Origin of the sequence: Pandoraea pneumonica (genome assembly GCF_049918595.1) — a bacterium.
GTDB lineage: Bacteria > Pseudomonadota > Gammaproteobacteria > Burkholderiales > Burkholderiaceae > Pandoraea > Pandoraea pneumonica_A.
Genome location: NZ_JBNCRZ010000005.1, coordinates 113,478 through 228,820, shown reverse-complemented (window position 1 = coordinate 228,820; position 115,343 = coordinate 113,478). Strand labels below are relative to the sequence as shown.

At 62.4% G+C, this 115,343-nt stretch carries 102 protein-coding genes and 4 tRNA genes (1 of these 106 only partly in view); 57 read left to right on the top strand and 49 right to left on the bottom strand.

What is annotated here, in order from left to right; genetic code table 11:
• Positions 1-47: 47 nt before the first annotated feature.
• Together ACPWR9_RS21145 and ACPWR9_RS21140 are read right to left on the bottom strand one after the other, a co-directional pair.
• Entirely contained in the window at positions 48-632 is a 585-nt protein-coding gene (locus ACPWR9_RS21145; RefSeq protein WP_426300309.1) for a TetR/AcrR family transcriptional regulator, read from the bottom strand.
• Positions 633-770: 138 nt separating this feature from the next.
• Positions 771-2,948 carry a TonB-dependent siderophore receptor gene (locus ACPWR9_RS21140; protein ID WP_426300307.1) on the bottom strand — a complete coding sequence of 726 codons (2,178 nt, stop codon included), beginning with the start codon at positions 2,946-2,948 and terminating at the stop codon, positions 771-773.
• A gap of 318 nt (positions 2,949-3,266) precedes the next feature.
• Here ACPWR9_RS21140 and ACPWR9_RS21135 point away from each other — a divergent pair, with 318 nt between their 5' ends.
• Both ACPWR9_RS21135 and ACPWR9_RS21130 read left to right on the top strand, forming a co-directional pair.
• Positions 3,267-3,755: an Lrp/AsnC family transcriptional regulator gene (locus tag ACPWR9_RS21135; protein WP_426300305.1), complete on the top strand. Its 489-nt coding sequence runs from the start codon at positions 3,267-3,269 to the stop codon at positions 3,753-3,755.
• Positions 3,748-4,755 carry a DMT family transporter gene (locus ACPWR9_RS21130; protein WP_426300303.1) on the top strand — a complete coding sequence of 336 codons (1,008 nt, stop codon included), beginning with the start codon at positions 3,748-3,750 and terminating at the stop codon, positions 4,753-4,755. The genes ACPWR9_RS21135 and ACPWR9_RS21130 overlap by 8 nt, the downstream gene beginning before the upstream one ends.
• Positions 4,756-4,758: 3 nt before the next feature.
• Here ACPWR9_RS21130 and ACPWR9_RS21125 read toward each other — a convergent pair whose 3' ends face one another.
• Positions 4,759-5,517 carry an SDR family NAD(P)-dependent oxidoreductase gene (locus ACPWR9_RS21125; protein WP_426300301.1) on the bottom strand — a complete coding sequence of 253 codons (759 nt, stop codon included), beginning with the start codon at positions 5,515-5,517 and terminating at the stop codon, positions 4,759-4,761.
• A gap of 170 nt (positions 5,518-5,687) precedes the next feature.
• On the opposite strand from ACPWR9_RS21125, the gene ACPWR9_RS21120 reads away from it, so the two are divergent.
• Entirely contained in the window at positions 5,688-6,602 is a 915-nt protein-coding gene (locus tag ACPWR9_RS21120; protein ID WP_426300299.1) for a LysR family transcriptional regulator, read from the top strand.
• 18 nt (positions 6,603-6,620) lie between these two features.
• On the opposite strand, the gene ACPWR9_RS21115 is transcribed toward ACPWR9_RS21120, so the two are convergent.
• Complete coding sequence (locus tag ACPWR9_RS21115) at positions 6,621-7,271, bottom strand: TetR/AcrR family transcriptional regulator (RefSeq protein ID WP_426300297.1); 651 nt, start codon at positions 7,269-7,271, stop codon at positions 6,621-6,623.
• A 142-nt stretch (positions 7,272-7,413) separates the two neighbouring features.
• On the opposite strand from ACPWR9_RS21115, the gene ACPWR9_RS21110 reads away from it, so the two are divergent.
• From ACPWR9_RS21110 to ACPWR9_RS21095, 4 genes are all read left to right on the top strand, one after another.
• On the top strand, positions 7,414-7,836 hold the full coding sequence (locus ACPWR9_RS21110; RefSeq protein WP_426300295.1) for a YybH family protein: 423 nt from the start codon (positions 7,414-7,416) through the stop codon (positions 7,834-7,836).
• Positions 7,837-7,936: 100 nt separating this feature from the next.
• Positions 7,937-8,365 (top strand): VOC family protein, encoded by a 429-nt coding sequence (locus tag ACPWR9_RS21105; protein WP_426300293.1) that lies wholly within the window; start codon positions 7,937-7,939, stop codon positions 8,363-8,365.
• 141 nt (positions 8,366-8,506) lie between these two features.
• Positions 8,507-9,436, top strand: a complete 930-nt coding sequence (locus tag ACPWR9_RS21100; RefSeq protein WP_426300291.1) for an ABC transporter ATP-binding protein — start codon at positions 8,507-8,509, stop codon at positions 9,434-9,436.
• Between the two features lie 8 nt (positions 9,437-9,444).
• Positions 9,445-10,206, top strand: coding sequence for an ABC transporter permease (locus ACPWR9_RS21095; RefSeq protein WP_150681553.1), 762 nt, complete (start codon positions 9,445-9,447; stop codon positions 10,204-10,206).
• A 15-nt stretch (positions 10,207-10,221) separates the two neighbouring features.
• Here the strand turns inward: ACPWR9_RS21095 and ACPWR9_RS21090 are convergent, their stop codons facing one another.
• Positions 10,222-10,836, bottom strand: coding sequence for a glutathione S-transferase family protein (locus tag ACPWR9_RS21090; RefSeq protein ID WP_426300289.1), 615 nt, complete (start codon positions 10,834-10,836; stop codon positions 10,222-10,224).
• A 130-nt stretch (positions 10,837-10,966) separates the two neighbouring features.
• Between ACPWR9_RS21090 and ACPWR9_RS21085 the strand changes: the two genes are divergently transcribed.
• Positions 10,967-11,656, top strand: coding sequence for a type 1 glutamine amidotransferase domain-containing protein (locus tag ACPWR9_RS21085; protein ID WP_426300287.1), 690 nt, complete (start codon positions 10,967-10,969; stop codon positions 11,654-11,656).
• Entirely contained in the window at positions 11,653-12,234 is a 582-nt protein-coding gene (locus ACPWR9_RS21080; protein WP_426300285.1) for a GNAT family N-acetyltransferase, read from the top strand. The genes ACPWR9_RS21085 and ACPWR9_RS21080 overlap by 4 nt, the downstream gene beginning before the upstream one ends.
• 7 nt (positions 12,235-12,241) lie before the next feature.
• Here ACPWR9_RS21080 and ACPWR9_RS21075 read toward each other — a convergent pair whose 3' ends face one another.
• Complete coding sequence (locus ACPWR9_RS21075) at positions 12,242-12,763, bottom strand: DUF1993 domain-containing protein (RefSeq protein WP_426300283.1); 522 nt, start codon at positions 12,761-12,763, stop codon at positions 12,242-12,244.
• Positions 12,764-12,992: 229 nt separating this feature from the next.
• Here ACPWR9_RS21075 and ACPWR9_RS21070 point away from each other — a divergent pair, with 229 nt between their 5' ends.
• Together ACPWR9_RS21070 and ACPWR9_RS21065 are read left to right on the top strand one after the other, a co-directional pair.
• On the top strand, positions 12,993-13,718 hold the full coding sequence (locus ACPWR9_RS21070) for a hypothetical protein (RefSeq protein ID WP_426300281.1): 726 nt from the start codon (positions 12,993-12,995) through the stop codon (positions 13,716-13,718).
• An 18-nt stretch (positions 13,719-13,736) separates the two neighbouring features.
• Positions 13,737-14,471 (top strand): hypothetical protein, encoded by a 735-nt coding sequence (locus ACPWR9_RS21065; protein WP_426300279.1) that lies wholly within the window; start codon positions 13,737-13,739, stop codon positions 14,469-14,471.
• A 46-nt stretch (positions 14,472-14,517) separates the two neighbouring features.
• On the opposite strand, the gene ACPWR9_RS21060 is transcribed toward ACPWR9_RS21065, so the two are convergent.
• Complete coding sequence (locus ACPWR9_RS21060; protein WP_426300277.1) at positions 14,518-15,075, bottom strand: nitrogen fixation protein NifQ; 558 nt, start codon at positions 15,073-15,075, stop codon at positions 14,518-14,520.
• Between the two features lie 23 nt (positions 15,076-15,098).
• A complete protein-coding gene (locus ACPWR9_RS21055) occupies positions 15,099-15,524 on the bottom strand; it encodes a TOBE domain-containing protein (protein ID WP_426300275.1) in 426 nt (141 codons plus the stop codon).
• A gap of 191 nt (positions 15,525-15,715) precedes the next feature.
• Here ACPWR9_RS21055 and ACPWR9_RS21050 point away from each other — a divergent pair, with 191 nt between their 5' ends.
• The 4 genes from ACPWR9_RS21050 to ACPWR9_RS21035 all read left to right on the top strand — a co-directional run bounded on the left by ACPWR9_RS21050 (position 15,716) and on the right by ACPWR9_RS21035 (position 18,581).
• Entirely contained in the window at positions 15,716-16,450 is a 735-nt protein-coding gene (locus ACPWR9_RS21050) for a YoaK family protein (RefSeq protein ID WP_426300273.1), read from the top strand.
• 102 nt (positions 16,451-16,552) lie between these two features.
• Positions 16,553-17,314, top strand: coding sequence for a 3-oxoacyl-ACP reductase (locus ACPWR9_RS21045; RefSeq protein WP_426300271.1), 762 nt, complete (start codon positions 16,553-16,555; stop codon positions 17,312-17,314).
• 167 nt (positions 17,315-17,481) lie between these two features.
• Positions 17,482-18,021 (top strand): hypothetical protein, encoded by a 540-nt coding sequence (locus ACPWR9_RS21040; protein WP_426300269.1) that lies wholly within the window; start codon positions 17,482-17,484, stop codon positions 18,019-18,021.
• A 197-nt stretch (positions 18,022-18,218) separates the two neighbouring features.
• Positions 18,219-18,581, top strand: coding sequence for a hypothetical protein (locus tag ACPWR9_RS21035; RefSeq protein ID WP_426300267.1), 363 nt, complete (start codon positions 18,219-18,221; stop codon positions 18,579-18,581).
• On the opposite strand, the gene ACPWR9_RS21030 is transcribed toward ACPWR9_RS21035, so the two are convergent.
• Positions 18,509-19,444, bottom strand: a complete 936-nt coding sequence (locus tag ACPWR9_RS21030; RefSeq protein WP_426300646.1) for an ATP-binding protein — start codon at positions 19,442-19,444, stop codon at positions 18,509-18,511. The two genes, ACPWR9_RS21035 and ACPWR9_RS21030, sit on opposite strands and share 73 nt — an antisense overlap.
• 110 nt (positions 19,445-19,554) lie before the next feature.
• Positions 19,555-20,478, bottom strand: coding sequence for a DMT family transporter (locus tag ACPWR9_RS21025; protein WP_426300265.1), 924 nt, complete (start codon positions 20,476-20,478; stop codon positions 19,555-19,557).
• 167 nt (positions 20,479-20,645) lie between these two features.
• Here ACPWR9_RS21025 and ACPWR9_RS21020 point away from each other — a divergent pair, with 167 nt between their 5' ends.
• Positions 20,646-21,368, top strand: a complete 723-nt coding sequence (locus ACPWR9_RS21020) for an AraC family transcriptional regulator (RefSeq protein ID WP_426300644.1) — start codon at positions 20,646-20,648, stop codon at positions 21,366-21,368.
• Between the two features lie 17 nt (positions 21,369-21,385).
• Positions 21,386-21,682: a YciI-like protein gene (locus ACPWR9_RS21015; RefSeq protein WP_426300263.1), complete on the top strand. Its 297-nt coding sequence runs from the start codon at positions 21,386-21,388 to the stop codon at positions 21,680-21,682.
• A gap of 193 nt (positions 21,683-21,875) precedes the next feature.
• Here ACPWR9_RS21015 and ACPWR9_RS21010 read toward each other — a convergent pair.
• From ACPWR9_RS21010 to ACPWR9_RS20985, 6 genes are all read right to left on the bottom strand, one after another.
• Positions 21,876-21,951: transfer RNA gene (locus tag ACPWR9_RS21010), tRNA-Glu, on the bottom strand.
• A gap of 17 nt (positions 21,952-21,968) precedes the next feature.
• A tRNA-Ala gene (locus tag ACPWR9_RS21005) sits at positions 21,969-22,044 on the bottom strand.
• 104 nt (positions 22,045-22,148) lie between these two features.
• On the bottom strand, positions 22,149-23,330 hold the full coding sequence (locus tag ACPWR9_RS21000) for a DSD1 family PLP-dependent enzyme (protein WP_426300261.1): 1,182 nt from the start codon (positions 23,328-23,330) through the stop codon (positions 22,149-22,151).
• Positions 23,331-23,359: 29 nt separating this feature from the next.
• On the bottom strand, positions 23,360-26,425 hold the full coding sequence (locus ACPWR9_RS20995; protein ID WP_426300259.1) for an FAD-binding and (Fe-S)-binding domain-containing protein: 3,066 nt from the start codon (positions 26,423-26,425) through the stop codon (positions 23,360-23,362).
• Positions 26,426-26,521: 96 nt separating this feature from the next.
• A complete protein-coding gene (locus ACPWR9_RS20990) occupies positions 26,522-27,799 on the bottom strand; it encodes an MFS transporter (protein ID WP_150681570.1) in 1,278 nt (425 codons plus the stop codon).
• A 168-nt stretch (positions 27,800-27,967) separates the two neighbouring features.
• Positions 27,968-29,188, bottom strand: coding sequence for a pyridoxal-phosphate-dependent aminotransferase family protein (locus ACPWR9_RS20985; protein WP_426300257.1), 1,221 nt, complete (start codon positions 29,186-29,188; stop codon positions 27,968-27,970).
• Between the two features lie 162 nt (positions 29,189-29,350).
• On the opposite strand from ACPWR9_RS20985, the gene ACPWR9_RS20980 reads away from it, so the two are divergent.
• Both ACPWR9_RS20980 and ACPWR9_RS20975 read left to right on the top strand, forming a co-directional pair.
• A complete protein-coding gene (locus tag ACPWR9_RS20980) occupies positions 29,351-30,067 on the top strand; it encodes a GntR family transcriptional regulator (RefSeq protein ID WP_426300255.1) in 717 nt (238 codons plus the stop codon).
• A gap of 102 nt (positions 30,068-30,169) precedes the next feature.
• On the top strand, positions 30,170-30,841 hold the full coding sequence (locus tag ACPWR9_RS20975; RefSeq protein ID WP_426300253.1) for a hypothetical protein: 672 nt from the start codon (positions 30,170-30,172) through the stop codon (positions 30,839-30,841).
• Positions 30,842-30,974: 133 nt separating this feature from the next.
• Here ACPWR9_RS20975 and ACPWR9_RS20970 read toward each other — a convergent pair whose 3' ends face one another.
• Positions 30,975-31,613 (bottom strand): flavodoxin family protein, encoded by a 639-nt coding sequence (locus ACPWR9_RS20970; protein WP_426300251.1) that lies wholly within the window; start codon positions 31,611-31,613, stop codon positions 30,975-30,977.
• Positions 31,614-31,936: 323 nt separating this feature from the next.
• Positions 31,937-32,776, bottom strand: a complete 840-nt coding sequence (locus ACPWR9_RS20965; RefSeq protein ID WP_426300249.1) for an IclR family transcriptional regulator — start codon at positions 32,774-32,776, stop codon at positions 31,937-31,939.
• A gap of 219 nt (positions 32,777-32,995) precedes the next feature.
• On the opposite strand from ACPWR9_RS20965, the gene ACPWR9_RS20960 reads away from it, so the two are divergent.
• From ACPWR9_RS20960 to ACPWR9_RS20915, 10 genes are all read left to right on the top strand, one after another.
• Positions 32,996-34,444 (top strand): NAD-dependent succinate-semialdehyde dehydrogenase, encoded by a 1,449-nt coding sequence (locus tag ACPWR9_RS20960; protein ID WP_150681576.1) that lies wholly within the window; start codon positions 32,996-32,998, stop codon positions 34,442-34,444.
• 101 nt (positions 34,445-34,545) lie between these two features.
• The gene (locus ACPWR9_RS20955) at positions 34,546-35,847 is read left to right on the top strand and encodes an ABC transporter substrate-binding protein (protein WP_426300247.1); all 1,302 of its coding nucleotides are present in this window, start codon (positions 34,546-34,548) and stop codon (positions 35,845-35,847) included.
• Between the two features lie 111 nt (positions 35,848-35,958).
• A complete protein-coding gene (locus tag ACPWR9_RS20950) occupies positions 35,959-36,855 on the top strand; it encodes a branched-chain amino acid ABC transporter permease (protein ID WP_426300245.1) in 897 nt (298 codons plus the stop codon).
• Positions 36,852-37,865 (top strand): branched-chain amino acid ABC transporter permease, encoded by a 1,014-nt coding sequence (locus tag ACPWR9_RS20945; protein ID WP_426300243.1) that lies wholly within the window; start codon positions 36,852-36,854, stop codon positions 37,863-37,865. Before ACPWR9_RS20950 ends, ACPWR9_RS20945 begins: the two co-directional genes overlap by 4 nt.
• Positions 37,866-37,876: 11 nt before the next feature.
• Entirely contained in the window at positions 37,877-38,659 is a 783-nt protein-coding gene (locus ACPWR9_RS20940; protein ID WP_426300241.1) for an ABC transporter ATP-binding protein, read from the top strand.
• Complete coding sequence (locus ACPWR9_RS20935; RefSeq protein WP_150681580.1) at positions 38,652-39,296, top strand: ABC transporter ATP-binding protein; 645 nt, start codon at positions 38,652-38,654, stop codon at positions 39,294-39,296. The genes ACPWR9_RS20940 and ACPWR9_RS20935 overlap by 8 nt, the downstream gene beginning before the upstream one ends.
• Before the next feature lie 58 nt (positions 39,297-39,354).
• The gene (locus ACPWR9_RS20930; RefSeq protein ID WP_426300642.1) at positions 39,355-40,515 is read left to right on the top strand and encodes an iron-containing alcohol dehydrogenase; all 1,161 of its coding nucleotides are present in this window, start codon (positions 39,355-39,357) and stop codon (positions 40,513-40,515) included.
• Positions 40,516-40,658: 143 nt separating this feature from the next.
• Positions 40,659-41,054, top strand: coding sequence for a DUF1801 domain-containing protein (locus tag ACPWR9_RS20925; RefSeq protein WP_426300239.1), 396 nt, complete (start codon positions 40,659-40,661; stop codon positions 41,052-41,054).
• Positions 41,055-41,065: 11 nt separating this feature from the next.
• Positions 41,066-41,464 (top strand): DUF4180 domain-containing protein, encoded by a 399-nt coding sequence (locus tag ACPWR9_RS20920; RefSeq protein ID WP_426300237.1) that lies wholly within the window; start codon positions 41,066-41,068, stop codon positions 41,462-41,464.
• Between the two features lie 618 nt (positions 41,465-42,082).
• A complete protein-coding gene (locus ACPWR9_RS20915; protein ID WP_426300235.1) occupies positions 42,083-42,796 on the top strand; it encodes an autoinducer binding domain-containing protein in 714 nt (237 codons plus the stop codon).
• Between the two features lie 45 nt (positions 42,797-42,841).
• Here the strand turns inward: ACPWR9_RS20915 and ACPWR9_RS20910 are convergent, their stop codons facing one another.
• From ACPWR9_RS20910 to ACPWR9_RS20885, 6 genes are all read right to left on the bottom strand, one after another.
• Positions 42,842-43,519 carry an acyl-homoserine-lactone synthase gene (locus ACPWR9_RS20910; RefSeq protein WP_426300233.1) on the bottom strand — a complete coding sequence of 226 codons (678 nt, stop codon included), beginning with the start codon at positions 43,517-43,519 and terminating at the stop codon, positions 42,842-42,844.
• A 225-nt stretch (positions 43,520-43,744) separates the two neighbouring features.
• Positions 43,745-45,172: a hypothetical protein gene (locus tag ACPWR9_RS20905; RefSeq protein WP_426300231.1), complete on the bottom strand. Its 1,428-nt coding sequence runs from the start codon at positions 45,170-45,172 to the stop codon at positions 43,745-43,747.
• An 80-nt stretch (positions 45,173-45,252) separates the two neighbouring features.
• The gene (locus ACPWR9_RS20900) at positions 45,253-46,389 is read right to left on the bottom strand and encodes a hypothetical protein (protein WP_426300229.1); all 1,137 of its coding nucleotides are present in this window, start codon (positions 46,387-46,389) and stop codon (positions 45,253-45,255) included.
• Positions 46,390-46,442: 53 nt separating this feature from the next.
• Positions 46,443-47,921 (bottom strand): hypothetical protein, encoded by a 1,479-nt coding sequence (locus tag ACPWR9_RS20895; protein WP_426300227.1) that lies wholly within the window; start codon positions 47,919-47,921, stop codon positions 46,443-46,445.
• 30 nt (positions 47,922-47,951) lie between these two features.
• Complete coding sequence (locus ACPWR9_RS20890; RefSeq protein ID WP_426300225.1) at positions 47,952-49,568, bottom strand: Ig-like domain-containing protein; 1,617 nt, start codon at positions 49,566-49,568, stop codon at positions 47,952-47,954.
• A gap of 43 nt (positions 49,569-49,611) precedes the next feature.
• Entirely contained in the window at positions 49,612-53,679 is a 4,068-nt protein-coding gene (locus ACPWR9_RS20885) for a hypothetical protein (RefSeq protein WP_426300223.1), read from the bottom strand.
• Between the two features lie 308 nt (positions 53,680-53,987).
• On the opposite strand from ACPWR9_RS20885, the gene ACPWR9_RS20880 reads away from it, so the two are divergent.
• The 3 genes from ACPWR9_RS20880 to ACPWR9_RS20870 all read left to right on the top strand — a co-directional run bounded on the left by ACPWR9_RS20880 (position 53,988) and on the right by ACPWR9_RS20870 (position 58,059).
• The gene (locus tag ACPWR9_RS20880; RefSeq protein WP_426335148.1) at positions 53,988-56,315 is read left to right on the top strand and encodes a hypothetical protein; all 2,328 of its coding nucleotides are present in this window, start codon (positions 53,988-53,990) and stop codon (positions 56,313-56,315) included.
• 260 nt (positions 56,316-56,575) lie between these two features.
• Positions 56,576-57,532: a winged helix-turn-helix domain-containing protein gene (locus ACPWR9_RS20875; RefSeq protein ID WP_426300219.1), complete on the top strand. Its 957-nt coding sequence runs from the start codon at positions 56,576-56,578 to the stop codon at positions 57,530-57,532.
• The gene (locus ACPWR9_RS20870) at positions 57,529-58,059 is read left to right on the top strand and encodes a hypothetical protein (protein WP_426300217.1); all 531 of its coding nucleotides are present in this window, start codon (positions 57,529-57,531) and stop codon (positions 58,057-58,059) included. Before ACPWR9_RS20875 ends, ACPWR9_RS20870 begins: the two co-directional genes overlap by 4 nt.
• A gap of 110 nt (positions 58,060-58,169) precedes the next feature.
• On the opposite strand, the gene ACPWR9_RS20865 is transcribed toward ACPWR9_RS20870, so the two are convergent.
• The 6 genes from ACPWR9_RS20865 to ACPWR9_RS20840 form a co-directional block, all read right to left on the bottom strand.
• On the bottom strand, positions 58,170-60,521 hold the full coding sequence (locus tag ACPWR9_RS20865) for an autotransporter outer membrane beta-barrel domain-containing protein (RefSeq protein WP_426300215.1): 2,352 nt from the start codon (positions 60,519-60,521) through the stop codon (positions 58,170-58,172).
• A 197-nt stretch (positions 60,522-60,718) separates the two neighbouring features.
• Entirely contained in the window at positions 60,719-63,025 is a 2,307-nt protein-coding gene (locus ACPWR9_RS20860; protein ID WP_426300213.1) for an autotransporter outer membrane beta-barrel domain-containing protein, read from the bottom strand.
• A gap of 180 nt (positions 63,026-63,205) precedes the next feature.
• Entirely contained in the window at positions 63,206-64,336 is a 1,131-nt protein-coding gene (locus tag ACPWR9_RS20855; RefSeq protein ID WP_426300211.1) for a glycosyltransferase family 9 protein, read from the bottom strand.
• Between the two features lie 104 nt (positions 64,337-64,440).
• Entirely contained in the window at positions 64,441-66,021 is a 1,581-nt protein-coding gene (locus ACPWR9_RS20850) for a rhodanese-related sulfurtransferase (RefSeq protein ID WP_426300640.1), read from the bottom strand.
• Between the two features lie 210 nt (positions 66,022-66,231).
• Positions 66,232-66,894 carry a cysteine dioxygenase gene (locus tag ACPWR9_RS20845; RefSeq protein ID WP_426331121.1) on the bottom strand — a complete coding sequence of 221 codons (663 nt, stop codon included), beginning with the start codon at positions 66,892-66,894 and terminating at the stop codon, positions 66,232-66,234.
• Positions 66,891-68,216, bottom strand: a complete 1,326-nt coding sequence (locus tag ACPWR9_RS20840) for an acyl-CoA dehydrogenase family protein (RefSeq protein WP_426300209.1) — start codon at positions 68,214-68,216, stop codon at positions 66,891-66,893. Before ACPWR9_RS20840 ends, ACPWR9_RS20845 begins: the two co-directional genes overlap by 4 nt.
• Before the next feature lie 189 nt (positions 68,217-68,405).
• Between ACPWR9_RS20840 and ACPWR9_RS20835 the strand changes: the two genes are divergently transcribed.
• The 10 genes from ACPWR9_RS20835 to ACPWR9_RS20790 all read left to right on the top strand — a co-directional run bounded on the left by ACPWR9_RS20835 (position 68,406) and on the right by ACPWR9_RS20790 (position 78,530).
• Positions 68,406-69,503, top strand: coding sequence for an LLM class flavin-dependent oxidoreductase (locus tag ACPWR9_RS20835; protein ID WP_426300207.1), 1,098 nt, complete (start codon positions 68,406-68,408; stop codon positions 69,501-69,503).
• A 29-nt stretch (positions 69,504-69,532) separates the two neighbouring features.
• Positions 69,533-70,423 (top strand): class II aldolase/adducin family protein, encoded by an 891-nt coding sequence (locus ACPWR9_RS20830; RefSeq protein WP_426300205.1) that lies wholly within the window; start codon positions 69,533-69,535, stop codon positions 70,421-70,423.
• Positions 70,424-70,508: 85 nt separating this feature from the next.
• The gene (locus tag ACPWR9_RS20825; RefSeq protein ID WP_426300203.1) at positions 70,509-71,552 is read left to right on the top strand and encodes an ABC transporter substrate-binding protein; all 1,044 of its coding nucleotides are present in this window, start codon (positions 70,509-70,511) and stop codon (positions 71,550-71,552) included.
• Between the two features lie 6 nt (positions 71,553-71,558).
• On the top strand, positions 71,559-72,701 hold the full coding sequence (locus tag ACPWR9_RS20820; protein ID WP_426300201.1) for an ABC transporter permease: 1,143 nt from the start codon (positions 71,559-71,561) through the stop codon (positions 72,699-72,701).
• Entirely contained in the window at positions 72,695-73,543 is an 849-nt protein-coding gene (locus ACPWR9_RS20815) for an ABC transporter ATP-binding protein (RefSeq protein WP_426300199.1), read from the top strand. Before ACPWR9_RS20820 ends, ACPWR9_RS20815 begins: the two co-directional genes overlap by 7 nt.
• 33 nt (positions 73,544-73,576) lie before the next feature.
• A complete protein-coding gene (locus ACPWR9_RS20810) occupies positions 73,577-74,878 on the top strand; it encodes a c-type cytochrome (protein WP_426300197.1) in 1,302 nt (433 codons plus the stop codon).
• A 59-nt stretch (positions 74,879-74,937) separates the two neighbouring features.
• Positions 74,938-75,906, top strand: coding sequence for an ABC transporter substrate-binding protein (locus ACPWR9_RS20805; RefSeq protein ID WP_426300195.1), 969 nt, complete (start codon positions 74,938-74,940; stop codon positions 75,904-75,906).
• Between the two features lie 82 nt (positions 75,907-75,988).
• On the top strand, positions 75,989-77,524 hold the full coding sequence (locus tag ACPWR9_RS20800) for an MFS transporter (RefSeq protein ID WP_426300193.1): 1,536 nt from the start codon (positions 75,989-75,991) through the stop codon (positions 77,522-77,524).
• Between the two features lie 78 nt (positions 77,525-77,602).
• On the top strand, positions 77,603-78,235 hold the full coding sequence (locus tag ACPWR9_RS20795; protein WP_426300191.1) for a LysE family translocator: 633 nt from the start codon (positions 77,603-77,605) through the stop codon (positions 78,233-78,235).
• Between the two features lie 61 nt (positions 78,236-78,296).
• Entirely contained in the window at positions 78,297-78,530 is a 234-nt protein-coding gene (locus tag ACPWR9_RS20790) for a DUF3820 family protein (RefSeq protein WP_150681604.1), read from the top strand.
• Here ACPWR9_RS20790 and ACPWR9_RS20785 read toward each other — a convergent pair.
• The 3 genes from ACPWR9_RS20785 to ACPWR9_RS20775 form a co-directional block, all read right to left on the bottom strand.
• The gene (locus tag ACPWR9_RS20785; RefSeq protein WP_426300189.1) at positions 78,510-80,027 is read right to left on the bottom strand and encodes an amidase; all 1,518 of its coding nucleotides are present in this window, start codon (positions 80,025-80,027) and stop codon (positions 78,510-78,512) included. The two genes, ACPWR9_RS20790 and ACPWR9_RS20785, sit on opposite strands and share 21 nt — an antisense overlap.
• Positions 80,028-80,157: 130 nt before the next feature.
• Positions 80,158-80,967, bottom strand: coding sequence for a substrate-binding domain-containing protein (locus ACPWR9_RS20780; protein WP_426300187.1), 810 nt, complete (start codon positions 80,965-80,967; stop codon positions 80,158-80,160).
• A gap of 15 nt (positions 80,968-80,982) precedes the next feature.
• Positions 80,983-82,305, bottom strand: a complete 1,323-nt coding sequence (locus ACPWR9_RS20775; protein ID WP_426300185.1) for an MFS transporter — start codon at positions 82,303-82,305, stop codon at positions 80,983-80,985.
• A gap of 333 nt (positions 82,306-82,638) precedes the next feature.
• Between ACPWR9_RS20775 and ACPWR9_RS20770 the strand changes: the two genes are divergently transcribed.
• On the top strand, positions 82,639-83,562 hold the full coding sequence (locus ACPWR9_RS20770; protein WP_426300183.1) for a LysR family transcriptional regulator: 924 nt from the start codon (positions 82,639-82,641) through the stop codon (positions 83,560-83,562).
• A gap of 134 nt (positions 83,563-83,696) precedes the next feature.
• A complete protein-coding gene (locus tag ACPWR9_RS20765) occupies positions 83,697-84,131 on the top strand; it encodes a hypothetical protein (RefSeq protein ID WP_426300181.1) in 435 nt (144 codons plus the stop codon).
• A 492-nt stretch (positions 84,132-84,623) separates the two neighbouring features.
• Here ACPWR9_RS20765 and ACPWR9_RS20760 read toward each other — a convergent pair whose 3' ends face one another.
• The 3 genes from ACPWR9_RS20760 to ACPWR9_RS20750 all read right to left on the bottom strand — a co-directional run bounded on the left by ACPWR9_RS20760 (position 84,624) and on the right by ACPWR9_RS20750 (position 86,709).
• Complete coding sequence (locus tag ACPWR9_RS20760) at positions 84,624-85,811, bottom strand: alpha-hydroxy acid oxidase (RefSeq protein WP_426300179.1); 1,188 nt, start codon at positions 85,809-85,811, stop codon at positions 84,624-84,626.
• Positions 85,812-85,995: 184 nt separating this feature from the next.
• The gene (locus tag ACPWR9_RS20755) at positions 85,996-86,469 is read right to left on the bottom strand and encodes an Lrp/AsnC family transcriptional regulator (RefSeq protein ID WP_150681610.1); all 474 of its coding nucleotides are present in this window, start codon (positions 86,467-86,469) and stop codon (positions 85,996-85,998) included.
• Between the two features lie 12 nt (positions 86,470-86,481).
• Positions 86,482-86,709, bottom strand: a complete 228-nt coding sequence (locus ACPWR9_RS20750; protein WP_426300177.1) for a hypothetical protein — start codon at positions 86,707-86,709, stop codon at positions 86,482-86,484.
• Between the two features lie 73 nt (positions 86,710-86,782).
• On the opposite strand from ACPWR9_RS20750, the gene ACPWR9_RS20745 reads away from it, so the two are divergent.
• Both ACPWR9_RS20745 and ACPWR9_RS20740 read left to right on the top strand, forming a co-directional pair.
• Positions 86,783-87,871, top strand: coding sequence for a porin (locus ACPWR9_RS20745; RefSeq protein ID WP_426300175.1), 1,089 nt, complete (start codon positions 86,783-86,785; stop codon positions 87,869-87,871).
• 209 nt (positions 87,872-88,080) lie between these two features.
• The gene (locus tag ACPWR9_RS20740; RefSeq protein ID WP_426300173.1) at positions 88,081-89,529 is read left to right on the top strand and encodes an amino acid permease; all 1,449 of its coding nucleotides are present in this window, start codon (positions 88,081-88,083) and stop codon (positions 89,527-89,529) included.
• A gap of 93 nt (positions 89,530-89,622) precedes the next feature.
• Here ACPWR9_RS20740 and ACPWR9_RS20735 read toward each other — a convergent pair whose 3' ends face one another.
• Complete coding sequence (locus ACPWR9_RS20735; RefSeq protein WP_426300171.1) at positions 89,623-90,378, bottom strand: CerR family C-terminal domain-containing protein; 756 nt, start codon at positions 90,376-90,378, stop codon at positions 89,623-89,625.
• A gap of 104 nt (positions 90,379-90,482) precedes the next feature.
• Here ACPWR9_RS20735 and ACPWR9_RS20730 point away from each other — a divergent pair, with 104 nt between their 5' ends.
• From ACPWR9_RS20730 to ACPWR9_RS20715, 4 genes are all read left to right on the top strand, one after another.
• Positions 90,483-91,835: an HlyD family secretion protein gene (locus ACPWR9_RS20730; protein ID WP_426300169.1), complete on the top strand. Its 1,353-nt coding sequence runs from the start codon at positions 90,483-90,485 to the stop codon at positions 91,833-91,835.
• The gene (locus ACPWR9_RS20725; protein ID WP_426300167.1) at positions 91,792-93,414 is read left to right on the top strand and encodes an MDR family MFS transporter; all 1,623 of its coding nucleotides are present in this window, start codon (positions 91,792-91,794) and stop codon (positions 93,412-93,414) included. The genes ACPWR9_RS20730 and ACPWR9_RS20725 overlap by 44 nt, the downstream gene beginning before the upstream one ends.
• Positions 93,415-93,416: 2 nt before the next feature.
• Positions 93,417-94,865, top strand: coding sequence for an efflux transporter outer membrane subunit (locus tag ACPWR9_RS20720; RefSeq protein WP_426300165.1), 1,449 nt, complete (start codon positions 93,417-93,419; stop codon positions 94,863-94,865).
• A 137-nt stretch (positions 94,866-95,002) separates the two neighbouring features.
• A complete protein-coding gene (locus tag ACPWR9_RS20715; RefSeq protein ID WP_426300163.1) occupies positions 95,003-96,100 on the top strand; it encodes a type IV toxin-antitoxin system AbiEi family antitoxin in 1,098 nt (365 codons plus the stop codon).
• Positions 96,101-96,474: 374 nt separating this feature from the next.
• Here ACPWR9_RS20715 and ACPWR9_RS20710 read toward each other — a convergent pair.
• Positions 96,475-96,551: transfer RNA gene (locus ACPWR9_RS20710), tRNA-Arg, on the bottom strand.
• A 121-nt stretch (positions 96,552-96,672) separates the two neighbouring features.
• A tRNA-Arg gene (locus tag ACPWR9_RS20705) sits at positions 96,673-96,749 on the bottom strand.
• Positions 96,750-97,167: 418 nt separating this feature from the next.
• Here ACPWR9_RS20705 and ACPWR9_RS20700 point away from each other — a divergent pair.
• Complete coding sequence (locus tag ACPWR9_RS20700; RefSeq protein WP_426300161.1) at positions 97,168-98,820, top strand: AMP-binding protein; 1,653 nt, start codon at positions 97,168-97,170, stop codon at positions 98,818-98,820.
• A 205-nt stretch (positions 98,821-99,025) separates the two neighbouring features.
• Here the strand turns inward: ACPWR9_RS20700 and tcdA are convergent, their stop codons facing one another.
• Positions 99,026-99,883: a tRNA cyclic N6-threonylcarbamoyladenosine(37) synthase TcdA gene (tcdA, locus tag ACPWR9_RS20695; protein WP_426300636.1), complete on the bottom strand. Its 858-nt coding sequence runs from the start codon at positions 99,881-99,883 to the stop codon at positions 99,026-99,028.
• Positions 99,884-99,902: 19 nt separating this feature from the next.
• Between tcdA and ACPWR9_RS20690 the strand changes: the two genes are divergently transcribed.
• The 4 genes from ACPWR9_RS20690 to ACPWR9_RS20675 all read left to right on the top strand — a co-directional run bounded on the left by ACPWR9_RS20690 (position 99,903) and on the right by ACPWR9_RS20675 (position 105,455).
• Positions 99,903-101,969, top strand: a complete 2,067-nt coding sequence (locus ACPWR9_RS20690) for an AsmA family protein (RefSeq protein WP_426335149.1) — start codon at positions 99,903-99,905, stop codon at positions 101,967-101,969.
• A 264-nt stretch (positions 101,970-102,233) separates the two neighbouring features.
• On the top strand, positions 102,234-102,881 hold the full coding sequence (gene pdxH, locus ACPWR9_RS20685; protein ID WP_426300157.1) for a pyridoxamine 5'-phosphate oxidase: 648 nt from the start codon (positions 102,234-102,236) through the stop codon (positions 102,879-102,881).
• Positions 102,882-102,995: 114 nt separating this feature from the next.
• Positions 102,996-104,213 carry a class I SAM-dependent methyltransferase gene (locus ACPWR9_RS20680; RefSeq protein ID WP_426300155.1) on the top strand — a complete coding sequence of 406 codons (1,218 nt, stop codon included), beginning with the start codon at positions 102,996-102,998 and terminating at the stop codon, positions 104,211-104,213.
• 57 nt (positions 104,214-104,270) lie between these two features.
• A complete protein-coding gene (locus ACPWR9_RS20675; RefSeq protein ID WP_426300153.1) occupies positions 104,271-105,455 on the top strand; it encodes a DUF72 domain-containing protein in 1,185 nt (394 codons plus the stop codon).
• A 65-nt stretch (positions 105,456-105,520) separates the two neighbouring features.
• Here the strand turns inward: ACPWR9_RS20675 and fabV are convergent, their stop codons facing one another.
• Both fabV and ACPWR9_RS20665 read right to left on the bottom strand, forming a co-directional pair.
• Complete coding sequence (gene fabV, locus ACPWR9_RS20670; protein ID WP_426300151.1) at positions 105,521-106,714, bottom strand: enoyl-ACP reductase FabV; 1,194 nt, start codon at positions 106,712-106,714, stop codon at positions 105,521-105,523.
• Positions 106,715-106,902: 188 nt separating this feature from the next.
• On the bottom strand, positions 106,903-108,441 hold the full coding sequence (locus ACPWR9_RS20665) for an MFS transporter (protein WP_426300634.1): 1,539 nt from the start codon (positions 108,439-108,441) through the stop codon (positions 106,903-106,905).
• A 391-nt stretch (positions 108,442-108,832) separates the two neighbouring features.
• On the opposite strand from ACPWR9_RS20665, the gene ACPWR9_RS20660 reads away from it, so the two are divergent.
• Both ACPWR9_RS20660 and ACPWR9_RS20655 read left to right on the top strand, forming a co-directional pair.
• On the top strand, positions 108,833-109,201 hold the full coding sequence (locus tag ACPWR9_RS20660) for a hypothetical protein (RefSeq protein ID WP_426300149.1): 369 nt from the start codon (positions 108,833-108,835) through the stop codon (positions 109,199-109,201).
• A gap of 59 nt (positions 109,202-109,260) precedes the next feature.
• Complete coding sequence (locus tag ACPWR9_RS20655) at positions 109,261-110,100, top strand: hypothetical protein (RefSeq protein ID WP_426300147.1); 840 nt, start codon at positions 109,261-109,263, stop codon at positions 110,098-110,100.
• A gap of 78 nt (positions 110,101-110,178) precedes the next feature.
• Here the strand turns inward: ACPWR9_RS20655 and msrA are convergent, their stop codons facing one another.
• The 7 genes from msrA to ACPWR9_RS20620 all read right to left on the bottom strand — a co-directional run.
• The gene (gene msrA, locus ACPWR9_RS20650) at positions 110,179-110,748 is read right to left on the bottom strand and encodes a peptide-methionine (S)-S-oxide reductase MsrA (protein ID WP_426300145.1); all 570 of its coding nucleotides are present in this window, start codon (positions 110,746-110,748) and stop codon (positions 110,179-110,181) included.
• Positions 110,749-110,932: 184 nt separating this feature from the next.
• Positions 110,933-111,880, bottom strand: a complete 948-nt coding sequence (gene hutG / locus ACPWR9_RS20645) for a formimidoylglutamase (protein WP_426300143.1) — start codon at positions 111,878-111,880, stop codon at positions 110,933-110,935.
• Between the two features lie 19 nt (positions 111,881-111,899).
• Entirely contained in the window at positions 111,900-112,676 is a 777-nt protein-coding gene (locus ACPWR9_RS20640) for an amino acid ABC transporter ATP-binding protein (protein WP_426300141.1), read from the bottom strand.
• The gene (locus tag ACPWR9_RS20635; protein WP_150681626.1) at positions 112,673-113,341 is read right to left on the bottom strand and encodes an amino acid ABC transporter permease; all 669 of its coding nucleotides are present in this window, start codon (positions 113,339-113,341) and stop codon (positions 112,673-112,675) included. Before ACPWR9_RS20635 ends, ACPWR9_RS20640 begins: the two co-directional genes overlap by 4 nt.
• Positions 113,342-113,477: 136 nt before the next feature.
• A complete protein-coding gene (locus tag ACPWR9_RS20630; RefSeq protein WP_058377681.1) occupies positions 113,478-114,215 on the bottom strand; it encodes a transporter substrate-binding domain-containing protein in 738 nt (245 codons plus the stop codon).
• Positions 114,216-114,252: 37 nt separating this feature from the next.
• Positions 114,253-114,999 carry an IclR family transcriptional regulator gene (locus ACPWR9_RS20625; RefSeq protein WP_150681627.1) on the bottom strand — a complete coding sequence of 249 codons (747 nt, stop codon included), beginning with the start codon at positions 114,997-114,999 and terminating at the stop codon, positions 114,253-114,255.
• Between the two features lie 244 nt (positions 115,000-115,243).
• Positions 115,244-115,343 carry the end of a class I adenylate-forming enzyme family protein gene (locus ACPWR9_RS20620; protein WP_426300139.1) on the bottom strand. It continues 1,451 nt past the right edge of the window, so the window shows 100 of its 1,551 coding nt (coding positions 1,452-1,551); its start codon lies beyond the right edge, outside the window — the gene reads right to left on this strand; the stop codon is at positions 115,244-115,246.

Here is a 115,343-nt window from a genome sequence, read left to right as displayed (position 1 = left end):
GGGAGTCTCGCTCCCGCATCCCTTCATCCTGCTGTCGGCGTGCCGACTCAAGCCATTGCGCACACTGACGTCACGACATCCCCAAGCCGCGACGGCGACCGGAACAACCGCGACGCCATCACACTGCCCTGAAACCCTGCAAACAGCGCTCGGGCAGCCGCTTCCGGCGTGGACGTGAGCTTCAACGAACCGTCCGTCACGCCCTCGGCCAGCACACGTGCCAGCCACGCCTCGTGAAATGCGAAGAACTTCTGCACCGCTTCACGTACGTGTTCGGGCAACGTTTCGATATCCGCCGCGAGCATCCCGCACAGGCAAATTCGATGGCCATCCGCCGCGATCAATCCAAACGCATCGGCGTATTGCCGCAGCTTCTGCGCGGCCGGTAGCGTCTCGTCAATGCCCGCCAGACCTTCGCTAATCGCCGCGTCGTAAGCCTTCACTGCTTCAAGGACCAAGTCTTCTTTGGCCGGGAAGTAGTAGTGAATGCTCGACGTCTTCACCCCAACTCGCTCCGACAGATCCCGGTAGCTAAAGCCGTTGTAGCCTCGCGTCATCAGGAACGTCTGCGCTTGTTCCAGCAGTTGGTCCCGGACGCTTGGGGTGTTGGGCGATGTCGTTGTGCGATTCATGGAACGGAGTTTATCTACTGATAGATAGATAAGCAAGGTGTTTTTCGTGCGACGGCGATTGATTCTTTTTATCGGGGAGATAGATGAACACGGGCGGCCCCCGATCCGATCGAAGCGCCGCCCACAGGATCACACCAATCAGAAGTCGATCTTGGCGTTCAGGCTGACCATGCGCGGGTCGGCCGGTTTGATGTAGTTGTCGTACTGGTACTCCCAGTATTTGCGGTTGGTCAGGTTGCTCACCGCGGCGCGCAGCGTCACGTCCTTACCCGCGACACGCGTGCGATACGTCGCGCCGACGTTGATCAGCGTATAGCCCGACACCGTGAGCGAGTTCGCCGGGTTCAGTACCGTGCGGCCGTTGTAGCGGATATCGCCGCCAACCGACAGACCCGGCACATACGGAATCTTGTAGTCGACATTGCCCGAAAGCACGAAGCGCGGCGCACCGCCCACGCGGTTGCCGTCGAAGCCGTTCGTGCGCGAGTACCAGCTATCGAGCGCCATGGCGCTGGCCCCCAGCGTCCACTGCGTGCCCAGCTTGACCGAGCCCGCCATCTCAATGCCCTGATAGATCGACTGCCCATCCGAGACACGCACGTTGCTGCTGTCCGTGTACACCGCGCCGCGCTCGATGCGGAACAGCGCCGCCGTCGCGCTCCAGTTCGATTGCTCCGTCTTCACGCCCACTTCGTACTGACGGCTCTTCACCGGGTTGAGCACGGCACCCGCGTTGGCGTACTGCACCGCGACGACCTCACCCGCTTCCAGCGCTTCGACATAGCTCGCGTAGGCCGTCGTGTTCGGCGTGAGCTTGTACATCACGGCGATGGTCGGCGTGACGACGCCGTTCTTCGAATACGTCGACACGCCCTGCGCGTTCGTCTGGTTGTAGTTCGTGAAGCGAATGCCCGCGAGCACCGACCAGCGATCGGTGAGTTTCACCGTATCGGAGGCGAACGCCGAGCGCTGCTCGATAGCGCTGGAGCGTTGCGCCTGAAGCGGCGTGCCGTTGCCGTAGTACTGATACGACGTGCCCTGATACAGGTTGCCCAAATACGTCGGGCTATAGACGTACGCATAGTCGTTCGTCTGATATTGCGAGGCGATGCCGAACGTCAGTTGATGCGCGAACGGCCCCGTTTGCAGCTTGCCTTCGGCCGTGATCTGCCACGCACGGAACATGTTGGTCTCGGCACCCAGATCGTTCTGGCCGCTGAAGTCGCCTGCGCCGTTGAGCAGATACAACGTCGCTTCATTCCGGTCGCGCGTCGATTTGTTGAACGCGTAGTTCGCCGACACCTTCCAGTCCGGATTGATCTGATATTGCAGCCCTGTCGTATAGAACTGCGTAATCGTGTTCAGGTGTGTCGCCTGGGTTTGCAGATTCGCGGTCGACGCATTGATCGGTCCCGGCAGTTGATTGCCCGTGAAGCTATACGTCGAGAGCGACGGCTGCGTGCCCGTGGCGCGGCGGTCTTGATACATCGCACCAAAATTCCACGTCAGGTCGCGCGTGATACGGGCATCGAGGGCGACCGACACCGTGTCGCGGTTCAGATTGCCGTCGGTATAGGTGCGGCCCTCTTCGTGCGTGTAGTTCAAGCGGGCACCGAACATGTCGTCAGGCCCTGCGCGACCGCCCAGGTCCACGTGCTCGCGCCAGATGCCTTCCGAGTGGAAGCCCACGTCGACGCTGGCGATGCGCTCGTCGGTCGGCTTCTTCGTCACGTAATTGATCACGCCGCCCGGCGCGACAAAGCCGTACATGAAGCCGGACAAGCCCTTGAGCAATTCCACGCGGTCGAACTGTTCGTACGGCATGGTCACGCCGTAGGTCATGACCGGCAGGCCGTCGAGCTTGAAGCCGTATTGCCAGTCGACCGGCATACCGCGAACGTAGACGTAGCCTGCCCACGCGTCGAACGCGTTGCTGCCGTCGGTCACCGAGGCATCGGTCGCGAACACGTCGCCGAGCTTGGCGGGCTGGCGCTGCTCGAGCTGCTCCTCGCTCACCACGGTGGTCGAGAACGGCGTATCGAGCTGGCTACGTGAGCCGAGCGCTCCATTGGATACCGATTGCTTCAGGTTCTGCGGCGTCTCGCGCAGGGCCGAGCTGGTGACCGTGGTGGCCTTGAGCGCGGCGGGGGCGGTGCCCGAGGCATCGACTGGCGCTGCCGCGGCGGCAGGCGTCTGCGCACTCGCATCGGCCGACTGGGCCATGGCGGGCGAGCTGACGGCGAACGCGAGCAACGCGGCAACGGCCAGCGGCGAACGTTTGGCGTGCCGGGCGAGCATTAGATGATCGAAAGACATGAACGAAATCCCGAGTGACGAGTGCAAAATCTTTTTGTTAATGAGAATCGTTAACGTTCTCATTCGTAGCGCGGGATGGTAGCAGACTGTCACGCATCGTCAACAAACGTTGAGCCGTGACGGAAGAAACAACACGCAAATACAACATTTCCGATCCTTACCGGGTGGGAAACGATGTTGTGCGTCAGTCCTTGGAAGATCCCCGGGCAGAGGCGCGGAAGAAGGCCATAAATGAGCTAGTATTGCGGCACTGTCGCCGACCGGGCGGCCAATTGACTGGAACGCCAGTCCTCATCCGGGACTGAAGCGCATTGTGGTATGGAACTCGACGCCATTGATTTGAAGATTCTGCGGGAGCTGCAAGCCGACGCCCGCCTCACCAACGTGGAACTCGCCTCGCGCGTGAACCTATCGCCCTCGCCTTGTCTGGCGCGCGTCAAAGCGCTCGAGACGGCGGGCTACATCCGGCAGCGCGTGACGCTGCTCGACCCCGCACGGCTCGGGTTGCACATCAACGTGTTCATTCACGTCACGCTGGAAAACCAGCATCGCGACGGCCTCGATGCCTTCGAAGCCGCCGTCACCGCACTGCCCAATGTGATGGAGTGTTATCTGATGTCGGGCGACGCCGACTATCTGCTGCGGGTGATGGTCAGCGATATGAGCGCGTACGAGACGCTGATCACCGATCAACTCTCGCGCATCCCCGGCATTCGCAATATCCGTTCGAGCTTCGCGCTCAAGCAGGTGCTGTACACGACCGCCGTGCCGGTGCCCGGGGCCGCCGATAAATCTGGCGATGCCTGAGGGCGCGCCGCACAGCACTGGCAACACCCACGACGCCGCGCCACACCACGCGGCGTCTTCCTCACTGGCGGGGCACCCCGCCGATCCCACGCCTTCCCCACAAGCCGGATTCAGTCAGCAACTCGCCTTGCATACGGCGGCGATGCTGTTTGGCGCATCGGCGTTGTTCGGCGAGCATATTGCGGCGTCGAGCACGATGATCGTGTTCGGCCGCGGATTGTTTTCGTGGCTGGCCCTAACGGTCATCGCACTGGCCGGACTCGCCGGACTGCGCAGTGCCGCACGCCTCTCGGGTGGCGCCCCGTGGCAAGGCATCGCGCCGTCGTCGGCGGTGCGTCTGCTCATCGCGGGCGTGCTGCTCGCCGTGCACTGGCTCGCGTTCTTTCTCGCCATCAAGGAAGGCGGCGTGGCCGTGGGGACGCTCGGATTCGCGTGCTTCCCCGCGTTCGTCATCCTGCTTGAATGGCCGTTGCGCCGCGAGCGTCCGTCGCTCGGTGACGCCGGTGTTATCGCGCTGGTGTGCATTGGTCTCGCGCTCGTCACACCCCAATTCGACTGGCAGGCCAATGCCACCGTCGGTCTGGCGTGGGGCGTACTTTCCGGGGCGATCTACGCCGTGATTGCGCTCTCCAATCGCGTGCTGGGTGCGCAGGCCTCGCCGTTGCAGGCCAGTTGGTGGCAATGTCTGGCCATCGTGATCGTGTTGGCACCGTTCATTGGGCGCGAAGCGCTTGCGCTGCCTGCGTCGCAATGGGGCTGGCTCGCTTGCCTCGGTGTGGTGTGCACCGCCCTCGCCTACACGCTTTTCATTCACGCGTTGCGCACGGTGAAAGCTAGTCAGGCAGCCGTCGTGATTGCGCTCGAGCCGGTCTATGCGATTGCGTTCGCTTGGGTGCTGTTCGGCACCTCGCCCACGCTCAAGATGCTCGTGGGCGGGGTGTGCATCGTCGGGGCGGTCGCGTGGTCCGGTTGGATGCGAGGACGAAGCGGCGCGCACTGACGATCAGACGAACATGCCGCCCGACGCTTCGATGCGTTGTGCATTGATCCAGCTGGTTTCGTCAGCCAGCAGCGCCGCCACCATGCCGCCGATGTCGTCGGCTTCGCCCACACGGCCCAGCGCCGTGTTCGCCGCGACCATTTGATTCACACCCGCGTTATCGCGCACCGTGCCGCCGTTGAAGTCCGTTGCGATAGCGCCCGGGGCGACCGTATTCGCCCGAATGCCGCGCGCGCCCAATTCCTTGGCGAGATAACGCGAGAACACCTCGATCCCGCCCTTCATGATCGCGTAGGCCGATGCGCCCGGCAGCGAGAAGCGGGCCAGACCGCTCGACACGTTCAGAATGCGGCCGCTGTCTGCAATCAACGGCAGCAGTGTCTGCGTCAGGAAATACGGCCCCTTCAGGTGAATGCGCACGAGGTCGTCGAACTGCGCTTCGGTCGTCTCGACAAACGGGGCGTGCAAGCCGGTGCCTGCGTTGTTGACCAGGAAGTCGAACGTGTCGCGCTTCCAGACTTCTTTGAGTACGCGCTTCACTTCAGCGGCAAACGGTGCGAATTGGGCGCTGTCAGCAACGTCCAGCGGCAAGGCCACGGCGTTCGCACCGAGTTTGCCGATCTCGGCGACCACGGCATCGGCTTCCGCCTGTTGGCTGCGATACGTGAGGATGACGTCGATACCGCGGCGTGCGGCGGCCAGCGCCGAAGCGCGGCCTAGACCGCGGCTGCCACCCGTGATGAGAACGATTTTGCGGGTCATGAGAGAGCTCCTGAAAGTGGCTTCGCATCGCACCGTGCAATGCGCTTGTTGCCGTGCCGCGATCCCAAGTGCCGCGGTATGTTCAACATCGTATTGCAACGAATTTCACCAATAAACCCGATTAATTTGATTAGACTGATCAAATTCAGATAACAATCGACTGATATCCCATGCATCAACTCGACGCCATGCGCATCTTCGTCCGGGTGACGGAGACCGGCAGCTTCACGCAAGCGGCCGACAGTCTCGGACTGCCGCGCGCGAGCGTGTCCAACGCCATCAAGCAACTGGAAACCAAGCTGGGGACACGCCTGCTGCACCGGACCACGCGGCGCGTGCAACTCACGCAGGACGGTCAGGCGTGTCTGGAGCGCTGCAAGGATTTGCTGGCCGATATGGAAGAGTGGGAGACGATGTTCGTGGCGCGCGACGAGGCGCTCACGGGACGCTTGCGAGTCGACCTGCCAGCAACGCTCGCGCGCACGGTCGTGATTCCGCAACTCCCGGCGTTTCTGGCGCAGCATCCGGCGTTACGAGTGGAAATGTCGAGCACTGACCGGCGTGTCGATCTTGTGCGCGAGGGTTTCGACTGCGTATTGCGCATCGGTACGAATGCCGACTCCACGCTGATTGCGCGGCCGCTCGGGCATCTACGTCAGGTGAATGTCGCGAGCACGGCCTATCTGAAGCGCTATGGCGTGCCGCAATCGCTCGACGATCTGCGCACGCATCAGTTGATTCACTACACGAACACACTGGGCACGCGCCCCGTCGGCTGGGAGCATTTCGATGGCGAGCGCTACGCGCAGTGGCCGATGGACGGCGTGCTCACCGTGAACAATGCCGACGCGTATCAGGCCGCTTGTCTCGCCGGACTCGGGCTGATTCAGGCCCCCGAGACCGGCGTGCGTGCGCACCTCGCAGAGGGCACGTTGCAGGAAGTGTTACCGCAATATCAGGCCGAACCGCTGGCCGTGACGCTGCTCTACGCCAATCGCCGTCACCTGCCCCGCCGTGCGCAAGCGTTCATGAATTGGCTCGCCGATTTGCTTACCCCACGGTTGACGGCACCCGACGCCTCGTAAGTCACCGGCGCATCGGCCTCAAAGCCCCTGCTCCACCATCGCCACCAGCCGAAAGCCCAGCGCATCGACTTGCGCATCGGGCAGATCGCGCAGCGGGCCATCGATCACCAGCACCGACAAGCCATGCACCGCCGCCCATGCCAGATATTCGGCACCGGGGCGCTGCGACGGCGCGATGATGCCCGCCGCCAACATGCGGTCGAGCGCCGCGCCGAGCAGTTCAAACGGGTTTAAACCGCTCTCACCGGCCTTCTCCGGGTCGGCAGCCGAGCGCACATTCTCCGAACTCGCAAACGCCGTGCGGAACAGCCCCGGATGCTGACGCGCGAAATGCAGGTATCCGATCCCCACCGCGCGCAGGCAAGCGCGGGCATACGCCGCCGCATCGGCCTGCGCGTCTCCTAACGCGGCAATCTCCCGCTCGATCGCCATCGCCAGGTCGGCCAGTGCCGCCGAGCGCACCGCATCGAGCAAATCCTGCCGGTTCGCAAAGTGCCGATACGCCGCATTGGGAACGACCCCGGCGCGGCGCGTGGCCTCACGTAGTATCACGGCGTCCGGTCCACCGTCGCGCGCCAGCGCGATCCCCGCCTCCAGCAAGGCTCGGCGCAGATCCCCGTGACGATAAGTCGTGCGCGCCGGCCCCGCTGTTGTGTCTTCTTCTGTCATTACAACTCCTTGTGGACAGTGTCCATTATGTCTGCTATTGTTTGTGTACACTGTCCACAAAGGCAAGGTGCAGTGCAAAAAATGCTGGTTTCGTCGCCGTTGCAGTCCCCCCGAAGTCACACGCTTTGCATCAGGAGGCACTATGGTTGAGACGTATCCCGCACACGGCGACGAAGCCGCCATTCGTGCGATTAACGCGACATGGCTCGATGCCGTGCGCAACAAGAAGGTTGGCACGCTGTTCACGCATTACGACCCCGAGGTCGTGCTGTTCGACGTGATGCCGCCCACCGAGCATCGTGGTATCGAGGCGTATCGCCAGTTGCTCGAGAATTGGTTCAGCCATGCGACTGGGCCGATTCATTTCGAAGTGTCGCAGTGGCAGCTCACGCTCGCCGGTGATCTGGCGTTCAGCCACAGCGTGAACACCGTGCGCAGCACCGGCTCGGATGGGCAATCGCGTGGCGCCACCGTGCGAGCGACCGTTTGCTATCGCAAGTCTCAGGGCCGCTGGCGCGTCGTGCACGAGCACGCATCGGTGCCCTTGGCGATGGCGCCGTGCTGAGTTGTCGTCAGCGTCGTCGATTCACATCGTTTGACCGTATCAACGGCTGTCGCCTGCCGGCGCCAGCTTCCCTTCCCAAAGAGAGATTGAGGAGCGTTCCATGCAAGTCCATTCCTATTTGTTTTTCGAAGGCCGTTGCGAAGAAGCGATTGAGTTTTACAAGAAGACCCTGGGCGCGAAGCCCGGCATGTTGATGCGTTATGGCGACAGCCCGGAATCGTGCCCGGAAGGCATGCTCCCGCCCGGCAGCGAGAAGAAGATCATGCACGGCGAAATGACCATCGGCGAGACGATGGTCATGATGTCCGATGGCAATGTGAGCGGTAAGACGAAGTTCGACGGCTTCTCGCTCTCGGTCGACTTCACCAAGGAAGACGATGCCAAGAAGGCCTATGACGCGCTGGCCGACGGCGGCGAGGTTGCCATGCCGTTCGGACCGACCTTCTTCGCCCATGCGTTCGGCATGGTGAAAGACCGCTTCGGCATGCACTGGATGGTGATCGTGCCGCGCGAAATGCCGAAGGCATAAGCGCGCGAAAGCACGCGCCGCGCCCCCTTCGGGCGCGGAGCCACGGGCATCGGGTTGGCGACAACGCGGTGCCCGTTTTCTTTGCTGGCGAGGGCGTTACCTCACCAACAGATTCCGCAAGCCTGTGCTATCGTCGCCGCCATGCCTCCAGTGATCTCAATCCAAAATCTGTCGAAGACGTACGCAACGGGCTTCCAGGCGCTCAAGAACATCAACCTGGATATCCATCGCGGCGAAATCTTCGCACTGCTCGGCCCGAACGGCGCCGGCAAGACAACCCTCATCAGCACCATTTGCGGCATCGTGCGGCCCACCTCGGGCACGGTCACGGTCGACGGTCACGATATCGTCACCGACTACCGTGCCGCGCGCGAAGCCATCGGTCTCGTGCCGCAGGAGCTGACCACCGATGCGTTCGAATCGGTGTGGGCCACGGTCTCTTTTTCGCGCGGCCTCTTCGGCAAGCCTGCGAACCCGGCGCACATCGAGAAGGTGCTGCGCTCGCTCTCGCTCTGGGAGAAAAAGGACAACCGGCTGATGCAGCTCTCGGGCGGCATGAAGCGGCGCGTGCTGATTGCCAAAGCGTTGTCGCACGAGCCGCGCGTGTTGTTTCTCGACGAGCCAACGGCCGGGGTCGACGTGGAACTGCGCCGCGACATGTGGCGTCTGGTGCAGTCGTTGCGCGAGACCGGCGTGACCGTGATTCTCACCACGCACTACATCGAAGAAGCCGAAGAAATGGCCGATCGCGTGGGCATCATCACCGGCGGCGAAATCACGCTGGTGCAAGAGAAGACCGAGTTGATGCGCCGCCTCGGCAGCAAGCACCTCACGCTGCAACTGGCCGAGCCGCTTGCGGCGGTGCCCGATGCGTTGGGCGGCTATGGCCTCACGCTGGGACAGGGCGGCAACGAGTTGGTGTTCTCCTACGACGCCAACATCGAGCAGAACACGATCGCCGCGTTGCTGCGCGACCTCGAGCGCGCCGGCATCGCCGTGAAGGATCTGAATACGACGCAAAGCTCGCTCGAAGACATTTTCGTCTCGCTCGTGCATAAGAAAGAAGGATGAGCCGCGCCATGAATTTCTACGCCGTGAAGGCGATTTACAACTTCGAGATGGCACGCACGCGACGCACGCTGATGCAAAGCATCATCTCGCCCGTGATTTCCACGTCGCTGTACTTCGTGGTGTTCGGCGCGGCCATCGGCTCGCGCATTCCGGAGATCGAAGGCGTGCCGTACGGCGCGTTCATCGTGCCGGGGCTCATCATGCTTTCGCTGCTCACGCAGAGCGTGTCGAACGCCTCGTTCGGGATCTACTTTCCAAGGTTCACCGGCACCATCTACGAGCTGCTCTCGGCGCCGGTGTCGTACATGGAAATTGTGGTGGCGTATGTGGGGGCTGCCGCGACCAAGTCGGTCATTCTCGGCGTGATCATGCTAGGCACCGCGGCGCTCTTCGTGCCGCTGCGTATCGAACATCCGTTCTGGATGATTCTGTTTCTCGTGCTGACGGCGGTGACCTTCAGTTTGCTGGGGTTCATCCTCGGCATCTGGGCCGACGGCTTCGAGAAACTGCAACTCGTGCCGCTGCTCATCATCACGCCGCTCACGTTCCTCGGCGGTAGTTTCTACTCGACGCACATCCTGCCGCCGTTCTGGCGCACGGTGACGCTGTTCAACCCGGTGGTGTATCTGATCAGCGGGTTCCGCTGGAGCTTCTACGGGCTGGCCGACGTCAGCATCGGCGTGAGCCTCGGCATGACGTTGCTGTTCCTCGCGGTGTTCCTCGCCGTGATCGCGTGGATGTTCAAGACGGGCTACCGTCTCAAGAATTAACGCGCCTCAGTTGTCTCAGATGGGAGGGGTCTCGCGAAACGCGGGTAAACCCTCCGCCTGCGCCGAGAACCGGGCAACTTCCGGAAACTCCGCGCTGAAATCCACTTCCGGCAACAGCAACTGGTGAAAGCGCCACGCCACGGCGATGGTCACGCCATGCTCGCCGATCGCATCCGGTGTCGCGAGCACCGGCACCTGCGCCAGTTCCACTTCCAAGCCATGAAACGCCGCACGCACCTGCGTGCGTACGCGCGCCGTCCACGGCTCGTGCCGCTTCTCCAGCGGACGCAATTCACGCTCGTACACGAGCTGCACCGACTTTTCACACGCGGCCAGCGCGAGGCCGGTTAAGCGCAGCGCACGCAGCCGCTCGGCGGGGTCGACCGGAATCAACCGCTGCTCGGCGTCGACCAGCGATTCGATGTATTGCAGAATCAGCGTCGAATCCATCAGCACCGTGCCGTCGTCGGTGATGAGCGTCGGGGCCTTCACCACCGGGTTGATCGCTGCAAACGCGTCAAAGGTGCTGAACACCGACAACGAGCGATGCTCGAACGGCAGGCCCAGCAGCTTCAAGCAAATCGCCGTGCGGCGCACGTACGGGGAATCCAGCATTCCAATCAATTGCATGTCTCGCTCCATTGGGCTTAGGTTCGGCTATCGGCCTGAATTTAACCCAAAGCTGGCAACCTGTCGCCTGCGAGTGGACGCTATGGCAGGTAAAATGATTCGCACGGCTGACTCGACAGGGAGACGTTTCATGAACATCCTGATGGTTCTGACCTCGCACGACCGCTTGGGCGACACCGGCAAGAAAACCGGTTTCTGGCTCGAAGAATTCGCCGCACCCTATTACGTGTTCATCGACGAAGGGCTTGCGGTCACGCTGGCCTCGCCGGCTGGCGGCCAACCGCCGCTCGACCCGAAGAGCGACGAACCCGACGCCCAGACCGACGCCACGCGCCGGTTCCGCGAAGACCCCGATGCGCAGAAGGCACTCGCCACTACACTGCGCTTGGCCGACGTCAAGCAAGACGACTACGACGCCGTGTTCTACCCCGGCGGCCACGGACCGTTGTGGGATCTCGCGCAAGACCCGAACTCCATCCAACTGATCGAAGCCTTCGAACGCGCAGGCAAGCCCATCGGCTTCGTGTGCCACGCGCCGGGGGTATTGCGTCAGGTGCGCGACGCCAACGGCGATCCGCTCGTGCGCGGGCGTCACGTGACCGGCTTTTCCAACGACGAAGAGGCGGCGGTCGGCCTGACCGATATCGTGCCGTTCCTCGTGGAAACGGAACTCGCCAAATTGGGCGGACTGTATGAAAAGGCCGAGAACTGGCAATCGCATGTGGTTGGCGATGGGCGCTTGGTCACCGGTCAAAACCCTGCATCTTCCGAAGAAGCGGCACGCACCGTGCTCGCCATGATGGAGCCGCGCCTGCCATGAGTCCTCCCGCCCGCCCGACGATGGCGAAAACCACGACCACCGCCGCTGCCGCAGATGTCGATGTGCGACGTCTGGTGCCCGCCGACGCGCTCGCCTTTCAGGCGCTGCGGCTGGCAGGTTTGCAAGCGCATCCGGAGGCGTTCGGTTCCAGTTATGAAGTCGAGAAAGACTGGCCCATCGAGCGGGTGCGCGAGTGGTTGGAGGTGCGCCCGGATGTCGGCGTCTTCGGGGCCTTCGATCGGAATGCGACAGGCGAGCGCCTAGTCGGTGTGCTCGGGCTTGGCCGCCAAAAGATGACCAAGTTCGCGCACGTGGGCTTTCTGTGGGGGATGTATGTGCAGGGCGACAGCGTCGGGCGCGGCATTGGCCGGGCGCTGATCGAATCGGCGGTGGCGCTGGCCCGTTCTCAACCGGGCCTGCGCCATCTCACCCTGCAAGTGAGCGCCACCAATCGACCGGCGATAGCGCTCTATCAGTCGTTCGGTTTTGTCGAAATCGGCCGTGAGCCCGATGCCATGCGCGTGGGCAACACGTATCAAGACGAGATACGCATGTACCTGCCGATTTCGACGCACTAAGCCGCGCTCAAATCTTTTCCATCTCGTACGGGCCGAGGTAATCGGTCTTGCCGACGGCCACGCCCTGCGCGCGCAGAATGTCGTGCGTCGTCGTCACGTGGAAGTAGAAATTCGGTAAGCCGAATTTCAGCAGGTAATCCACACCATCCATGGTCGTCTGATACGCCTTGAACTTCAGCGTAATCTCGCGCGACGCCGCGCCTTCGAAACGATCTTCGAGAATCCCCGCAATAAACGCCTCGGTGTTCGCGATGCGATCGCGCAGTTGATCGAACGTCGTTTCGTTATCTTCGAATTTCGGTGATTCCGCGCCGGTCAGACGGGCGACGGCGAACTTCGCCGTGTCGCTCACGCGCTGCACTTGCGCGGTGAAATCGAGCATGTCGGGCGCCAGTTTGGCCTTGAGAATCGTGTCCGGATCGAGCGCTTTTTCCTCACAGTGCGCACGGGCTTTCTTGATGTAGTCGGCCATGACGGTCAAGCCGCGTAGATAGACGGGAATGGTGGCGCGATACAGGGAAATCGACATTGCGGGGCTCCTCCGGGGATGAACGCCAGTGCAGCGTGCACGTCGCTGCACCGCGAAAACGTACATGCTATCAGCGCGCGGAAATTCTCGCCGCCGAGTCGTTCGCGCTGATCGATTTGTGAAATCGCCGCGCGCCGGACGCCCGTCACACTCGTGTCCGAATGCGGAATCGACCCACGCGCCAGCGCATCGGTGCCGGTACCGCAACCACTTCATCGAGGACTCGACCATGGCGAATATCGACACGAGCATTGCCACGTTCACCGGCAAATACGGTTCCCGCACACTGGATGCCGAGAGCGTTCAGACATGCGTCACGGCAAAAGACCACAAAGACGTCACGAGCCTTTGGGGACGCATCAAGGATTACTTCCTCGGCACGCACAAGGAGGAAGCGAAGCTCGCCCTCTGGCAGTTATCGCATGCCGCCACCTCGGTCGAGCAATTTGAAGCGTTCTGGCGCCTCAACCAGCTAGTGGAACCGGCGCACAGCGATCTGCTCACTTTGAACCTGTCCGTTAGCGAACCTGCCACGTTTCAGGTGGATGGCCACATCTTGCCGACCTTGCCCGACTGGGACCGATTCATACACTTCAGCTGGACGGAAATGGAGTTGGAAGACACGGCACGCCTGCTCGGCACACTGCGCTTTAATGGCGATAACGTTCTCACGCAGTTCCATCAATTCGGTGTGGGCGAGTTGCACGACAGAAATGCCGACACCGTGCTCCTTGCACAGACCCGGTTCCTGACGAATCAGCACGAGCTCTTCTTCGCGCTGTCATTGCTTGGACTGAGCAAAAACGACACAGACGGCGCCTTTGCCTACGATCTCAACGAGACGGTCACGCGCAGAGTCTTCGAGGCGACGGGCGATGACGATGCCGCCGCCCGTGCCGGGCGTAACGCCGAGAATCTGTCGATTCTGACAAGCAAATTGATGGGTAACGCCTGACACCGTAACGAGAACACCATGCAACCCATCTCTGCGAACGTCACACACTTTCCGGTCCCTACCGAGACGGGGCTCGACAAGCTATCCCCTAACAGTGAGCTAGCGCGCTCCCAGCTATGGGACAACATCGCGCACTCGTTTCTAGGGGACAAGAAGGAAACCGCAAAAACCGCACTGCGCGACGTGACCGACGCCGACTACGGCACGCAACAGTTCACGGCGCTGGGGCAACTTGCCGAATGTCTGGCGCCCGATTACGCGGCCGCCATACAGATGTACTGCACCGGTAATGCCGTGCCAGAGCTGCGAATCGGTGGCCACATCGTCGAGTGCCGTCACGACTGGACGATCGCAGCGCCTTCGATGCCCCGCATGAGTACCGAAGCCGCTGCGCGCCTGTTGGTCGCGATTACCTACGACGGTCTCCCGATTCTTTACGCGCCTAGCGCCGCCAATGCCTTGCTTGAGAAACCGGTGCTGCGCCATCTGTTCGACGCGATCGGCCTCGATTGGAATCGCGATATTCCGGCGTACGTCGAGCAATTGGCCACGCGCGGCGCCGTCTACAGCGAACTGCCGTCGGTGCTAGGACAGACGGCGGAGAATCTGTCGCGCTTGATGGTGTTTCACGATGCCGATGCGGCGGACGCCCCGCTGCCCGATGGCGCGCAACAATTGGCGGAATACAAACTGAACTTGAGCGCGCGTGAGTTTCGCGCGTCGCTCGAGGCCCTCTACGGGCCTGCGCGATAGTCGGCGTGTCGAGGCGTCTGTGCGGTCGGTGTCTGTGCGTTAGGCGTCAGCGCGCCCGCAAATGCGCGTAGCACTCGCCGAACGCTTCGCATCCGGGACACCCGGGTGCGGGCGCGGCAGCACGGCCGTATGCCTGCGCGCACGCTTCGGCGAGGAATCGTTTCCAGCGCAGATTCAGCGTATTTTCGGCGGCAAGGGTGGGAAAGAAATGCGTGAGCAATGCGCTCACGTCGTCACGGCCCGTCAGCCCCAAATCCCGCCACAAGTGATCGGGACGCAGACACGCGGTCGCGAGAATCGTCGCCATATCGGCGGCATCCGTAGGATGGAGAATTGGGTCGGCGCGACGGCGCAACATCTCGCGCATTTCAACCACGAACGTGGCGTGCGCGGCCCACGCAGGGGTGGGCAAATCTGCCGCAAACGCGCGCCACTCCGCCGGTACCGGCGCGAAGTGACGGCGTAGCAGCTCAGTCAACGCCGCGCCCGACAGACCGAGCCGCGCCGCCCGCTCGGGCGTCGCGTTCGGTACGAGCAACGCGGCGAAGATCGCGCCTTCAGGGCGCGCGTGCGAAGGCTGCAAAGGAATCAACGACGTCATCATCGTTGCGTCATGCGTTGCTTCGCTCAGGCAACCGCCAAAATCACGCTCGATGCCTTCACGAGTGCAGCGGCTGCGCGACCGGCTTGCAGGCCGAGGCGCTTGGCGCTTTCGTTCGTGACGATGGCCGCGATCACGGCGCCGCTATCGGCCGTGATTTCGACTTCGCTGTTCACGGCGCCCGTTTCCACACGCGAGACCTTGCCCGCGATGACGTTGCGCGTGGACACCTTGCTCGCGTCGGCGTCGACCATCACGATGACCGACGACGCCTTGATCAGCGCCACGGCTTCGCTGCCTTCCTTCAGACCGAGGTTCACGGTGCTTTCGTGGGTAATTACCGCCACGATTTCCTGACCGGCATCGGTGCGCAGCGTCACTTCGTCGTTGACGGCACCACGTTGCAATGCCACGACCTTGCCGGTGAATTGGTTACGTGCGCTGGTCTTCATCGGGAATCTCCATTCAATAGTTCGAACAATGCGCGGCCTTTCTCCCGGTCGCGCAGCGAAGTGAAGTATAGCGGGTCGACCTGACGGGGACATCCAACTTGCGGTGATATGCTTCATCAGCTTCTGCCATGCCTGCGGAAGCACCGCCCCGCCTTGCTTTGCCCCGCCACACCTTGCGAAGAGGAGCCGCCATGGGAACGCCCCGCCACATCCCCACGCCGACGCAAGCCGCGTCGTTCGCCCGCTTCTGTGTCAGTCACTTCGCCAAGCCGACCAACATCGGCATGACGCTAGCGTTCGTGGCCGGTTACATCGACGTCGTGGGTTTCATCGCGCTGTTCGGGTTGTTCACCGCGCACGTGACTGGCAACTTCGTGATGATCGGCGTGCAGCTCGTGGCGAGCACGCATGTCGGGGTGCTGGCCAAGCTGCTCGCGTTGCCGGTGTTCGTCGCGGTGGTCGCCATGGTGAAGCTGGCGGTACAGGGCTTCTCGCGCGCAGGCCGCAGGCCGCTGCGATTGCTGATGTGTGTGCAGACGCTGTTGCTGCTGGGCTTCATGATCGTGGGTCTGGTGGCGCAACCGATTCTCTCGGCGGACGCGCCGCTCGCCATCCTGTCCGGCATGTTCGGTGTGGCGGCATTGGCGATTCAGAATGCCGTGGGCCGACTAGTGCTGGCCGACCTCGCCCCCACCACGATCATGACGGGCAATACCACGCAGATCGTGATCGACATGGTGGAGCTGGCCAGCGGCAACTCGGGCGACGACAAGGCGGCGCGCACGCGTCTGAAAAAGATGATTCCGGCGTTGGCAGCGTTTGCCGTAGGCGCGGTCTTTGGAGGGTTTGCCTATCACTGGGCGGGTTTCTGGTGCGTACTGCTCCCCGTCGTCCTGCTGAGCGCATTGGCCGCGGCGAACGAGTGAAGTCATCTCGCTGACAAGGCGCCGCCTGGAACACGCGATAATGGCGGCCTGCGCGCACGATGCGCATCAGAACATCACAGGCACACGACAAGGATTATTGGAATGAAGCTGGAATCGCAGTGGGTGCTCGTCACGGGCGGCGCCCGTGGCTTGGGGGCGGCGATCACGCGCGCCGTGGCACGCGAAGGCGCGGGCGTCGTCATCAACTATCTGCGCAGCGATGTTGCCGCACGCCAGTTGGCCGAATCGATCGGACCGCGCGCCATTGCGCTGCAAGCCGACGTCACCGACGAGAAAGCCGTCGCCCGTCTCTTCGCCGAAGCCCGCGAGCGCGCCGGTGCACCGATCGTCTCTGTGGTGAACAACGCGCTGGCCGACTTCCGCTTCGATGGCGACGCTCGCCCGCAACTGGCCGACATCTCGTGGTCGCGCTTCACCCAGCAATTCGAAGGCGCGGTCAAAGGCGCGCTCAACACCATGCAGGCCGCGCTGCCGGGCATGCGCGAAGCCGGTTTCGGCCGCATCGTGAACGTCGGCACCAACCTGTTCCAGAACCCGGTGGTGCCGTATCACGATTACACGACCGCCAAAGCTGCACTGCTCTCGCTCACCCGTACGGCGGCCAACGATCTCGGCCCCGACGGCATCACCGTCAACATGGTGTCCGGCGGTTTGCTGCGCGTGACCGATGCGAGCGCCGCGACGCCCGAGGCCGTGTTCGATCTCATCGCCAGTCTCACGCCGCTGCGCCGCGTGACCACACCCGACGAGTTTGCCGACGCCGTGCTGTACTTCCTCTCACCGTGGGCACGTGCCGTGACCGGTCAGAACCTGATCGTCGACGGCGGTTTGGTGAAGGGCTGAGCGGCGACGCTCAGCGATGGCGGGACGCGCTGACGAGGGAACACGAGATGCCGAGAGAGTGCGCCGAGTTTGCCCCCGACGCCGCCCCGTTGACTACGGCTGCGTCCGCCTGAATGCGCGGACGCGGTAAAATCGCACACTTCGCCTCTGTCCAACTCCCCCCGACCGTGACCGCAACACCCACCAACACCTCTTCGACCGCCGCCGACACCCCCGCCAACGCTGACCTCATCGAACACGATGGCGTCATCCACGAGGCACGCCTGTGGTGCGACGATGGCTGGACGGCCAAAGTCATCAAGAACGAAGAGGACGACGGCTGGGCGGTGGCGATGTATAAGGACGGCGAGTCCGAACCGGCGCTCGTCGGGCCGTGGACAATGGGCCGTGACAAGAAGAATCCGAAACCTCTCGATGTGGGCGCGTTCAATACGCTGGTGAAGACGGCCGCCGAAGTGCTGCGCCGTCATGAGCAGCAGTTGCACGCGCAGTTGCACAAGCGCGTGAGCGTCGACGGCCCCGATGGCGAGATCGACGTCACGCTCGATATCGTGCCCGACGAATACGATCCGTACGCCACACTCAGCGCCATCGACCGCTTCGGCGAAACGCTCGCCTCGGTGAAAGTGCCGCCGAACTTCAAGCTCTCGCGCAACAGCGCCCAAGCGTGGGTCGCGAACGACTTCCAGCGGCCCCAACAGTCTTAAAGGGCATCCCCCAGTAAGCGCCCGCTAACTGCATCCCCCCGCTCCCCGGTACTTCGTGTACCGGGATAACGCCCCGACTGGTTAGCCCGGCGCGGGTCTCCTACGATCTGTGATGCCAACACAGGCGCTGCACCGAGCGATCGCTCACTTTGCAGCGGCCGTTCGTCACCGCGTTCGTCATCAATAACGGAGATCCCATGAAACGCTTTCACATCGCGCTTGCCGTGCGCGACCTCGACCAATCCATCGACGATTACTCGGCCCGGCTCGGGCAACCGCCCTCGGCCGTCGTGCCCGGCGCTTACGCCATGTGGCGCACCGATCTGCTCAACTTCTCGATCAATCAGTCGCCCTCGCGGGCAGGGGAGTTGCGCCATGTGGGTTTCGAAGACGATGACGCCCCCGACTACAGCAGCAGCACCGATTGCAACGGCCTGCTCTGGGAGGCGTTCTCCGCCGCCGAGCAAGACCGTCGCATAGTGAGCACTTACGGGGTGGCGGTCCGCCCTGTCGCACCTGACTCGGAGTCCGACGACGCCGCAAAGCGCCGCCCAGCATAATCACGGGCGAATTGCGCCGCGATACGCCCGGAGCGCGCGCCCCGGGTGAGCGCCCACTGCAACGCGGCTTCCCGGGCTTCGGCGATCTGATCGGCGTCGAAGCCCTGATGGCCCAGCCAGAGCGCCACGGCCGCCAGATATTCGTCCTGCGAGAAGCCGTAGAACGTCAGCCACAGACCGAAGCGCTCCGAGAGCGAAATCTTCTCTTCCACCGCATCGCCCGGGTGTAGTTCGCCGTTCGCTCCGGCATGCGTCTCGAGGTTGTCGCTGGCCGTCTCCGGCACGAGATGCCGTCGGTTCGACGTTGCATACACCAGCACGTTCGCCGCGCCGCCGGATACCGAGCCGTCGAGCGCTGTCTTCAACCCCTTGTAGCTCGACTCACCAGGCTCGAACGACAAGTCGTCGCAGAACAGCACAAAACGCTCAGGCCGCGCACGCAGCAACCCGACGATATGCGGCAAGTCGTCGAGGTCAGCCTTATCCACTTCGACGAGCCGCAGCCCTTTCGAGGCGAACTGATACAGACACGCTTTGACGAGCGACGACTTGCCCGTGCCTCGTGCGCCCGTGAGCAGCACGTTGTTTGCCGGATGGCCAGCCACGAACTGCGCCGTGTTGCGTTCGATGACTTCGCGCTGGCGCGACACGTTGCGCAAATCGTCGAACGAAATGAGCTGCGGATCGATCACCGGCACCAGCCCTGCCCCGCCTACCCCACCCTGCCCGCCGCGCGACCCTCGCCAATGAAACGCCACCGAAGCGGACCAATCGACGGCGGCTGAGTGTCCGCCTGTCAGCCACTGTTCGACCAGTGCCGTGAGGCGATCAAGACGCGCACACAACGGCGCGAGCGTGTCGATGGGAACCGAATTCGTCGAATGACCTGCATTGCCAGTTGGCGAAGCCTGCGCTGCCGACACCCGCGCTACAGGTGAGGCGTCTGCCGGTGCGTGCTGCCATGCGCTGCTTTTCATGCGGGCACCTCGTCCGAATCCGGTTCCTCGTGCGAGCCGAAGCCGGGCAACGGGCGCTTCCAGCGTTGTGCGATGGCGACACCGATCAGCGCCACGCCACCGCCCACGATATGGAACGTATGCAGTTGCTCACCGAGCAGCAGCACGGCCAGCGCCGCCGTCATCACCGGCAGCACGTTGATGAACATGCTGCAACGGTTGGGACCGAGATGGCGAATGCCTTGAATCCACAGAATCGGTAACAGAATCGACGCACCCAGCCCTGCATACAAGACGAGCGGCACGGTCGCCACGTTAAGCTGCGCTTCGCCCGCTGGCACCAGCGCCACCATCGGCATCATCGTGAACAACGCCGCCCACGCTTGTACGTACGTCGACTGTGCCGGCGGCACGGCCACATGCCAGCGACGCAGCAGCACGCTATACAACCCGTAGGATGCCGACGCAATCAGCATCAACACGTCGCCCAGATGAATACCGCCGTCGAGCAACGTGCTTGGATGCCCTCGTCCGATCAGGTACACCAGCCCCGCGAGCGACAGCAACCCACCTACGAGCATGCCGAGCGTCGGTGGTTCGCGCAGCAGGGCCACACTCCACAGCAGCGTGAGCAGTGGCGCGAGCGCCGTGACGATCGCCATATTCGTGGCCGTCGTGCTGTGCGCGGCGAGATACGACAGGCTTTGATAGAACGACATGCTCAGGAAGCCGAGGAAAGCGAGCTTCGCGAGCTGGGGGCGCACATGCGGCCAATTGCGCATGAGCGGCCGGATCACGAACGGGGTCATGACTACCAGCGCTAGCACCAGCCGGTAGAACGTGATGGCCGAGGGCGCGATGGCACTGGCAGAGAGTTTGGAGACGATAACGTTGCCGGCCCATAACAGCATGGCGCCCAACGGATACAGGATGTACCCCATGACGATTCCCGCAAGAGTGAGAAAAAGGAAGGGCTATCGTCGGCGATAACGTTTTGGGTGTCTCGCGCTAAAATGACCAAACCTATCTCGAAAAAGACATCGCCAACGTGCCGACCTCGCCAACGGATCTGGTTTCTACCGATCACTTGCGCTTCGAACGTACGCCCATGCCCATGGCGGCGATGGCGGTCGATTACGCGCACAACACCTTCATTGCGTCGCATCGGCACCGACGCGCGCAACTGCTCTACGCCATCGAAGGGGTGATGATCATCGCGGCGCCGTCGGGGCGTTGGGTCGTGCCGCCTACCCGCGGGGTGTGGCTGGCGGCCGGTCTCGAACACACCGTGCAAATGAGCGGCAACGTGAAGATGCGCACGGTGTTTGTCGAACCCGATGCCGCGAAGCTGCCCGAAGCCAGTTGCGTCGTGGAAATCTCGCCGCTCGTGCGCGAACTGATTCTGGCCGCCATCGACATTCCGCTCGACTATGCGCCCGACTCACGCGACGCGCGGCTCATGGGCTTGTTGCTCGACGAGTTGATCGCGCTGCCGGTGCTACCGCTGTACTTGCCATGGCCTCGCGATGCAAGGCTTGCGCGCGTGTGCGACCGGCTTGTGCAGACGCCGGGCGAGGCCGCCACGCTCGAAGATTGGGCGGCCGAAGTCGGCATGTCGGGCAAAACGTTTCAGCGGCGATTCGCGGCGGAAACCGGCATCACGTTCGGGCGTTGGCGTCAGCAGGCACGCTTGCTACAGGCGCTCGAAGCGCTCGCGCACGGCGAGAAGATCGTGAACGTGGCGCTCGATCATGGCTATGCTAGTCAAAGCGCCTTTGCGGCGATGTTCAAACGGCACTTCGGTGTGCCTCCCTCAGCGTTTTATCGCTGAACCACGGAGACTCCCTCATGCATTACCTGTTGATTTACGACCTCGTCGACGACTATCTCGACCGGCGTGCCGAGTTTCGCGACGCGCATCTGGCACTCGCCTGGCAAGCGGCAGACCGCGGGGATTTGGTACTCGCTGGCGCACTGGAAGACCCCACCGATACGGCAGCATTGTTGTTCGAAGGCGATAGCGCCTCGTCGGCGGAGGCGTTTGCGAACGCCGATCCGTATGTGCAGAACGGACTCGTGAAGTCGTGGCGCGTGCGGCCGTGGAAGACTGTCGTGGGGAAATTGGCGAGTACGCCGGCACGCTGAACGCGATGGGTATGTGCGGCGGCGATGACCGGCGGCCGCACAAGTTGCACCGCGCAGGATCGGCGGTAAGAAGCTGGGCGCAAAAGCTGCGCACAAAAAACAAAACGCGCTTGGCGGTGAAGCCAAGCGCGTTTGCCGACGTCCGATTATCTGTCGTGCATTCGGAACTAACCGAGTGTCACGCCGATGAATCTGGCGTCCCCTAGGGGATTCGAACCCCTGTACTCACCGTGAAAGGGTGATGTCCTAGGCCTCTAGACGAAGGGGACAAAAACAGTCATTCGGTTGGTGGAGGTAAGCGGGATCGAACCGCTGACCTCTTGCATGCCATGCAAGCGCTCTCCCAGCTGAGCTATACCCCCGTGCGGCGAAGAAGTGAGACTATAGCGCAGCTTTTTGAAGTTGTGAAGCCCCCTCTCCAAAATTTTTGGAGAATTCTCGACACTTCCTCAGGCCGCGCCTCGCCTCATTGGCTCAGCCCACGCGCCTCGATCGGCCAGAGCGCCTCGACGCGCCCATGGCGCACCGCGACGTACCGATCATACAGGTTGACGGTCGGATCGCAATGCCCCGGCACAAGCAGAATCGTCTCGCCCAGCCACGGCGCGCTGTCCTCGCCCGCCGACGCCAGATCCAGCACGCCATGTTCGTCGGACGCCGTACGGTAGTGCGGCTTGCCCGCTTGCTGCGACGACCAGAAACGCGGCAAGCCCGAATCGGTCGCCACACTCTTAAGCCCCGCATCGCACACAATCACACCCGGGCGCGCCGTACTCATCACCGTCGACGCCAGAAACAACCCATGTTTGAAGCGCCAGTCGTCACGCCATTCGAGCGAGCCGTAATGTCCATCGAGAAATACGTACGACCCCGGCTGAATCTCGGTGTACACCCCGCTCTCGATATCGAACTCCGCCGTGCCCGTGCCGCCGCCCGTCACCACCGGACAGGTGATGCCGCGCGCTTCGAGGAACCGGACGTAGGCGGCGGCTTTATCGGCTGCCTGTCGCGCCGCATCGCGCCGCTCATCCCAGTTCGCAATGTGCTGTGCACTGCCGTGATACGCCTGCAAGCCGCCGAAATGCAGCCCTTCGTAATGATCGATCGCGTCGACCAACTGCGCCACGGCATCGGTCGAATCGACACCGCAACGCCCCTGCCCCACATCGACCTCGGGCAGCACGGAGATACGCACACCGGCACGCTTGGCCGCAATCCCCAACGGCGCCACCTGGCGCACATCGTCCACGCAGACCGACAACGTCACACGTGCCGCCATCGCCACGGCCAATGCGACACGCGCCTCGCCGACGAATTCGTTACTGATGTGGATATTGCCAATCCCGGCATTGACGAACGGAATGGCCTCGGTGACTTTCTGGCAGCAAACGCCCACGGCACCCGCGGCCATCTGCGCACGCGCGATCGACGTCGACTTGTGCGCTTTGGCATGCGGTCGCACAGCGACACCGCGCGCCGCCGCGGCACTCGCCATGCGCGCGACGTTGGCATCGAAGGCATCCAAATCGAGCAGCAACGACGGCGTCGCAACCTGAGCGAGCGCATCGCCCACCTTCGCCACCGGCGGCACGGCGATACCGCCCGCCACCGGGGAAACTACAGAAGCAGCATTAACCGAATCAGGCATGAGAATCCTTTGACGGGAGCGCGCGGCAGTTACACAGATTTCGATGCGGGCAGTGCCTTCGCCAGCACACGCGCAACGTGCAGCGCCTGTGTTTGCGCACCGTCATGAATCTGATGCCGGCAACTGGTGCCGTCGGCCACGACGATGGCATTGGCGTTACGTTGCCGGACCGCTGGCAACAGAGACAATTCGGCCATCGCGCGCGAGGTGTCGTAGTGCTCGGCCTCGTAACCGAAACTGCCCGCCATGCCGCAGCATGACGACTCGATCGATGATACCTTCAGCCCCGGCAGCCAACCAAGCACTGCCGTCACCGGCGAAAACGCATCGAATGCCTTCTGATGGCAGTGCCCATGCACCAGCGCTTCACCGACACCTTCGGGCAGCGCCTGCCAGTTCACCGAAAAACGCCCGGCCTTCTGCTCACGAACCAGAAATTCCTCAAAGAGGAACGCGTTGTCCGCCACCGTACGCGCCGTATCGCCAAAGCCATAACCGAGCACTTCGTCGCGCAACGACAACAAGCACGACGGCTCCAGCCCCACAATCGGCACGCCGCGCTCGATATACGGCAGCACGGCGTCCAGCAACCGGCGTGCTTCCGCTTTCGCTTCGTCCACCAGCCCGGCGGCCAGGAAAGTTCGCCCGCAGCACAGCGGCCGCTCACCTTCGCGGCGGTTCACGTGCACCGTGTAGCCCGCGGCTTCGAGCACCTGTTTGGCGGCGAGCGCGTTCTCCGGCTCCATGTAGTTGTTGAACGTGTCGACGAAGAGCAGCACTTCGCGCCCGCCCTGCCCTGCTGTCACGCCGCCACCACGGGCGAGCGGTGTCTGCGAATCCAGAAACGATCGCTTCAACGCTGGCACAGAACGCTCGAGCGCGAGTCCCAGCCAACGCTTGGCGGCATTGCCACCCGGCAGACGCTGCGCGGCATCTAGCAGACCGCCGATGCGGCTCGCCCACGGCGCGTAGCGCGGCAAATACGCGACCATCTTGTCGCGCAGCGACACGCCATGACGTTTCGCCCGCGCATGCCGCGCTTCGATCTTGAAGCGGGCCATATCGATGCCCGTCGGGCAATCGCGCTTACAACCCTTGCACGACACGCACAGATCGAGCGCTTCCTTAACGTCGTCGCTCGCCAGTCCGTCCTCGCCAAGTTGGCCGGACACAGCAAGGCGCAACGTGTTGGCGCGTCCGCGCGTCACATGCTGTTCATCGCGTGTGACCCGATAACTCGGACACATCGTGCCCGCATCGAACTTGCGGCAATGGCCGTTGTTGTTGCACATCTCCACCGCCGACGCGAGGCCGTTCGACGCGTCGCTACCGGTACCCGGCGCGGTCTGCTCGCCCGTGAGCGCGTCGCGTTTCACGTTCCACGCGCTCCAGTCGAGCGCAGGCGTGAGCGGCTTGGCCGCATAGCCCGGTGCGAAACGGAACAACTCGCGCGAGTCCATCTTCGGCGGGCGCACCATCTTGTCGGGGTTGAAGCGGTTCTCCGGATCGAACAATTGCTTGATCTCGCCGAACGCCGCATTGATGCGCGGCCCGTACTGCCACGCCACCCATTCGCCGCGGCACAGACCGTCGCCGTGCTCACCCGAGTAAGCGCCTTTGTACTCGCGCACCAGCGCCGCCGCTTCCTCGGCGATCTCACGCATCTTGTGCGCGCCGTCGCGGCGCATGTCGAGAATCGGGCGCACATGCAGCGTACCGACGCTGGCATGCGCATACCAAGTGCCCTCGGTGTCGTGACGGTGGAACACTTCCGTCAGACGCCGCGTGTACTCCGCCAGATGTTCGAGCGGCACGGCACAGTCTTCGATGAAGGACACCGGCTTGCCGTCGCCCTTCATGCTCATCATGATGTTCAGCCCGGCCTTGCGCACTTCCCAGAGCGCCTTCTGCGGCCCGGCTTCAGGCATCTTCACAACGCTATCGGGCAAGCCGAGATCGCCCATCAGCGTGGCGAGATCATCGAGCTTCGCGCGCAACTCGGCGGCATCGTCGCCAGCAAATTCCACCAGCAAAATCGCCTGCGGATCGCCCACCAGCGCCTTCTCGATCACGGGTCGGAACGCGGCGTTATCCATCGCGAGGTCGATCATCGTGCGGTCGACCAGCTCTACCGCCACCGGCCCCAGCTTGACGATGTGCTGCGTGAGATCCATCGCCTGATAAAACGTGGGGAAGTTCACCACACCAAGCGTCTTGTGCACCGGCAGCGGCACGAGCTTGAGCGTGATCTGGCGGCTGTACGCCAGCGTGCCTTCCGAGCCGACGAGCAAGTGCGAGAGATTCGCCACGCCGTCGTCGGTGTAAGCCCGCGGGTTCAGACAATCGAACAAATCGAGGTTGTACCCCGCCACGCGACGCAGCACACGCGGCACGCGCTCGCGCAGCTCTTCCTGTTCGCGCACGGCAATTTCGCGCACGCGGTCCAAGATCGCCTTGGTGCGAGCGTCGGCCGGTGGCGTATGCAGCGAGCCGAAATGCAGTTGCGCGCCATCGGCCAGCACCGCGTCGACGCCCAACACGTTGTGCACCATGTTGCCGTACTCGATGGAGCGCGAGCCGCACGAGTTATTGCCCGTCATGCCGCCGATCGTGCATTGCGCGGCAGTCGACACATCCACGGGAAACCACAAACCGTGCGGCTTGAGCCACGCGTTCAGATGATCGAGCACGATGCCCGGTTCGACCGTCACCGTGCGCGCCTCGGCATCGAACGCGACCACACGGTTGAGCCACTTGCTGTTATCGATGACGAGCGCTTCGCCGATGGTCTGGCCGCACTGACTCGTCCCGGCACCCCGCGCGAGCACAGGCACATGCTGATCGCGGGCGATATCCAGCGCACGAATCAGGTCTTCCTGATCGCGCGGCACCACTACACCGATCGGGAAGATTTGATAGATCGACGCGTCGGTCGCATAGCGGCCACGGCTTGCGCGGTCGAACAGCACGTCGCCGCGCAGCTCGCGGCGCAGGCGATCCTGCAACGGCGTCAGGGCCACACCGCCGCGTTGCATCGGCATCAGATGCACGGGCTGAAGAACGGAGGAAGCGGAGGATTTCGATTGCGGATTCATGGCGTTGCTGGCTGTGGGCTGGCCGGTGGTGTCGCTGCTCGGGCGGGCCAATGCCCGCCCGGCAGGAAGGTGTTACCGAAATGTCTTGCGTGTGGCTTATGCCGGTTGACGCGCGTTGCTCGCGCTCTTGGCTTCACCGGCGCTCGAGAACTTGCTCTCGGGCTGCATGCGGAAGGCGAGGATCACGCCGACGCCCATCAAGATCATGCTGCCCAGGAACGGCAGTTCCCAGTTACCCGTGCGGTCGATCAAATACCCCGAGAGCACCGGCGAGATGATGGCGGCAAGCGCCGAGCCCGTGTTCATCATGCCGCTGGCCGTGCCCGAGTATTCCGGCGCGATATCCATCGGAATGGCCCACATCGGCCCGATCGTCATTTCGGCGAAGAAGAAGCCGAACGCGAGGCATGCCATCGACACATACAGATGGTGCGTGAACATCATCGGCACGAGCGAGATCAGCGTGAGCAGCATGCACACCGACACCATCCAGCTACGCGCCTTCTTGAGATTGCCCGTGCGCTCGTATAACTTGTCGGTCACGATGCCGCCGAGCGTATCGCCGATCACGCCGGCGAAGAACACGCTGGACGCGAACAGCGCCGACTTTTTCAGATCGAGGTCGTAGCTATGCAGGAAGTATTGCGGAATCCACGACAGGAACAGCCACAGCGTCCATCCGTAGCAGAAGTAGACGATCGTCACGGGTGCCATGCGCTTGAACAGCGGGCCCCAGGGCACCGAACCGCTCTTGGCTTTCAGTGCGGGCAGCACGGCGATTTCTTCGGGTGTGATACGCGGATGATCTTGCGGACGCTCCGTGAACGTGAACGCCCACAGCACCACCCACACCAGGCTCACGATGCCGCACAGATAGAACGACTCGCGCCAGCCGTGCGTGGCCATGATGAACACGACCAACGCCGGTGCCACTGCGTTACCGATACGCGAAGCGGCGTGCGTGATGCCCTGCGCGAAACCGCGCTTCTCTTTGGGAATCCAACGCGACATGGCCGATGTGGCCGCCGGGAACGTCGCCCCTTCGCCCAGACCGAGCAGCAAGCGGGCCAGCAGCAGCGTGACGAGACCACCCGCCATGCCGGTGAGAATCGTCGCCACGGCCCACAGCGCACCGCAGACGAGCAGCGTGCGTTTGGCACCGAAGCGATCGCTCACCCAGCCGCCGATGATCTGGAAGACGAGATAGGGATAGGCAAATGCGGAAAAGACCAGACCAATTTCGGTCTTGTTGAGATTGAATTCCTTGCCGAAGCCGGCAGCGGCCGTACTGACGTTGACGCGATCTAGGTAGGTGATGAAATACATGACGCATAGCATCACCAGCACGACTCTTGTCGCTCTGAAAAGCTTCATTGCATGTCTCCTGAAACAGCCCGTGAGGCGCGCCTGTTCGCAGCAGGCTACGCGTGAGGTGTTGCGGCGGCACGGGGCATTCTGCGACGCCCCGGTGCCAGCTCAATTGCAAGCAAAGCATTCACTGCCGAGGTGTGGTCGACACACCCCGTTATTTCGGCCCGACGGTTACGCAGCGACCTTGAGCGACGGCGTGCTCTTGGCTTCGGCCAGGTAGGCCATTGCCGCCACCACGCCCGAGTCGGCCAGTTTCACGCCCGAGAGTTGCAGCCCCATTTCGCAGCCGGCCAACGTGGCCATGAGCGTGAGGTCGTTGCAATCGCCGAGATGGCCGATACGGAACATCGTGCCGCGAATCTTGCCCAGCGCCTGACCGAGCGACATGTCGAAGCGTTCGTAGATACGCTTGCGTACTTCGTCGGCATCGACGCCTTGCGGCATCACCACACCGGTGAGCACCGGGCTGTAGACCGCCGGGTCCTGACACTGAATCTCGAGGCCCCAGGCGCGCACCGCACGGCGAGTCGCTTCGGCCAGACGCTGGTGACGCGCAAACACGTTATCGAGTCCTTCTTCGAGAATCATGTCGAGCGCTTCCGACAGGCCGTACAGCAAGTTCGTGTTCGGCGTGTACGGCCAGTAGCCGTTCTTGTTCGCTTCGATGATTTCCTGCCAGCCCCAGAACGCACGCGGCATCTTGGCGTGGCGGCCAGCTTCGAGCGCCTTCGGCGAGATGGCGTTGAAGCTGATCCCCGGCGGCAACATCAGGCCCTTTTGCGAGCCCGAGACGGTGACGTCGACACCCCATTCATCGTGACGGTAGTCGGCGGAAGCCAGCCCCGAGATGGTGTCGACGAGCAGCAGTGCCGGATGGCCTGCGGCGTCGATGGCGCGGCGCACGGCAGCGATATCGGAGGTCACACCGGTCGACGTTTCGTTATGCACCACACACACGGCCTTGATGCCGTGCGCGGTGTCGGCGCGCAAACGCGCTTCGATCATGTCGGCCTTGACGCCCTGACGCCAGCCGTCGGTGCCCGGCAGACCGATGAACTCCGGCTTCAGGCCGAGGTTCTCGGCCATCTTCTTCCACAGCGTGGCGAAGTGCCCCGTCTCGAACATCAGCACGTGGTCGCCCGGCGAGAGCGTGTTGGAGAGCGCGGCTTCCCATGCGCCCGTGCCCGATGCCGGGTAAATCACCACCGGCTGCTCGGTCTTGAAAATCTTCTTGATGTCGGCGAGCACCTTGCGACCGAGCGCGCCGAATTCCGGGCCGCGGTGGTCGATGGTCGGATAGCTCATGGCGCGCAGAATGCGATCGGGCACCGGGCTGGGACCGGGGATCTGGAGGAAATGGCGCCCCGAGGGGTGGAAATCGAGCTTCAACATGAACGACTCTCTCCTTTTGAATTTTGCATGCAAAATACTTTAGCAGAGCCGAAGATTCTCGCAAGGGGCGAGAAACACTTTTAATACAGGTGTTTACCCGAGCGGGACGAGACCCGGATGCAGTACGGTACAATCGCCGCCATGAAGGTTTAATGATTTTGAATGCAAAAGATGGAAGACTTGCCGACCATTGCCGGAACCGAGATCCCACGTGTGGAACGTTTGCGTTTGCACGACACCGTGGTCGACCACCTGCGCAAGCTCATCATCGAGGGCGTGCTCTCGCCGGGGGTGAAGCTCAACGAGCGAGAGCTATGCGAGACGCTTGGCATCTCACGCACACCGTTGCGCGAGGCGTTCAAGGTGCTCGCCGCCGAGGGGCTGATCGAGATCGCGCCGAATCGCGGCGCGAGCGTGGCGCGCATGACGGAAAAAGAGATCTGGGAGACGTTCGAGTTGATGAGTGCGCTCGAAGGGTTTTCTGGTGAGCTGGCCGCCGAGCGCATGACCGCCGTCGAGCTCGCAGAGATCAAGGCGCTGCATTACGCGATGCTCGCGTGCCGAGCGCAGCAGGACCTGCCCGGGTACTACGCGCGCAATCAAGAGATCCACGATCGCATCAATGAAGCGGCGCGCAACGGGGCGTTGCGCCAGACGTACATTTCGATCAATCGCCGCTTGATGGCGTTGCGCTTTCGCTCGAACTTTCGCACCGACAAGTGGGACCGGGCCATCGATGAACACGAGCAGATGATTGCGGCGCTAGAAGCGAAGGACGGCAAGCGCTTGTCGGAAATTCTGCGCAAACACTTGCTCGCCAAGCGCGATGCGGTTTTGCAGATTCATGCGGAACCGGTTGGAGACACGCGCAACGACTAAGCCCTTAGGGACGAAGTCCCAAGAACTCGGCACGCGCACATTTTGAAAGAGACGGCGGGAGGGCGAACCGCAAGATGACGGCTCACTCTACCAAGGAGCCGTATGGTCATCTCCTCCTCCGCCGTTCACAATGCGGTTCCCGCCGCGCCGTCAGGCCCCGTTTCCATTTCCGTTCCATCGGACAAGATCCATCTCGGTATCAAGGAAACGTTGCGAAGCGTTTTGGCTGACCGATACGTCATCCTGGTTGACTGTCAGTACGAGGGTGACCTACCGCCGGCCGACGTGTTGCAACGTTTGCCCCACGACTTGCGCGTTGTGATCGACCGGGCGGCCGTGGCCGACGCAAAGATACCTGCCGATACATTAGTCATCGTCCACGGCAGCGAAGCGTCTTTCGGCAGTATCCGAAGTGCCCTCGCCGGAACGGTTCGCACCACGGGTTTCGTGCAAGAGAACGGCAATCCGGCAGTGTTTGTCGATGTCGACGATGCCCGCCACCTGATCAAGCAAAACCCGCACAGCGCCGCTACGTTCGTCAATTTCGCACTACGCATTGCGAAGGAGTACGGCAAGGGAGCGGAGGTTGTGTCGTATGACGGGCCTTTCACACAATCGGCTACCGACGACGGTTATGGCGCCACCTTCCCGCTACGCGAGTGGTCCGCCCAACCGTCCATGCTCGAACGGGCGACCTCGGGCCTGCGCTCAATGGCGGATGTGTTGCGCCGATCGCTGACCCTGACGGCTAACGAACGCCGCACCGCGACGTAATTCCATCGAACTAGTTCGCATCACAAAAAAAGCGTGGGCGCCCGTCATTCGGACCCCACGCTTTTTGCTTTCTTGCTCGGCGCCAATACGCGCCCAATCCCATTGCTCCCATTGCGCCGAATCGACGCGCGCCTCACAGTCGGCGCTCGGCAGCCTCCAACGCACGGCGTGCGAGCACCGCAGGCGACTCCAGTACTTCACCTGCCAGCCGCGCGACCAGCGCCGCCACGCTGCGACCGTACTGCTTACCGGCGATGACGTCAGCCGGATCGAGCGCGTACGCGGCGCCAGCTTCAACGCCTTGACCGGTCACACTCACAAAGTCTTTGAGACGGCGGGCATGCAAGCCATCGTCGGGCGTTTCCGGGTCTTCCGGGTCGGCCCACACCATGCCGTGCTTGGCAGCGAGGGCAGCGAAATAATCGAGCGTGTTGCGCTTGTCGTCGCCCGGACGGTAGCTGAACGAAAACCCACCTGCGACCTTGTTGCGCCAGCTGCGTGCACGCCACATATCCATCGTGGCATCGGCAAAAGCTTTCAGCGGCGCGGCAACACCGCCCTGAAGGGCCGGGGCACCGAAGATGATGGCATCGGCATTGGCCAGACGGGCGAGCATCGCTTCGTCGTGCCACTGACCGTCAATGAGTTGATGCGGCTCGATACTGAGCAATTGTGCGTGTGCACCGGCGTCGTTGACGCCTTGGGCAACCGAATGGGCAATCATGGCGGTTGCGCCGCCCTGCGAGTAGTAAACGATTGCGATATTGGACATGGCGTAGTGCTTCCTAACTCAGGATGTCCGCCCCATGGCACCGCCCGGATCGCGCTTCCCTTCGCTTCCGCTGGCTGTCTGGACATCAGTCAAGGCCAGATGATGCCAGCGATAACCCTTAGGGGATAGCCCGCATTCGTGAACATGACTGTTCCGTAAACGATAACAATCGGATGGCCACGAGACGCTGTCCATCGCATTACATTGTCCTGACAGAAAAATGGCGCGAAGCTGACAGCCCTCGCGCCCTGCATTTCACGTCATTCCCCAGTCGCCAGTCAGTCATTGCCCAGCGCCAGCGGCCTTCCACGCCCTCTGCGCCGTTAGCGCCGGGCCGGTGCCCCCAGCCGGATCGACAACTGGTCGGCCAGTTCTCGCATTTGTCTGCCGATACGCTCGCCTGTGACCGCGTCGATTTCGTTGGTCAGAAAACTCACCGCCAGCCCCGCCACCGCGCGCTCGCCCGTCGCATCGAACACCGGCGCACCAAAGCAGATCATCCCTTCGCGCATTTGCCCGTTATCGATGGAGTACCCATCGCGGCGCACTTGCGCCATTTCATCGGACAACGCCGGATACGTCCCCACACTCGCCTTGGTCAGCGGCGCAGGCCACGCGCCTGCCAGCAAATCGGCGACTTCATGCGCAGGCAACGTCGAGAGCATGGCTTTGCCGGTCGCCGTGTAGGGCGCAGGCAGGCGCATGCCGATACGGAACGTCACGCCCAGCGGCCGGTTGCCGTTGTGACACGCGAGATAAATCACCTCGGCACCGTCGAGCACGGAGAGCGTGACGGTCTCCTGAGCAAAGGCACGTGAGTCCTCCCACACCGCCCGGAATTCTTCCGTGATGTTCGTCTGCGAGAGGAAGGCATTGGCCCACCCCATCACATACGAACCCATCGTCATGCCGCCGTTGGCGTGGCGTTTCACCAGCCGCAACTTGACCAGCGTGTCGCACAGCCCGTGCAGCGTGCTTTTGGGCACGCCCGTCTCACGCGCCAGATCGGCCAGCCCAACGGGCTCGGTCGACGCCGCAATCACATCGAGGATATGCACCGCACGCACCACAGCCGGGGCAGTGGTCTTGAGCGGTTCTGCCTCGGCAGTGGCGTGGGCGGCGAGAGTCGCATTAGCGGGGACGTCGAGTTTGCGCTTGGGCATGAATCGGAAATCGGCTTCGGAGAAGTGAGGGGTCAATTAGACAACGGCGCACCGGCGGCGTGCCGCCAGCATGGTACGGGGAACGCATTCTCATTCCGCCCTAGGAAAACCACCTAGTTGCACCGACACCGTTCAATACGTAGAATTTGATTCAATACATAGAATACCGTTCAATAGATGGAACGGCAAGTCGTTAGCCGAGATCACGGACCCATCAATATGCAACTCAAAGACACCACCCTTTTCAAGCAACTGGCCTGGGTCGACGGTCAGTGGATCGCCGCCGACAGCGGCAAGACCTTCGACGTGCTCGACCCCGCGACGGGTGAAGTGCTGGCGCAGGTGCCGGAACTCGGCGCGGAGGAAACCACGCGCGCCGTCATTGCCGCCGAAGCCGCCCAGAAGCCGTGGGCTGCCCGCACCGGCAAGGAGCGCGCCACGGTGCTGCGCCGCTGGTTCGACCTGATGATCGCCAACACCGACGATCTGGCCTATCTGATGACTCGCGAACAGGGCAAGCCGCTCGCAGAATCGCGCGGCGAAATCGCCTACGCGGCCAGCTTCATCGAGTGGTTTGCCGAAGAAGCCAAGCGCGTCGACGGCGATGTGCTCGCGACGCCCGCGGCCGATAAGCGCCTCGTCACGATCAAACAACCGGTCGGTGTGTGCGCCGCCATCACGCCGTGGAATTTCCCCGCCGCGATGATCACCCGCAAGGTGGCCCCTGCGTTGGCGGCTGGGTGCGCCATCGTGGTGAAGCCTTCGGAACTCACGCCGCTGTCCGCCTTTGCGCTCGCCGAGCTGGCCCATCGCGCCGGTATTCCGGCCGGTGTGTTCCAAGTGGTGACGGGCGACGCCCGTGCCGTGGGTGGCGTGCTGACGGCTCACCCGAGCGTTCGCAAGCTGTCGTTCACCGGCTCGACCGGCGTGGGCCGTCTGCTCATGGCGCAGTGCGCCCCGACGATCAAGCGTCTGTCGCTGGAACTGGGCGGCAATGCCCCGTTCATCGTGTTCGACGATGCCGATCTCGATGCTGCTGTCGAAGGTGCCATCGCGGCGAAGTATCGCAACGGCGGCCAGACGTGCGTGTGCGCCAACCGTTTCTATATTCAGGACGGCGTGTACGACGCCTTCGCCGAGAAGTTCGCCAAGCGCGTGGCCGAGATGAAGGTCGGCAACGGTCTGGAAGACGGCGTGGTCATCGGTCCGCTGATCGAAGGCAAGGCCGTCGATAAGGTCGTGACGTTGGTGGAAGACGCGAAGGCGCGCGGTGGCCGAGTGCTTGTCGGCGGCGACGCTCATGCCTTAGGCGGCACGTACTACACGCCGACGGTCATCGCCGACGCTACCTCGCAAATGCGCGTGGCCCGTGAAGAAATCTTCGGCCCGGTCGCGCCGCTGTTCCGCTTCACGCGCGACATCGACGCCGTGGCGCTCGCCAACGACACCGAATTCGGTCTGGCCGCTTACCTGTACACGCGCGACATCGCGCGCGCATGGCGCACGGCCGAGGCATTGGAATACGGCATGGTCGGCCTGAACACCGGCCTGATCTCCAACGAAGTCGCCCCGTTCGGCGGCATCAAGCAATCCGGGGTGGGCCGCGAAGGCTCGCACTACGGCATCGAGGAATACCTCGAACTGAAGTATCTGTGCCTGCAAGTGTGAAGTTCGATGGGTCTGGGCGACCAGACCCTGACGAGCGTCTCATAACGGCACAAGACCGATAACTCGACAGACAAGTCGCAACACCACCAAAGGAAACCAGTATGAAGCGCGTGATCCAGCGCGGCATGAAGCCGCTCGCCCTCGCTATTGCAGCCGGTGCCGCCATCGCCTCGGTTGCCGGTACGGCACAAGCCCAAACCCCAGCCGTGAAGCCGATCAAGATCGGCGTCGTCACTTTCATGTCGGGCGCTGCTGCCGGCCCCTTCGGCGTGCCCGCCAAGAACGCCGCCGAAGTCACCGCAGCCGAACTCAACGCTGGCAAAGTGCCTGCTCCGTACGCCACCAAGGGCTTCGGCGGCGCACCGATCGAGCTCGTCTACATCGACGAAGCCGGTAGCACCAGCAAGCAAGTGAGCGAGTACCGCAACCTGTTGAATCAGGGCGTGGACTACGTGGTCGGCTACACGTCGTCGGGCAACTGCCTGGCGATCGCCCCGGTCGCCGAAGAAATGAAGAAGGTCACGCTGTTCTTCGATTGCGGCACGCCGCGCGTGTTCGAAGACGCGAGCTTCAAGTACGTCTTCCGTCCGGTCGCCACCGCCACGATGGACAACGTGGGCGCGGCCCGCTACGTCGCCGAGCGCAAGCCCGACCTGCAAACGTACGCCGGTATCAATCAGAACTACGCATGGGGCCAGGACGCGTGGGCCGACTTCGAAGGCACGCTGAAGTCGCTCAAGCCGAACGCCAAGTCGGTGAGCTCGCAAATGCCGCAACTGGGCGCAGGCCAATACAACGCTGGCATCTCGAGCCTGCTCGCCGCGCACCCGGACGTGCTGCACTCCAGCTTCTGGGGTGGCGATCTGGAAGGTCTCGTCGTGCAGGCTGGCCCGCGCGATCTGTTCAAGAAGTCGCTCACGGTGCTGACTGCCGGTGAGACCGCCACGCACGGTAAGACCCGCCTGCCCGACGGCGTGATCATCGGCGCGCGCGGCATGTACGGCATGTTCGCACCGGACAACGCCCTGAACCGCTGGCTGCGCACGGCCTACAGCGCCAAGTTCAACGACACCCCGAGCTACCCGTCGTACAAGATGAACCAGAGCATTCTCGCGCTCAAGGCCGCTTACGAAAAAGCCCAAGCCGCGAACGGCGGCAAGCAGCCGACGCCCGAGCAAGTCATCGCGTCGTTCGAACACCTGGCCTTCGAAGCCCCGGCCGGCAAGATCGGCCTGACGCTCGGCAAGGGTCACCAAGCTGCGCAAGGCACCGCGTTCGGCATTGTGAAGAACGTGAACGGCAAGGTCACCGTGACCGACGTGAAGCAGTACTCGATCGCGGAAGTCACGCCGCCCGAAGGCGTGAAGTCGGCCGACTGGATCAAGGGCGGCCTGAAGCACTAAGCGCACCGCGCGCTTACCGCTTCAACGTAACAAAGCAAGCTTGAGTCGTACCCGCAAGGCAGGCAGCGCCCATCGTGCGCTGCCCGCTTTGCGTTCCAAGGAGAATGCGAGATGTCGCAGATCTACGCCGTCCTGGTGGACGGGGTGATGTACGCCGCGTGGCTGTTCCTGGTTGCTCTGGGACTGACCCTCGTCTACGGCGTGCTGAAAATCTTGAATATGGCGCACGGCAGCCTCTACGCGCTGGGCGCGTACGCTGGCGTGACACTGATCGGCCCGTGGGTTGCGCAAGGCGGCAACCTCTACGTGAGTTACCTGTTGCTCGTGCTGGCGGCCATGGTCGCGGGCGGCGCAATCGGCTTCATCATGGAGCGCGGCGTGCTCAAGCGCTTCTACGGGCAAGACCCCGTGGTGCTGCTGCTCGTCACCTATGCGCTCTTCCTGATCATGGAAGACGCGATCAAGCTCGTGTGGGGCGTCGACCCGTACACGGTCTCCGAGCCGTACAGCTTCCTCGGCAACTTCGAGCTGGGCGACCTCTCGTACCCGAACTACAACTTCCTGATCGTGGGCGTGGCGCTGATCGCTGGCGTCGGACTCACCGCGTTCCTGAAATTCACCCGCAGCGGCCGTTTGCTTCGCGCGGTGATTCACGACCGTGAAGTGAGTCAGGCGCTGGGCATCCGCGTGAGCCGCTACTTCGTCATCACGTTCATGGCCGGTGCCGTGCTCGCGGCCATTGGCGGCGCACTCACCGCACCGACCGTGTCCGTTGCGCCCGGCATGGGCGTCGAAATCGTGGTGCTGACCTTTGCCGTGGTGGTCATTGGCGGACTGGGTTCGCTGCCCGGTGCTGCGTTCGGCGCGTTGCTCGTCGGGCTGGTGCGCGCGAGTGCCGTGCATTACTGGCCGCAAGGCGAGTTGTTCTCGATCTACATCGTTATGGCGCTGGTGCTGGCGGTACGCCCGAAAGGCATCTTTGCTCCGCTGGAGGCTCGCAAAATATGAGTTCCGCAATTTGTTCTCACCTGCGCGCGCCCGGCACGTGGCTCGCGATCATCGGCTTCGTCGTGATCGGCGCAGCAGGTCTGGCGCTGCCGCAGTGGCAGTTTCTGGTGTCGGTCGCCTTGTCGAAGGGCATCGTAGCGCTCGGTCTTGCGCTGTTGTTGCGCACGGGTCTCGCGTCGTTCGGTCAGGCGCTGTTCTTCGCGGTTGGCGCGTATTGCGTGGGCCTCGGCATGAACTTCTACGGCCTCACGGAATTGTTCGCGTTGCTCGCGCTGTCGATGATCGTGTCGGCACTGCTCGCGTTCGTGCTCGGCTTTTTGCTCGCACGCTATCGCGACATCTTCTTCGCCATGCTTACGCTGGCGTTGTCGATGATCTGCTACGGCCTGCTGCTCAACAACGTTGAGCTTGGCGGCAGCGACGGCTTCAACGTGAATGCCCCGACGCTCGGCAGCAGCGCACAGCCGTGGCAACTCACTGGCACGAATCTGTTCGCGGTGGGCTTTATCGCCGCCATCGTGTGCGTGATGGTTGTCGCGATGTACATGCGCTCGACGCCTGGACGTCTCGGTCCGGCCATCAAGGACAACGAGATCCGCGTGGAATATCTGGGCACTTCGGCGCGCCAGAACATTCACCTGACGTACATCATCGCGGGTGCACTGGCAGGCTTGGGCGGCGCGTTGCAGGCGTTCAACATCGGCCACATCGATCCGGACATGGCGTTCTGGACGACCTCGGGCGAATTCGTCTTCATCGCGGTGCTCTCGGGCACACGCTTCGCGTTTTCGCCGTTCATCGGCGCGTTGCTGCTCGAAGTGGCGCGTGCGATGGCGTATCGCTACGCCCCGAACACGTGGCAGATCGTGATGGGCGCGATCATGCTGGCGATCATTGCGTTCCTGCCGGGCGGGCTCACGAGTCTGGGGCTGGGTCGTCGCAAAGCGGCAGCCGCACACCCGGTCACGCAAACGAAGACGACGCGCGCCGCGGGCGACGCGACGGCATGAGGGCTGGCGAGATGGCATCGAATCACATCATTGAGGCCACGGGCCTGTACAAGACCTTCGGCAGCGTGACGCCCGCCAAGGACATCACGGTCAATATCGACGCGCAAAGCGTGGTCGGGTTGATTGGTACGAACGGCGCAGGCAAGACCACGTTCGTGAACATGCTCACGGGCTACATCAAGCCGGATCGCGGCGAAATCGTGTTTCGCGGCAAGCGCATCACGGGGCTCGCGCCGCGCAAGATCACGCGCTTGGGCATTGCTCGTTCGTTCCAGATTCCGCAGCTCTTCGGCTCGCAAACCGCGCGCGAGAACATCGAGATTGCGTTGGCGATCTCGGGGCTTTCCGCCGACCTGGCGAACGAGAGTCTGGCGCGTCTGGGCGTGCTGGAATTTGCCGACATGATTTCGGGCACGTTGCCCGAGGGCGTGCGCAAGCTGCTGGATATCGCGCTCGCGATGGTCTGCAAGCCGGAAGTGTTGTTGCTCGACGAGCCGACTTCGGGCGTGGCCGCAGAAGAAAAGTTCGACGTGATGAACCGCGTGCTGGATGCGGCGCGTGTGCTTGGCATTACGGTGCTGTTCGTGGAGCACGATATGGAAATCGTGCGCCGCTACAGCGACCGTGTGCTGGCGTTCTGCGACGGCCGCATTCTCGCCGACGGCACACCCGACGTGGTGCTGGCCGACGCGCAAGTGCGCGAGTTGATCATCGGCGAAACCGTGGCGGGGGTGGCGGCAGTGCCGTCGTCCGGCAATACCGCCAACGCAGCAGGCGAGGTGACCCATGCTTGAAGTCAAGAATCTGAATGTGCGCTTCGGCGCGACGGACATTCTGCGCGGCGTGCAGTTCTCCGTGCCGAAGGGCGCCATCGTCGGGTTGATCGGTCGTAACGGCGCCGGCAAGACGACCACGCTGCGCGCGATCATGGGGCTGGTGAAACCGGCTTCGGGCACGCTCACGTTCGACAACGTGGATCTGGTGCGTGCGCCGTCGCATCAACGCACGTCGCTGGGCATTGGCTATGCGCCGGAAGACCGTCGTCTGATCCCCGACATGACGGTGGAAGAAAACCTTTGCGTGCCTGCATGGGCACTGAAGGCGAAGGACGTGCAAGCGCGTCTGGACGAGGTCTATCGCATCATTCCCGAAGCGCGCGAATGGGCGCCGCGGCGTGCCTTGCAATTGTCCGGGGGCCAGCAGAAACTGGTGGCCGTCGGCCGCGCCATGATGACGAGTTCGCGCCTGTTGATGCTCGACGAGCCGTTCGAAGGGGTGGCCCCGGCGCTCTCGAAGCGCATCGCGGAAGTGATCGGCCAGATGCGTAGCGCAGGTCTCGCCGTGATCTTGTCGGGTGCCGATTTGCAGCACGCGGGCGCGGTGTTGGACAACGTCTACCGTATCGATCGCGGGCAGATGGTCGCAGCGTAATTTTTCGCGCATGGCTTCATAGCGTGAGCCATGCGCAGTCACTAAGAGGAAAACGATGATGAATCCGTTTCGTTTCCAGACGGTCCCCACCGTTGTCGTGGAATTTGGTGCAGCCCGCCGTCTTGGCGCGCTGCTGCGTGAGCAGTTTCCTTCGGGCAAGCGTCTGTGCGTGGTCACCGACGGCTTTCTGCACAAGAGCGGTCTGCTGACGCCGGCGCTGGCCGATCTGGCGAAGCACGGCTGGCAGGTTTCGGTCATTGACGACGTGATCGCCGATCCGCCTGAGCATGTGGTGCTCGAAGCCGCGGAACGCGCGCGCGCGGGTGATGCGGAAATTGTGCTGGGTTTGGGCGGCGGTTCGTCGATGGACGTGGCGAAGCTGCTGGCCGTGCTGTTGCCGGGCACGCAGTCGCTGAAAGACATGTATGGCGTGAAGAAGGTCACTGGCTCGCGTCTGCCGTTGGTGCAGATGCCGACGACGGCCGGTACCGGTTCGGAAGTGACGGCTGTCTCGATCGTGACGACGGGCGAAACGACGAAGATGGGCGTGGTTTCGCCGCAACTTTTCGCCGATCTGGCAATTCTCGATGCGGAACTCACGCTCGGCCTGCCGCGCGCCGCGACCGCCGCTACCGGTATCGACGCGATGGTGCACGCCATCGAAGCCTATACATCGGCCCATTTGAAGAACCCTGTCTCGGACATGCTCGCAGTCAAGGCGCTCGAACTGCTCTCGCGCAACCTGCTGCCCGCTTGCAACGACGGCAACAACCGCGACGCGCGCGAAGCGATGCTCGTGGGCGCGATGTTCGCCGGTCAGTCGTTTGCCAACTCTCCGGTGGCCGCTGTGCACGCACTGGCGTACCCGATTGGCGGCATCTTCCACGTGGCGCACGGCTTGTCCAACGCGCTGGTGCTCTCGCATGTGATGCGTTTCAACGCCCCCGCCGCGAGCAAGCTTTACGCGGAACTGGCCGACGTGATCCTGCGCGATGGCGCGACCGGCAGCGATGAAGCCAAGACGGACGCGCTCATTCGCCACATCGAATCGATGATCGTCGAGACCGCCATTCCGCGCACGCTGCGCGAAGTCGGCGTGAAACAAGACGACATCGCGCGCATGGCCAGCGATGCCATGCTTCAGACTCGCCTGCTGGTAAATAACCCGCGTGAAGTCAAAGAAGCCGACGCGTTTGCGATTTATTCCGCCGCGTTCTAACGGCGACGCGCTTTAACGCTGGCGCGATAACGTTCACCTAGTCCCTGCTCCGGGAGGGACTAGGGCATCTTCTTCTCCCCTCCCCCGCCGACTTACAATCTGTACTCCCGAACGTCCGCCACGTTCACCCTACGGAGTACGCCATGCCGAAATCGCCGCAGGAACCCGCGCAGGAACCCACTCAGAACGCCTCTGAGCTCATCGACGAACGCATCGCTGAACTCGGCGACTGGCGCGGTGAAATGCTCGCGCAGCTGCGCACTATCATCACGAAAGCCAACCCCGATATCGTCGAAGAATGGAAATGGCGTGTGCCCGTCTGGTCGCTTGGCGGCATCCTCTGCACTGGCGAGTCCTATAAGCAAGCGGTCAAGCTGACCTTTGCAAAAGGCGCGTCACTGCCTGATCCGTCCGGCCTATTCAACGCGAGCCTCGACGGCAATACACGCCGTGCCATCGATTTCCGAGCGGGCGACAAAGTCGACGCCAAAGCGCTCACCGCTCTCATTCGTGCCGCCATCGCGGCCAATCAACGCTGATTTGCACGCCAATGCCTCAAGCCCGCCAAGCCCTCGATCCCCGCGACGAAATCCTCCTTATCGGCAACGATCCCCTGCTCATCTGGAACGCTCCGGCGAACGCGCTCGCCCGCGAAGCGGACGTGAACGACCTGCTGGCCGCCGCTTGGGAAAACGATGTGACGTGGGTCGCCGTGCGCACCGAGGTGCTGCACGACGACTTCTTCCGGCTCGACACCGGGCTCGCGGGCGCCATTCTGCAAAAGCTCGTGAACTATGGGGTCAGCTTGGCCGTCGTCGGCGACATCGAGCCGTGGCTGGCGCGCAGCGAGGCATTTAGCGCCTTCGTCCGGGAAGCTAACCGGGGTCGCACGACCTCATTTGTGGCCACAATCGATGCGCTCAAGCAACATTCGGCTAAAAACATATAAGCGCCTATTTAATAAGGCCACCTAAATCAACAACTAATTCAAAACTAATTTGTTTCAGAGAATCACTTATTATTTTTAATTTTATTAAATCCCCCGAAGTACGAACCAATTGTTTTACCCATCGAAAAACTTTCACTGACGTGGCTTTCGAAGCTGCTCTCCGGACTCCATAACGCATCAAATATCTCCCGCGCGCAGCCTACATCTCCGGGAAATAAGAACCATTCTCTTAATGTGTAACGGTTTAGCCACAACCTCTCGAAGTGCGAGACATTGTCTTAAGAAACGAGAAAATATCGCATTGACTCTCCGAATACCGGTTGATATTCTTCATCACATCGATGCAGAAAATTAAGCGAATCGCAGAAAAATAATTAGCGATCGAAATTTAAAAGCATCAACCGGTACGGCACACGTACCACGTTATCAACTCGATTGTCAGGGTTTGCGGGAACCCTTCAGTTACGCCCTTTTCGTTTCAAGTCCTACGTGAACGCATGCTTCAGGGTCGACGCGGCCAAGACCGCGGCGGGAGCGTGCGCGCGCGATTCAACGAGGGTACCGCGAGCCAGGCAGTCATTTGCAAGACCATGGAAGACCTCTGCCCCTGGAGTCATCATGTCTGCTTTGATGCACCTGCTCGGAACGATTCACGACGATTGCCACGACATTACCGATGCCGAAAATCTGTTTCTCCGCATCGTCAATTTTTCAAGCCGAATCGGTTTCGAATATTGCTGCTACGGTTTTCGAAGTCACCGCAGCGCCACGCAAGCCGATATCCGTGTGTTCGATACTTACCCTTCCGGGTGGATGAAACACTACGGCGAACGCGGCTTTCTCAACGTCGACCCGACGGTGCTTGTCGGCACGCATACCGACAAGCTGCTCAAATGGCGCGATCCTGAAATGCCCGAGGCAGATCAGTTCTGGCGGGAAGCTGCCGACTTCGGTCTGAATCATGGCGTTGGACGATCGAGCTGGGGGCCGCACGGTGAATTCGGTCTGCTGAGTTTCGGACGCACGTACGACGCGCTCACGCCCACGGAAGTCCATTCGCTCGACGTTGGTATGGGGGTGCTATCGAACTACACGCACGAGGCCATGAGCCGCCTGCTGCGCCCGGAACACCCCCCTTTCGATATCGAATCGCTCTCGATGCGCGAGCGCGAAGTGCTGCTCTGGACCGCGGAAGGAAAGACCGCCGACGAGATCGGCGACATCCTCGGTATCTCCACGCGCACGGTCAACTTTCACATCAGAAATTGTTTGGACAAGACCGGCTGCCGCAACAAGGTGCAGAGTGCGATCCGGCTGGTGATGTGGCGCTGATTCGCGCCCGGAAAATGTGGGGGCTGCGCCGACGATAGGCGCGGCTCACGCGAGTCCAAGCGCAGCCAGACCAGTTTCATCGATGTCGATGCGATACGCCGCGACCCAGCGGCCATCGATCTTATAGGCCACACCGAGCTTGTGTGTGGGCACACCTAAGCGTTCGAATAACCGCGCGAGGCTGACGTAAGTCACGCCGATGAGCCGACGCGCGCCCAACGCATGTGCGGTGAACATTGCAGCGCGCAACAGCTCGCGTGCGCCTTGCGCGGATTGCTGTGACGCCTTTTTCGAGCGTGGAGCGGCTGCGTCGTACGAAGCTAACGCGAAGCGCGACAGCTCCCACACGGTGGCCGGGCTTGAGTGCTCGTGTGCGCCGCGCATGGTGTCGGTGTCGTCGAACGCTTTCTTGTTGTTGATCGCAACGGCCCCCGGCAAATCGTCGACAAGATGCCGAAAGTGATCGCCAAGCAGAAAATGATGCGTCGCAGGCAGCAGGCGGGCGCAGCCGACGATCGCGTCGCCGTCGCCGCGCAAGGTCACGTAGACGGTGTCGTCGTGATCGTATTCGTCGGACTCTTCACCGTCTTTGTGTGTCGCCGACGCCAGAGACGCCGGTACGCGCCACCCCAATTTCTGGACAAAAACACGATGCCGGAAACGCGCAATTTCCGCGCGCGTCGCCGGCATCATCTGTGCACCTCTGAGGACATCGACCCGCATCGTATGTCTCCGCCGATAGGTTGTTAGGACGAGGGTATCGGCACCACTCGTCCGCGGAAACTGTCAACGTTGACAGGTCCGTCGCCCCGACTTCTCACCCGCGTGCTTTCCGGTATAGCTCAATAGTCCAAATTTCGCCAATCGTCGCCCGGCATCGACAGCCCCCCCCCCGCGCGCGTCACTGACAAATGCTCCGCTGCTGCCTACATCCGCACCTTAAGCAAGTCATTGGGGCCGCATGTCGGTCTCATCTCCCCACCAGTTCAAATCCGGACTGCGCGAGCCGGGCGGAATGAACACAGCGCCGGGCAGCATTGCACCGTCCTGATCGGCCGGGTTATAGACGAAGATCGAACCGGGCGCCGCAGAGAGCGTGACGGAGATCACCGGCATGAACCGGCCAGTGACCGCCATGTAATCCTGCTGGTTGTGCTGCGTGCCGGGCAGATTGGCGGCGCCGGAATAGAAGAACGTCTCGATGGGGAGCTGCGTGGGAATATTCTGCGGCCACGCGGCGAGGATGACCTCGTTGTGTATGCCGCCCGCGACCGTCTTACGCAGATCGATTAAGACGGAAAATTGGGCGGCGGACGGCGACAGTCCGCATCCGTTGCCGAGCGTGGGCCAACTGTTACGGTATTGCGCTGCTGTGGTGATACCTCTCGCATCGCACAAGGCGTGACTTCCCCCGGTGGAACAACTGTCTGGTCGGCTGGCCGTCCCTGCATTGATGGGAAAGCTACAGCGCCACACGACGGGGTGCTGCGTCGGCGCCGACAACTCGCGCATGATGAGGCCGACTCCGCCGGTCGTCAGCGTCATGTTCATATCGATACGCGCGAACGAGAACGAAACGCCGTTACGGCCAATGGAGTTGGTGGTCGGATTCCATGAGTGAAAATCGCCGCTGCCAGTGTTGCGAATCAAAATCCCCGAGCAGTAATACGCAGGCAAATTCCCCGGACAGTCGAGCCGCGTGTCGACATAGCGCGCTTCGAGTTGCTTCGCGACGGCATACCCCCAGTCGAGTTGATCGCGTTCGTCGAAGCCGAACGACGCCCCGCCCGGTGCGTTTAGCAACGCACGCAGAATCGGTGCCCATCTTCCCGTCGCATTGAAAAACTGCCGCTGATAGCGCAACGCTTGCGATAACTGCCCACCTCGGCTCGCGTCGTAATAAATGGCCTGCACCGCGAGTGTCCCCGGCGCGGTCTGATCCCAAAGACTCACGCCCACCGTATTAGGCGACGGACACGGGGTGCACGGCGGCAGACTGCCTTGCGCAGGCGGGCAACCGCAAGTGAGCTCATACGCCTTGCCATCGCCCACCGCCGTGGGCTTGTCAGCCAGAACGAAGCCCACCGAATCGGGCGGATTGCCTTGCGGCAAATCTTCCCGGATGTAAGTGAGCTTTGCGGCCCCCGCGGCGATTTCCTCGGGACTCAGACGCCAGAAGTTATCTCCCGCGCCATCGCTCGGCGCGGTGCGCAGCAACACGCCGGAGCATTCGTAGATGGGGCGGTCCACGAAGCATTTTGATTGCGTGTTTTGAAAGCGCTGATTGACGAGTCCCGCGATAACCGCACCGGTCAGGGCATGCGCAGGCAACGAGAGCAGGGCAAGCCACGCGGCAGCGAATCCCGCGAGCGTCACTTTGAATATGCGTCGGCAAAACATAGGTCACCTCGCAATGTCTTCGAGCACGCCAATGGCGGGCACACAACACGAGCCAATCAACGCGGCCCCGGTTGCCATTTCGTGTCTGGGGGTGGCGGCGCATCGAGTGCGCCGTTTAGCGTGAAGGATTGTTCAGTGGGGTTGTAGGTGAAGGCACGTGCGCCCGGGGTCTGCGTCAGGTCGACGTGGAGTACGGGCATGAACCGGCCGGTGGTTTGCAGATAGTCGCGTTGGACAAACTGCGCGCCACCCAAGCCATCGCCAACATAGAAAATCGCGTCAAACGGGATCTCTTCCGGCACGTTCTGCGGCCACACGCCGATGATGGCTTCGTTCCAAAAGCGGTTGCTCTCGACGATGGCGGCGCGCGTTCTAGTGGATGTATCAACCGACTGTGCGCTCGGATCAAAGCTGCAAAGGCGCCCCGAATTGAACAATGCCACCCACGCTTGCGGCGTCGTGACGCCAACCGACGCGCACGTCGGGTGCTTTGCACTCAGACACCGATCAGGGACGCCAGTACCCGCATCACGCGGATAGACGCATCGAAACGTCAACGGACGCTGCACAGGGGCAGCGAATTCGCGGACGATCATGCCAGCATCACCACGCCCTGAAATCAGGCGGGTCATGAGCATGTCGGCACGCGCATACGAAAAGGACACACCAAGGGCATCGATATTGGCGACGTCGTAATAGACTGCCTGTACTGCGAGCTTGGCCGGTGCTGCCACATCCCATGCACTCACACCCACGGCAATCGGGTCTCCAGGACATGGTGCGCAATCGGGCATACCGCCCCCTATCGGAGGACATCCGCACTTCAACTCATAAGGCTGCCCATTCCCCACCGCCGTCGGCCTATCGGCCAGCACGAACCCCACCGGATAGGGCGGGTGAACCGGAGGCAAGTCAGCCCGCGCGTAGCTGAGCCGCGCGACACCCGAGGTCACTTCGTCATTCGTCAGTTGCCAAAACGAAGTCCCGGCACTGCCTGTCGGCACAGTGCGCAACAGCAGCCCGGAACATTCGTAGACCGGCTTGTCGACAAAGCATTTCGATGGCGTGGCGCGATAGCGTTGGTTAATCAGATAGGCCACATCCGCACCGCCCAGCTTCGGTTCCGTCGCGACAATCCCGTTCGCTTGCGGGACGGGCTGTGTCGGCGAGACCTGCGCACATCCAGCGATCAACCAGATCGCACACCATAAAATTCGCACAAGGCGCACAACTGTGAGCGAGCGCATCATCGTGGCCCCGGTTGCCATTTCGTGTCAGGGGGTGGCGGCGCATCGAGTGCGCCGTTTAGCGTGAAGGATTGTTCAGTGGGGTTGTAGGTGAAAGCGCGTGCGCCGGGGGATTGGGTCAGGTCGACGTGGAGCAGCGGCATGAAGCGGCCGGTGGTTTGCAGATAGTCGCGTTGGACGAACTGCGCGCCACCCAAGCCATCGCCAACATAGAAAATCGCTTCAAACGGGATCTCTTCCGGCACATCCTGCGGCCACACGCCGATGATGGCTTCGTTCCAAAAGCGGTTGCTCTCAGGAATGTAGGCTCGCGTTTTGGTTGATACGTCGACCGATTGCGCATCCGGGGCAAAATTGCAATGGAGGCTCTGATTGAACCAGGTAATCCACCCTTGCGGTGTCGTTACGCCAAGCGACGCACAAGTTGGATTGTGTCCATTCAGGCAACGATCGGGGGTACCGGTGCCTGCGTCGCGCGGATAAATACATCGAAACGTGAGCGGACGCTGCACAGGGGCAGCGAATTCGCGAACAATCATGCCAGCATCACCACGCCCTGAAATCAGGCGGGTCATGAGCATGTCGGCCCGCGCATACGAAAAGGACACACCAAGGGCATTGATCGAAGTCTGGCTGGGATTCCACGAATGAAATTTGTCCCCCCAACCGGTGATGCGCAACACCACCCCATTGCAATAGAACGACGCACGCCCATCGGGACAGGCCACCGACGTGTCGTCATATCGCGCGGCAATATGCTGGGCAACCGCATAGCCGTCGTAAAGCTGATCCCGCTCATCGAACCCGAACGATGTCGCCTCGCCTCCGCTTAGCGCCGCCTTCAATATCGGCACCCACACGCCTGTCGCGTTGAAGTACTGCCGTTGATCGGTCAACGCCTCGATCAATTTGCCGCCATTGGCCACGTCGTAATAAACCGCCTGTACTGCAAGCTTGGCCGGTGCTGCCGCATCCCATGCACTGACACCCACGGCAATCGGGTCTCCCGGACATGGCGTGCAATCGGGCATACCGCCTCCTATCGGCGGGCATCCGCACTTCAGGTCGTATGGTTGCCCGTTACCCACGGCCGTCGGCGTATCCGCCAGCACGAACCCCACCGGATAAGGCGGATGAACCGGAGGCAAGTCAGCCCGAGCGTAGCTAAGTCGCGCGACACCCGACGTCACTTCGTCGTTCGTCAGTTGCCAAAATGAAGTCCCGACACTGCCTGTCGGCACAGTACGCAACAGTAGCCCGGAACATTCGTAAACCGGCTTGTCGACGAAGCATTTCGATGGCGTCGCGCGATAGCGCTGGTTGATCAGATAGGCCACATCTGCGCCCCCTAACTTCGGGGCTGTCGCGATAACCCCGCCAGTCTGCGCGACGGGTGGTGCTGGCGATACCAGCGCACATCCCGCAGCCAGCCACACCACGCAGCACAGCCAGACACGCCACCTCATCACGCTTCGCATGAAACGTCTCCCGCATCCGTTCACCGCGCATCACGGCGTGACGCCGATCACTTGCATGAAGTCCGCTTCATTGCGTCCCGTGGCATTGCCTTGCTCGGAGCCACCGTTCAGGTCATACGCATAGGCGGTGCCTGCGCCGATCTGCGTGCCCGTCCAGAACAGATAGCTCAGCCAGCCCATATACGCGGCTACCGGCCCATTGCCGTTGTAGTAATTGCGCCAGAACGCCTTCATCTCGTCGAGCGTCAGCAACGCCAACCCTACCGACGCACAGGCGTTCTTCGCCCCGGCAAAGTTGGCCGATGCACTCACGAAGTGCACCTCTCGAATGCCCTTGACCGTCACCGGATGACTGCGCGACTCGCCCATCGCATCGGTCGCTGTGATCGCCGCGGTGCCGTTGCCCACAGCCACGACGTGGCCCGCGTTGTCCACCACGGCCACCGCCGTATCACTCGACTGATAGGTATGCGGAACAACACCGAACTTGGCCTCACGGGTGTAGGTCGCAAACGCGGGCGCATCACTCGGCGGCTTCGGGCCGACGAGATAGCCCTTGCCGGTCGCGTCCACCGTCATCGCCGCCTCGAAGGCCTCGCCGATAAAGAGCGTGAATAACTCCGAGTTGACAGGTTGCCCGCCGCCGCGTCTGACCGAGTACGACAGAAAGGCCGATTTGTCGCGATTCTGGTCGACGTGCGCGCGCGGCACCTCGAACACATAGTCTTGTTGCGGCGTAGCACCCACCGTTACCGTTTCAATGAAGACACCCGGAGAGCCACTTGCATTGGACCACCGGAACTCAATCACATCGCCCTCGGCGATGCCCTGATACGGCTTGACGATCACTTCCACCGTCGGCCCGACAACATCCTCCGGCTGAAGCGATGTGCCGTCGGACAACGGCACCACGACCTTGGGCAAGTCGCCCACCGGTTCAAGAACGCGAAACTTGAATTCCCTCGACTCGATCAGTCCGGCCCCAGTCAACACCACCTGCGTCTTGATCGAGATCTGCCGTCCGGAAAAGCGCGACAACACAATGCGCGGAATCTTGAACTCAACGGGACGATCAATATCAATTGCGCTCGTGAGCTCCTTTGCGTCGGACCATTCGTCGTTATTGATGTTGATAAACACCACGTCGAAAAGCCCCATGCCGGCATAAGGCATCACGATTGCCTTGGCACCGTCGGCTGGCACGTCCTCCAGATTCAGCACGCCATTGACGACGCCTTCGATATCCGGTGGCTCGACCAGCCCCGGCTCGGGCGCCTGCTCCCCAACGGCGATCGTTATCGTGTCCGACGTTTCGGTCGTGCCGTCTTCGTGTTCGACGGTGTAGTGCACGTCGACGGTGTGGCCGTCATTGGGCGCAATATGCTCATCGAAGACAGACAGACGAATCACGCGCGGCAGGTTCGACGCGTTAACACTAATGCTGTCGCTCATCGAGCCTGCGTCTGTCGCGCCTTTCCAGTACATCGTGATGTAATCGCCCAATGCCTTGCCGGTGTAGACCGGTATGACGACCTTAGCCTCAAATAACTCAGGGTCGAGCGTCCCGTCCACGGCCTCTTCGACCAAGGGCGGTTCGAGCGACGCGGCGGCGTCGCGCCTGCCGCCCATGTTTTTGTCGAGATACATGTTCGTGCTCCGGTGAAGTGCGGCGATGACGATGAAGCTCACCTCATGAAATGCGCAGTTTCGGCGCCATCATGGCGCGGCCACGCACAGCGGATGTCGCCTCGTAGACCAAGTCCCGGTCGAGGGTCTCCTTCACCGAACTGCTGTTACCGCCAGCGGCAGGCACGCCCCACGTCACGGCACCGCCACCGCCGAGCACTGCGGTGAAGGACTCGGAGTTGCCGTAGATGGCGCGCACATCGACCAACTGGGCGGCAACCGACTCTGTACTCCCCCCGACAGCGTCATTACCCCATGCCACCACGGTGCCATCGGAGCACAGTGCGGCGAAGGCCCCCCACCCAACAACGTTTCTGAGCATGCGAAGCGCGACGAATGCTGCGTTGCCCTGCACATTGACGCCGTCGGTGCCCGAGCCGAAGATGTTCCCGGGGTTGATCGTGACCTGGTCTGTCGCGGATCGAACATGCAGCGGTACCCACGGCCGCGTATCTTTGAAACTCACCCCAGTCGTCCACACGAGCTCGTCGTCGTAGCGCCATTCGGCGAGCAGATCGGCGCGCGATGTGCGATGCAACGCCCGCATGTACTGCGACGTACCCGATGCTCGGTAGATCGTCCCGTTGAGCCGAGCGCCCATGACGAGCAAGTCGCCAGTGCCAAGCTCACGACGCACGTCGTAGATCTTCGCGCCAGATTCCTCCACCGGCCCGCCCGCCGCGCGTGTCACGGTGTAACTCAGCTCGATCGTGACGCCATTGTTGGCCAGGACGATGGCCTTGGGCACGGTGATCTTGACGGCACCGCCCGCTTCTCCCGGCGTCACCGTGTGCCGATATTCACCAGTGCCGTTGCCCGGCACTCCCGCCCACGTCAGCACGATGACATCGTTTTGTCTGAGAATCGCAATCGCTTCGATGGTGACCGTCGCCCCACTCGCCGGCACGTCGTCGGGATCGAGCGACGCCCCGTCGGCCTGATCGATCACAGGCAATGGCAGCGCCGACAGCTTGATCGAGAATTCCAACTTTTCGCTGGTATCGATCGTGTTACCTGCGCGCACGATCTCGTACCACACGCTCACGCCGCCATCGACACCGGCGATCACCGTGTCCAATTCGATCGTGAAAAGGATCGGATTCTGTGAAGGACCGACGATCTGCGTCTTTTGGGTGCTACCACCATCCTTCGTGCTATCCCAGTGCAGACGAATCGTGTCGCCTTGTTGCATCTGCGCCGCGCGTTCGACCACGACCTCAGCGCCCTGCGGCACATCGCGCGGGTCGAGTACACCGTCGTCTCGCACCGCGGGTACTTCAGGGGCTGGCAGATCCATCGAACCGCGCTGCACGCGTACGATGTATTCGGCGGACTCACGGATCGGGGGGGTCCCGTTATCGACCGTATAGACGAGCACGACATCCTTGCCTTCGAATGGTGTGAGGTTCACCATCGGTATCTGACGTGTGATCGGCTTGCCGACCGCGTTTAACGTCACGTCGATACGCCATTCCAACCCGCCACTGCCCGGCCCACCGCCCCACGTCATGTAGATGTGATCGCTAAGTGCCATGCCGTCGTACACCGGAATATGCGCCGTGGCCGACGCACCCAGCATCGACAAATCGAGAATGCCGTCTTCAGCTTCTTCCACGTGCGGGGCTTCGAGCAGATCCGAATCCTCGACGCCAATACGCAAGAAGAACATCTCCGACGTGAAGCGCTGCGCCCCACGCTCGACGTGGTACCAGATCGGCACCGTCTTGCCGACCCACGGCGTCACGTCCTCGGGCGCCAGCCGGAATTGATAGTCGCGCACGGTGCTCAGCGTGATGCTGTCGGTGTAGTACCCGGCGTCACCTTGGTTTCCCCAATGCAGTACAACAACGTCGTCGCGTTGCATTTCGCTATAGCTGAACACCCGTGTCGTCACACCGAAATCGATCATTTCGGGGTCGAGGTAGTCGCCTTCGGCTTCGTTGACACCGGGCGCGGGCCACTTCGCCTCGGTGCGCACCGTGAGGACGAGATTTTGCGAATCCCGTTCGGTGCCGTTCTTGTGAAGTACGTGGTAATTGACGGTCACCGTGCTGCCTAAGAACAACTGCACCTTGGCCTTCGGCACACGCAGTGTGATGTCGTCACCCACCATGTTTTGGGTGACGTCGAAGGTGTCGGAGTGTTCGCCCGCCCCCGTGCCTTGACCAAACCAAATCGTGACCGAATCGCCGTTTTCCATGCCTTCATAGGGCTTCACGCGCACGGTCGCACCCGCTGGCGGCAGCGGCTCCGGATCGAGGATGTCGCCCACGGCTTCGTCGACTTCCGGCGGCGGCAACTTGTCGAGCGGCGGCGTCTGCACACGGAACCGGTTGATGGCTGAGTCCTGCGGCGTCGTCTGTCCAGCGCGCGTCACGCGATACCACACGTCCACCGATTGCTGTGCCGCGGCGTTGGCGTTGACGACAGCGCGGGGCACCGTAAAGACATAAGGCTTGTTCAGATCGCCTGCGGCCATCGTGTCCTGATGATCGGTCGAGCCCGCTGGCGTTTGCCCTTCCCAGAAGATCTCGAGCACGTCGCCCACGCTCATCAGTTCCCACACCGGCACGGTGACGTCGACGCCTGCACTCGGATCCTCGGGCGGATTCAGTTCACCGCCCGCAACACCGTCCACGTCCGGCGCATCGAGCATCGATTCGCCGAGTACGGTCAGTGCAAGATGCTCCGACTCGCGCGTCTGGGCGTCGGGTTTCGCGGGTCTGACGATGTAGTACACGTCGACCGACCCGCCCGCCAGACCGGTGACAAACCCCGGCGGCACGAGATAGTTGAGCGCCACGCCGGGCACTGTCACCGTCTTTTCCTCGCTATGCGTCATCGGCAGGCCGCTGGCCTTTTTCCCATCCCACTGAATGGTCACCACATCGCCCGTCGACATGGTCGGCCACGGGCTGACGACGACGGTGGCGCCGTTCGGTGCGTCCTCCGGATCGAGTTCACCGTCCACGGCCTCGACGACACTCGGCGCGGGCAGCGGCACGTAGACACCGGAAAGGGTGAGCGACGTGCGCTGCGACCGTCCCACGTTTGCGCCAGTGTTGTCGCGAACGAAGTAGTACAGCGACGCGGTCCCCGGCGTCACTGCCCGGATCACGGTGTTGAACAGCTTCGAAGAAATAATCGGCGCTGGCGTGGTAATCCGTTCGTCGAACTCGCGTTTGAGCGAGTGGCCGTCGGAAGACAACCCATCGAAAACGAAGTGCAACTCGCCGCCGACAGCCATCGGCGGATCTTGAAAGCTGACGATGATGTTGGCATCGGCACCGTTTAACCCGTCGTAATCGAGATTGCCGTCCTGCGCTTCCAGCACGACGGGCCGGTCGAGGATCGCGTCGCCCGCTTCCACATGAACGAACGCTGGCAGCGAGTAGAGCGACCATTCGCTCACGATGTCGTCGATGTCGTAGGTCACCGACAACTGCTCGCTGTCGCCCGCATCGATGATGATGTCGTGCTCGATGATGATGACCACCGGCTGTCCGACCTCGTCGGCGCTCAGGGGCGCCCGGCTCACCGACAACGTCCCCCACCGGATACGCACGACATCGCCCTCGGCCATGTTGGGCCATGGCGGAATCGTGACGGGCACACCCGCCTCCGCCTCCGGCGTGCCGATAATGCCTTCCGGCACCTCGGGCGGCACCAGATTCTCATTGGTGTAGGGGGTTTCGGTGGGGTTCGGGTCGACACCGCCGGGCAGCGTGAGCTTGACGAGGATCGTCGTCGGTGTTGATTCGACATCGTCATCTGTATTGCCCGACGTGAACACATACCAGACGTCGACCGGGGCGATCTGCAACCCCGACGCATCGTAGATTTGCTGGACTGTCTTGACGCTGACGTTCATCGTCAGCGGCAGAAACAGGTCGTCGCGACCGAGCACGTGGTTGGCAACAGCGGCATCGTCCCAGTAGAGCGTAATCGAGTCGCCAACGGCCCACATCAAGTTCGGCGGGATGACGACTTTGATGAAGCCGTCGGGTTTATTCGTATCGCGAAACCCGATACCGCCGTAGGCATCCGCCGCAGGCACCGTCGGCGGATCCATGGCCAAAATCTCTTTGTACGTGGGGTCTCGGGTTACCGCCGCAAGCACGACATGGGAGCCAGAAGCGCTGCCCCCGGTGGTTAACGGTGAATTCGATTGAAGGCCAGACAGGGAGTCGTTCGGGCGCATGGTCGTCTCCGCGTGATCGAGGGGCCGGAGAGAGGGCACTCACCAATGCAAACGTGGCGCGTCCGACAGTCCGGACCTCCATCAAGCCACGCGAAACTCGTGCTCGCCAACTGTCAACGTTGACAGTTACCGAGCACAAAACTCTGGTTCCACAATGGGCACCCTGCCGCTGCGTGCGAGTGGCGGGACTGCCGCTCGCGGCAGTGTCCCGGCGCGAGACGCCGCCGCACAAGAAGCACGTTTCGAATTCTCCGACGAAGGAGCCCGCCATGAAACGCGACTCTGATGATTACGCGCTGTACCGAGTCCCCGGCAGACGCAAAATTTCGCCCACGGACGAGACATCGACCGGAAAGGCCGGTAGCACCCCCCTGGAGGCCGTGAACGACCTCGTCATTGATGCGGCGGCCCTTGCCCCCATTCCAGACGGGTTCCCGCCCGACCTCATTGTGCTGTCGTCATGGAAAGAGAACGACCTGGAATTCACGGCCGTCCTGATTCCCGACTGGTACGCCGATGACTTTGTTCATGTGATGTTCGATGGCGTTGAAGCTTTCCGGCGCCAGATCACGCAAGAGGAATACGACGACGGCGAACTGGTCATCACCATTCCTGCGCCACGCGCCGATGGTGAGCACACGATCACGTATTCGATTTCGTCCCAATACACCGACGACGTAACCGACGCATCCAACCCGCTGACCTACATCGTCGACACCAGGCCCCCGGGTACGGCGGAACTCGCGCGACTCGAACTTCCTGACGGGGTCGAAAAGGAAGGCTTGGACGACGCCAAACTGGCCGAACTCGGCGGCGTGCTGGAATGCACCATCAAAAGCTACTCAGACTACGAAGAGGGAGATGTGATCACCGTGTATGTCGTCAACGACGACACAGGGAACATCGACCAAGCGGAGGCGAGAATTCCCGTCGGCGGCAAAGATGCCCCGACGATCGTCACCTTCACACGGGAACAGCTCGTAGGGCTGGGTGCCGGCAAGCTGATCTTTACCTATGACGCCGTAGATCTGGCTGGCAATCGCTCCGGCCGCTCGACGCCCGTGGATACTGACTCCTACGTTGGCGAGGGCATCGAAGAGCTGCTCGCGCCCATCGTGCCGGCCAACACCGACAATGGGTTCATTGACGAAGCCGAAGCCCGCGCGCCGGTCGAGGTCGGCATTCCACGTCAAGACGTCATTGAAGATGGCGACGAGATCGTTGTGATTTGGGGGACACAGCGCGGCGAGCCGTACCCCGTCACCAATGCCGGCGGGACTAACGACCCCATGGAGTTCGTCCCCGTGCCGTACGCCATCGTGCAAGCGTCGGCGCCGAACGAAGGGGACAACGACGTCGACGTGAGCTACGAGGTACGCCGCGGGGGACGCGGGCGTGGCACGTCGCCGGCAACGCCGGTGAAGGTCAATCTCGATCAACCCGGCGGGATCGACCCGGAACCGGAAACCCCGGTCAATGAAGCGCTCGGCCTGCCGATCGTACGCCACGGCGAGTGGACCGAAGACGACCCCGAAAACGTCATTCCCGTCGACAACTCGCAACAAGACGCGACGTTCATTGTGCCGTGGAACATCGAACAAGGCCCCGGCGCCGGCAACCCGGCGTTTATCGTTGACGACGTGATTCGCCTGTACTACGGGGACGACGCCTTCACCGATGCAGACCCGTGGCCGCTCGCCTTCCACGAGCATGTGGTCACGGCGGCGGACGTCACCGCGGCCGAAGATCTGGAATTCGTCCTGCCTGCGGACAAGATCACGGAGCACGGCTCGGGCGAAATTCCCGTGATGTACACCGGCGCACGTCACATTCAAGACGCCAACGGGCCGCTCCCCGAAATCATCAACGTCGCCTACTCTCGCACGCAGCTCGTCACAGTGGAAAGCGCCGGGGAACTGCCCGGTGGCGGTGACCCGTTACCCTATCCGCTGTTCAAGAGAAATATCGGTTACACCAATTCGTCGCCGCCACCGCCGGACGGCAAGGGCGTCGGCTACGAGGAAGCGTTCGTGCAGCCTTACGTCAACATGGAAGCCGGCGACCTGCTCCGCATTCATGTGCGCGCCCTCTTCCTGGCAGACGGTAGCGGCGGCGCGATCAAAAAAGCGGCATTCGGCCACGACGGCGATACGCTTATCCCCGACTATCCCTATGAGAAATATGTCTCGCTCAGTGACGTCGGCAACGAAGTGCCAATTCGTTATCCGTGGGAACGCATTCAGTACCTGTTACCGGTGACGCAGGTCTATTTGTCGGTGACGGTCACGAATGCGGCGGGCAAATCGGTGACATCAGGCGAATCGGACGTAGTCGGGGACACGCGCGCCAACCCGTCTTGGCCGCCCGATCCGGATCGCCCGCCATCGGGTACACCGACTGTCGGCGGTGCAGCCGGTGCCTCAAGCACATTGCGCCCCGGCATGGTACGTGTCCCGTCCCCGTGGTCGAACGGCAAACCCAAGAAGGGGGCGAAGAAGGCACGCTAGCGCGACGCCGCTTCACCCAGTTTTTGAAGTCAGGAAGACCGCATGCGCTGTACCGCGTGTGCGGTCTTTTCGCGCGTGCCTGAACTCGGACTGGCCACTTTCAGACGCCGTTTTCGGCGTAACATAGCCGCACACGAACAACGTAGGTTGCGGTCAGGCACTGCCACACGCCCCGGCCGAGCACGTCGCATTCCTCACGATTCATTGCCATTGCAGCGCCCCTTGGCGAAGCGCCCGCCGCAGCAACCGGACCCTTTCACATGGCCAAGTACCTGATCGGCGATGCCGCCCGTTTCGACAGCGAGACCCTTACGCTCGCCGCCACACACAGCCCCGATACACCGCTCGCGCTCGGCGCGGCAGCCGCGCGCTGCCTGCTGGTGCTGCTTGAAGCCGATGGGGAAATCGTTACCAAAAAAGCATTGCTCACCGAAGCGTGGGAGCAATACGGTGCCGTCGTCTCCAGCAACAACCTCAGTCAGGCCATCGTGCAGGTCCGGCGTGCGTTGGAGCAAGCCGGTGTCGATCCGGCTGCGCTCGCCACCGTGCCTCGCATCGGCTACCGCTTGCATCAGGCGGTGAAGCTCAGCCCGTTCGTCGACGCCAATACCGCGCAAAGCGTGATTCCGGCCTCTCCGGCGGTACCGATCCCTTACTTTGGCGAGGAAATCTCCCAAATTGAGTCAATTGCGAAAGAAATTTCACCAGATACAAAAGCTGACGACACGAAGGTAGATTCACACGCCGATGCCGAACACGCCCGCACGCCGCAGGACGCCGTCGCGGGTGGCCAAGCACCACTGCCGCCACGCGCGCGATTCTCCCTCCGTCCTCGCCGGGCTGCCGCCATATGGTTGGGCGTCGCCCTGATCAGCACCTTCGCGGCGCTCGTCGTCATTCCGCCCCTGCGCGGCGATTTGCGTACCAACGCACGCGTGGCGACTTGGCAGCCGGTAGCTGGCAACGGGATGCAACGTTACTTCGTTGCGTCAGATCGTGCCGACGACGCGGCCTACATCGCCGATCGCATCGCCACGCTAAAGCGCGAGCCGCCGGCATCGGCCACCGATCTCGACGCGCGCCTCGTCTACATCAACAGCGCCGCCCACAGCGATACGTATAGCTACATTCTTTGCCGCCGCCCCATCGAGAGCGCTGTGCCCGAATGCGTCTCGTATCTCATCATCAACCAGCAACCCGAGCGCGCTGCCTCATGAAGCTTGCGATGCCACCGATTCGTCCTCGTTATCTGATCCTCGGCGTTGCGCTCGCCGCGCTCCTGCCGTGGGGTGCCGTCTGGCTGACGACAAGCCCCGAGCGAGTGGAATGGCAATGTCTGGCCGACATCGAATTCGCCACCCACTCCGGCAATCGACTGGTGCGGGCGTGGGGCCGGGCCGAAGCCGACTATCGGCCGGACGGTACTGGATTCACCCGATTCTCTGGCTTTCTGCGTGCCAGCCCCAATGCCGCCAAGGCCGACGAAGCGCCGCTAACACGCGTGCATCGCGCAATGGAGTTCGACTATCAGTCGGTGGGCAGTCTCGTGCGCGTGAACACCACGCGCACGACGCGTCTGATCAACGACGCCTCCGACGACGAGTTGGTCTATCGCTATCTGCTGCCGGGGTTCCGCCCCGGACATACCGACTACTTTCAGGCGATGCGCGCAGGCGACGGTGTAGCGGTTGCCGTCGCCGATCAGCCGCGCGTGTATTGCGCGCAGCCGCAACGCACGCCATAAAAAAACCCCGTGTGATTTTCATCACACGGGGCAAAGAGGTTGAGCCTTATCTTGACGGATTCAGCCCCTCCCCTGCTTCGTCGCGAAGTCCCTTAGGACCGTAATCAGATTTAGAACGAGTAACGCACACCCACGTTGACACCCCACGGCTTGTCGAGACGCTTGCCGATCGAGTACGACGTGTCCAGATACGCTTGCAGATTCGGTTGCATCTGCGCAGCCAGACCCAAGGCAATTTCAGCGCGCGTGCCCGACAGGTCGTTGTTGAACTCGATGTCGTTCACGCGAACCATGTTGTTCTTCACGAATTCCTGCACGACAGCGGCACGTGCGTACGGCTGGAAGTTGCCCTTCGACGTTTCGAACGTCTTACCGACCGTCACACCCAACGTGGCCTGCACCGATGCGTTGCGATCGGCTTGTGCCGTCATGCCGTTATCCAGCGTGAAGTTGGCACCGCCCGCGGTCATTGCGGCGATCTGTGCGTACGGCTCGACGAACCAGCCGTTGGTCAGCGTCATCTTGCGACCGAACTCTGCCGAAATACCGAAACCGTTGCTGTTGTAATCGCCCTTGCTACGCACACCATCGCGCATCATCACGCTCAATTCCGACATGTAGCGGTTGTACTTGAACACGGTGTCGAAGTAGTAGCCGTTGTTGCCCAGCCAGGAGGCGTACACACCTGCGGTGTAGCTGTCGATCGAGCCCGTCGAGCCGACGTCGAACTTCAGGTTATTGGCACTGGTACCGGCCATACCGCCGACGAGCCACGTGCCGTTGGCATTGCGCCCGACGATGTGATCGGCACCGGCGATCACCCCGTACTGATCTTGACGGTAACCTTGCCCAACCGACGGGCTGGCGTTGTAGCGATTGCCGAACGTGCGTGCCCACGCGCCGCCTTCTTTCGTCTCTGCCAGACGCACGTCGCCCAGACGCGTACGCAACGTCGACGCTTCGCCCATCCACACGGTCGGCAGCGCGCTGAAAATACCGACGATCGACTCGGTGCCCGACGACGGGCCTTCGCCGCGCACGAGCTTCCAGTAGGTCTTGCCGTCGATTTCTTCCTTTTCCAGCACGTAAGCGTACGCGCCCAGATCGACCTGGCCACCGACCACCGAGAACGTGGCGCTGCCGCCGTCGTCTTGCACGAGTTGCTGCGTATCCACTTTGGCTTCGGTGCCGGTGTTCTTCACGGCGAGACCGAAATTACCGGTCGAATCGCCACCCGTCAGGTGCAGACGGTCGGCTTCACCAGCATCGAGATCCGTTTGCATACGGAACGTACCTTCGCCGGAGAGCGAACCGATTTCGAGCGTGTGGTACTGGCCCTCAGCCGCCGTGCCGTGAATGTCGATGATGCCGCCCTGCATGGAGACGTTAGCCGTTTGGCTGTCTTCCACCAGACGCCACTCGCCGTCGGTTTCCAGATGAATGCGGTCGGCACCTTCGATGCGGCCGGTCACGACGGCGCGGTTCGACAGCGTGAGATCGGAATTGACGCGATCGCTAAACTTAATGTCACCTTCCAAACGGCTGTCGTCGATGGTGATATTGGCGTTGAAGGGGTGCGGGTTGCGATCATCCTCGCCGTCGGCATTGAAGCCGACTTCGATCAGCGTACCGTTACCCGCCTTGATCGTCGTACCGTTCAGGATCGCCAGCGACACGTCGAACTCGTCCTGGACGGAGCCGACTTCTCGATAAATTTTGATCGCCGCGCCGTCTTCAGATTCAAGATGCGCGCTGGACAGAATGACCTCGGAACCCGCCGACACGGGACTGCGCTCAGTAGAGATTGCCAGCGCATGGTCGGCGCCCACGAACTTCGTACCGTAGGCACGCAACGTCGAATCGACGATTTGAATCGCATAGTTCAGCCGCCCCTCGCCACGCGTGGCAATCACTTCCCCACCCGACATCTCGAGCAGGCTGTTCGCCGAGACGGACGCCGTACGCCCAACACCGTGCAGGCTGACGTTGTTGAGCACGGCAACCGACGGGTTCGCCTCAGAATCGACCAACTGGCGGCCAACCCACAACGCGGCACCGTCGGTGCTGATGACCGTCGAGTCGGTCAGCGAGAGACGTCCGCCGTCACCGGCAGTCACCAAGACGCCGTTGACGCCAGTGCCGGGCGTGGGGCCGTGGATATAGAGATTCGATGCCTCGACGCTCCCGCCCTGAACGGCACGCAGATACTGAACCGTCGTCGTTTGATCGGCGGCACCGTTGAGCCTCAACTTGCCGTCGCCGCTCACCGTAAAACCATGGCCGTCGATCTGATCGTGCCCACGTCCGCACCAGCCGGCGAGATCGACGTCGATACACGGGCGGGTGACATCGATTTCGTCCGCGCGAGCGCTATTGGGGATTGCCGAAAAGGCGAGAAGCACCGATGCCGCGAGCACGCGCATGGGCACCGGAAACCGGGGGGAAAACGAAGGAGACTTCACAGGGGGACCTCGTTGAAATAATTAACAACGAGGCGAACGGTAGGGCAGAAAATCTCACCAACCGCCAAATTTATAGCGAATTTCAGCGATATTCATTGAATTTCACCATAAATCACCCACAAACTAGCGAAATCTTAAAAATCATTGTTTGACGTCGGATTTTGATGCGGCTACAGATAACCCGTCAGACGAACCGATCAGAACGTGTAACGCAGGCCGACCTGAGCCCCCCAAGGCTGACTGATCTTATGTCCGGCGCTCGTTTCCACTTCTGCGTAAATCTGCATGTTGTGACGCAACTGCGCCGCCAACCCAGCCCCGAACTCGACACGCGTCCCGGACGTATCGTTATTGAAGCCGATACCGTTGATCATGATCTGATTGCTGGTGATGAATTCCTGAATCATCGCGAGCTTCAGATACGGTTGCAGTAATCCGCCGCCAGCCAATTCCAGCGTCTTGCCGAACGCCGCACCGATGCGCGCTTCGACCGACCCGGTGTGCGACGTTGTTGAACTCATGCCGTTATCGAGCGTGAAATTGTCACCACCGATGCGCAGCATCGACATCTGAACGTATGGCTCGACGAACCAGCGGTTGCCGAACTCCATGTGCCGGCCGAACTCGAGCGTCATACCGATGCCGTTGTTGTTGAAGCCGCCATGCGAACCGGTGCCATCGCTCATGATGACGTCGGCGTTGTTGACGAAGTGGTTGAACTTCACCAAGCCATCGAAATACCAACCGGCTTTGGTGAGCCACGTCGCGTAAAGACCCGCCGTGTAGCTGTTCACGCCGCCGGTCGAACCGTTATCGAACGTCAGCTTGCTGTGGCTCGTACCCAGCATGGCACCGACGAGCCAAGTACCGCCCCATGCCTGACCGACGACGGCATCCGCCCCGCCGATCACACCGTATTGCGTTTGACGGTAGTTCGTACCGTCACCCGGCTTCGCGTTGTATTGCTTGCCGAACGTGCGCATCCACACGCCACTATTGCTTTGATCGCCGATACGCAGTTCACCAAGACGGGAGCGAAGGATCGCGGCTTCGCCGTACCAAACTGTCGGCCCTGCGCCCGAGAGACCCAATACGGTTTTCGTGCCAGGAGATAAGTCGCCATCTCCCGGATCTCCCGGGTCGCCCGGGTTTGTCACCAGCGCCCAGTTATTGCCTTGCTGCTCCAGCGTGTAGCTGTAGACCCCTGCATCGACCTTTCCGCCCACCAGCGAGAACGCCGCCCCGCCACCGCCCGTTTGCACGACCGTCAACGGCGAAAGATCCGTTGGCTCGCCGCCTGAGTTGCGCACGTGCAACTGATAGCTGCCCGTCGCGGAGCCGGTCACGTTGAGCAAGTCACCCGTATGAGTCCCTAGGTTGGTGCTCATCAAAAACGTGCCGTTGCCGGAGAGCGTGGCAATCGTCAGCGTGCGTGTGGTCGACGTGCCCACCGCCGTGCCCGAGATGTCGATATTCCCAGCATTCATCGTCACGGTGCCGACGTTGCTATCGCCCGTGAGCAGCCACGTGGCGTTGGAGTTGACGGCCAGCGAATTGATATTGGAAAGCGCCCCTGTCAAGTTGGCATTGTTTTGCAGCGTCAGATTGACCGTGGCCGTGCCGTCACCGCTGACATTACCGACGATGTTCGAATTGTCGATGGTGGCATTGGCGGTGATGAGGCCCGTGGCTTGCAGTGCGAAGCCATTCCCGCCCGTTAGTGTCGAGCCGTTCGAGATCAGGATATTGGCGGTGTGCCCTTCGAAGGCGGGTATCGGTCTGGCCGGTTGCACAAGGATCGCCGGGCCTGTGGTGGCACTCACCGCCACGCCGTTGAGCGTGGTGGTCGACACGGTTTGGGCCGTCAGGTTCGTCGTTGTGGCGGTGATCCCCGAGAGGTTCCCGGTAATCGAACCCCCATTGGCCACTACGTTGGAATCGAAATTCACCACCCCGCCGTTGATCCCGCCAATGTTGCCAGTGCCCGCGCTCACGTTCGAATTGTTCAGCGTGAGCAAGCCGTTCGACGAGACGGAGATCCCGTATTGAAAGCCCGAAATGGTGCTGTTCGACACGGTCACTTGCGATGCAGGGAGACCACCTGTGGTCTGTCCGGTCAACTGGATACCCGGATTCGTCGCACTTGAGACCGTCGAGTTGGAGATCGTCGCGTTGGAGTTCTGCACGGAGATTGCCGTGGGCGCTGCGCCCCCGCCGGCCGCCGGTGCTGTCGAGTCGATCGTCGCGCCGTTTGTCGTCAAGTTGGACGGGGCGCCAGACGTGTTTTGTATCGAAATCCAGTTGGTCGCCGCGCCGCTATTGACCGTAAGCGAACCGCCATTGGTAACGGTCCATGTCTCGCTAGGATCGCCCGGCGCGTTGACCGTCCGGTTCACGCCGTTGACCGGTGCCGCCTGAGCAGAGACGGCAAGTGTGGCAAGCGCAAGGCCGATAGCCGAAGTCAATGCGCGCTGTCGAGGGACCGAGGAAGTTGACGTAGGCATGACGCGGGCTCCTTTTCATAAGGAACAACGGACTGCACAACGCGACAACTCTCCAACTACGGTAAACGGTGTCGCTTGCAAGCAACATAGGCCGCAGGGCGAAAACCGTCACCTGTCAACGTTGACAGGTGCGGATCGGGAGATTCCGTGCTTTAAATGAAAGGGCGTACGTCAGCAAAGTCACCGAAGCCGGGCGGGCGATGCCGCCAAGGTCGCCATAATCGTATCGGAAAGTTCGACCGGATCGACCGCGCTCACGTCGCTCTCGGTTTGCAGCGGCGTGGACTGGCAGCCCGGCGTGAGGCGCAGATAAGGCGGCTCGGCCTTCGCGAACAGCGTGACGCTCGGTGTCGGCGTCGTGTGCGCCACGTGCATCAAGCCGCCATCTGCCCCGACGAAGAGCGCTGCGTTGGCAATCACGCGTTTCGCGTCGCGCAGCGAGAGCTCGCCCACGAACGATGCCAGTTGCAGATGTGTGAATTGCGCTTGCATCAGCGCGCTCGCGGCCTCAGCGCCATTTCCCGAACCCAGCAAGACAATCCCTGCGGGCATGCCGGGCATAAAAGCCTCGTCATAAGCCGCTAGACACTCGCGCCAGTGCGCATAAGTACGGCGCGGCTCCACACCGCCCATCGCAATCGCGAGAAACGGGCGCTGCGGCAGTTGTTGCTCGATCGCGTCGGGCAGTTCGGTCTCCGCGCGCAAATAAGGTTTGGCGCGCGAAAACAGTTCGTCAGGACCGAGACCCAGCGCGAACACATCGTTGACGGCCGCCAAGCTGAATTGCGTCTGATTGCGATCCGGGCCGTGGAAGAAGCGGAACAAACACGCGAACGGCAACGCCGGGAAATGGCGTCGCTTGATGCGCAGCGTCGGGTAGTTGAATTCCTGCATCACGACGACGTCGTAATCGGCCGCGTTCACGGCGGCCGGATCGTCGTAGACATGACGGAAGATGTCGTCGCCTTCGAACACCGCTTTCAAGCTGGGCGCGATTAGCAGATCGACCGGTGCCTTGCGTTCGCGTAATAGTGCGCGACCCGAGAGGTCCATGACAGCGTCGCCGACAGACGCCTTACCACCGTAAATCCACAGCACGCGTGCGTTCTCCGGCACGTGGTGGACCTCGCGGCTCGCCTGACCGCTCAACGCGAGACGCAGGCGGCGGTGAAGATATTTCTTGGCGACGGAGACATGCGACGTGCGTTGCAGAAAGACGTCGGGTTCGTGATACACCCACGCGTACGGAATACGCGTGCTCGGCTCAGTGAGGGCACCCAGTCGGCGGGCAATGAAGCGCTGCAATGGCATGGTCGAATCGGAAAGCGAGCGAGTCGCCGCACCGGCCCACATGTACGTCTTTGGACCGGTCGGCGACCTCTAAAGAACCGGAGTATGCCACGCCTGCCGCAGCGTCAGATCACGCGAAACCCGTGCGTGCCGTCACGATGTAGTTGATCGACCAGCCCGAACTCCCAGTCGAGATACGCCTGCATGGCTTCCGCCGCATTGTCGGTGCCTTCATACGGGCGGCGATACCGGTCGTCGCGCGCACTGGCCAGACGCGTTTCGCCCTTCTCCAGCGGCAACCCCTCGTTGATCCACGCTTGCGTGCCGCCTTCGAGTACGACAATCTCGGCATCGGTGAGATGTCGCAAGTCCGCCGCGGCAAAGCGCGCGAGCAAGCTCGATCCGCACGTGAGCACATAGCTATGTGCCGGACCGACCGCGCGCAAGGCTTCAGCCAATCGCGCGCGAATGACAAACCACGCGCCCGGGATGTGCCGTTTGACGTAGTTCGCGCTCGCGGTGAAGTCGAGCACTGCAAGCTCGCCGGTTTTTGCATCGTCCAGCCAGCGCGCGAGCAGCGCAGGCGTAACGGAGGCAACGTCCGGTGCGCTCGGCGTGTGCAACGGCCAACCGCCTTGGGCACTGCGCGCGTGATCGCTATGTGGTTCCACCACGTACACCGTCCATCCCATCTGTGCCAGCCACGAGCCGGTCATGTCGGCACGCACGCCATCGTCGTCGGCCAGCACGATCCACGCGCCGCGCACGGGGGCTTGATGATCTGTCTCTTGCACCAACTGACCACCCGGCGCGCTTGCGAAATCCGGCAGATGACCGGCTGCGTATTCCTCCGGCGTGCGCACGTCGAAGCGATACACGGTACGTCCCGGGGCGTTCAGCGACGCGACCTCGTCTAGCGCAACACGTTGAACACCGGCACGGTCCGCCACCGCGCGTGCGCCTTCACGCGCGACGGCGAGCGTCGCTTCGCGCACCTGCGCCGGATGACGGCGCTGCGCGCCGCGCTCAAGCGTTTGCCCTGCCAGCGTCCAGCCGATGGTGCCGTTGCGCAACGCGGCCACCGGGTTGGGCAGCCCCGCATTCACCAGCGATTGCGTGCCGATGATGCTGCGCGTGCGTCCCGCGCAATTCACAATCACGCGCGTGGCCGGATCAGGGGCCAGTTCGCGCACGCGCAGCACGAGTTCCGCACCGGGGACGCTGGTCGAACCGGGAATGTTCATGGTCTGGTATTCGTCGAAGCGCCGGGCGTCGACCACCACGACATCGGCGTCGGCATCGAGCAGCGCCTGCACTTCCTGCGCGGAGAGCGACGGCGTATGTCGCAGCCCTTCGACCCATTCGCCAAACGACTTGCTCGGCACGTTCACGTCGCGAAACACTTCACCGCCCGCGGCAATCCAGCCATCGAGACCGCCCTCGAGCAAGCTCACGTCGCGGTAGCCCAGCTTGCGCAACACAGCGGCGGCACGCGGCGCGAGATCCACGCCGTCATGCTCGCCATAGACGACGATGCGTGTATCGCGGCGCGGAATGCGCGCCCACGCTTCGATCTCCACGCGCGAGAGCGGCAAGTTGGCGGCCCACAGCGGATGCGCCTGCGCGAACGGGTCTTCTTCGCGCACATCCAGCAGCGCGATCTCCTGTCCGGCGAGCAACGCCTCGCGAACCTCGGCAAACGTCAGTTGGGGAAATACGGAAGGCTCGGCGCCAGTTGCGGTATCGGCCGCCTGCGACGGCACGTCAGTCGAATGATCGGACACGGCAAATCCTTGAATTCGGAAAGATACGAAGTAGGAGGTGGCCTGCGCAGCCAGACGGCCATTGTGGCAGAAGCCCCGGCTGCGCGTACGCCGCACGCTGTGGTGCGCTGCGGCATGCCACGTACGGCGGCATCAGACGCGCTGTGCCGCCCTGCCCCACGGGTTCGGCAGTTGCGCGTTGGCGTAGCCCGAGACAAAGCCCTTGCGCTCGCCCGCCTCGGTGAACACGCTGCGGTGCACTGCCCCGATATTCGCGCCGTACACGTGGATGCTCACCGACACGCGATCATCGAAAGCGTTGCTCACTCGGTGAATGTCGCCAAGACGCGGCGAGAGAATTTCCACATCGCCCGGCACCAACCGCACCGGCTCCCCCGCTTCGACCGGTATGCCCTTCGTATCGAGCACATACGGCAACGAATCTTCCGCGCCGCGCAGCATGCCGATCAGCCCCCACACGGTGTGATCGTGAATCGGCGTGCGCTGGCCCGGCCCCCAGACAAAGCTCACGATGCTAAAGCGCTGCCCCGAATCGCAATGCAGCAGGTATTGCTGATAGTGCGCCGGATGCGGCGTGGCAAAGGCTTCAGGCAGCCAATCGTCGCGTGCAACCAGTTGCGCGAGCAGTCCCGCGCCCTCTTCGAGCAGCGTCGTTTCGTGCGGACGGCGCTCTAGCAGCCGCGAAAACGCGGCGACAAAGGTGCGCAACGGATCGAGCGCGTCGTAGTCGTGTGCGGATAGGTTGGCAACGTCCGAGACGTTGGGTGGAGTGATATCAGCCAAAGCAGCAGTCATGCGTGAACCTGAAAAGCGGCGAGCGCGCGCCGGCCGGCTGCGCTCAGGATGGTGTCGTTTTGCGGCGTGTGAATGCGGCTGCACAACACGTCGCGATGATGGCGTTCAAGCGGATTGTTGCGCGACAACCCGTGATTGCCCGTGAGTTGCAGCGCGAGTTCCAGCACGCGAATGGCATTACCCGTGACGGTGAACTTGAGCGCGCCGCTGGCGATGTCGTCCTCCGGCGTGCCTGCGTCGGCCCCCGCAGCGGCCGCATCGAGCAAGCGCTGGTTGACGTGCAACAGCGTGGCGATCTCACCCACGGTTTCCTGCACACGCGGCACGCTGGCGAGCGGCGCGCCCAGATTCCCGGGGACACGAGTGTTCAGAAACGTGACGAGCCACTCGGTCCCGGCACGTGCCACAGCGTCGTAAAGCGTGCCCAGCAGCACGCTCATCCAGGCTTGCTGCTCGATGTGGGCGTCGTTGTCGCGCTGCCCGATGCCCGCCGGTGCCCACTCGTGCAGCGGACGAATATCGACGGCATTGCCGAACGGCAAATCGATGTCTTCGAGAATGACTTCGTGGCTGCCCGAAGCGCGCAAGCCTAAGTGGTCCCAGTTGGGGACGACTCGAATGCCGGGGCGATTCAGTTCCGAACCCGAGGGGCGTGGCACGAGGAACACGCCTACACGCGGTTCGGCCTCGTCGGTACGTGCCCAGACGGACAGCCAGCGCAGCGCCGGGATACCAGTGCAATACAGCTTGCGGCCCGAGAGCCGCCACCCCGTTTCGGTGCGACGTGCAATCGTCGACGGCAAGCCGCCGCGCGCAGGCGTGCCCAAGTCTGGTTCGACGCGTAGCGCGTTAATCAGCGCGCCGTCGTCGACGGCGCTGCGAAACACCTCGTTGCGCTGCGCTTCTGGCCATCGCGTGCTGGTTCGTACCAGCGCGCGATGTTGCAGATACGTCATTGTCAGCACGAGCGCCGTGGCCGACTCGCCCGCCGCGACGGCTGCCACGATACGGCGCGCCTGTGCGAGTCCTGCGCCATGGCCGCCATGGGCGCGCGGAACCACCGCCGCAATCAGGCCGTGGCGATGCAATTGCGTGAAGTTTTCGAACGGGAAGCGGGCCTCGCGATCGAGCGCCGCAGCGCCCGCCGCGAAGTCACGTGTGAGCGTCGGCAGCAGGGTATCGAGCGAACGGGCGAACTCACCGGCATGGGGTGCGTCGCTGGGCGGCCTGGCCAGATGCAGCACAGCGCCAGAAGCGCCGGAAACGCTGGCACGGTCGTCGCCCGACGCGGCCAACTCGGAAGGTTGAGCAACGGTAGACATGAGATTTGGAATAAGCAAATACGCGTTCGGCACAGAACGTGCCCGGGGTTACGCAATGAAGCTAGCGTAAGGCTCAGGCGAGATAAGCCCAACCATCCATATCGAATAATCTTTGCGGAAATGATTATTTAACGGCCGAGATTTGATTGCGTAGGCTCACTTCGTTCACCGTCTAACGAAGGAGCGCATATGAGCGTCGAAATCATCGGCATGATCCAAAGCAGTAAGCAATCCGAAATTCATCCGAAGAGCGGGCCGGTGGTCGATCGCGACTACGTGCGCACCTTCGCCCGCGCGCACGAGCAATCGGGATTCGACCGCATTCTCGTGCCGCACCACTCCACCAGTCCGTCGGCCACGCTCACCATCGCGTATGCGTCGACGGTCACGGAGAACATTCATTTCATGCTCGCCCATCGGCCGGGCTTCACCGTCCCGACACTCGCCGCGCGCCAGATCGCCACGCTCGATCAGTTCAGCGGCGGCCGTCTCGGTGTGCACTTCATCTCGGGCGGCTCGGACGAAGAACAAGCGCGCGACGGCGACTTCCTCTCGCATGACGAGCGCTACGCACGCACCGATGAGTACCTGAGCATTCTTCGCCGCATCTGGACCGAAGACACGCCGTTCGATCACGACGGCCAGTATTACCGCTTCAAACAAGGCTTCTCGGAAGTGAAACCCGTGCAGCAGCCGCACGTGCCGATCTTCTTCGGCGGTGCGTCCGGTGCCGCGCTCGAAGTTGCGGGCAAGCATGCCGACATCTATGCGCTGTGGGGCGAATCGCTCGATCAGGTGCACGAACTGACCACGCGTGTGCGCGCAGCCGCCGCAGTCCACGGCCGCACGCCGCGCTTCTCGGTGTCGTTCCGCCCGATTCTGGCCGACACCGAAGCGAAGGCCTGGGCGCGTGCCGATCAAATTCTGGCGCAGGCGAAGGCCATTCGTGCGGCTGCCGGTCTGCCGCAAGGCGCCGCGCTGCAAAGCGAAGGCGCACGCCGCTTGCTCGCCGCGGCCGAGAAAGGCGCACGCCTCGACAAGGTGCTGTGGACCGAGATCGCCGGGCTCATCGGTGGCCGCTCGAACTCGACGGCACTAGTCGGCACGCCGGAACAAGTCGCCGACGCGTTGCTCGATTACTACGACCTCGGTGTGACCACGTTCCTCATCCGCGGCTTCGACCCGCTGGGCGACGCCATCGACTATGGCCGCGAACTGATCCCCCGACTGCGCACGCTCGTCGCGGAACGCGACCGCCAGAACGGCGCAACGCGCCGCGCCGCCTGAACACGTCTCGTCGAATAAAGGAAAAGGAAATGGCTGCCGTATTGCCCGTCGATCTCACCCCGTATGCTCGCAACGACCACGCCGCGGGCGCCCCCGCCACGCACACCACGCCGACCGGCCTTGTGCTCAACGCCGCGCCGCAACAGCGCTTTTGGTTCGATGCGCCGCCCGTGCGCAACGATGTGCTCGCGGAGCGCCGTCATCGCCAGACGCGTCTCGCCGCGGCGTTTCGCATCTTCGCGCGTCACGGTTTCGATCTCGGCCTTGCCGGCCACATCACCGCGCGCGATCCGGAGCTGACCGACCACTTCTGGGTCAATCCGCTCGGCGTGCATTTCTCGCGCATCAAGGTCTCCGATCTGCTGCTCGTGAATGCCAAAGGCGAGACGGTGATCGGCGAGCGTCCGCTCAACAAAGCCGCGTTCGCGATTCACGCCGCGATCCACGAAGCCCACCCGCATCTGGTCGCCGCCGCACACACGCATTCGACCTACGGCAAAGCGTGGTCGACGCTGGGCCGCGCGCTCGATCCGCTCACACAAGACTCGTGCGGCTTCTTCGAAGACCACGCGCTGTTCGACGACTTCACCGGCATGGTAGTCGACGACAGCGAAGGACAACGCATCGCCCACGCGCTGAACAAGCCCGACGGCAGTGGCACGGTGAAGGGCGTGATTCTCAAGAACCACGGCATTTTGACCGCAGGCCCAACGGTGGAAGCCGCCGCATGGTGGTACATCGCGCTGGAGAACGTCGCCCACACGCAGTTGCTCGCCGAAGCTGCGGGCACACCGCAACCCATCGACGAGGCCACGGCGCGTCACACGCACAGTCAGGTCGGCGGCCCCGAGGGCGCGCTGTATTCGTTCGAGAGTCTGTATGAGGGGCTCGTGCAAGCCGAGCCCGATTTGCTCGACTGATCCGCTCGACCGATCCATTCGACTGCGCCGCCGCATTGGCGCCAGTTCAGACCCACCATCAAAAACAAACAGGGGAATCGTCGCTATGAAGTTTCGGGAAACGGGGAATATCGCGCAGTCGCCAATCATCGATACTGTGCAGTCCGGCCGCCGCAAGTTGCTACGCGCCGGGGGAGCGGTGGCGCTTGCAGCGCCCGCGCTGCTGCTCGGCCGCAAAGCTTGGTCGCAGCCGCGCAAGCTCACGTTCGCGTGGAATCAGAACTCGTTCTGCCTGACGCCTATCGTCGCCGCACAGGAGCGCGGGTTCTTCGAGAAGAACGGGCTTCAGGTCGATCTCATCAACTACAGCGGCTCGACCGATCAGTTGCTCGAATCGATTGCCACGGGCAAGGCCGATGCCGCCGTGGGCATGATTCACCGCTGGCTCAAGCCGCTCGAAGCCGGTTTCGATGTGAAGATTATCGGCAGCTCGCACGGCGGCTGCGTGCGCTTGCTGGGTTCGAAAGCCGCAGGCATTACCTCGCTCGAATCGCTGAAAGGCAAGACAGTCGGTGTGTCTGACCTCGCAGCACCGGGTAAGCACTTCTTCCAGATTCTGCTTTCGAAGCACGGCATCGACGCCGAGCGCGATATCACGTGGCGTCAGTACCCGGCCGACCTGCTCGGTGTAGCCGTCGACAAAGGCGAGATTCAGGCCATTGCCGATGGCGACCCGAACCTCTATCTGCTGGAAAAGCGCACCAACGGCGCGTATGTGGAACTGGCCACCAACCTCTCCGGTGAATACGCACGCAAGGTTTGCTGCGTGATTGGCGCGCGCGGCGAGCTGGTGCGTAACGACCGCGCGGCGGCGAGTGCGCTGGCCCGCTCGATCGTGCAGGCCACCGAGTTCGTCAATGAGAACCCGAACGAAGCCGCGAAGATCTTCGCCAAGTATTCGCCGAAGATCAGCCCTGAAGACCTGCGCAAACTCTACGCGACGCTCACTTACTCGCATCATCCGACCGGCGTCGATCTGCGCGACGAGATCGCGTTCTTCGCCGATGACTTCCGCCGTATCGGCGTCCTGAAAAAGACCACCGATCCGCAGAAACTGGCGCAGCACGTCTACGCCAATGTCCTTGGATAACCCATCATGAGTGCCATTCTCGACAACGCCGCCCTGCGCGGCGCGAGCCCCGCCGGTGCATTGGAACTGGCAGAGCAGGCCGACGGCGCACCGTTGCGCGAGCGCGTGCAAAGCGCCGCCGCTACCGCAGTGAGTGCCTTCGACGACACGAGCATCGACCAGCTATTCGCGGCACCGCGCACGCCGCCGCTGTGGGGCGTGGGGTTTGTCGCCGCACTCGCTTGGGCAGCGCTCGGCGCGATCACGTTGCGCTGGCCGAATAAGGTCGTCGGTTTCTCCGACTGGGCGTTCACCGATGAATTGGGTGTGGTGACATTGGTGGTGGCTGCTGCGCTGGCGGTGTTGTCGGTAGCGGGGCGCACCACGTCGCCGCTGTTGCGTGTGCGCGAAGCGCTGACCGGCAGCGGGCCGTGGCTTGTCGCCATCGCGCTCGTGCTCGCGGGCTGGGAAATTCTGACGGCGAAGACCGCCTCGCTGCCCACGCCGTTCTTTGCACCGCCGCAAGCGCTCATCGAGGTCTACACCGACGACTGGCAACGGCTTGGCGACAGTGCGCTCAACACGCTGCGGCTGCTCGGGCTGGGTTTCGGTTTTGGCGCAGTAGCGGGCTTTCTGATCGGTGTGTCCATCGGCTGGTCGCGAGCGATCGGCTACTGGGTGCACCCGGTGCTGCGCGTGCTGGGTCCGGTGCCCGCTACGGCGCTGCTGCCGCTCACGTTCTACTTCTTCCCGTCGAGCTATTCGGCTGCCGTGTTCCTAATCGCCCTGTCGACCGCCTTCCCGGTGGCCGTGCTCACATGGTCGGGTGTCGCCAGCGTGAACAAAAGCTACTACGACGTGGCGCGCACGCTCGGTGCCTCCGACGTGTTTCTCGTGCTGCGTGTGGCGATTCCTGCGGCGCTGCCCAACGTCTTCGTGGGACTGTTCATGGGGCTGGGCGCATCGTTCTCTGTGCTGGTCACGGCGGAAATGATGGGCGTGAAGTCCGGCCTCGGCTGGTATCTCACATGGGCGCAAGGCTGGGCCTCGTACGTGAATATGTACGCCGCGCTCATCGTCATGGCGTTGCTGTTCTCGGGCGTCATCACCCTGCTTTTCACCATTCGCGACCGCGCACTGGCGTGGCAGAAAGGAACCGTCAAATGGTAAGCACCGCCACTTCCGCGATTTCGGACAACGCGGCCGCCGCACAACACGATGCAGTGTCGGATGCGTCGCAGATCGCCGCTAACGGCACCGGTGCGCGCATCGACATTCGAGGCGTCAGCCATTGGTTCGGCACGCGCCAGTCGCCATTGCAAGTGCTCGATGGCGTCGATTTGAGCGTAGCACCCGGCGAGTTCGTTGCCCTCCTCGGGCCGAGCGGTTGCGGCAAATCCACGCTGCTGCGACTGGTCGCCGGTCTGGAGACGGCCACGCGCGGCACGATCACGCAAGACGGCACGGCGATTACCCGCCCCGACCCGTCGCGCATCGTCGTGTTTCAAGACCCTACGCTCTACCCATGGCGGCGCGTGCGCGACAACGTCGCGCTCGGTCTGCAAGCGCGTGGCGTGCTGGCGCGCGAGCGTGACCGTGTCGACGCAGCACTCGCCCGCGTGGGGCTGTCTGAATTTGCCGATGCGTTTCCGCATCAACTCTCGGGCGGTATGGCACAACGTGTGGCACTCGCGCGGGCGCTCGTGAACGATCCGCGGTTGCTCGTGCTCGATGAACCGCTCGGCAAGCTCGACTCGCTCACGCGGCTCGCCATGCAAAGCGAACTCGTCGAACTTTGGCAACGCGCGGGGTTTTCGTCGCTGCTCGTGACGCACGACGTGGAAGAAGCGCTCTTTCTCGCGCAGCGTGTCGTCATCTTCAGCCCGCGCCCCGCGCGCATCGTGGCCGAGTTGCGCGTCGATCTGCCCTACCCGCGTCATCGCGGCGATGCACGCATTACCGAACTACGCCATGAGGCGCTGCGACATCTGGGGCTCGATGCAAGCTGGTAATACTTTGACGGGCGCGCCACCGGAGCGCGCCCAATGACGCTGCCTCCGACACACGTTTGGCTCAATGCACTTTTGCTCGGCCTGCAATCGGTGCAGGCCGCGTTGTTGTGGGGCCTGCATGCGCTGGGCATTGCCGGAGATTCGCACGGTGCGCCTGCATGGCCGTGGGACGTTCGCATCGCGGGTGAGAACCTCATCATCGACGTGGCCTTGGCCCGCCAGTTCGCATGGATGTTGGTGGCACTGGTATTCGCGCTCGCCTGCGTGCTGATTGCCATCGTCTGGCGGCGCGCGCGTCGATGGGGCTTCGCAGCGGCCATCGCAGCACTCGTCTTCGCGCCGTGGCCGTCGCCATCGCTCTGGCTCACCGCGGCCGTGCCGACCAGCTTTCATGCCAACCCCAGCGGCTTCACTGTCGAAAGCATCGCGCGAGGCTCCCACGTCTATGCAGCGCAATGTGCGGCGTGTCATGGCGCGGACGGGCGCGGCGAAGGACCGCAAGCCGCCGCGCTACGGCGCTGGCCGCCCACGATGGCTAGCGCCCTGCTCAGCCGTCGCGCCGACGGCGAGTTGTTCTGGCACGTGCTGTACGGCATGCGCGACGACGCGGGCGTGACGATGCCCGGCTTTTCGGGGCGATTGAGCGACAAGGAAATCTGGGCTGCACTCGACTACATGCGCGTGCTGTCGGCATCGGCCGGGATGGCGGCGGGCGGTAGCTGGCCCGTGCCTATCGCGCTGCCCGCGTTGACGGTGAAGTGCGGTGATATGCCTGCACGAAGCCTGTCGCAATGGCGCGGCACGCAACGCGTGCGCGTGGTCGCTGTGGACGCCCGCCATCCACCACCGTTCGAAGATCCGCGATTTCTGACGCTGCTGATTCGGCAAGATGAATCGGGCGTCTTCGACACGCGTCTGAAAGCGTCGCCGGGCCTCGCATCAGGCGTGCGCCGCGTGTCGGCACCGCTTGCCGATGGCCTGCGCGCGAGCACGCGTCCGGCCGTCGCGACCGCGCGCACAACAACACTTGGCGCACGTGCCGAATGCCTTGCCGATTCACCCGACGCTTGGCCGGTCTTTGCGCAGATCGCAGGCGCGTCTGCGGCCGACCTTGCTGGCACGGAATGGCTCGCCGACCGCGACGGCTGGCTGCGTGCGCTCGCACCGGCGGGCAAACGCGGCTGGGCCGACGGCGGCTTGCTATGCACCACGTCGACGGCAGCCGCTTCGCTCACGTCGTCCTCCTCGCCCGCCGCACGCGATCCGCTCACCGACACGCTGCGCCAGATGGACGGCGAGCCCGTGCGGTTTATCAAAGGCGGCTTCGTGCATTAGCGACTGGACAACGCCGCCGCACATCGTTCGATATCCCTCTCACACAACAGGCATTTCCCATGACGATTTCCCGCCGCCGCTTTCTCCAATACGTCACGACGTCGAGCGCCGCCGGTGCGCTCACCACGCTCGTGCTGCCGGGCACCGCGCTCGCACAAACGGGCCGCCCACTGCTCAAGGCTGGCGATCAGAAAGGCGGGCTGCGTGCGCTGCTCGAAGCCGCCGACGAACTCAAGCAGTTGCCTTACGACATTCAATGGACGGAGTTTCCCGCCGCCGCGCCACTCGCCGAAGCACTCAATGCGGGTGCCGTCGATTGCGGCCCGATTGGCGACGCGCCGGTCATCTTTGCGCTCTCAGCGGGAGCGGCCATCAAGATCATCGGCGCGAATCGCTCCGATGCTTATGGCACCGCCGTGCTCGTCCAACCCGATTCGCCGCTGCGCACCGCTGCTGACCTCAAGGGCAAGAACATCGGAACGACGCGTGGCTCGATCGGACACTTTGTGACGCTCAAGGCGATCACCGCCGCAGGCCTCAAACCGTCCGACGTGAACTTCCGCTTTCTCCCGCCTGCGGACACGATTACCGCGCTGGCGAGCGGCTCGGTCGATGCGTGGGCGACATGGGAGCCCTACACCGCCGTGGCCGAAACGACGCGTCGTGCGCGCGTGCTCGTCAATGGACGCGGCTTGTGGTCGGGACTCAGCTATTTGGCCGCGACCGACGCCGCCATTGCCGCAAAGCGCGAAGTGTTGCGCGACTTCCTCTCGCGCGTGGTGCGTGCGCAGGTATGGTCATATCAGCACGTCGATGCTTTCTCGGCCGCCATGGCGCGCATCATCGGCATTCCCCCGGAAGCGGCGCGATTGCAGTTCTCTCGCCGCAACACCAAGTGGCGCAACATCGACGACGCCCTCGTGGCCGAGCAACAAACCACGGCCGATTTCTATTCGCTGGTCGGATTGCTGCGCCAGCCGCTCGACGTACAGGCAACGTTCGACCGGCGGTTCCCCATCTCGGTGTAGTCGAAAAATAGCCATTGACCGACGGTCAGTCGATTATTAAGATGAGAACCATTCTCAATTTATCGACCACCGGGATGTCTCCATGCAACCCTCTCGCCGCCGCGCATTAGTTTGCGCGGCCTATCTCGGCACCTTCCTCGCCTCGCTCGATATCAGCATCGTCAATGTGGCGCTGCCTACCCTCCAGCTTCGTCTGCACACTGACATGGCGGGCCTGCAATGGGTGGTGAATGCCTACGCCATCGCCATCTCGGCGTTCATGTTGAGCGCCGGGCCACTCGGCGATCGTTACGGTCATAAGCCGGTGTGGAGTGCGAGCGTTGCCCTCTTCACGCTGGGATCGGCCGTCTGCGCGTGTGCCGAGACCCTCGGCCCGCTGCTCGTCGGCCGCACGATTCAGGGAGTCGCCGGTGCCCTGCTGATTCCGAGCGCGATGCCGATTCTCACGCATGCCTTCCCTGATTCACGCGAGCGGGCACGCGTCATCGGCGGCTGGTCGGCATTCAGTGCGCTCGCCCTGATTCTCGGGCCGTTGCTCGGCGGCCTGCTCGTCGAGCATTTCGGCTGGCAAAGCATCTTTCTCGTGAACGAACCGCTGGGTCTCATTGCACTAGCGCTGGGTATCTGGGGCATTCCGTCTCGCGACGCCAACCCGCACGGCGTGTTCGACCCGGCAGGGCAAGCGTTGAGTGTGATCTGTCTCGGGGCGTTGACCTATGGGCTGATTCAACTCGGCGAACCGGAGGCATCCCGCGATCGTCTGGCCGTGGTCTTCAGTGTCGCCGTCGTTGCGTTCGTGGCGTTCGTTTGGGTGGAACGGCGCGTGGCGCGTCCGCTGTTGCCGGTGGCACTCCTGCGCGCCCCGCATATGCGCATGGTCAATGTCGCGTCGTTTGCGCTGGGGTTCGCGGGGTACAGCAGCCTGTTCTTTCTCTCGCTGTTTCTCCAACAAGCGCAGGGGCATGCGCCTGCGGCCACTGGCTGGCAGATGATGCCGCAGTTTGTGCTGATGGGTGTCACGTCGCTGCTGTTCGGACGCATTGCGCACCGCATCGCTCTGCCGTTGCTGATGGTGGCGGGTTACGGTGCCATCGGGCTGACGATGTGCGCAATGGCCGCTTTCACACCGGATACCCCGTTCTGGATCGTCGGCACGGCATTCGCCGTTCTCGGTGTCGGCATGGGGCTTTCCGTGCCCGCGACCGGCATGACTGTCATGGGACTCGCGCCTGCGCACGCCACGGGTATGGCCTCGGCGACGATGAACGCACTGCGTCAGACCGGTATGACGATGGGTATTGCGTTGCTCGGCAGCGTAATGAGCCTGCGCGCGACACACAATCTCGCCGACATGGCGCGCGAGCAGGGTGTCGATCATGCCTCGGCGTTGGCGCAACTGGCGGTCACGGCGCACGTCATGGACGGGAAATACGACTGGTTACCGCGTGCGTATCAGGTCGCAATGTCGCAAGGGTTTGCCGTCGCCATGATTGGCGGCGGCCTCACGTGCGTTGCGATGGCGGCGGTGCTGCTGCGATATCACCATCACGCGCCTGACACGCCGCCGACCGGGCACGACGCTCGTGAGCGGCTGGCAACTGGCTCGGTCGGAAAGTGAGGAACTGTCTATGGCGCCACAAAGCGGGGACATCGACACTGCGGGGAACCCGCTCATCAACGACGCACGAGGCATGCGATGGCCGACGTCAGTTTCCTCTCTGCCAATCTGGCGGTAGCCTACACGGCGTATTTTGTCGGCACGGCCAGCCCCGGGCCGAGCAATCTGGCCATCATGTCGATCGCCGCGAACCACGGTCGCAAACCAGCGCTCGCGTTTGCCGTTGGTGTCATCACGGGCTCGATGTGCTGGGCGACGATTGCGATGCTCGGGGTCTCGGCGGCATTGATCGCGTACTCGCAGTTTCTCGTCGCGCTCAAGATTTTCGGCGGTGCCTATTTGTTGTGGCTCGCGTTCAAATCGGGGCGCGCTGCCATCTCGCCCGCGTCGGCAAAGGCCGCTGTCTCGCTGGACGGCACTCGTCTAAAGCCCATCTATTTACGCGGCGTGTTGCTGCATTTGACGAACCCCAAAGCCGTGCTGAGTTGGGTGTCGATCGTCGCGCTTTCGTCGTCGCACGATGGCACTGTGCAATCGGCCGTCGTGCCGGGCTGCGCCGCCATCAGCGTGACGGTGTTCTGCGGCTATGCGCTGCTGTTTTCCACACCGGCGGCGCGGCGCGTTTATTTGCGCATGCGGCGCTGGCTCGACGGCGGGCTGGCCGTCGTCTTCGGCGTGGCCGGGTGGCGGTTGCTGAGCTGGCGCGCGTGAGTGCCGCATGTGATAGCGTGGCGCTTTGCGCGACCTTCGCGCACTCACGCCACTGCCTCACATGATCGAATTCGACGCCGACGCGCTGATGAAGCTCGTCACCACCCCGATGCCCTACGGCAAACACAAGGGCACGATGATCGCTGACCTGCCCGCCAACTACCTGAGCTGGTTTGCCCGCGAGGGCTTTCCTACGGGCGAGATCGGCCGCCTGCTCGCATTGATGTACGAGATCGATCACAACGCGCTGGGCGACCTGCTCAAACCGCTTAAATCAGCGCGCGGCCCCGCCTGACGCAAGCATCGCGGGAGCCACACGGCGCACCCATTGCGTGCGTTGCTCATGGGCATGCGCCAGTTGCAACACCGCGAGATCCGCCTGCGCCGGACCGATGATCTGCAAGCCCATCGGCAACCCGCGCGCATCGAACCCCACCGGCACACTCATCGCTGGCAACCCGGCCAACGTCGGGCCGATCACGACTTCCATCCATCGGTGATAGGTGTCCATCGGCTTGCCTGCGACCGATGTCGGCCAGTGTGTCTCCGCCTCGAACGGGAAAACTTGCGCCGACGGCAGCAACAGGAAGTCGTAGCGCTCGAACAAGCGTGCCAGCGCGCGATACCACTCGCTGCGGTCGATCGAGGCACGAAACACATCCGCAGCACGCAGTGACTCGCCGCCAGCGACTTCCCACTGCGCCTCCGGCTTGAGCTTGTCGCGCCGTGCCGGGTCGGCATACATCTCGCCGAGCGATCCGTTGACAAGCCAGTGCCGCAGCGTGAGCCACGTCTGCCACAAGCGATCCATCGAGAAGTCGGGCGCACACGGCTCGACTTCGCAACCCATCTCCGTGAAATCGCGCAGCGACGCTTCGCACAGCGCCATCACACCGTCTTCCATCGGCAGGTGGCCGCCGTAGTCGCCCAGCCACCCCAGACGCAAGCCCTTCACATCGCGATTTAGCGCGCCTTCGAACTGTGCAGGATCGTGCGCGAGCGAGAGCGGACTGCGGGCGTCGTAGCCAGCCTGCGTGGCGAGCAAGCGTGCCACGTCGGCCACCGTGCGCCCCATCGGCCCTTCGGTGCTCAATTGCTGCACGAAGACTTCCGGCGCGGGACCATAAGGCACACGTCCCTGCGACGGGCGAAAACCGTACACGTTGCCGAACGCCGCCGGGTTACGCAGCGAGCCCATCATGTCGCTGCCGTCTGCCACGGGGAGCATGCGCATGGCGAGCGCACTGGCGGCACCGCCGCTGCTGCCACCTGCGATACGGCTTGTGTCGTAAGCGTTGCGAGTGATGCCGAAAACCGGGTTGTAGCTGTGCGAGCCGAGGCCGAACTCGGAAACGTTGGTCTTACCGATGAAGATCGCACCCGCCGCGCGGATGCGCGAAACGCTGATGCTGTCTTGGGTATCGGGCGCGGTAGCGGTCAGCGGCGACCCTTTGCGTGTGGGCAGTCCTGCGCACGACGCGAGGTCTTTTACCGCCTGCGGCATGCCGTGCATCCAGCCGAGATACTCGCCCTGGGCGAGTTGGCGATCGCGTTCATCCGCTTCGCGCAGCAGCGTTTCAGCATCGCGCAACGACACGATGGCGTTCACCGCGGCGTTGTGTTGTGCGATGTGCGCGAGATACGCCTGCATGACCTCGCGGCACGACACGCGCCGCGTGCGAATCGCTTCGGACAACGCCAATGCGTCGAGTGCGACGATGGTGTCAGGGGCTGGCGATGAGGTTGTCGACGGGGTTGTCGACGGGGTTGTCGATTCAGGCACTGAGGCCATGGGTGTCTCTCTCCTTGGCGGGGCGTCGCTCGAGTGGCGACGCCGTTATTTGACACGACATTGTCGGTCAAACCCGCCTCGGATGCCGAGAGGAAAAATTACGCTCTCGGCGCTTTTGTTGCTTTATTAACTAGTGCGTCAGCGCGTCGAGGCCGGTCGCCTCAACATCGCTGGCGGCTGCCGGGGCGGCCATGTACATCAGCATCTTCTTGGCTTCCTCCGGATGCGGTGCGTTCACCGGCACGCCACCTGCGAAGCGCGTGACCGATTGCAGCGACTCCGGAATCTTGCCCGCAAAGGCGATGCCCTTGACCGGCAACAACTCGCTCACCTGCTGCAAGCCCAAGGCGTAATCGCCCGCCGCGACCTTCTCGGCCACCGGCGTCTTCTGCACCATCACCGACTTGCCGTGCATCTGATCGGCAATGCCCAGCTTCTTGAACAGTTCACGCTCGACATACACGCCGCTGGCGCTATCGGAATACGCGACCGACTTGGCCGCGAGCAGCGCAGCTTTCAACTTCTCCGGCGTGCTGACGTCGGGCACCACTTCGCCCGCCTTCACCACGACACCGATGCGCGAGTCGGCCAGATCGACGCGCGAGTCTGCGCGCACTTTGCCTGCTTTGATCAGATCGTCGAGTGCGTAGCCGACCATAATGACCGCATCGGCCGATTCGCCACGCGCCAAACGGTTAGGAATGGCCTCCGGGGCCTTGCCCATCGACGGGCCCCACGCCGTGTCGACGTGGTCACCGGTCGCCGCTTCGAACTTCGGCAGCAACACTTTGTAGGCGGCCGTGAAGCCGCCGGAGTTCATCACGCGCAGGTCTTCTGCACTCGCCGACGTGGCACCGAGTGCGGTTGCCATCACCAGTCCGGCGCCAACGGCGCTCACGGCACTCAGCACGCGCCGGGTTTTGAAAGTCAGAGCATTCATGGGTGGGCTCCTCGATTAACCGGCGGTGCGCAGATCGGCGCGCGTTTGACCTTGGCCGCCAGTGCGGCCGCGATACAGCGCAAGGGTCGCGCAGATCGCACACAGGGCAGCGAAGCTCATCCAATAACCGGGCGCGGCCTTGTCGCCCGTGGCGTGAATCAGGTACGTCGACAGTGCGGGCGTGAAGCCGCCGAACAGCGCCGTCGCAATGCTGTACGCCAGCGAGAAACCTGCCACGCGCACATCAGGCGGCATGACTTCGGTCAGCGCCGGAATCATCGCGCCGTTGTACATGCCGTAGAGGAACGAGAGCCAGAGCAATGCAATCAACATGCGCGTGAAGCTCGGCGCTTGCACGAGGAACGACAGCACCGGGTAAGCGGTCACGAGCGTCAGGCCCGCGAACAGCAGCAACACCGGGCGACGGCCAATGCGGTCGGACAGCGTGCCACCGATCGGCAGCCAGATGAAGTTCGACACGCCCACGCACAGCGTGACCAGCAGCGCGTCGGTGCTCGACAGGTGCAGCACGCTCTTGCCGAAGGTCGGCGCGTAGACGGTGATGAGGTAGAACGCGGTGGTCGTGAGCGCCACGAGCAGTGCGCCGCCGATCACCACACCGGCGTTCGCCGCCATCGAGCGGAAGACTTCACCGACCGACGGGTGACGCTTGCGTTGCTTGAACTCGTCGCTTTCCTGAAGCGAGCGGCGCAGCGCGAAGATGACCGGCACGATCATGCAGCCCACGAAGAACGGCAAGCGCCAGCCCCATTCGCTGATCTGCTGCGCGGTGAGTGTCAGCGACAGGATGTAGCCGAGCGCCGCCGAGACGACAATGGCGACTTGCTGACTGGCCGACTGCCAGCTCGTGTAGAAACCCTTGCGGCCCGGCGTGGCAATTTCTGCCAGGTACACCGACACGCCGCCAAGTTCGGCACCGGCCGAGAAGCCTTGCAACAGACGGCCGAGCAGCACGAGCACCGGTGCAGCGAGACCAATGGTTTGGTAGCCAGGCACGAAAGCGATGAGGATCGTGCCGCTCGCCATGATGCCGAGCGTGGTGACGAGGCCCTTGCGACGACCGACGTTGTCGATATACGCCCCCAACACGATGGCACCGAGCGGGCGCATCAGGAAGCCTGCGCCGAACACGGCGAAGGTCAACATGAGCGAAGCAAACTCACTGTCCGTCGGGAAGAAGACGCGGGAAATTTGGGTGGCGTAGAAACCGAACAGGAAGAAATCGAACTGCTCGAGAAAATTGCCGGCGGTGACGCGCAGGACTGCGCCGGCTTTCGAGGGTCGACGCGAAATTGCGTCTTGGGGGCGCTGTGGCATGCGCTGTCTCCGTGTTGCCTGCGGCCCGGGGGGTCGGTCCGCAAAAAATCGTCGCATTGCTGCGCCTCTGCCTGAGGGGACGTGTCGAGACCGTCGTGGGCGCTTTTTTGAAGCCGCCAATGTTGCGCCGGAAGTTCCCCGCTTGTGAATTGCAAGTTTTGGAAAGATTGATGCGCACACGCTATCAATCGTAGGATGCTGATGCACCAACCGAGCGGTAACACGGTAGACTCGCGGACCCTTGTGACACAGGGGTTTTAAGCGGTTTTATTAGGCGCAACGCCACCGATCGAACCGCCCCGTCAACGACACGTTTTTTCTCCCCCCGACGTCATGGCGATCAACTTCGATCTGAACGATTTGCAGGCTTTTCGCGCTGTTGCGCAGCTCTCGAGCTTTCGGCGCGCGGCGGAGTCCATCCACCTCTCGCAGCCTGCCTTATCACGGCGCATCGACAAGCTTGAAGAAGCGCTGGGCGTGAAGCTTTTCGAGCGCAGCACGCGCCGCGTGGCGTTGACCAATGTCGGCCGGGCATTTGCCCGCGACGCGGAGCGCATTCTCGACGATCTCGACAATGCGCTACTCGGCATTCGCGACGTGGCGTCGACGAGCCTAGGCCATGTGACGATTGCCTGCGTCCCGTCGGCGGCTTACTACTTCATGCCGCAGGTAATTTCGCGGTATCACAAGGCGTTTCCGCGCATTCGCATTTCGGTGCTCGATGCGAGCGCCAACGAGGTGCTGGCGGCGGTGGTCAATGGCGATGCGGATTTCGGGCTCAATTTCATCGGCTCTCAGGAGCCGAACATCGAGTTCAAGCTGTTGTTGCAGGAGCGGTATGTGGCCGCGTGCCGACGCGATCATCCATTGGCTGGGAAAAAGCGTGTGACGTGGCGCGAGCTTTACGAGTACGACTACATCACCGTGGGTAAGGTATCGGGCAACCGCTTGTTGCTCGATCAGGCGCTCACGGGTTTGCCGCAGCGCCCGCCGAGCATTTGCGAGACGCAGCACGTGACGACGATGCTCGGTTTGGTGGAAGCGGGCCTCGGGGTGGCGGCGGTTCCCACGATGGCAATGCCGGGTGCCGACCATCCGCTGCTAACGAGCGTGCCGCTGATCGACCCGGTCGTGACGCGCCGTGTGGGGATGATTCGCAGCAAGGGGCGGCCGCTCTCGCCTGCGGCGGCGCAGCTTTACCGGTTTGTGGCGGAGATGAAGGTCAGCTCGCGCCGACGGGTGGACGCTGCAATATAACCAAACGGCACAAAGATCACGCGCTGATACATTCTGTTACCCGTCTTACGAAAGATGAAACATTGAGGTACGGGCAGAGCGGCGACGGCTCCTTATACTTGGCTGCGCGATTAACCCGAAACTACACAAGCCTCATGTTCAAGCGAATTTTCCCGATGGTGGCCTTGGCTGCACTGGCCGCAACCACTTCCCTGACGGCCACGGCCAGTGATATGAACAATGCCCTCGGCGGCGCGCTGGGCGGTGTCGCAGGAGCGGCCGTGGGCGGTGCGCTTGGCGGCAGCACGGGCGCGGTGGTCGGTGGCGCGGTTGGCGGCGGCGCCGGTGGCGCGATTACGTCGAACCGTCGCGAGCGCACGGGCGCCATTCTTGGCGGCGCGTTGGGCGGCGGTGCAGGCACGGCGGCGGGCAACGCCATGGGCGGCCGCTCGGGCGGCTTGATCGGCGCAGCAGTGGGCGGCGGCGCAGGTGCAGCCCTCGGCGGCAACATGTCGCGCTCGAGCTCCTACGACGACGATTATCGCCACGGCAAGCGCCGCGGCCATTACAAGAAGCATCACCATCATTGATTCCGCTGAGCGCCGATGGCGTCCAACGACGAATGCGAAAACGCCCTGCGAGTTGGTTGCAGGGCGTTTTTTGTTGGTGTTTCAGACGAAGGACGGGATCGTGACAACCCCCTGCCCCTTCTTCGCTCGAGACGGCCGCGGCACTCGTCGATTCAGTGAGCGATACAGCACCAATGCGGCCTCCAAGGCCTCTCGCGCTTGTGCATGCGCGTCAGGTAAATCGTTGGCAACGGTGATGGCTTCAGGTACGTCAGGGAACGTGACTAATAGCGTGCCGTTAGTGTCCGGTACAAGCGTAAAGGGATAGGTCAGCATGGTGCGCATCAAAATACGTTCGATTAGTGGTTGGGTGTGCACATGATCGCCCCACACAAACGCCTTTTGAAGACCTCCGAGCACTTATCGGAAAGACCTTAATCGTCAAACGAAAAAGCCGCAGCGACTCGCTGCGGCTTTCATCGGCATCACTGGCTGTCGCCGCCGGTAGACTCTCTACTCCCGCCCCGGCTCCGCCAGATACGGCCCAAGGCCGGTCGGGTAGCTGCCCGGCAGGAGCATCGACGGATCGAGACGGTCTACGGTCGTGCGGCCGGTGAGTGCCATCGTCACGTCCATTTCCTTCTGGATAACCTCCAACGCACGGCGCACGCCCGCTTCGCCCATCGCGCCCAAACCATACAAGAACGGGCGTCCGATCAGCGTGCCCTTCGCCCCCAACGCCACCGCCTTGATGACGTCCTGCCCCGAACGGATGCCGCCGTCGAGCCAGACCTCCGTGTCGCGCCCCACGGCCGCCACAATGTCGGGCAACGCGCGAATCGTCGACATCGTGCCGTCCAACTGACGCCCGCCGTGGTTGCTCACCACAATCGCATCAGCTCCGGTGTCGCGTGCCGCGCGCGCATCTTCAGGATCGAGCACACCCTTGAGGATCAGCTTGCCGCCCCAGCGCTTCTTGAGCCACTCGACGTCGTCCCATGACAAACACGGATCGAACTGCGCCGCCGACCACGCGGCGAGTGAACCGATGTCGTCCACCCCTTTCGCATGACCCACGATGTTGCCGAACGTGCGGCGCTTCGTGCCCAACATGCCCATGCACCAACGCGGCTTGGTCATCATGTTCACGATGTTCGGCAACGTGAGCTTCGGCGGCGCCGACAGCCCGTTCTTGATGTCACGATGGCGCTGACCGCTGATTTGCAGATCCATCGTCACCATCAGCGCAGCACAACCCGCCGCCTTCGCCCGGTCGATCAAGCGCTCGATGAAGTCGCGATCGCGCATCACATACAACTGGAACCAGAACGGCGCCTTGGTGTGCGCCGCAACGTCCTCGATCGAGCAGATCGACACCGTGGAGAGTGTGAACGGCACGCCGAACGCTTCGGCCGCCTTGGCCGCCAGAATCTCGCCATCGGCATGCTGCATGCCCGTCATGCCCGTGGGTGCCAACGCCACCGGCATCGCCACGTCGGTGCCCAGCATCGTCGTGCGCGTGCTGCGATGCTCGATATTGACCGCCACCCGCTGACGGAGGCCAATCTTGCCGAAGTCCTCGGCGTTGGCCCGGTACGTCGACTCGGTCCACGAACCGGAATCGACATACTCGTAGAACATGCGCGGTACGCGCTGCTGAGCGAGAACCCGCAAGTCCTCGATGGTGGTGATCACTGCCATGCTGCGTCTCTTTAGTTTTGGTAGCGCCGATTCAAAGATCGACGTGCCACTTCGTTTGGGAAGAACCCGAGAAGTGCTGGATAAACACCCCACCAACCAATTGAAAATCGACTAATCATCGACTCAAATCTGGTCGTGAAGCGATTATTGCGAAAATTGCAGATAGTTAATATGTTCTATTGTTTTATTTCGACTTGACGAGATCGACAAGTGACTGCGTGTTCTTAATTGTCTTGAGCACAATGTTCGACTGGATCGACATGACAGCAGGCGCTCTGTACAGCTCGTTGACGATGAAGTCGGAATAATGCGCGAGGTTGCGCGCTCTTACCGTCAAGATGTAATTCGCTGAACCGGTGACAATTCTCGCGGTAACGACTTCAGGCCAGTTCTGCACGCAAGCGAGAAACTTTTCATGCCACTGATCGACGTCCGGACGCAATGTAATTTGCACTAGCGCTTCGAACTCCAGCCCGATATGCTGTGCGTCCACGATACAGCGGTATCCGGAAATCACCCCACGGTCTTCAAGCAATTTGACCCGGCGCAGGCATGCCGATGGCGATAAACCCACGGCATCGGCCAGCTCCTGGTTGGAGATGCGGCCATTGAGTTCCAGATGGCGCAGGATGCGCAGATCGGCAAGGTCGAGGTTCATTGGCAGAATCCATCAAGTTTTGCAGGATTTTGGCAGAAGCTTCGACTCCCCGCCAGTTCGCCAGCATAAATAGCAAGCAAATTCAATTTTTGCGTTGATATGATAGCTCTCGGCTTTCGGCCGGGAGCCCGTGATGTTTTGGCCGAACATCAGGCGTTTGCTCGCGTTGCGCATCCGCTCAAGGGCCAGCAGAGGGTCGTCCCGGTCGTCGCCGTTGTCGTGCAAAAGAGAGTCCGTCATCTCCTATATCGGAAGGAGTAGCGGGCCAGTTTCGACAATTAGCAAGATGTCCAAAAGACTAAAAAGGAGACCCATGAAGTCTGCAATTCCGGCCAGTCTGGCCATTGTTTCGGCCGCTTGCGGCCTGGCTTTCAGCACCACCGCCGCCGCCCAAAGCTCTGTCACCCTCTACGGGATCGTCGACCAGAGCGTTCGCTACCAAACCAACGCCAATGCCAACAACGACGCCCTGTGGCAAGTCGCCAACGGCGCCGTGACCAACAGCCGCTTCGGCTTCAAGGGCACGGAAGACCTCGGCGGCGGCACGAAGGCGATCTTCCAACTGGAATCGGGGATCAACCCGCAGAACGGCACGCTCGCCAACGGTCCGCGTATGTTCGATCGCTACGCCTTCGTCGGCCTGCAAAACCAATACGGCACCATCAAGATCGGCCGTCAGGCGACCGAGGCGTTCAACGTCTACGGCGACTTCGACCCGCTCACGATCGGCAACTACGCGAACAACTCGTGGATGTACAACATCACGCGCGGCCGCGTGGACAACGCCGTGAGCTACGCCGGCACGTTCGGTGGTCTGTCGGTAGGTGCGACGTATGGCTTCGGCAATACGGCGGGCACGATGGCCGCCAGCAACTACTGGGGCACCCGCGCTTCGTATGCGATGGGGCCGTTCCAGATCGCCGGTACGTATCAACAAGCGCGTGATGCCGCCAAGCGTGTGCAGCAGATGTGGGGCCTGGGCGGTATCTACAGCGTCTCGATCTCCAAGGTGTTCGTCGGCTACATGGGCGGTCGCGACCGCAGCGGCTGGCTCGACAGCACGCTCAACGATCCGTCGCAAACCGTCACCACGGGCAACCTGAACGACAACCCGCGCAAGGACATGACGTTCTACCTCGGCACGACCATTCAGGCCATGCCGAACCTCGCGATCACGGGCGCCGCCTACTTCGACGACATCAAGAACATCAACGCCCAAGCGGGCGATGCCGGTTCGGGTCGTCGTTACACCTACGTGCTGCTCGCCGAGTACGCGCTGTCCAAGCGCACGCAAGTCTACGGCACGGTCGATTACAACAAGGTCAGCGGCGCCGCTCGCGTCGAACTGCCGGGTAACTCGACCCAAGTGGGCGTAGCCACGGGTATCCGCCACATCTTCTAAGGCGGATCTCCCAAGCGAAATGCGGCGGGGGATGCGGTTAAGTCCCGCCACGCGTTTTCGTCGCTCCCTTTTTGCAGTGGTTTGACCCGCCCCGGTTTCGGCCGGGGCGGCCGGGTCCATTCGGCACACATGCGCGAATGGGCGATCACAAGCAATGCGGTTTTCATGTGGGTGCCGCCTCATGCCGACGGTGCCCCAAGAGGTGTGTCATGGCGCGCTCCCCCCTGCCCCCGTCTCCCCGTAACTTCGCTCACATCACGCGTCGCGAACAAGGTCTGCGGCGCTCGCTGACTGCCAGCCAAATGGCCATGATTGCCATCGGCGGTGCGGTGGGTACCGGCCTCTTTCTCGGCAGCGGCTTCGCCATCGGTTTTGCCGGACCCAGCGTGTTGCTCTCGTATGCGATCGGCGCGTTTATCGCGCTGATGCTCATGGGGTGTCTCGCCGAGATGACGGTCGCACACCCGACGTCGGGATCGTTCGGTGCGTACGCCGAGCACTACATCGGCCCGTGGGCCGGGTTTCTCGTGCGCTACGCCTATTGGTCGTGCATCGTGCTCGCCGTGGGCACAGAAGTCAGCGCCATCGCCGTCTATATGAAGTACTGGTTCCCGCAGGTGCCGGGCTGGTACTGGGTGGCCGGATTTTCTGGCGCGCTAGTGTTGGTGAACGCCATGTCGGTGAACCTGTTCGGTGCCATCGAATACGGGTTCTCGCTCATCAAGATCGCGGCCATCGTCGCGTTCATCATGATTGGCGCGTATGTGGTGTTCATCGCACCGGGTTCAGTGGTCAACGCCGATCACTCGCCCGCTGGTTTCGCAAACTACACCGCGCATGGCGGCTTCTTTCCGAAAGGTTTGTGGGGCATGTGGGTGGCTGTGATCATCTCGATCTTCAGCTATCTGTCCATCGAGATGATCGCCGTGGCTGCCGGGGAAGCGGAGCACCCGGAGCGCGCCGTTACGCGCGCGTTTCGCTCGACGGTGGTGCGCCTCGTGTTGTTCTATCTGCTCACGCTAGCGCTCATGCTTGCCATCGTGCCGTGGACCGCGGCAGGTCACGACGAAAGCCCGTTCGTGAAGGTGATGCAGGCCATCAACATTCCGGGCGCAGCGGGCGTCATCAACTTCGTGGTGCTTATCGCAGCCCTCTCGTCGATGAACAGCCAGCTCTACATCACCACGCGCATGATGTTCTCGCTCTCGCGCGCCGGTTACGCGCCCACGCGCTTCGGGGAGGTCAACAAGCGCGGTGTGCCGTTTGCGGCACTCATGCTCTCGACGGTCGGGATTGCGCTCGCCACGCTCGTGAACTTCCTCTACCCCGAGTCGTCGTTCACATTCATGATGGCGATCTCGATGTTCGGCGCGATGCTCACGTGGATGATGATCTTCGTCACCCACTTCTTCTTCCGACGCGCATGGCAACGCGGCGATCACGCGCCGCTCGCGTTTCGCATGTGGGGCTTTCCGTGGCTCACGCTGCTGGGCGCGGCGCTCATGGCCGCAGTGATGGTGACCACGCTCTTTACCGGCGTATTCCGAATGACCATGCTCTTCGGTGTGCCGTTTGTGGCCGTGGTGCTGCTGGTGTATTTCCTCTGGTATCGCAAGCGCGATGGTGAGGGAGAAGCGCACGCCGTCACGCAACCGTGACCGCTTAAGAGGTCAGTTGAAATACAGAGGGGGCGCCATGTGGCGCCCCCGTGATGCACGATTCAGTTCGCAACCTGCGCACCGCTGTCTGCGTTATGCGGCCGTCTTTTTGTCGCGCCGCTTCACCAGTAGCTCCAGCATGTCGCGCGTTTGTTCGACAATCACGGCCCGAATCCGGCGATTGCGCTCAGGGTCTTCGTCCGCCCACCCCATCGAGCAATTGACCGAGCGGCCCATCACTCGGAACGCCATCCCTGTGGTGCTAATACACACAGCGCGCATGCGGGTCAGTTCGTCGTCCGTCGACGTGCCGCAAAGGCGCGCCACAATGCCGCCGGTGACCCCCGCGATGCGTTGTGACAAACGCTCGTGAAACACCTTAAAGCCAGCATCCGGACCCAGCCCCGCTTGTTCGCGCGCCATGAACATGTGCCAGCCATCGATCTGCGGCACGTCATCGAGAAAACCCGCCTTTTGGTTCTGTAACGCGCAAAACGCGTCGATCAACCGCTTGTCGGTCGCCGACGCCTCGGCCAGCACCGCCTCGGCCGCTATCACGGCGTCCCCCAACTGCTTCCACACCAACTCGACGATGTACTCGACGCACGCCGTGTACACGCCCTCTTTGTTGTCGAAGTAGTACTGCAACGCCGGGGCATTCACCCCCGCCTCGTTGGCAATGTCGCGCGTCGACGCGCCCGCAAAACCATGCTCGCCGAAGCACTTGATCGCGGCGAGGATGATGCGCGCACGCGTCTCCTCCCCACGTTGGTAACCCGTGTCGACCGCATGTCGCGGGCGGGCTGCCGCGCGGGGCGCGCGTTGTGTCTGCGGTTGTGTCCGTGCCATGAAGCTCCTTGCTTGCCAAAACTTTCGTCAAAAATATAACACTTGACATAAATCGATCAACTGGAATAATTCTGCCAAATGGAATAATTTGAGGAGTTTTCCTAATGTCTACCGCAGCGCAGGCCCGACTCGAAACGTCGGCAGAGTCGATCGATACGGCCACGCGTCAGCCCGAAGAGGCGAAGACAGCACCGGGCACCGCATCGCCGTCGGCCGCCCCGGACGCCACTCACCGCCCCGCCCCCAAAGCCCCCGGCAACCCTCGCCGCAAGAAGCTCGCCCTCGGCGCGGGCGCGTTGGCGCTGATCGCCGCGCTCGGCTGGGGCACGCATTGGTGGTTCGTCGGACGCTTCATCGAGTCGACCGACGACGCCTATCTGCAAGCCGACAGCATGACCGTCGCCCCGAAGGTCGGCGGCTATGTGACGGAAGTCCTCGTGCGCGACAACGAAACCGTGACGGTGGGTCAGCCGCTGGTGCGCCTTGATGGCCGTCAGTATCAGGCCGCGTACGACGAAGCGCAGGCAACCGTGGCGGCACGCGAAGCCGACGTGGCGCGCGCGCAGGCCGAGTTGAGCCAGCACGCCGCCAACATCGCCCAAACGCGTGCCGAACTGGAGAGTGCCCGCGCGAATGCCGCTTACTCGGCCGGACAGGTCAAGCGCTACGCCCCGCTCGTGGCCACCGGTGCGGAAACGGACGAGCGTCTGGCCGAATTGCGTAACGCCAGCACGCGTGCGGACGCCACGCTCAAGAGCAATGCAGCCAGTGTCGATGCAAGCGTGCGCCAGACCGACACGCTTACCGCAGCACTCGCTCAGGCGAAGGCGCAGTTGTCGGTCGCGCAAGCCAGTGCACGCAAGGCAGAACTGGATCTGGGCGATACCGTGGTGAAGAGCACACTCGCCGGACGCGTGGGCGACCGCGCAGTGCGCGTCGGCCAGTTCGCGCAGCCCGGTACGCGTTTGCTGACCGTCGTTCCGGTGCAAAACGTCTACCTGACGGCGAACTTCAAGGAAACGCAGGTCGGCCATATGCGCCCCGGCCAGCCGGTGACGGTGCATGTCGATGCCCTGCCCGGCGAGCCGATTCACGGTGTGGTCGATTCGCTCTCGCCGGGGACGGGGGCACAGTTCGCCCTGCTGCCCGCGCAGAACGCGACCGGCAACTTCACGAAGATCGTGCAACGCGTGCCAGTGCGCATTCGTCTGGATGTGCCCGAGTCGCTGCGCACCGTGCTGCTGCCGGGCTTGTCGGTGACGGCCGATGTCGATACGCATGAGCGTAAGGACAATGCCGGTGCGGCCCCGGCAAAGGCTGCGCAAGCGTTGCCGTCGTCCGGCTCGGGTGCAACGCTGGCGCTGAGCGCGCCGCTGAACAGCACCGTCGGACCGGCAACGAACGCGACCGGTCATGCCGCGCCTGCAAGCAATGGCACCGGGGTGCAGCGTGGCTGAAGCGCATACGCTTGCGGCACCTGCAAGCGCCGCCGCGCCACGCAACGCCTCTGCGTCCGACTGGATTGCGGTCGCCGCCGGTGCGATGGGCGCGTTGCTCGCCACGCTCGACATCTCGATCACCAACTCGGCGTTGCCGCAGATTCAAGGGCAGATCGGCGCTTCAGGCACCGAAGGCACGTGGATCTCGACCGGCTACCTGATGTCGGAAATCGTCATGATTCCGCTCGCGGCGTGGCTCACGCGCGTGCTGGGTCTGCGACGTTTTCTGACGCTCAACGCGGTGTTCTTCACCATCTTCTCGATGATGTGCGGCATCTCCAGCAGTCTTCCGGAGATGGTGATCGGGCGTATCGGTCAGGGCTTTGCCGGTGGCGCCATGATTCCGACTGCGCAGATGATCATTCGCACACGCTTGCCACGCCATCAGATGGCCGTGGGCATGGCGATGTTCGGCCTGATCGTGTTGCTCGGACCGTTGCTCGGCCCCGTGGTCGGCGGCTGGCTCACCGAGAACGCGAACTGGCGCTGGTGCTTCTTCCTGAACCTGCCGATTTCGGTGGCCATCGTCTCGCTGCTCATGCTCGGACTCAAGCGCGAGCCGACCAATCTGCATGCGTTCGTCAAAGCCGATTGGCTAGGGATTGTCGGCCTGACCATCGGCCTGAGCTCGCTCACGGTGGTGCTTGAAGAAGGGCAACGTGAACGGTGGTTCGATTCGCACATGATCATCTGGCTGTCGATCCTCTCGGCGGTCGGCATCGGCATGATGCTCGTCGCGCAATTCACCGCGGAGAAGCCCATCGTCAAGCTCTCGCTGCTGCGTAACAAGAACTACGCGAGCGTGATCTACATCGTGTTCACGGTGGGCGCGGGGCTTTATGGCGTGTCGTATCTGTTGCCGCAGTTTCTCGCGACCATTGCGGGTTACAACGCGCAGCAGTCGGGCAACATCATGCTGCTCTCGGGGCTGCCTGCATTTTTGATGATGCCGTTCCTGCCGCGCCTGATTAGCCGCGTCGATATCCGCTTTCTGGTGATTCTGGGGCTGCTCTGCTTCTTCGGGAGTTGCATGCTCGATATCGACCTGACGGCGCAGAGCGTGGGTCATGACTTCACGGTGTCGCAGTTGCTGCGCGGTGTGGGACAGATGCTCGCGATGATGCCGCTCAATCAGGCGTCGATGGCGGCTGTAGACGCGCAAGACGCGGGCGACGCCGCCGGGCTCTACAACATGGCGCGCAACCTCGGTGGCTCGGTGGGGCTGGCGTTGCTCGGCACGCTGATCGACCGCCGCACCGACTATCACGACGCCATGTTGCGCGAGACGATCACCGCTAACAGTTCGCTGGGACAAGAACACTTGGCGGCGAACGCGGCTGGCTTCTTTGCGCAGACGGGCGATATGGCCCATGCGCAGCTACAGGCCACCGCGCAACTCGCGGCGCAGATTGCGCAGCAAGCCAGCGTCATCACGTTTTCCGAGACCTTCTACGCACTGGGTATTGCGCTGCTGTTATGCGTGCCGCTTGCCCTGTTGCTCAAGCAACCCGCGGGTTTCAGTTCCGGCGGGCACTAATCATGACTCTCTATTTGCGAACATTGGCCGTCGCCTCGGCACTTCTCGTTGCGGGCTGCACGGTGGGCCCCGATTATCACGGCGCGCCCGAGGTGGCTGGCGACGCGATGCGCACCGGCGCCTATCCGCACGCGGGTAGCGGCGTCGAAGCGCACACGCCGGGCGTCGCACGCTGGTGGACGGCGCTCGACGACGCACAACTCACCGCGCTCATCGACGACGCCCTGGCCCACAGCCCGGATATTCGCGCGGCAAAGGCGAAGGTGCGTCAGTCGCGCGCGAGCTTGCGCAGCCACGAAGCGGACCTGATGCCGAAGGGCACCGTGGATGTGACGATGCTGCGCACTCGTTCGCCGGATTTGAGTTTGCTCGGCGGCAACAGCGACAATGGCGGCAGCGCGTCCAGCGGGCGCGGGCCGCTCGATCTCTATATGGCGGGGTTCGATGCCAGTTGGGAGGTCGATCTGTTCGGCGGCACACGCCGGGCTGTAGAAGCGGCAAGCGCCGATGCCGACGCGGCGTCGGAAGACCTTGCCGATGCGCATGTGCAATTGGCTGCGGAAGTGGCACAAACGTACGTCGCCTTGCGCGATCAACAGGCGCGACTGGCACTGGTGCGCGACTCGGCGCAGATCGAAGGCGAAATGCTCGACCTCACGCGTCAACGGCGCGCGGGCGGCGTGGCGTCGGAGCTCGATGTCGAGCGATTGGTGACGCAAGTGGAGCAGACGCAGTCGCGGGTGTTGCCGCTGGAGGCCGACGTCATCGAATCGCTCGATCAACTGGCGTTGCTCACCGGCCGTGCGCCGGGGGCACTCGATGCGGAGCTCAAGCGCGCCAAAGGCTTGCCGAGCGTGCCTGCCAAGGTGGCGATCGGCGACCCGACGGCGCTGCTGCAAGCGCGCCCGGATATTCGCGCGGCGGAACGCCGGTTGGCGTCGCAGAACGCACAGATCGGCGTGCAGACGGCGAACTGGTTCCCGAAGCTTTCGATCATGGGTGAACTGGGCTACTCGGCGCTCGACCCCGGTCATCTGGTGCGAAAAGAGAACTTCAGTTGGCTGGCGCTGCCACGTCTGCAATGGAACGTGCTCGACTTCGGCCGTGTGCAGGCGGATGTCGACGGCGCGAAGGCCGGGCGCGATCAGGCGCAGGCGAAGTATGAGAGCGCAGTGCTCACCGCGCTTCGCGATGCCGATGTGGCACTCAGCCGTTACGGACACCAGCGCGAGAATGTGTACCGACTGCGCAGCGTGGAAGCCTCGGCCACGCGCGCCGCGACGCTCACGCGTCAACGCTATCGCGCAGGGACGGCCAGCACACTCGACTGGCTAGACGCGGAACGTACGCGCTTCTCCGCCGAACAAGACCGCATTGCAGGTGACGCGCAGCTGCTCAAGTCGTTCGTGACGCTGCAAAAGGCGTTGGGATTGGGTTGGCAGGTGGGGTGAGCTCGCGATCACCTCGATCTGTTCAAAATATTTTTATGTTCATTAATTTTGAACAAAATAATTTATTGAACAAGCCGAATATCAGTGCTAGATTGCCGTGAGATTCCATAGGGTCATGAGTGAGCACGGTGAAAAACATGAGCAATCGTCGCACTGACGCCAGCGAAGCATCCGGCCCGGGTCTCGTCGAGGCCGCCATCAGTGCACTCAACGATGTACTTCACGTCGATGTCACGATCGCCGAAACGCGCCCGGTCTTCGGCGATCGCATCGCACTCACACTGCAAGTCGGAGCGCAGAGAATCTGCTATTTGGCGAACGTCCGGCCGGACAAGTTGAACTCGACGTCGATCCGAAATGCCATCGTGGAAACCGTGACGACGGATAGCGAACAACCCGGGTTGCTCGTGACACCTCAGCTAAGCCGCGGACTGGCAGAAATCTGCGTTGAACACCACTTGCAATTCGTTGACCTGGCGGGGAATGCACACCTTTTTATCGACGGCTTTTACGTTCAAATCATTGGACGTCGGCCCTCAGCAAGTTCGCCGCTCTCGTGGGACGCAAAGCATACCCGCGCGAAGGCCACGTCTTCCGCCGCGCTAAGAATCATGTTTGCCGTCATGCGGCGCCCTAGCGTTCTCAATCAGCCGTATCGGGATATCGCGAACGCTGCCGGCGTCTCAGTCGGCTCCGTCGCAGGCACTTTCGATAGCTGGCGTGCGCAGCACATCATTAGCGAAGACGACCCCAAATACGGCCGTCGTTTGCTGGCTGCACCGGTACTGCTCGACGAGTGGGTGATGGGATATCCGCAGCGGATTTACCCAAAACTCCAATCGCAGCGCTTCTCGCTCGCAACGCCCGACTGGTGGACTCACTACGACGTAAAGGAGTGGGCGAAATGGAGCGGGGAAGTCGCTGTCAGCAAGGTATTTGGAGAACTGCGTCCAGAAGCACAGACGCTATGCGTCAAGCCAAACGCTCGCCAATTGCTTTTGAAGGATCTGGCAGCCCATCACAGATTGCGAGCCGACCCGAACGGCACTCTGGAAGTCATCGACGCATTTTGGGATTTCGACGATATCGGCCCCATAGACGATATCCGTCGAAACATTGCGCCCGCGCCTCTTGTCTATGCGGACTTGATGAGAACGAGAGAGCCGCGCAATCGCGAAGCGGCACGATCCCTGCGCAACGCGATGGAAACAACCCATGGTTTCGATTGGACTTAAGCACGCCCTGCCTGCCAACCAGCATGCGATGCTCTGTCGCGTAGCCCGCGTCGCAGCAACGCTCGGTATCGAGTGGTTTGTGGCAGGGGCGACTGCACGAGACATTCTCCTGCACTACCAAATTAGAAGATTGGTTGAACGACGCGAACCTTCGCGACCGATTCGTCGGTGCGATGTTGTCGCATATTGTTGAACGGGACGATGGATACCCGCATTGCGACAGGCTTGTTCGCCAGATGATGAATGGCTTGAGCGCCCAACCACCAATGGCATAGCACTGACGGGGTATGGCAAGACGCGTAACAGCATTTCCGACGCACAAAAGAAAAACGCTCCAGAAGCTTTCGCCTCTGGAGCGTTTCTGCCAACTAGGTTGGCGCGGCTGGCAGGATTCGAACCCACGACCCCTTGGTTCGTAGCCAAGTACTCTATCCAACTGAGCTACAGCCGCACGTACTGCACGCGAGTTACCTTTCTCATCAACGCGGGCCAGATGCAAAACATCCGACGCGTCACTGGGAAAGTCACTCCCGAAAAACTAAGGGTCTCCGTGAGGAGACCCTCGAAATAAGTGGCGCGGCTGGCAGGATTCGAACCCACGACCCCTTGGTTCGTAGCCAAGTACTCTATCCAACTGAGCTACAGCCGCGCTGTGAGAACAGAATTATGTAAGAAACCAACCCGCCACGCAAGTGTTTTTTGCAATTCTTTTGTCATATCCCGGATTTCGCCGCCTCACCGCGCATTCCATGCGGGATTAGCGCGGAATCGCCTCCACTGGCAAGTGTTTGCCGCTAGAACAATTACTCCACGCAAACCCGCGCCAAATCATGGGTTTCCCTGTGCTACGTGCGCAAACGGCACGGTATCCTACGGCTTTTTGCGACGCCGCTTTTTCTGCGTTCATTGCGCTCAAATTGCATGTGGCCACCGAGCACAGTCCCCCAAGGGGACATCGGGCAGCGCACCATTTCGCGCGTCGACATTCAAAACAGGCACGGCGATTCGGGATACCCCCTTCCCCCGTAAGCGCCGATGCGATAAAAACCATATTCAAGGAGGCGCTCATGGAAAAAGTCTGGCTCAAGAGCTATCCGCCCGGCGTGCCGGCCGAGATCGACGTCAACGCATATCGTTCGCTGAACGACCTGTTTCTACAAAGCTGCCAGAAGTTTGCAAATCGCCCCTCGTTCTCGAACCTCGGCGTAACGATGACGTTCGCCGACCTCGAGAAAAAGTCGCGCGACTTTGCCGCCTACCTCCAAAGCCTGCCTGGTCTCGAACGCGGCTCGCGCGTCGCGATCATGTCGCCCAACCTGCTGCAATACCCAGTGGCCGTGTTCGGCATTCTGCGCGCAGGCATGGTCGTCGTGAACGTGAACCCGCTCTACACCGCCGGTGAGCTCGAACACCAACTCAAAGACGCTGGCTGCGCCGCCATCGTCGTCATCGAGAACTTCGCCGCCACGCTGCAAAAAGCGCTGCCGAATACGCCCGTCAAACACGTCATCACGACCGCCATCGGCGACCTCGTGCCCGCCCCGAAGCGCTGGATCGTGAACTACGTGGTGCGCCACGTGAAGAAGATGGTGCCCGCGTGGAGCATCCCGCACGCCGTGTCGTTTCGCGACGCCCTCTTGCAAGGCGCGCGCGCCAAGCTGAACGACGTGCAACTCGATCACGACGACATCGCCTTCCTGCAATACACCGGCGGCACCACCGGCGTGGCCAAGGGCGCGATGCTCACGCACGGCAACATGATCGCCAATATGCTGCAAGCGCGCGCCTGGATCGGCTCCGGCCTTGAAGAAGGCAAGGAGATCATCGTCACGGCCCTGCCGCTGTATCACATCTTCTGTCTGACTGCGAACTGCCTCGTGTTCCTGCAACTGGGCGCACTCAACCTCCTCATCACCAACCCGCGCGACATGCCGGGCTTCGTGAAGGAACTGGGCAAGTGGAAGTTCACGTTCATGACGGGCGTGAACACCCTCTTCAACGGTCTTCTCAATACCCCCGGGTTCGACAAGCTCGACTTCAGCGCCCTGAAGTGCGCGCTCGGTGGCGGTGCCGCCGTGCAGCGTGCCGTAGCCGACCGCTGGCAGAAAGTGACCGGCCATCCGCTCATCGAAGCGTACGGCCTCACCGAGACGTCGCCCGCTGTTTGCATTAACCCACTGGGCAGCGAGTTCAACGGCTCGATCGGGCTGCCGATTTCGTCGACCGAGGTGAGCATTCGCAACGACGCGAACGAAGCGCTCGGCTTCGGTCAGGAAGGCGAGATCTGCGTACGTGGGCCGCAAGTCATGAAGGGCTACTGGCACCGCGACGACGAAACCGCCAAGACCATCACCCCCGACGGCTGGCTGCGCACCGGCGACATCGGCACGATGGACGAGCAAGGCTACGTGCGGATCACCGATCGCAAGAAGGACATGATCATCGTCTCGGGCTTCAACGTGTATCCGAACGAAGTGGAAGGCGTGCTCGCGATGTGCCCGGGTGTGCTCGAATCAGCCGTCGTCGGCGTCCCGAGCGAGCGCACCGGCGAAGCCGTCAAGGCGGTGATCGTCAAGAAGTCGCCCGACCTGACCGAACAAATCGTGATCGACTTCTGCCGTCAGCACCTCACGAACTACAAGGTGCCGCACGTCATCGAGTTCCGCAAAGAATTGCCCAAGACGCCCGTGGGCAAAGTGCTGCGTCGCGAACTTCGCTAATGCACTGAAGGGTGCGGCACTCTCTCGTCCTGCGTGACGAACTTCGAGAGATCGCACCGTAAAACGCATCCCCCATAGAAAACGGCCGGTGATCCCGGCCGTTTTCTATTTCCCCACGATGTCCGCGCGAAGACCGACTACCGCACGCATTGGTAACTTTTGGTTACAGACGTGGCACGCGTGACTTGGTACAACAACAGGCACGTCAGGTGCGTGCTCGCGGGGCACGCATCGTCATTTGCTTCAGAACGTGCGCGGCAGCCGCCATGCCGAATGTCGCTGTGACACACATGCTCGAGCCGAAACCCGCGCAATTGAGCCCCTGAGGCCCGGCAGCCGCATCGGCCAATTCAGGCGCTTCACCCGGTGCACAAACCGCTTCGGGGTACTGCAAAGGCTCGTCGGAGTACACCGCCGGCACGTTGAACTTGGCTTTCGGACCACGGACAAAACCATGTTGCTTGCGTAATTGCGCACGCACTTTCGCAAGCAGCGGGTCCTGAATCGTGCGAGCGAGATCGTCGATACGAATGCGTGTCGGATCGATCTGACCGCCGGCCCCGCCGACGGTGACAAGACGCTGCTTGTGCGCAACGCACCACGCGATGAGCGCCGTCTTTACCCGCACGCTGTCGATGGCATCGATGATCCAGTCGAAGCCGCCGCCGAGCATCGTGTCGAGGTTCTCCAGTTCCACAAAGTCCTCGATCAGCGTAACTTGGCAGGCAGGATTGATGGCCAGAATGCGCTCGGCCATCGCGGCGACTTTCGGCTTTCCATAGTTGCCATCGAGTGCGTGCACCTGACGATTGGTATTGCTTTCGGCGACGTTATCGAGATCGATAAGGGTGAGCCGCCCCACGGCGCTACGCGCCAGGGCCTCCGCCACCCACGAGCCAACGCCACCGATGCCGATGACGGCGACGTGCGCCTCCCGCAGGCGCGCGAGACCGTCGTCACCGTATAAACGCGCGATGCCGCCGAAACGGCGGTTCGCGTCAAAATCTTCCTCCGATGGCGTAGCAGACATCGGAGCAACAACGATCGACGGGGTACTGTTCATGATGCGATGGATAACGTCCTTGAAATGGCTGGCGATGACATTGGTCGCCATCGTGCTGGCATTCGCGGCGTTCATCACGTGGTTTGACTGGAACTACGCCCGGCCCTGGATCAACCGGGAAGTGAGCACCGCGACCGGCCGGCCGTTCGAGATTCGAGGCGACTTGTCACTGCACTGGCTCGCCCCGAACGCACAGGCCCCAGGGCTGGGGCGCTGGCTGCCGCGGCCTCGCCTGATCGCGAATGATATCGTGTTAGGCAATGTCGCGTGGAGCGACACGCCGAACATGATCTCGCTCGGCCGCCTCACGTTCTCGCTCGAATGGCTGCCGCTGCTCGACAAACGCATCGTCCTGCCCGAAGTCACGCTCTCCGCACCCAAGATTCTCGTCGAAGAGCGGGCCGACGGCCAAAACAACTGGACCTTCACCAAGAGCAACGGCGAGCCCTCGCCGTGGAAGTTTCGTATTGGGCGCCTCATTCTCGAAGACGGCGTGATTCGCGCCAACATCGTGCCGCAACAACTCGACCTGACGGCCAACGTCGCCACGATCGACGGACAAGCGCCGTATGGCATTGGCGTAACCCTCAAAGGCACATTCCGAAAAGCCGCCGTGACCGGCAAGGCGCGCGGGGGCGACGTGCTCTCGCTCGAAGACTCCGGAGACCCCTACCCGCTCGATGCCAGCGTACGCATCGGCCGCACGCAGATTGCCGCGCGCGGCACCTTCACGAACCCCGCGACGCTCTCGGCGCTCGACATGCATCTGCGACTGGCCGGCCCGACGATGGCCGACCTGTACCCGATTACCGGCGTGTTGCTGCCCGAAACACCCTCCTACGAGACCAACGGCCATTTGCTGCATACGGCGGGCGTCTGGCGTTATGAACGCTTTCAGGGCAAGGTCGGCCAGAGCGATCTGTCGGGCACGCTCGTGTTCCGTCAACGCGAGCCGCGCAACATTCTGCAAGGCGCCGTGGTCTCGAATCAGTTACGGCTGGTCGATCTCGGCCCGGTGATTGGCGGTCAGAACCCGTCGGGGGGCAGCGATCTTTCGGGCAAACCGAAAGCGCCGCCATCCGATAAGGTGCTGCCGGTCGACCCGTTCAAGACGGATCGCTGGCGCGCCATCGATGCCGACGTGCAATTCACCGGCCGCAAGATCATCAAGGACAAGAGTCTGCCGATCGACAATCTCGTCACGCACGTGGTGCTCGACGATGGCGTGCTCTCGCTCAAGCCGCTGGAGTTCGGTGTGGCAGGCGGACGCATCACGTCGAATCTGGTGCTCAACGGCCAAGCCGAGCCGATGAAGGTCGACTCGCAAGTGTCGTTGCGGCATTTGAAGATGAAGCAGTTGCTGCCTGACGTCGATCTGATGAAGACAAGCGTGGGCGAAGTCAACGGCGACGCCGCACTCACCGCTACCGGGAATTCCATCGCCGCACTCGCCGGGTCGTCGAACGGCGAGATCAAGACGCTGATCGATCGCGGCTCGGTGAGCAAATTGCTGCTTCAGTACCTTGGCTTGAACGTCGGCAATATCGTGATCACCAAGCTCTTCGGCGACAAGCAGATCGAGATGCGCTGCGCGGCCGCTGACTTTGCCGTGCGCGACGGTGTCATGGACGCACGCACCTTCGTGATCGATACCGACGACACCAGCATCGGCGTAACCGGTCAGGTCGATCTCAAGCGAGAGCATTTCAATCTGACGATCCGCCCCGAGCCGAAACACTTCGGCCTCCTCTCTTTGCGCTCCCCCTTATATGTGAAGGGCACGTTCAAGAAGCCGGACGTGGGCGTGAATGTGCCGACGCTAGTTGCCCGCGCAGGCGGGGCCATCGCGTTAGGCGTGCTCGCCCCGTACACCGCGCTCGTGCCGCTGCTCGAACTCGGCCCGGGCAAGGACAGCCCGTGCGGCGAGCTCCTCGCCAATCTGCAACGGCCGGCCAGCCGGAACCCGGGCGCGGTCAAGGCGGTGCCGGATGCGACCGGCAAGGCTTCGGCCGGTAACGCGCCACGCAACGCTCCCGCCGGCCGCGGCACGGCGCCCACGTTCGGCGCCGATCGCGAGGCACCCTAAGCACTCAAGCGGGCGTCCGCAAATCCCATGCCAGTCTCAGGGATTTGCGGCGCCCGCCATCGCCTCGACGCGGCGGCATCGCCCGATGCCGCCGAGATACTTCACTCCTTAAATATCAAGCACATGGCGCGTAATGCCCGTATCACGGGGCATTCGGCGCGATGACGCGTGTGCGATGCGACAAATCGCCACGTGCGCACATTCGGCGACTCTTCGCTATACTGTGTCGCAACCCCCAACCGCATTTGACCGACAACGATCGTCGTGACCCAGACGCCATCACTCGCGGACCTGCGCAAAAACTACGCCCTCGGCTCGTTGTCCGAAGCCGACGTCGCCGCCAGTCCGCTCGACCAATTCCAACGCTGGTTTGAGCAAGCCCTCGCAGCAGAGCTGCCCGAGCCCAATGCGATGACGCTCGCCACGGTCACGCCGGACGGCCGCCCCGACGCACGCATCGTGCTGATCAAAGGCGCCGACGAACGCGGCTTCACCTTCTTCACGAATTACGAATCGCGCAAAGGCCAAGAACTGGCCGCGACGCCGTACGGCTGTCTGCTGTTTCACTGGATCGAACTCGAGCGTCAGGTGCGCATCGAGGGACGCGTCGAGAAGGTGAGCGAAGCCGAAAGCGACGCGTACTATCACTCGCGTCCCGTCGGTTCACGGCTGGGGGCATGGGCCTCGGTGCAAAGCGCCGAAGTGGCCGATCGCAGCATCATCGAGCAGCGTGAAGCGGATTTCCGGCGCCAGTTCGGCGACGCGCCGCCGCGCCCGCCGCACTGGGGCGGCTACCGCCTCAACCCCGAGAGCATCGAATTCTGGCAGGGCCGCGTGTCGCGCCTGCATGATCGCATCAAGTATTTCCGGCTTGCCGATGGGTCGTGGCGCGTGGCGCGCCTCTCACCCTGACCCACGCATCGGCTTGGCCGACGCGGTACGCCTGCCCGCCCGTTTGACGAGGAGACGTCGCCGCGCCGTGCGGTACGGACTTAAAGTTTTTTTGGTGACACTTGGAGCACATCCATGTTGTGGGAGAAAAAACTCGAAAGCTGGGTCAGCGGCGTCAAGACTTCCTCCAACCTGCCGATCCGCCTCGCGCTCTGGAACGGGCAGCACTATGATTTCGGTGCTTTCGACAACCCTAGTGTGACGTTGCGCGTGAATGGCCCCGCGGCCATGACGCGCTTGCTCACCCCCAGCCTCGACAATCTTGGCGAGGCGTATGTGAAGGGCGAAATCGACGTCGAAGGCAAGCTCGCCGACGTCATCGACATGAGCTACGCGCTCGCCGGCAGCAGTCTCACGGCGATCGGGCCACTCGGTCGAATCACGCGCCACTTCAATCACACAAAGCAGTCGGACAAGCGCTCGATCGAATATCACTACGACGTATCGAACGAGTTCTACCAGCTCTGGCTGGACAAGAACATGGTCTATTCGTGTGCCTACTTCGAGAACGGCGACGAAGACCTCGATACGGCGCAGGAAAAGAAGATCGATCACATCCTCACAAAGATTCAGTTGCAGCCCGGGCAGACGTTGCTCGATATCGGCTGCGGGTGGGGAGCGCTCGTGATTCGCGCCGCAAAGAAGTTCGGCGCGAAGTGCATCGGCGTCACGCTCTCGCAGAATCAGTACGATCTGGCGACGCAGCGTGTGAAGCAGGCGGGCCTCGAAGACCAGATCGAGATTCGCATTCAGGATTACCGCGACGTCGAAGGCCAGTTCGATCGCATCACCAGCGTGGGGATGTTCGAACACGTGGGCCGCAAGAACCTCAAGGATTACTTCGCGAAGATGGCCTCGCTGCTCAAGGACGACGGCATCGCGATGAATCACGGCATCACGTCGACCGACCCGGACAGTGGTGAAACCGCCATGGGCGGCGGCGAATTCATCGACAAGTACGTGTTCCCGAACGGCGAGCTGCCGCACATCAGCCTGGCGCTGGAGTCCATGCAGCGCGGCGGACTCGAAGCGAGCGACGTCGAGAGTCTGCGCCGTCACTATGCACGCACGCTCTCGCTGTGGTCGGAACGCTTCGAGGCACATGCGCCGCGTCTGCGCGAACTCGCGGGCGAAGAGCGTTTCCGCGTGTGGCGTGTGTATCTCGCGGGCTGTGCGTACGCGTTCGAGCACGATCACGTGTCGATCTATCAGGTGGTGTGCCGCAAAGCGGGGCAACCGGCGAAGGGATTGCCGTGGTCGCGTAACTATATGTACGAGGGCGCGGCGCGGTAATGCGTCACCCCTGTCACGTGTTTTAATGGCGTCTTCCGACGCCATCTCAATGCACTCATGAGTCAGTTCGATCTGTTTGGGGCTCCGCCTGACGACGCTGCGCCAGGCGGGCGCACCCGTCAGGTCGACGGCAAGCCCCCACTTGCCGCAGGTGGCGCCCCTGCCGCCGACGCCACCGATAGCACCGGCCGCCGCGCGGGCAACGCCCGTCGTGGCGGTGTCGGTGCGGCGGGCATCTCCCCTTCTCTCCAGACACTGGGCAACACCCTGCCGGGCAGTATTCGGCTGGGGACGTCGTCGTGGTCGTTTCCCGGATGGAAGGGCATCGTCTGGGACGACGACTACAGCGACACCAAACTCTCGCGCCAAGGGCTCACCGCATACGCCAGCCATCCGGTACTGCGCTGCGTCGGCATCGACCGGTCGTTCTATAAGCCAATGACGATCGTCGAGTATCAGAAGTACGCCGAGCAGGTGCCCGAGCACTTCCGGTTTCTGGTGAAAGCCCCGAGTGTGGTGACCGACGCGGTCGTGCGTGGCGAGAAAGGCGAAGGGCTCTCGTCGAACCCCTGCTTTCTCGATGCGCGCATCGCCGAGGAGCAGTTTGTCACCCCATGTCTGACGGGGCTGGGTGCGAAGGCCGGTGTGCTGGTATTTCAAATGTCGCCGCTGCCCGCCGACCTGCTGCGCGACATTCCGGCACTGGTGCAGCGTATCGAAGCGTTCTTTGCGGCATTGCCGCCGCTCCCCTCGTTCCCTGCGAAGTCGGACACGGGAAATTCAGCCGACGATGGCCGTGTGATCCCCGGTCCCTGCTACGCACTGGAGATTCGTGACGGCGCGTTGCTCACGCCTCGACTCATGCGCGCGTTAGGTCAGTTGGGGGTGCGCTACTGCATCGGCCTGCACGCCCGAATGCCACATGTCGAGCGTCAGGCGGCGGCCCTTGCGATGCTCGATGAGGCAGGTGCCGGACCGCTAGTCGTGCGTTGGAATCTGAATAGCGGCCATCGTTACGAGCAAGCCAAGGCGAAGTACGCACCGTTCGACAAGATCGTCGATCCTGACCCCACGACACGCGACGTGCTCGCGGCACTGGCCACGCACTACGCCCTCGCCGGTCATCCGGTCTACGTGATCGTCAACAACAAGGCGGAAGGCTCGTCGCCGCTGTCGTGTCTGGCGTTGGCCGAGAGAATTACCGAGTTGTCGATGCCTTACGCACAAACGCCAAGGGCCTGACCCAGCACATTGGCTGGCGTCAGGCCCTCGTCAGACCACCGATTGAAGCTTACGCGCCCGGCTTCTTACGCAACCAGATGCGGGATGGCCACGTCCGGATTCACGTCGGCTTCGTAGTCCACGCCGTCGATCTCGAAACCGAACAGGCGCAGGAATTCCTGCTTGTAGCCCGCGAAGTCCGTCAGTTCGTACAGATTGTCGTTGGTCACCTTGTCCCACAGCGCCATGACTTCCAACTGCACTTCCGGCGACAGTTCCTTCTGATCCGTACGCACGCGGCCGTCTTCATCGAGCAACGGCGAGGTGCTATACAGGCTGTCCTTATACAGGCCGTAGATCTGTTCGATACAGCCTTCGTGCGTGCCCTTCGCCTTCATCACCTTGAACAGCAGCGACAGGTACAGCGGCATCATCGGGATGGCCGAGCTAGCTTGCGTCACCAGTGCTTTGAGCACGGCCACGCGGGCGTCGCCACCGTTGGCGGCGAGCTTGGCGCGAATGTTCAGCACCTTGTCGTCGAGATCCTTCTTGGCGGCACCGATCGAGCCGTTCCAGTAGATGTCGTGCGTAATCTTTTCGCCGAGGTACGTGAACGCCGTCGTCTTGGCACCCGGGGCGAGCACACCGGCTTCGGCCAGCGCGTCGATCCACAGTTGCCAGTCTTCGCCGCCCATGACGGCCACGGTGTTGTCGATTTCTTCCTGCGTTGCCGGTTCGAGCACCGACTCCTTGACCACTTCCTTATCGGTGTCGATACCGCGCAGCGTCACCGATTGCCCGATCGGCTTGAGCACCGAGTTGAACACCTGCCCGGTTTCCGGGTGGATGCGGCGCGGTGCGGCCAGGCTGTAGACGACCAGATCGACCTGTCCGAGATCGTTCTTGATCGTCTCGATGGTCTTGGCCTTGATGTCCTTGGAGAACGCATCGCCGTTGATGCTCTTCGCGTACAGCCCCTTTTCGGTGGCGAACTTGTCGAAGGCGGCGGTGTTGTACCAGCCCGGCGTTGCCGGCTTCGTTTCGGAACCCGCACGCTCGAAGAACACGCCGAGCGTTGCGGCGTCGCAGCCGAAGGCGGCCGTAATGCGCGCGGCCAGGCCGTAACCCGTCGATGCGCCGAGCACCAGCACCTTTTTCGGGCCGTTGGCGATCGGGCCTTGGGCCTTCACGTACTCGATCTGTTGCTTGACGTTGGCTTCGCAGCCGACGGGATGAGTGGTGACGCAGATGAAGCCGCGCACGCGTGGCTTGATGATCATGGAAACCTCGTTCACAAAATTCGGTAATGCCGTAGGGCCGGTCGAAAACACGACTCACCCGGCGAACACCGCGCATTGTAAACGAGGTCGGCACGTCCCCGGTGTTTTGGCCGCCATTTCGCTCGGGGACGCTTTGGTTTTCAGTCCGTGACTGGGGTGCTCTCGGACGAATCCGGAGGTTTACCGCCTTATTCGGGGGCGACGACCACCGAGCGGTCGAGCCGCTTCGGAAACTGAATCTGACGGATACGGCGCACCAGCAGCGCGGCGACGATGGCCGCCACACCGGTAAGCAGCACGCCAGCGTGCACAGCACTGACCAGCGTCTGGCGGGCGGTTTCGACCAGCGGCATGCCGTCGATGCCCATGGCGCGAAGATCGGTCAGCAAATCGCCGCGTAGTGCCGGGTCGATCAGAATGCGCGGATCGAGCGCACGGGCCACCGCGTGCGACGCCGGGGTGCCATCGAAAGCACTCACGGCACCGGCGACACCACTCGAATACCAATGATTCACGAGCGTGCCGACGATAGTCGTGCCGAGCATGCCGCCGACCATCCGCGTCGACTGGAGCAGCGCGGTGGTAATGCCAAAGCGCTCGCGACCGGCAATCTCCTGACCGAACACGTTCATGTTGTTCAGGATGAACCCGATACCGATGCCCGCAAACGCCATCATCAATGCCAGCACGGCGTGCGACGTTTCACGGTGAGCCAGCCCCACGCCAGCCGAGGCAACGGCCAACAGGCAGAAGCCGAGGATCAGCATATTGGTCGGGCGCGACAGGCGCACCACGATCGGCGTGTTGATAAAGCTGCCCAGCGCGATACAGGCCGCGATTGGCGTAGCGATCAGCCCTGCGGTTTGCGGGCTTAGACCGAAGCCGCCTTGCAGGAGCAACGGCGCGAAGAAGATCAACGAATACATCACGAAGCCGATCAACACCGACAGCGTGAAGAGCACCACCAGTTGCGGGTGCCGGAACATATCGAGCGGCACGATCGGATGCGTGGCGCGACGTTCGGTACGCAGCAGCACCCAAAAGCCGACGGCCACTGCCGCGATCAGCAGCACGTTAGTGAGCGACGCCCCGTGTGCCGGGACGTTCTCGATGAACACCTGAAAACCGCCCAGCACAATTGCGATCAAGAGCGCGCCGCGCCAGTCCACGCGCACGTCGCCCTTATGGGCAGGCGGGAATTTCGGCAGGTAGCGCCAGACGAAATACAGCGCGGCGAGGCCGACCGGCAGGTTGATGAAGAACGTCGAGCGCCAGCCGAAGTGCTCGGAGAGCAAGCCGCCCAGCGACGGGCCAGCCGCTGTGCCGATGCCGTAGGCCGTGGTGATCACCACCTGCCAGCGTACGCGCGAGCGGGCGTCGGGAAAGAGATCGGGGACCGAGGCGAACGCCGTGCCGACCATCATGCCCCCGCCGAGCCCTTGCAGCGCTCGCGCGAAGATGAGGAACGGCATGTTGGGGGCCAGTCCGCATAGCACGGAGGCCGCAGTGAACGTCACCACCGAGGCGATCACGAACTGGCGGCGGCCGAAGTAATCGCCGAGTCGCCCGAAAACCGGCACGGTCACGACGGACGCGAGCAGATAAATGCTGGCGATCCAGGCGTAATACTCGAAACCCTTGAGTTCGGCGACGATGGACGGGAGGGCAGTACTGACAACGGTCTGGTCGAGAGCGACCAGCATGTTGACGAGCGCGATGCCAATCATGGCCATCAACGCATCGCGAAAAGGCAGGGGGCGCACGGCTAACTACCTGAAGACTTCATGGAGGGGGAAGCGCCATTCTATGCGAAAAATAATGAAGATATGAACGTTTAATGCTGGCGCGGGTTTTCGGCCGAAACCCGCTGGAGATTGGCGGATTTATTGAACGCGGTATTGTCCTAGAGGGTTTTCGGAAGTCCCTTGTACCGCCGACTGGCCCATCCGGGCATCATCGATCCATCCCGATGGTCAGGGCATGACACCCCGCCCGCGAAGCAAATTCGGCAAAGGCGCGCCCATTCGCGACAACCGCCGCTTGTCACATGCCCCACCATCGCCCGGCGCCTTGCAGGCGCCATCGTCATTCCCAAGGAATTCCCAAGGAGATATGCCCATGACGGATCGGCCCTTTCGTGAAGACTATCAACGCTGGCTGAAAGCGCGCACGCCTCAGGCTGGACAAGCACCTCAGGCGCAGCAAGCGTGCGGTGCGAGCGCCGGCCCCACAGCCACCGTGCCGGAGCCGCCCGCGGCCCTGCCGTTCGGCGGCTATGTCGTCTGGTTTCACGAGAGCGATACGTATCTCGATATCCGATTCGATCACCACCGCTTCGAAATCGTGACGCAGCAAGTGCCCGACCCGAGAGAAGCGTTCGTCTTCGAGAGCTTCGACGCCGCCTACGGCCATGCGCTCGATGTCGGCGAGCATTGCCTGATCCTCTTCGCCGAAGCCGAAGGAATGCCGGTGAACGTCTTGGGGTGAGCGGTGACGCATTCGCTCACCCCCGCCTTTATCTCAAACGCTCAGGAGATCGAATTTTCATGCCGAATGTTGCACTCGTTAGCGCATCACCCTGCTTGCCGGCGCCCGCGCCCGCCCCGGCGCTCCCCGCCTACCTCCTTGCCCACCCGCTGCCCACCGCTGACGCGCCACGAGTGGCCGACGATCTACAGTCCATATTCAATATCGAACGCCACAACGACGGACCCGCCATGGGCGAGCCAACGCTGTCCGCGCTCGCCGTGGAACACTTCCGGCACGGCACCGTCGAGTGCACACCAGTGCCCGTGGCGCGTTTCGTTCGAAATGCCGTGATGGATTTGCTGACGCCTCGCGAGGGTTGCCCAAACGCCTGCTTTTCGAGCAACGCGAAGCTACGTGAGACGCTGGCCGAGATTCTGGCGCTCCATCCGCAAGGCAACGACACGACGGTGGCGCGTGTCGTCGGAGAACTCGGACTGCCGTCGCTGTTGCAAGATAACCCCGCTTACGCCCCGGGGACGCTCGCCGCACTGCATTACGATGTGGGGGCTCATGCGCTGGCGAGCGGCATTGGTTCGGTGCCGAGCGGCACGCCTAGTGAGGCCGAAGTCCTGTATTTCGGTGAGAGCGAACTAATGTTCCTCGATAACGGCAATGTGTATCGCCGCGACGTCGCAAGCACCCATGCGGCCATCCTGGACTTTCACTATGGTGTCGCAGGCCTCCCGGGACACGGCACGCGCGAGCTCGGTACCCCCGAAATCTCCCCTGCGATGATGCATCTCGCCGACTTCACCGATCATCTGACGCGTTGTCAGCAACGCCGCGATGCCGAGCCCAGGCTCGTTGCCGAGGCACAACCGGTAACGAGGGCCGGTAGGGGCTGTGCCATTCTTTAACGGTCGAAATAAAAAACGGACTCGTTAGACGAGTCCGTCGTTGTACACGCTTTCGCTCAAGCGGCCGTCACGTGAGCATCAAGCAGCCTTCAAGCGACGCGAAAACTTCTCGCGGAATTTCTTGAGTTTCGGGGCAACCACGTACGCGCAATACCCTTGGTCGGGATGCTGCACGAAGTAGTTCTGGTGATACGCCTCAGCCGGAAAGAACGTTTGCTCGGGTACCACTTGCGTGACGATCGGTGCCGGGTACGTCATCTCTGCCATCAGTTCGGCAATCAGATGTTCGGCGACCTGCTTTTGCTTGTCGTCGTGATAAAAGATCGCCGAACGATATTGCGTGCCGATGTCGTTCCCCTGCCGGTTGACCGTGGTCGGATCGTGAATCGAGAAGAACACGATCAGCAGTTCCTCGAAGCTGACGATGTCCGGATCGTAAGTCAGGCGCACCACTTCGGCGTGGCCGGTCTCGCCCTCGCAAACTTGCTCGTAACTCGGGTTATCGACATGGCCGCCCTCGTAGCCTGAGACGACGCGTTTCACGCCGTCGAGCTGCTGGTAACAAGCCTCAAGACACCAAAAACAACCGCCAGCCAGCGTGGCAGTTTCGGTGTGGGCATCGTTCGGGGAATTCGTCTGCTCTGTCATCGTGACCTCGCTTATCGACTTCGGACGTCGGACTTCGGACGGCGGGCGCGCTGCGAAATCTTGGCAATTTTGCGGCGGCGCACCAAAACACGTACCAAACAAATAGGGCGGGCGATCACTTCTGATCGCCCGCCCTATTGTCGCGCAGAATTTCCGCGATTGGCGCAAATAACCCTGTGCGCCGTCAGTTCTGCAATTGCGTAATCAACGGATGCAACAGACGTGCCCCCACGCGTGCCGTCAGGCCGTCGCGGTCGTACGTCGGGTTGTACTCGGCGATATCCGCCACGCGTAGCTTGCCCGAGCGGCGCACCACGCCAATCAGCGCTTCGACGACTTCGAACGCCACGCCATGCGCTGCCGGTGCCGACACGCCCGGCGCTTTCTCGCCCGGCAACACATCCATATCGATGGTCAGGTACACGTGACTCACGCGCTCAAGCTTCTTCTCGAGCTGTTCGCACATCTCCGGCAGACGGTGCGCAAGCATCGCGTCGTCCATCCAGAAATCGACGCCCAATTCCTTCGCACGTTCGAACAACGCCTCGGTGTTGCTGTAACGGCTCACGCCCAGACAGGCGTAATGGAACGGTGCCTGACGTCCGGCGAGCAACTGCGAGATCTGCCAGAACGGGGTGCCCGAGCTGGCCGTCGGTTGCGCACGCAAGTCGAAGTGCGCATCGAAATTGAGGATCAGGATCGGCTCGTCGCGCAAGCGATCGCCGAAATGCTCCGCCACGCCAAGGAAGGTGCCGTACGCGATCTCGTGACCGCCGCCGAGCACCACCGGGCGAGCGCCCCCCGCGAGTACTTCCGCGACACGGTGGCCCAACGCGGCTTGCGCCGCTTCTAGGCGATCGTCGGCGCAGACGATATTGCCGCCGTCGAACACGGCCGGCGTGCCCTGGACGGGCAGGCTCGCCAATGCGCGACGCAACATGTCCGGACCGGCAACTGCCCCCGGGCGTCCATGATTACGGCGCACGCCTTCGTCACTGCAAAAACCCAGCACGACAGCGCCGCCGGCTACCGCTGCCGCGTCGTAGTCGCGCAGCACCTGATGCAGACGCAGGGTGTGTCCGGCTTCGCCGGTATCTACGCGGCCTTGCCAGACCGTTCGATCGATTGTCATACGTGTACCTGCCTTGCCCTTACCGTGCGATCACTGCTTGCAGAAACTCACGCGTACGCGCTTCACGCGGTGCGGTGAAAATCTGATCGGGCGCGCCCGCTTCGATGATGCGGCCTTGATCCATCACGACCACCACATCGGCCACTTCGCGCGCGAAACCCATTTCGTGCGTCACCACCAACATCGTCATACCGTCGTTGGCGAGCGCCTTCATCACTTGCAGCACTTCGCCCACGAGTTCAGGGTCGAGCGCCGACGTCGGCTCGTCGAAGAGCATGACTTGCGGCTGCATCGCCAGTGCGCGAGCAATCGCGACGCGCTGCTTCTGGCCACCCGAGAGCGTGCCCGGGAACACGTCGGCCTTGGCCGCCAGCCCCACTTTCGCGAGCAGTTCGCGAGCGAGCTTTTCGGCGTCTGCGCCCTTCATGCCGCGCAGCTTCTTCGGTGCGAGCGTCACGTTCTCGAGCACCGTCAGATGCGGGAACAGATTGAACGACTGGAACACCATGCCCACTTCCGTGCGCAGTGCGTTGAGTGCGTTCTCGCCCATCATCTTGCCGTGATCGACGAGCTTCTTGCCCACGATCTCGATGGTGCCCTGCTCGGCCGTTTCCAAACCGTTGCAGCAGCGCAGGAACGTGCTCTTACCCGAGCCGCTCGGCCCGATGACCACGACCACCTGACGCGCATCGACTTCGAAGTCGATGCCCTTGAGCACCTGATGGCTGCCGTAAGCCTTGCCCAGTCCTTCGATCTTGAGGATCGGCGCGCCGATTTCTTTTTTCACTTGGCTCATTGCACGGCACCTCCGGCACGCAGGGACTTCTCGGCGCGCTGCAACAACAGCGTGGTGGTGCCGGTCAGAATCAGATAAACAAACGCAATCGCCAGATACACTTCCAGCGAGCGGTACGACACGCTGATGATCTTCTGGCCTTCGTGCATCACGTCGTGAATGGTGAGCAGCGACACGAGTGCAGAGTTCTTGATCAACGCGATGAATTCGTTACCCAGCGGCGGAATCATGCGCACGATGGCTTGCGGCAGAATCACCGAGCGCATCGCCATGCCGTAGGGCATACCGAGCGAGCGGGCGGCTTCCATCTGGCCACGCTCGATCGACTGAATGGCGCCACGCACGATTTCCGAGACGTAGGCACCGCTATAGATGCCAAGGCCCAGCACACCGCACAGGAACGCCGGCAGCAGAATGTTGAACTGCGGCAGACCGAAGAACAGGATAAAGAGCTGCACCAGCAGCGGCGTGCCACGAATGAACGTGACGTAGATCGTGCAGATGCCGTAGCGGATGCGGTGTGCCGGGTTCAGGCGGCCCATGCCGACTAGCAGACCCAACACGCAGCCCAGTGCCAATGCGCAAATCGTTACCTCGACGGTAACGAGCGCGCCGTGCGCGAGGTCTTGCCAGTTTGCCCACACCGGCGAAAAATCGAGTTCCATGCGTACTCCGTCAGTTGCTCTACTGCTTTATTGCGACTTTCTGGCCGCTGCCGACCTGCGACCGGGCAACGTCTCCCCCGGTCTCAGGTCACTGCGGCTTGCGTACTTTTGCTTCTAGGTGCTGCTTTCGACGTACTTACTTCGACGTACCGAAGTACTTCGTCACCAGCGCGGCGTAAGTGCCGTCGGCGCGAATCTTTTCCAACGCCTGGTTCATTTCGTTGGTCAGTTCGGTATCGCTCTTGCGCACGGCGAAGCCGTAACGTTCGATCGTCAGCGTCTTGTCGAGCACCTTCACGCCCGGACGTGCCTTGGCGTACAGCAGTGCCGCCGGCTTGCCGGTCACGGCGGCGTCAGCACGACCGATTTCCACCAGGTTGAACATTTCCTGGTTCTTCTCGACTTCCACGCGCTGCACCTTCGGGTAGTTTTCCGTCAGGAACTGCACCGACTTCGTACCGACCTGCACCGACACCTTCTTGCCGTTCAGATCGGCCGGTTCCTTGATGGTGTTGTTATCCGCCTTGACCATGATGGCCAGACCGCCGGTGTAGTACGGGTGCGTGAAGTTCACCACCTTCAGACGCTCGTCGGTGATGTAGATGGCCGAGGCGGCGACGTCGACACGCTTCGACTGGAGTGCCGGAATCAGGCCCTTGAAGTCGATGTCGGTCCATTCGACCTTCTTGCCCATCGCCTTGCCGAGCGCCTCGATCATTTCCACGTCGAAGCCGGTGCGCTTACCGTTTTCCACATATTCGAACGGCGGGAAGGTGGCATCGGTGGCGACGCGCAGCACGTCGTCAGCCGCGAAAACCTTGCTCGAACACGTGACGGCCAGCGCCATCGTGAACAGAATGTGACGCAATTTCATCTGGTACTCCTTCGTGTAGTCTCGGTCGGGTAACCGGTTAAAAGTATTGCAATCGGTTCGAAATACGCTCGGCTGCCGCCACGGTCAGGCGGATCAGCTCTTCGTGGCGCTGGGCCACGCGCACGGCCGGCGCCATCAGCGTGATGGTGCCCTCCAGACGCTCTTTCGCGGCAAACACCGGAGCCGACACGCCCCAGACGCCGAAATCCACTTCACTCTCGGACACCGCATAGCGCTGCTTACGAATCTCTTCGACCTGCGCGATCAGACGCTCTTGCGCGACCGGCTGACCCGCCAATTGGCGACCGATCAGGCTTTCGCGGGTGGCTTGCGGCAGGAAGGACAACAGGGCCTTGGCCGATGCACCGTGCACCAGCGGATGGGCGCGGCCTTTGGCGAACGAGCAACGCAGCGACTGCTCGCTTTCGTGCATGTCGAGGCAGACCACCTGTCCGTTGGCGGCAACGAGCAACCCGACGGTCTCGCCGGTGCGTTGTACGAGGGCATCGATTTCTTCACGCGCCTGCGTGACAAGATGCGAGTTGTGGTCGAAACCCCACGCCAGTTGCACGCCGACCGGACCCGGTTCATACAACGCCTCATGGGCGTGTTCCTGCACCAAGCCCCACTTCTTCAGGGGTACGAGGTGGCGGTAAACCGTGGAGAGCGGCAGGCTCGTCTGCGCGGCGATCTCGCGTGCCGCGATCGGTCGTCCGTGACGCGCTACGGTCACGAGGACCTGTAAAACGCGTTCCGAGACCGAATGAGCTTCGGTGGTGTCCATCGTCCTAAAAACCAGAAAAAAGCAAAAGAATCGGCGTGGTTGAACGCCGATGACGACATGGGCGTATCTTGCGATGAGATTCCCAAAGTAAAAAATTGAATTCCCAGCGGATGATAACAAAATGGGCAATTACGCATAGGGACTTTCCCTTATGCAGTGCGCAACACGTGAACACAAAAACGCCGAACCCCTTGATACACAAGGGGTTCGGCGTTTTATTAGACGATTCGAAGGAGTCTTCGGATTATCGACTGTCAGTTGCGATTGGCAGTGCCGCCTGTTTCGATAGCCATGCGGTGAGAATCGGTTTTTGCACTTTCCCAAGTGCGCTTTTCGGCAAGGCA

Coding starts and splice junctions, on each gene's coding strand:
- ACPWR9_RS21145 (WP_426300309.1), bottom strand. CDS start 632: ATGAATCGCACAACGACATCGCCCAACACCCCAAGCGTCCGGGACCAA.
- ACPWR9_RS21140 (WP_426300307.1), bottom strand. CDS start 2,948: ATGTCTTTCGATCATCTAATGCTCGCCCGGCACGCCAAACGTTCGCCG.
- ACPWR9_RS21135 (WP_426300305.1), top strand. CDS start 3,267: ATGGAACTCGACGCCATTGATTTGAAGATTCTGCGGGAGCTGCAAGCC.
- ACPWR9_RS21130 (WP_426300303.1), top strand. CDS start 3,748: ATGCCTGAGGGCGCGCCGCACAGCACTGGCAACACCCACGACGCCGCG.
- ACPWR9_RS21125 (WP_426300301.1), bottom strand. CDS start 5,517: ATGACCCGCAAAATCGTTCTCATCACGGGTGGCAGCCGCGGTCTAGGC.
- ACPWR9_RS21120 (WP_426300299.1), top strand. CDS start 5,688: ATGCATCAACTCGACGCCATGCGCATCTTCGTCCGGGTGACGGAGACC.
- ACPWR9_RS21115 (WP_426300297.1), bottom strand. CDS start 7,271: ATGACAGAAGAAGACACAACAGCGGGGCCGGCGCGCACGACTTATCGT.
- ACPWR9_RS21110 (WP_426300295.1), top strand. CDS start 7,414: ATGGTTGAGACGTATCCCGCACACGGCGACGAAGCCGCCATTCGTGCG.
- ACPWR9_RS21105 (WP_426300293.1), top strand. CDS start 7,937: ATGCAAGTCCATTCCTATTTGTTTTTCGAAGGCCGTTGCGAAGAAGCG.
- ACPWR9_RS21100 (WP_426300291.1), top strand. CDS start 8,507: ATGCCTCCAGTGATCTCAATCCAAAATCTGTCGAAGACGTACGCAACG.
- ACPWR9_RS21095 (WP_150681553.1), top strand. CDS start 9,445: ATGAATTTCTACGCCGTGAAGGCGATTTACAACTTCGAGATGGCACGC.
- ACPWR9_RS21090 (WP_426300289.1), bottom strand. CDS start 10,836: ATGCAATTGATTGGAATGCTGGATTCCCCGTACGTGCGCCGCACGGCG.
- ACPWR9_RS21085 (WP_426300287.1), top strand. CDS start 10,967: ATGAACATCCTGATGGTTCTGACCTCGCACGACCGCTTGGGCGACACC.
- ACPWR9_RS21080 (WP_426300285.1), top strand. CDS start 11,653: ATGAGTCCTCCCGCCCGCCCGACGATGGCGAAAACCACGACCACCGCC.
- ACPWR9_RS21075 (WP_426300283.1), bottom strand. CDS start 12,763: ATGTCGATTTCCCTGTATCGCGCCACCATTCCCGTCTATCTACGCGGC.
- ACPWR9_RS21070 (WP_426300281.1), top strand. CDS start 12,993: ATGGCGAATATCGACACGAGCATTGCCACGTTCACCGGCAAATACGGT.
- ACPWR9_RS21065 (WP_426300279.1), top strand. CDS start 13,737: ATGCAACCCATCTCTGCGAACGTCACACACTTTCCGGTCCCTACCGAG.
- ACPWR9_RS21060 (WP_426300277.1), bottom strand. CDS start 15,075: ATGATGACGTCGTTGATTCCTTTGCAGCCTTCGCACGCGCGCCCTGAA.
- ACPWR9_RS21055 (WP_426300275.1), bottom strand. CDS start 15,524: ATGAAGACCAGCGCACGTAACCAATTCACCGGCAAGGTCGTGGCATTG.
- ACPWR9_RS21050 (WP_426300273.1), top strand. CDS start 15,716: ATGGGAACGCCCCGCCACATCCCCACGCCGACGCAAGCCGCGTCGTTC.
- ACPWR9_RS21045 (WP_426300271.1), top strand. CDS start 16,553: ATGAAGCTGGAATCGCAGTGGGTGCTCGTCACGGGCGGCGCCCGTGGC.
- ACPWR9_RS21035 (WP_426300267.1), top strand. CDS start 18,219: ATGAAACGCTTTCACATCGCGCTTGCCGTGCGCGACCTCGACCAATCC.
- ACPWR9_RS21025 (WP_426300265.1), bottom strand. CDS start 20,478: ATGGGGTACATCCTGTATCCGTTGGGCGCCATGCTGTTATGGGCCGGC.
- ACPWR9_RS21020 (WP_426300644.1), top strand. CDS start 20,646: ATGCCCATGGCGGCGATGGCGGTCGATTACGCGCACAACACCTTCATT.
- ACPWR9_RS21015 (WP_426300263.1), top strand. CDS start 21,386: ATGCATTACCTGTTGATTTACGACCTCGTCGACGACTATCTCGACCGG.
- ACPWR9_RS21000 (WP_426300261.1), bottom strand. CDS start 23,330: ATGCCTGATTCGGTTAATGCTGCTTCTGTAGTTTCCCCGGTGGCGGGC.
- ACPWR9_RS20995 (WP_426300259.1), bottom strand. CDS start 26,425: ATGAATCCGCAATCGAAATCCTCCGCTTCCTCCGTTCTTCAGCCCGTG.
- ACPWR9_RS20990 (WP_150681570.1), bottom strand. CDS start 27,799: ATGAAGCTTTTCAGAGCGACAAGAGTCGTGCTGGTGATGCTATGCGTC.
- ACPWR9_RS20985 (WP_426300257.1), bottom strand. CDS start 29,188: ATGTTGAAGCTCGATTTCCACCCCTCGGGGCGCCATTTCCTCCAGATC.
- ACPWR9_RS20980 (WP_426300255.1), top strand. CDS start 29,351: ATGCAAAAGATGGAAGACTTGCCGACCATTGCCGGAACCGAGATCCCA.
- ACPWR9_RS20975 (WP_426300253.1), top strand. CDS start 30,170: ATGGTCATCTCCTCCTCCGCCGTTCACAATGCGGTTCCCGCCGCGCCG.
- ACPWR9_RS20970 (WP_426300251.1), bottom strand. CDS start 31,613: ATGTCCAATATCGCAATCGTTTACTACTCGCAGGGCGGCGCAACCGCC.
- ACPWR9_RS20965 (WP_426300249.1), bottom strand. CDS start 32,776: ATGCCCAAGCGCAAACTCGACGTCCCCGCTAATGCGACTCTCGCCGCC.
- ACPWR9_RS20960 (WP_150681576.1), top strand. CDS start 32,996: ATGCAACTCAAAGACACCACCCTTTTCAAGCAACTGGCCTGGGTCGAC.
- ACPWR9_RS20955 (WP_426300247.1), top strand. CDS start 34,546: ATGAAGCGCGTGATCCAGCGCGGCATGAAGCCGCTCGCCCTCGCTATT.
- ACPWR9_RS20950 (WP_426300245.1), top strand. CDS start 35,959: ATGTCGCAGATCTACGCCGTCCTGGTGGACGGGGTGATGTACGCCGCG.
- ACPWR9_RS20945 (WP_426300243.1), top strand. CDS start 36,852: ATGAGTTCCGCAATTTGTTCTCACCTGCGCGCGCCCGGCACGTGGCTC.
- ACPWR9_RS20940 (WP_426300241.1), top strand. CDS start 37,877: ATGGCATCGAATCACATCATTGAGGCCACGGGCCTGTACAAGACCTTC.
- ACPWR9_RS20935 (WP_150681580.1), top strand. CDS start 38,652: ATGCTTGAAGTCAAGAATCTGAATGTGCGCTTCGGCGCGACGGACATT.
- ACPWR9_RS20930 (WP_426300642.1), top strand. CDS start 39,355: ATGAATCCGTTTCGTTTCCAGACGGTCCCCACCGTTGTCGTGGAATTT.
- ACPWR9_RS20925 (WP_426300239.1), top strand. CDS start 40,659: ATGCCGAAATCGCCGCAGGAACCCGCGCAGGAACCCACTCAGAACGCC.
- ACPWR9_RS20920 (WP_426300237.1), top strand. CDS start 41,066: ATGCCTCAAGCCCGCCAAGCCCTCGATCCCCGCGACGAAATCCTCCTT.
- ACPWR9_RS20915 (WP_426300235.1), top strand. CDS start 42,083: ATGTCTGCTTTGATGCACCTGCTCGGAACGATTCACGACGATTGCCAC.
- ACPWR9_RS20910 (WP_426300233.1), bottom strand. CDS start 43,519: ATGCGGGTCGATGTCCTCAGAGGTGCACAGATGATGCCGGCGACGCGC.
- ACPWR9_RS20895 (WP_426300227.1), bottom strand. CDS start 47,921: ATGCGAAGCGTGATGAGGTGGCGTGTCTGGCTGTGCTGCGTGGTGTGG.
- ACPWR9_RS20890 (WP_426300225.1), bottom strand. CDS start 49,568: ATGTATCTCGACAAAAACATGGGCGGCAGGCGCGACGCCGCCGCGTCG.
- ACPWR9_RS20885 (WP_426300223.1), bottom strand. CDS start 53,679: ATGGATCCGCCGACGGTGCCTGCGGCGGATGCCTACGGCGGTATCGGG.
- ACPWR9_RS20875 (WP_426300219.1), top strand. CDS start 56,576: ATGGCCAAGTACCTGATCGGCGATGCCGCCCGTTTCGACAGCGAGACC.
- ACPWR9_RS20870 (WP_426300217.1), top strand. CDS start 57,529: ATGAAGCTTGCGATGCCACCGATTCGTCCTCGTTATCTGATCCTCGGC.
- ACPWR9_RS20860 (WP_426300213.1), bottom strand. CDS start 63,025: ATGCCTACGTCAACTTCCTCGGTCCCTCGACAGCGCGCATTGACTTCG.
- ACPWR9_RS20855 (WP_426300211.1), bottom strand. CDS start 64,336: ATGCCATTGCAGCGCTTCATTGCCCGCCGACTGGGTGCCCTCACTGAG.
- ACPWR9_RS20845 (WP_426331121.1), bottom strand. CDS start 66,894: ATGACTGCTGCTTTGGCTGATATCACTCCACCCAACGTCTCGGACGTT.
- ACPWR9_RS20840 (WP_426300209.1), bottom strand. CDS start 68,216: ATGTCTACCGTTGCTCAACCTTCCGAGTTGGCCGCGTCGGGCGACGAC.
- ACPWR9_RS20835 (WP_426300207.1), top strand. CDS start 68,406: ATGAGCGTCGAAATCATCGGCATGATCCAAAGCAGTAAGCAATCCGAA.
- ACPWR9_RS20830 (WP_426300205.1), top strand. CDS start 69,533: ATGGCTGCCGTATTGCCCGTCGATCTCACCCCGTATGCTCGCAACGAC.
- ACPWR9_RS20825 (WP_426300203.1), top strand. CDS start 70,509: ATGAAGTTTCGGGAAACGGGGAATATCGCGCAGTCGCCAATCATCGAT.
- ACPWR9_RS20820 (WP_426300201.1), top strand. CDS start 71,559: ATGAGTGCCATTCTCGACAACGCCGCCCTGCGCGGCGCGAGCCCCGCC.
- ACPWR9_RS20815 (WP_426300199.1), top strand. CDS start 72,695: ATGGTAAGCACCGCCACTTCCGCGATTTCGGACAACGCGGCCGCCGCA.
- ACPWR9_RS20810 (WP_426300197.1), top strand. CDS start 73,577: ATGACGCTGCCTCCGACACACGTTTGGCTCAATGCACTTTTGCTCGGC.
- ACPWR9_RS20805 (WP_426300195.1), top strand. CDS start 74,938: ATGACGATTTCCCGCCGCCGCTTTCTCCAATACGTCACGACGTCGAGC.
- ACPWR9_RS20800 (WP_426300193.1), top strand. CDS start 75,989: ATGCAACCCTCTCGCCGCCGCGCATTAGTTTGCGCGGCCTATCTCGGC.
- ACPWR9_RS20795 (WP_426300191.1), top strand. CDS start 77,603: ATGGCCGACGTCAGTTTCCTCTCTGCCAATCTGGCGGTAGCCTACACG.
- ACPWR9_RS20790 (WP_150681604.1), top strand. CDS start 78,297: ATGATCGAATTCGACGCCGACGCGCTGATGAAGCTCGTCACCACCCCG.
- ACPWR9_RS20785 (WP_426300189.1), bottom strand. CDS start 80,027: ATGGCCTCAGTGCCTGAATCGACAACCCCGTCGACAACCCCGTCGACA.
- ACPWR9_RS20780 (WP_426300187.1), bottom strand. CDS start 80,967: ATGAATGCTCTGACTTTCAAAACCCGGCGCGTGCTGAGTGCCGTGAGC.
- ACPWR9_RS20775 (WP_426300185.1), bottom strand. CDS start 82,305: ATGCCACAGCGCCCCCAAGACGCAATTTCGCGTCGACCCTCGAAAGCC.
- ACPWR9_RS20770 (WP_426300183.1), top strand. CDS start 82,639: ATGGCGATCAACTTCGATCTGAACGATTTGCAGGCTTTTCGCGCTGTT.
- ACPWR9_RS20765 (WP_426300181.1), top strand. CDS start 83,697: ATGTTCAAGCGAATTTTCCCGATGGTGGCCTTGGCTGCACTGGCCGCA.
- ACPWR9_RS20760 (WP_426300179.1), bottom strand. CDS start 85,811: ATGGCAGTGATCACCACCATCGAGGACTTGCGGGTTCTCGCTCAGCAG.
- ACPWR9_RS20755 (WP_150681610.1), bottom strand. CDS start 86,469: ATGAACCTCGACCTTGCCGATCTGCGCATCCTGCGCCATCTGGAACTC.
- ACPWR9_RS20750 (WP_426300177.1), bottom strand. CDS start 86,709: ATGACGGACTCTCTTTTGCACGACAACGGCGACGACCGGGACGACCCT.
- ACPWR9_RS20745 (WP_426300175.1), top strand. CDS start 86,783: ATGAAGTCTGCAATTCCGGCCAGTCTGGCCATTGTTTCGGCCGCTTGC.
- ACPWR9_RS20740 (WP_426300173.1), top strand. CDS start 88,081: ATGGCGCGCTCCCCCCTGCCCCCGTCTCCCCGTAACTTCGCTCACATC.
- ACPWR9_RS20735 (WP_426300171.1), bottom strand. CDS start 90,378: ATGGCACGGACACAACCGCAGACACAACGCGCGCCCCGCGCGGCAGCC.
- ACPWR9_RS20730 (WP_426300169.1), top strand. CDS start 90,483: ATGTCTACCGCAGCGCAGGCCCGACTCGAAACGTCGGCAGAGTCGATC.
- ACPWR9_RS20725 (WP_426300167.1), top strand. CDS start 91,792: ATGCCGCGCCTGCAAGCAATGGCACCGGGGTGCAGCGTGGCTGAAGCG.
- ACPWR9_RS20720 (WP_426300165.1), top strand. CDS start 93,417: ATGACTCTCTATTTGCGAACATTGGCCGTCGCCTCGGCACTTCTCGTT.
- ACPWR9_RS20715 (WP_426300163.1), top strand. CDS start 95,003: ATGAGCAATCGTCGCACTGACGCCAGCGAAGCATCCGGCCCGGGTCTC.
- ACPWR9_RS20700 (WP_426300161.1), top strand. CDS start 97,168: ATGGAAAAAGTCTGGCTCAAGAGCTATCCGCCCGGCGTGCCGGCCGAG.
- tcdA (WP_426300636.1), bottom strand. CDS start 99,883: ATGAACAGTACCCCGTCGATCGTTGTTGCTCCGATGTCTGCTACGCCA.
- ACPWR9_RS20680 (WP_426300155.1), top strand. CDS start 102,996: ATGTTGTGGGAGAAAAAACTCGAAAGCTGGGTCAGCGGCGTCAAGACT.
- ACPWR9_RS20675 (WP_426300153.1), top strand. CDS start 104,271: ATGAGTCAGTTCGATCTGTTTGGGGCTCCGCCTGACGACGCTGCGCCA.
- fabV (WP_426300151.1), bottom strand. CDS start 106,714: ATGATCATCAAGCCACGCGTGCGCGGCTTCATCTGCGTCACCACTCAT.
- ACPWR9_RS20665 (WP_426300634.1), bottom strand. CDS start 108,441: ATGATTGGCATCGCGCTCGTCAACATGCTGGTCGCTCTCGACCAGACC.
- ACPWR9_RS20660 (WP_426300149.1), top strand. CDS start 108,833: ATGACGGATCGGCCCTTTCGTGAAGACTATCAACGCTGGCTGAAAGCG.
- ACPWR9_RS20655 (WP_426300147.1), top strand. CDS start 109,261: ATGCCGAATGTTGCACTCGTTAGCGCATCACCCTGCTTGCCGGCGCCC.
- msrA (WP_426300145.1), bottom strand. CDS start 110,748: ATGACAGAGCAGACGAATTCCCCGAACGATGCCCACACCGAAACTGCC.
- hutG (WP_426300143.1), bottom strand. CDS start 111,880: ATGACAATCGATCGAACGGTCTGGCAAGGCCGCGTAGATACCGGCGAA.
- ACPWR9_RS20640 (WP_426300141.1), bottom strand. CDS start 112,676: ATGAGCCAAGTGAAAAAAGAAATCGGCGCGCCGATCCTCAAGATCGAA.
- ACPWR9_RS20635 (WP_150681626.1), bottom strand. CDS start 113,341: ATGGAACTCGATTTTTCGCCGGTGTGGGCAAACTGGCAAGACCTCGCG.
- ACPWR9_RS20630 (WP_058377681.1), bottom strand. CDS start 114,215: ATGAAATTGCGTCACATTCTGTTCACGATGGCGCTGGCCGTCACGTGT.
- ACPWR9_RS20625 (WP_150681627.1), bottom strand. CDS start 114,999: ATGGACACCACCGAAGCTCATTCGGTCTCGGAACGCGTTTTACAGGTC.